This is a genomic window from Amycolatopsis saalfeldensis (genome assembly GCF_900110575.1).
GTDB lineage: Bacteria > Actinomycetota > Actinomycetes > Mycobacteriales > Pseudonocardiaceae > Amycolatopsis > Amycolatopsis saalfeldensis.
In genome coordinates, this window is sequence record NZ_FOEF01000002.1 from 461374 (window position 1) to 573772 (window position 112399).

The 112399-nt window shown below is 71.7% G+C and carries 103 protein-coding genes and 2 pseudogenes (1 of these 105 cut by a window edge); 55 read left to right on the top strand and 50 right to left on the bottom strand.

Annotation, left to right across the window (positions count from 1 at the left end):
- The first annotated feature begins 115 nt into the window (after nt 1-115).
- A complete protein-coding gene (locus tag BMY97_RS06270; RefSeq protein ID WP_091613819.1) occupies nt 116-1459 on the top strand; it encodes an MFS transporter in 1344 nt (447 codons plus the stop codon).
- A gap of 58 nt (nt 1460-1517) precedes the next feature.
- Here the strand turns inward: BMY97_RS06270 and BMY97_RS06275 are convergent, their stop codons facing one another.
- From BMY97_RS06275 to BMY97_RS06300, 6 genes are all read right to left on the bottom strand, one after another.
- Nucleotides 1518-2861 carry an SPFH domain-containing protein gene (locus BMY97_RS06275; RefSeq protein ID WP_425425239.1) on the bottom strand — a complete coding sequence of 448 codons (1344 nt, stop codon included), beginning with the start codon at nt 2859-2861 and terminating at the stop codon, nt 1518-1520.
- 118 nt (nt 2862-2979) lie between these two features.
- A complete protein-coding gene (locus BMY97_RS06280; RefSeq protein WP_091613821.1) occupies nt 2980-3414 on the bottom strand; it encodes an NfeD family protein in 435 nt (144 codons plus the stop codon).
- 91 nt (nt 3415-3505) lie between these two features.
- The gene (locus BMY97_RS06285) at nt 3506-4312 is read right to left on the bottom strand and encodes a DUF3097 domain-containing protein (protein ID WP_091613824.1); all 807 of its coding nucleotides are present in this window, start codon (nt 4310-4312) and stop codon (nt 3506-3508) included.
- Between the two features lie 51 nt (nt 4313-4363).
- Nucleotides 4364-5245 carry an aminoglycoside phosphotransferase family protein gene (locus tag BMY97_RS06290; protein ID WP_245787209.1) on the bottom strand — a complete coding sequence of 294 codons (882 nt, stop codon included), beginning with the start codon at nt 5243-5245 and terminating at the stop codon, nt 4364-4366.
- Entirely contained in the window at nt 5242-6048 is an 807-nt protein-coding gene (locus tag BMY97_RS06295; RefSeq protein WP_091613830.1) for an SCO1664 family protein, read from the bottom strand. The genes BMY97_RS06290 and BMY97_RS06295 overlap by 4 nt, the downstream gene beginning before the upstream one ends.
- 8 nt (nt 6049-6056) lie before the next feature.
- On the bottom strand, nt 6057-6632 hold the full coding sequence (locus BMY97_RS06300; RefSeq protein ID WP_091613832.1) for a DUF3090 domain-containing protein: 576 nt from the start codon (nt 6630-6632) through the stop codon (nt 6057-6059).
- 119 nt (nt 6633-6751) lie between these two features.
- Between BMY97_RS06300 and BMY97_RS06305 the strand changes: the two genes are divergently transcribed.
- From BMY97_RS06305 to BMY97_RS06320, 4 genes are read left to right on the top strand one after another with little or no spacing between them, the layout of a single operon-like run.
- A complete protein-coding gene (locus tag BMY97_RS06305) occupies nt 6752-8695 on the top strand; it encodes a prolyl oligopeptidase family serine peptidase (RefSeq protein ID WP_091613835.1) in 1944 nt (647 codons plus the stop codon).
- Nucleotides 8692-9591, top strand: a complete 900-nt coding sequence (locus tag BMY97_RS06310; protein WP_091613838.1) for a S66 peptidase family protein — start codon at nt 8692-8694, stop codon at nt 9589-9591. The genes BMY97_RS06305 and BMY97_RS06310 overlap by 4 nt, the downstream gene beginning before the upstream one ends.
- Nucleotides 9592-9606: 15 nt before the next feature.
- Entirely contained in the window at nt 9607-10020 is a 414-nt protein-coding gene (locus BMY97_RS06315) for a TIGR03668 family PPOX class F420-dependent oxidoreductase (RefSeq protein ID WP_177231208.1), read from the top strand.
- Between the two features lie 45 nt (nt 10021-10065).
- Nucleotides 10066-10731 carry a hypothetical protein gene (locus BMY97_RS06320; RefSeq protein WP_143086135.1) on the top strand — a complete coding sequence of 222 codons (666 nt, stop codon included), beginning with the start codon at nt 10066-10068 and terminating at the stop codon, nt 10729-10731.
- Nucleotides 10732-10736: 5 nt separating this feature from the next.
- Here BMY97_RS06320 and BMY97_RS06325 read toward each other — a convergent pair whose 3' ends face one another.
- Entirely contained in the window at nt 10737-11660 is a 924-nt protein-coding gene (locus tag BMY97_RS06325; RefSeq protein ID WP_091613844.1) for an NmrA family NAD(P)-binding protein, read from the bottom strand.
- A 100-nt stretch (nt 11661-11760) separates the two neighbouring features.
- Here BMY97_RS06325 and BMY97_RS06330 point away from each other — a divergent pair, with 100 nt between their 5' ends.
- Nucleotides 11761-12327, top strand: a complete 567-nt coding sequence (locus BMY97_RS06330; RefSeq protein ID WP_091613847.1) for a TetR/AcrR family transcriptional regulator — start codon at nt 11761-11763, stop codon at nt 12325-12327.
- Between the two features lie 25 nt (nt 12328-12352).
- Here the strand turns inward: BMY97_RS06330 and mptB are convergent, their stop codons facing one another.
- The 5 genes from mptB to BMY97_RS06355 all read right to left on the bottom strand — a co-directional run bounded on the left by mptB (nt 12353) and on the right by BMY97_RS06355 (nt 19440).
- A complete protein-coding gene (gene mptB / locus BMY97_RS06335) occupies nt 12353-13918 on the bottom strand; it encodes a polyprenol phosphomannose-dependent alpha 1,6 mannosyltransferase MptB (RefSeq protein WP_091613850.1) in 1566 nt (521 codons plus the stop codon).
- A gap of 151 nt (nt 13919-14069) precedes the next feature.
- Nucleotides 14070-15722, bottom strand: a complete 1653-nt coding sequence (gene nikE / locus BMY97_RS06340) for a nickel ABC transporter ATP-binding protein NikE (RefSeq protein ID WP_091613853.1) — start codon at nt 15720-15722, stop codon at nt 14070-14072.
- A complete protein-coding gene (locus BMY97_RS06345) occupies nt 15719-16633 on the bottom strand; it encodes an ABC transporter permease (RefSeq protein ID WP_091613855.1) in 915 nt (304 codons plus the stop codon). Before BMY97_RS06345 ends, nikE begins: the two co-directional genes overlap by 4 nt.
- A complete protein-coding gene (locus BMY97_RS06350) occupies nt 16630-17658 on the bottom strand; it encodes an ABC transporter permease (protein WP_091613858.1) in 1029 nt (342 codons plus the stop codon). Before BMY97_RS06350 ends, BMY97_RS06345 begins: the two co-directional genes overlap by 4 nt.
- A gap of 6 nt (nt 17659-17664) precedes the next feature.
- Nucleotides 17665-19440, bottom strand: coding sequence for an ABC transporter substrate-binding protein (locus BMY97_RS06355; RefSeq protein ID WP_091614609.1), 1776 nt, complete (start codon nt 19438-19440; stop codon nt 17665-17667).
- Between the two features lie 255 nt (nt 19441-19695).
- Between BMY97_RS06355 and BMY97_RS06360 the strand changes: the two genes are divergently transcribed.
- Nucleotides 19696-20523, top strand: a complete 828-nt coding sequence (locus BMY97_RS06360; RefSeq protein ID WP_091613861.1) for a M55 family metallopeptidase — start codon at nt 19696-19698, stop codon at nt 20521-20523.
- Nucleotides 20516-21856: a M20/M25/M40 family metallo-hydrolase gene (locus BMY97_RS06365; RefSeq protein ID WP_091613863.1), complete on the top strand. Its 1341-nt coding sequence runs from the start codon at nt 20516-20518 to the stop codon at nt 21854-21856. The genes BMY97_RS06360 and BMY97_RS06365 overlap by 8 nt, the downstream gene beginning before the upstream one ends.
- A gap of 6 nt (nt 21857-21862) precedes the next feature.
- On the opposite strand, the gene BMY97_RS06370 is transcribed toward BMY97_RS06365, so the two are convergent.
- Entirely contained in the window at nt 21863-22204 is a 342-nt protein-coding gene (locus tag BMY97_RS06370; RefSeq protein WP_091613866.1) for a hypothetical protein, read from the bottom strand.
- Nucleotide 22205: 1 nt separating this feature from the next.
- A complete protein-coding gene (locus BMY97_RS06375) occupies nt 22206-22868 on the bottom strand; it encodes a class I SAM-dependent methyltransferase (protein WP_091613869.1) in 663 nt (220 codons plus the stop codon).
- Between the two features lie 52 nt (nt 22869-22920).
- On the opposite strand from BMY97_RS06375, the gene BMY97_RS06380 reads away from it, so the two are divergent.
- The 9 genes from BMY97_RS06380 (at nt 22921) to BMY97_RS06415 (ending at nt 35807) form a co-directional block, all read left to right on the top strand.
- Nucleotides 22921-23328 (top strand): DUF6924 domain-containing protein, encoded by a 408-nt coding sequence (locus BMY97_RS06380; protein WP_091613872.1) that lies wholly within the window; start codon nt 22921-22923, stop codon nt 23326-23328.
- Nucleotides 23329-23406: 78 nt separating this feature from the next.
- Nucleotides 23407-23778 carry a hypothetical protein gene (locus BMY97_RS06385; protein ID WP_091613875.1) on the top strand — a complete coding sequence of 124 codons (372 nt, stop codon included), beginning with the start codon at nt 23407-23409 and terminating at the stop codon, nt 23776-23778.
- A gap of 14 nt (nt 23779-23792) precedes the next feature.
- Nucleotides 23793-24047 carry a hypothetical protein gene (locus BMY97_RS06390; protein WP_143086136.1) on the top strand — a complete coding sequence of 85 codons (255 nt, stop codon included), beginning with the start codon at nt 23793-23795 and terminating at the stop codon, nt 24045-24047.
- A gap of 168 nt (nt 24048-24215) precedes the next feature.
- Complete coding sequence (locus BMY97_RS06395) at nt 24216-28523, top strand: GH92 family glycosyl hydrolase (protein ID WP_091613881.1); 4308 nt, start codon at nt 24216-24218, stop codon at nt 28521-28523.
- Nucleotides 28524-28574: 51 nt separating this feature from the next.
- On the top strand, nt 28575-28712 hold the full coding sequence (locus BMY97_RS46885) for a hypothetical protein (RefSeq protein ID WP_177231209.1): 138 nt from the start codon (nt 28575-28577) through the stop codon (nt 28710-28712).
- A gap of 128 nt (nt 28713-28840) precedes the next feature.
- Nucleotides 28841-31975: a GH92 family glycosyl hydrolase gene (locus BMY97_RS06400; protein ID WP_091614611.1), complete on the top strand. Its 3135-nt coding sequence runs from the start codon at nt 28841-28843 to the stop codon at nt 31973-31975.
- Nucleotides 31972-34071 (top strand): FUSC family protein, encoded by a 2100-nt coding sequence (locus BMY97_RS06405; RefSeq protein ID WP_091613883.1) that lies wholly within the window; start codon nt 31972-31974, stop codon nt 34069-34071. The genes BMY97_RS06400 and BMY97_RS06405 overlap by 4 nt, the downstream gene beginning before the upstream one ends.
- A gap of 116 nt (nt 34072-34187) precedes the next feature.
- Nucleotides 34188-35177 carry a malate dehydrogenase gene (locus BMY97_RS06410; RefSeq protein ID WP_091613886.1) on the top strand — a complete coding sequence of 330 codons (990 nt, stop codon included), beginning with the start codon at nt 34188-34190 and terminating at the stop codon, nt 35175-35177.
- Between the two features lie 69 nt (nt 35178-35246).
- The gene (locus tag BMY97_RS06415) at nt 35247-35807 is read left to right on the top strand and encodes a P-loop nucleotide/nucleoside kinase family protein (RefSeq protein WP_091613889.1); all 561 of its coding nucleotides are present in this window, start codon (nt 35247-35249) and stop codon (nt 35805-35807) included.
- A gap of 222 nt (nt 35808-36029) precedes the next feature.
- Here the strand turns inward: BMY97_RS06415 and BMY97_RS06420 are convergent, their stop codons facing one another.
- Entirely contained in the window at nt 36030-36818 is a 789-nt protein-coding gene (locus BMY97_RS06420) for an NADP-dependent oxidoreductase (RefSeq protein ID WP_342744004.1), read from the bottom strand.
- A gap of 113 nt (nt 36819-36931) precedes the next feature.
- On the opposite strand from BMY97_RS06420, the gene BMY97_RS06425 reads away from it, so the two are divergent.
- On the top strand, nt 36932-37585 hold the full coding sequence (locus tag BMY97_RS06425; RefSeq protein ID WP_091613891.1) for a TetR/AcrR family transcriptional regulator: 654 nt from the start codon (nt 36932-36934) through the stop codon (nt 37583-37585).
- Nucleotides 37586-37602: 17 nt separating this feature from the next.
- Here the strand turns inward: BMY97_RS06425 and BMY97_RS06430 are convergent, their stop codons facing one another.
- From BMY97_RS06430 to BMY97_RS06445, 4 genes are all read right to left on the bottom strand, one after another.
- Nucleotides 37603-39654 carry a M3 family metallopeptidase gene (locus BMY97_RS06430; protein WP_091614616.1) on the bottom strand — a complete coding sequence of 684 codons (2052 nt, stop codon included), beginning with the start codon at nt 39652-39654 and terminating at the stop codon, nt 37603-37605.
- 76 nt (nt 39655-39730) lie between these two features.
- A complete protein-coding gene (locus BMY97_RS06435; RefSeq protein ID WP_091613894.1) occupies nt 39731-40447 on the bottom strand; it encodes a histidine phosphatase family protein in 717 nt (238 codons plus the stop codon).
- 30 nt (nt 40448-40477) lie between these two features.
- On the bottom strand, nt 40478-41320 hold the full coding sequence (locus BMY97_RS06440; RefSeq protein ID WP_091613896.1) for an undecaprenyl-diphosphate phosphatase: 843 nt from the start codon (nt 41318-41320) through the stop codon (nt 40478-40480).
- Nucleotides 41320-42363, bottom strand: coding sequence for an LLM class F420-dependent oxidoreductase (locus tag BMY97_RS06445; RefSeq protein ID WP_091613899.1), 1044 nt, complete (start codon nt 42361-42363; stop codon nt 41320-41322). Before BMY97_RS06445 ends, BMY97_RS06440 begins: the two co-directional genes overlap by 1 nt.
- An 87-nt stretch (nt 42364-42450) precedes the next feature.
- Here BMY97_RS06445 and BMY97_RS06450 point away from each other — a divergent pair, with 87 nt between their 5' ends.
- The 3 genes from BMY97_RS06450 (at nt 42451) to BMY97_RS06460 (ending at nt 44755) form a co-directional block, all read left to right on the top strand.
- Nucleotides 42451-43419, top strand: coding sequence for an aldo/keto reductase (locus BMY97_RS06450; RefSeq protein WP_177231210.1), 969 nt, complete (start codon nt 42451-42453; stop codon nt 43417-43419).
- Nucleotides 43420-43517: 98 nt separating this feature from the next.
- Nucleotides 43518-44534 (top strand): YncE family protein, encoded by a 1017-nt coding sequence (locus BMY97_RS06455; RefSeq protein ID WP_091613904.1) that lies wholly within the window; start codon nt 43518-43520, stop codon nt 44532-44534.
- Nucleotides 44531-44755: a DUF5703 family protein gene (locus tag BMY97_RS06460; protein ID WP_091613906.1), complete on the top strand. Its 225-nt coding sequence runs from the start codon at nt 44531-44533 to the stop codon at nt 44753-44755. Before BMY97_RS06455 ends, BMY97_RS06460 begins: the two co-directional genes overlap by 4 nt.
- A gap of 44 nt (nt 44756-44799) precedes the next feature.
- Here the strand turns inward: BMY97_RS06460 and BMY97_RS06465 are convergent, their stop codons facing one another.
- From BMY97_RS06465 to BMY97_RS06475, 3 genes are all read right to left on the bottom strand, one after another.
- The gene (locus tag BMY97_RS06465) at nt 44800-45687 is read right to left on the bottom strand and encodes an alpha/beta fold hydrolase (protein ID WP_091613909.1); all 888 of its coding nucleotides are present in this window, start codon (nt 45685-45687) and stop codon (nt 44800-44802) included.
- Nucleotides 45687-47009, bottom strand: coding sequence for a M20/M25/M40 family metallo-hydrolase (locus BMY97_RS06470; protein ID WP_091613912.1), 1323 nt, complete (start codon nt 47007-47009; stop codon nt 45687-45689). Before BMY97_RS06470 ends, BMY97_RS06465 begins: the two co-directional genes overlap by 1 nt.
- Nucleotides 47010-47086: 77 nt before the next feature.
- Nucleotides 47087-47761 (bottom strand): GntR family transcriptional regulator, encoded by a 675-nt coding sequence (locus BMY97_RS06475; protein ID WP_091613915.1) that lies wholly within the window; start codon nt 47759-47761, stop codon nt 47087-47089.
- A 133-nt stretch (nt 47762-47894) separates the two neighbouring features.
- On the opposite strand from BMY97_RS06475, the gene BMY97_RS06480 reads away from it, so the two are divergent.
- The 3 genes from BMY97_RS06480 to BMY97_RS06490 are packed head-to-tail and all read left to right on the top strand — an operon-like array spanning nt 47895 to nt 50781.
- On the top strand, nt 47895-48656 hold the full coding sequence (locus tag BMY97_RS06480; protein WP_091613918.1) for an HpcH/HpaI aldolase family protein: 762 nt from the start codon (nt 47895-47897) through the stop codon (nt 48654-48656).
- Nucleotides 48653-49969 (top strand): MFS transporter, encoded by a 1317-nt coding sequence (locus BMY97_RS06485; RefSeq protein ID WP_091613920.1) that lies wholly within the window; start codon nt 48653-48655, stop codon nt 49967-49969. The genes BMY97_RS06480 and BMY97_RS06485 overlap by 4 nt, the downstream gene beginning before the upstream one ends.
- A 14-nt stretch (nt 49970-49983) precedes the next feature.
- Entirely contained in the window at nt 49984-50781 is a 798-nt protein-coding gene (locus BMY97_RS06490; protein WP_091613923.1) for a carbon-nitrogen hydrolase family protein, read from the top strand.
- 36 nt (nt 50782-50817) lie between these two features.
- Here the strand turns inward: BMY97_RS06490 and BMY97_RS06495 are convergent, their stop codons facing one another.
- A complete protein-coding gene (locus BMY97_RS06495) occupies nt 50818-51435 on the bottom strand; it encodes an enoyl-CoA hydratase-related protein (protein WP_091613926.1) in 618 nt (205 codons plus the stop codon).
- Nucleotides 51436-51633: 198 nt separating this feature from the next.
- Here BMY97_RS06495 and BMY97_RS06500 point away from each other — a divergent pair, with 198 nt between their 5' ends.
- The 11 genes from BMY97_RS06500 (at nt 51634) to BMY97_RS06550 (ending at nt 62697) form a co-directional block, all read left to right on the top strand.
- Nucleotides 51634-52485, top strand: coding sequence for a TetR/AcrR family transcriptional regulator (locus BMY97_RS06500; RefSeq protein ID WP_091614622.1), 852 nt, complete (start codon nt 51634-51636; stop codon nt 52483-52485).
- Complete coding sequence (locus tag BMY97_RS06505; protein ID WP_091613928.1) at nt 52485-53378, top strand: beta-keto acid cleavage family enzyme; 894 nt, start codon at nt 52485-52487, stop codon at nt 53376-53378. The genes BMY97_RS06500 and BMY97_RS06505 overlap by 1 nt, the downstream gene beginning before the upstream one ends.
- The gene (locus tag BMY97_RS06510) at nt 53371-54324 is read left to right on the top strand and encodes a 3-hydroxyacyl-CoA dehydrogenase NAD-binding domain-containing protein (RefSeq protein ID WP_091613931.1); all 954 of its coding nucleotides are present in this window, start codon (nt 53371-53373) and stop codon (nt 54322-54324) included. The genes BMY97_RS06505 and BMY97_RS06510 overlap by 8 nt, the downstream gene beginning before the upstream one ends.
- On the top strand, nt 54317-54751 hold the full coding sequence (locus BMY97_RS06515) for a thioesterase family protein (protein WP_177231211.1): 435 nt from the start codon (nt 54317-54319) through the stop codon (nt 54749-54751). Before BMY97_RS06510 ends, BMY97_RS06515 begins: the two co-directional genes overlap by 8 nt.
- 38 nt (nt 54752-54789) lie before the next feature.
- Nucleotides 54790-56400, top strand: coding sequence for an ABC transporter substrate-binding protein (locus BMY97_RS06520; protein ID WP_091613935.1), 1611 nt, complete (start codon nt 54790-54792; stop codon nt 56398-56400).
- Nucleotides 56397-57353, top strand: a complete 957-nt coding sequence (locus BMY97_RS06525; protein WP_091613937.1) for an ABC transporter permease — start codon at nt 56397-56399, stop codon at nt 57351-57353. Before BMY97_RS06520 ends, BMY97_RS06525 begins: the two co-directional genes overlap by 4 nt.
- Nucleotides 57350-58240 (top strand): ABC transporter permease, encoded by an 891-nt coding sequence (locus BMY97_RS06530; RefSeq protein ID WP_091613939.1) that lies wholly within the window; start codon nt 57350-57352, stop codon nt 58238-58240. The genes BMY97_RS06525 and BMY97_RS06530 overlap by 4 nt, the downstream gene beginning before the upstream one ends.
- A complete protein-coding gene (locus BMY97_RS06535) occupies nt 58237-59817 on the top strand; it encodes an ABC transporter ATP-binding protein (protein WP_091613942.1) in 1581 nt (526 codons plus the stop codon). Before BMY97_RS06530 ends, BMY97_RS06535 begins: the two co-directional genes overlap by 4 nt.
- A complete protein-coding gene (locus tag BMY97_RS06540; protein ID WP_091613945.1) occupies nt 59814-60938 on the top strand; it encodes a serine hydrolase domain-containing protein in 1125 nt (374 codons plus the stop codon). The genes BMY97_RS06535 and BMY97_RS06540 overlap by 4 nt, the downstream gene beginning before the upstream one ends.
- Before the next feature lie 51 nt (nt 60939-60989).
- Nucleotides 60990-61676, top strand: a complete 687-nt coding sequence (locus BMY97_RS06545; RefSeq protein ID WP_091613947.1) for a DUF4190 domain-containing protein — start codon at nt 60990-60992, stop codon at nt 61674-61676.
- Nucleotides 61677-61776: 100 nt separating this feature from the next.
- Nucleotides 61777-62697 carry a cobalamin-binding protein gene (locus tag BMY97_RS06550; protein ID WP_091613950.1) on the top strand — a complete coding sequence of 307 codons (921 nt, stop codon included), beginning with the start codon at nt 61777-61779 and terminating at the stop codon, nt 62695-62697.
- On the opposite strand, the gene BMY97_RS06555 is transcribed toward BMY97_RS06550, so the two are convergent.
- The 6 genes from BMY97_RS06555 to BMY97_RS06580 all read right to left on the bottom strand — a co-directional run bounded on the left by BMY97_RS06555 (nt 62680) and on the right by BMY97_RS06580 (nt 67919).
- Nucleotides 62680-63312 (bottom strand): dihydrofolate reductase family protein, encoded by a 633-nt coding sequence (locus BMY97_RS06555; protein ID WP_091613953.1) that lies wholly within the window; start codon nt 63310-63312, stop codon nt 62680-62682. The two genes, BMY97_RS06550 and BMY97_RS06555, sit on opposite strands and share 18 nt — an antisense overlap.
- 61 nt (nt 63313-63373) lie before the next feature.
- Nucleotides 63374-63700, bottom strand: a complete 327-nt coding sequence (locus BMY97_RS06560; protein ID WP_091613956.1) for an SRPBCC domain-containing protein — start codon at nt 63698-63700, stop codon at nt 63374-63376.
- Nucleotides 63678-64028: an ArsR/SmtB family transcription factor gene (locus BMY97_RS06565; protein ID WP_091613959.1), complete on the bottom strand. Its 351-nt coding sequence runs from the start codon at nt 64026-64028 to the stop codon at nt 63678-63680. Before BMY97_RS06565 ends, BMY97_RS06560 begins: the two co-directional genes overlap by 23 nt.
- A 93-nt stretch (nt 64029-64121) precedes the next feature.
- Nucleotides 64122-64976 carry a LysR family transcriptional regulator gene (locus BMY97_RS06570; protein WP_091613961.1) on the bottom strand — a complete coding sequence of 285 codons (855 nt, stop codon included), beginning with the start codon at nt 64974-64976 and terminating at the stop codon, nt 64122-64124.
- A gap of 132 nt (nt 64977-65108) precedes the next feature.
- Nucleotides 65109-65477: a DoxX family protein gene (locus BMY97_RS06575; protein WP_091613963.1), complete on the bottom strand. Its 369-nt coding sequence runs from the start codon at nt 65475-65477 to the stop codon at nt 65109-65111.
- 78 nt (nt 65478-65555) lie between these two features.
- Nucleotides 65556-67919: a glycosyl hydrolase family 95 catalytic domain-containing protein gene (locus tag BMY97_RS06580; RefSeq protein WP_091613966.1), complete on the bottom strand. Its 2364-nt coding sequence runs from the start codon at nt 67917-67919 to the stop codon at nt 65556-65558.
- Nucleotides 67920-68151: 232 nt separating this feature from the next.
- Here BMY97_RS06580 and BMY97_RS06585 point away from each other — a divergent pair, with 232 nt between their 5' ends.
- Complete coding sequence (locus BMY97_RS06585; protein WP_091613968.1) at nt 68152-68751, top strand: hypothetical protein; 600 nt, start codon at nt 68152-68154, stop codon at nt 68749-68751.
- Nucleotides 68748-68951, top strand: a complete 204-nt coding sequence (locus BMY97_RS06590) for a DUF6186 family protein (RefSeq protein ID WP_091613970.1) — start codon at nt 68748-68750, stop codon at nt 68949-68951. Before BMY97_RS06585 ends, BMY97_RS06590 begins: the two co-directional genes overlap by 4 nt.
- A 49-nt stretch (nt 68952-69000) precedes the next feature.
- Here BMY97_RS06590 and BMY97_RS06595 read toward each other — a convergent pair whose 3' ends face one another.
- On the bottom strand, nt 69001-69783 hold the full coding sequence (locus BMY97_RS06595; RefSeq protein WP_091613973.1) for a lipase family protein: 783 nt from the start codon (nt 69781-69783) through the stop codon (nt 69001-69003).
- A 32-nt stretch (nt 69784-69815) separates the two neighbouring features.
- Here BMY97_RS06595 and BMY97_RS06600 point away from each other — a divergent pair, with 32 nt between their 5' ends.
- A complete protein-coding gene (locus tag BMY97_RS06600) occupies nt 69816-70088 on the top strand; it encodes a hypothetical protein (RefSeq protein ID WP_143086137.1) in 273 nt (90 codons plus the stop codon).
- A 256-nt stretch (nt 70089-70344) separates the two neighbouring features.
- Nucleotides 70345-70959, top strand: a complete 615-nt coding sequence (locus BMY97_RS06605) for a TetR/AcrR family transcriptional regulator (RefSeq protein WP_091613979.1) — start codon at nt 70345-70347, stop codon at nt 70957-70959.
- Here BMY97_RS06605 and BMY97_RS06610 read toward each other — a convergent pair.
- The 3 genes from BMY97_RS06610 to BMY97_RS06625 all read right to left on the bottom strand — a co-directional run bounded on the left by BMY97_RS06610 (nt 70950) and on the right by BMY97_RS06625 (nt 76886).
- Complete coding sequence (locus BMY97_RS06610; protein ID WP_091614627.1) at nt 70950-71774, bottom strand: SDR family oxidoreductase; 825 nt, start codon at nt 71772-71774, stop codon at nt 70950-70952. The two genes, BMY97_RS06605 and BMY97_RS06610, sit on opposite strands and share 10 nt — an antisense overlap.
- A 392-nt stretch (nt 71775-72166) precedes the next feature.
- Nucleotides 72167-76126 carry a discoidin domain-containing protein gene (locus BMY97_RS06620; RefSeq protein WP_091613984.1) on the bottom strand — a complete coding sequence of 1320 codons (3960 nt, stop codon included), beginning with the start codon at nt 76124-76126 and terminating at the stop codon, nt 72167-72169.
- A 322-nt stretch (nt 76127-76448) separates the two neighbouring features.
- A complete protein-coding gene (locus tag BMY97_RS06625) occupies nt 76449-76886 on the bottom strand; it encodes a winged helix-turn-helix transcriptional regulator (RefSeq protein ID WP_091613987.1) in 438 nt (145 codons plus the stop codon).
- A gap of 167 nt (nt 76887-77053) precedes the next feature.
- On the opposite strand from BMY97_RS06625, the pseudogene BMY97_RS06630 reads away from it, so the two are divergent.
- Nucleotides 77054-77359, top strand: a pseudogene (locus tag BMY97_RS06630) (steroid 3-ketoacyl-CoA thiolase); the annotation flags it as partial.
- A 46-nt stretch (nt 77360-77405) separates the two neighbouring features.
- Here BMY97_RS06630 and ligD read toward each other — a convergent pair.
- From ligD to BMY97_RS06650, 4 genes are all read right to left on the bottom strand, one after another.
- A complete protein-coding gene (ligD, locus tag BMY97_RS06635) occupies nt 77406-78347 on the bottom strand; it encodes a non-homologous end-joining DNA ligase (RefSeq protein WP_091613990.1) in 942 nt (313 codons plus the stop codon).
- A gap of 419 nt (nt 78348-78766) precedes the next feature.
- Nucleotides 78767-80275: a hypothetical protein gene (locus BMY97_RS06640; protein WP_245787182.1), complete on the bottom strand. Its 1509-nt coding sequence runs from the start codon at nt 80273-80275 to the stop codon at nt 78767-78769.
- A 54-nt stretch (nt 80276-80329) separates the two neighbouring features.
- Nucleotides 80330-81814 (bottom strand): glycosyltransferase family protein, encoded by a 1485-nt coding sequence (locus BMY97_RS06645; protein WP_245787183.1) that lies wholly within the window; start codon nt 81812-81814, stop codon nt 80330-80332.
- Between the two features lie 157 nt (nt 81815-81971).
- The gene (locus tag BMY97_RS06650) at nt 81972-84017 is read right to left on the bottom strand and encodes an MDR family MFS transporter (RefSeq protein WP_091613993.1); all 2046 of its coding nucleotides are present in this window, start codon (nt 84015-84017) and stop codon (nt 81972-81974) included.
- 116 nt (nt 84018-84133) lie between these two features.
- Between BMY97_RS06650 and BMY97_RS06655 the strand changes: the two genes are divergently transcribed.
- Together BMY97_RS06655 and BMY97_RS06660 are read left to right on the top strand one after the other, a co-directional pair.
- Entirely contained in the window at nt 84134-85237 is a 1104-nt protein-coding gene (locus tag BMY97_RS06655; RefSeq protein WP_245787184.1) for a threonine synthase, read from the top strand.
- Nucleotides 85234-85854 (top strand): helix-turn-helix transcriptional regulator, encoded by a 621-nt coding sequence (locus BMY97_RS06660; protein WP_091613995.1) that lies wholly within the window; start codon nt 85234-85236, stop codon nt 85852-85854. The genes BMY97_RS06655 and BMY97_RS06660 overlap by 4 nt, the downstream gene beginning before the upstream one ends.
- Before the next feature lie 6 nt (nt 85855-85860).
- Here the strand turns inward: BMY97_RS06660 and BMY97_RS06665 are convergent, their stop codons facing one another.
- Nucleotides 85861-86799 (bottom strand): catalase family peroxidase, encoded by a 939-nt coding sequence (locus tag BMY97_RS06665; RefSeq protein ID WP_091613998.1) that lies wholly within the window; start codon nt 86797-86799, stop codon nt 85861-85863.
- 223 nt (nt 86800-87022) lie between these two features.
- On the opposite strand from BMY97_RS06665, the gene BMY97_RS06670 reads away from it, so the two are divergent.
- The 6 genes from BMY97_RS06670 to BMY97_RS06695 all read left to right on the top strand — a co-directional run bounded on the left by BMY97_RS06670 (nt 87023) and on the right by BMY97_RS06695 (nt 95574).
- Nucleotides 87023-88420, top strand: coding sequence for an amino acid permease (locus tag BMY97_RS06670; RefSeq protein ID WP_091614001.1), 1398 nt, complete (start codon nt 87023-87025; stop codon nt 88418-88420).
- Between the two features lie 127 nt (nt 88421-88547).
- Nucleotides 88548-89519, top strand: coding sequence for a LacI family DNA-binding transcriptional regulator (locus tag BMY97_RS06675; protein WP_177231212.1), 972 nt, complete (start codon nt 88548-88550; stop codon nt 89517-89519).
- A 109-nt stretch (nt 89520-89628) separates the two neighbouring features.
- Nucleotides 89629-90918: an extracellular solute-binding protein gene (locus BMY97_RS06680; protein WP_091614007.1), complete on the top strand. Its 1290-nt coding sequence runs from the start codon at nt 89629-89631 to the stop codon at nt 90916-90918.
- A complete protein-coding gene (locus BMY97_RS06685; protein ID WP_177231213.1) occupies nt 90915-91874 on the top strand; it encodes a carbohydrate ABC transporter permease in 960 nt (319 codons plus the stop codon). Before BMY97_RS06680 ends, BMY97_RS06685 begins: the two co-directional genes overlap by 4 nt.
- Nucleotides 91871-92695 (top strand): carbohydrate ABC transporter permease, encoded by an 825-nt coding sequence (locus BMY97_RS06690; protein WP_091614011.1) that lies wholly within the window; start codon nt 91871-91873, stop codon nt 92693-92695. The genes BMY97_RS06685 and BMY97_RS06690 overlap by 4 nt, the downstream gene beginning before the upstream one ends.
- Nucleotides 92696-92718: 23 nt before the next feature.
- Complete coding sequence (locus tag BMY97_RS06695) at nt 92719-95574, top strand: glycoside hydrolase family 2 TIM barrel-domain containing protein (protein WP_091614013.1); 2856 nt, start codon at nt 92719-92721, stop codon at nt 95572-95574.
- A gap of 11 nt (nt 95575-95585) precedes the next feature.
- Here BMY97_RS06695 and BMY97_RS06700 read toward each other — a convergent pair whose 3' ends face one another.
- From BMY97_RS06700 to BMY97_RS06710, 3 genes are all read right to left on the bottom strand, one after another.
- Nucleotides 95586-95969, bottom strand: coding sequence for a VOC family protein (locus tag BMY97_RS06700; RefSeq protein WP_245787185.1), 384 nt, complete (start codon nt 95967-95969; stop codon nt 95586-95588).
- A 39-nt stretch (nt 95970-96008) separates the two neighbouring features.
- A complete protein-coding gene (locus tag BMY97_RS06705) occupies nt 96009-98234 on the bottom strand; it encodes a glycoside hydrolase family 15 protein (RefSeq protein WP_091614018.1) in 2226 nt (741 codons plus the stop codon).
- Nucleotides 98235-98323: 89 nt separating this feature from the next.
- Nucleotides 98324-99022, bottom strand: a complete 699-nt coding sequence (locus BMY97_RS06710; RefSeq protein ID WP_091614021.1) for a TetR/AcrR family transcriptional regulator — start codon at nt 99020-99022, stop codon at nt 98324-98326.
- Between the two features lie 166 nt (nt 99023-99188).
- Between BMY97_RS06710 and BMY97_RS06715 the strand changes: the two genes are divergently transcribed.
- Complete coding sequence (locus tag BMY97_RS06715) at nt 99189-99647, top strand: single-stranded DNA-binding protein (RefSeq protein WP_091614023.1); 459 nt, start codon at nt 99189-99191, stop codon at nt 99645-99647.
- A gap of 31 nt (nt 99648-99678) precedes the next feature.
- On the opposite strand, the gene BMY97_RS06720 is transcribed toward BMY97_RS06715, so the two are convergent.
- Entirely contained in the window at nt 99679-100839 is a 1161-nt protein-coding gene (locus BMY97_RS06720) for a class I SAM-dependent methyltransferase (protein WP_091614026.1), read from the bottom strand.
- A 112-nt stretch (nt 100840-100951) separates the two neighbouring features.
- Here BMY97_RS06720 and BMY97_RS06725 point away from each other — a divergent pair, with 112 nt between their 5' ends.
- Both BMY97_RS06725 and BMY97_RS06730 read left to right on the top strand, forming a co-directional pair.
- Nucleotides 100952-101539 (top strand): helix-turn-helix domain-containing protein, encoded by a 588-nt coding sequence (locus BMY97_RS06725; RefSeq protein WP_091614028.1) that lies wholly within the window; start codon nt 100952-100954, stop codon nt 101537-101539.
- A gap of 85 nt (nt 101540-101624) precedes the next feature.
- Nucleotides 101625-102059, top strand: coding sequence for a VOC family protein (locus BMY97_RS06730; RefSeq protein WP_091614031.1), 435 nt, complete (start codon nt 101625-101627; stop codon nt 102057-102059).
- A gap of 16 nt (nt 102060-102075) precedes the next feature.
- On the opposite strand, the gene BMY97_RS06735 is transcribed toward BMY97_RS06730, so the two are convergent.
- Nucleotides 102076-102438 (bottom strand): ArsR/SmtB family transcription factor, encoded by a 363-nt coding sequence (locus BMY97_RS06735; RefSeq protein ID WP_091614034.1) that lies wholly within the window; start codon nt 102436-102438, stop codon nt 102076-102078.
- A gap of 67 nt (nt 102439-102505) precedes the next feature.
- Between BMY97_RS06735 and BMY97_RS06740 the strand changes: the two genes are divergently transcribed.
- The 3 genes from BMY97_RS06740 to BMY97_RS06745 all read left to right on the top strand — a co-directional run bounded on the left by BMY97_RS06740 (nt 102506) and on the right by BMY97_RS06745 (nt 104441).
- The gene (locus tag BMY97_RS06740) at nt 102506-103507 is read left to right on the top strand and encodes a cation diffusion facilitator family transporter (protein ID WP_091614036.1); all 1002 of its coding nucleotides are present in this window, start codon (nt 102506-102508) and stop codon (nt 103505-103507) included.
- A gap of 67 nt (nt 103508-103574) precedes the next feature.
- Nucleotides 103575-103739, top strand: a complete 165-nt coding sequence (locus tag BMY97_RS46890) for a hypothetical protein (protein WP_177231214.1) — start codon at nt 103575-103577, stop codon at nt 103737-103739.
- A gap of 72 nt (nt 103740-103811) precedes the next feature.
- Nucleotides 103812-104441, top strand: a complete 630-nt coding sequence (locus BMY97_RS06745) for a phosphatase PAP2 family protein (protein ID WP_091614039.1) — start codon at nt 103812-103814, stop codon at nt 104439-104441.
- 40 nt (nt 104442-104481) lie between these two features.
- Here BMY97_RS06745 and gcl read toward each other — a convergent pair whose 3' ends face one another.
- From gcl to BMY97_RS06770, 6 genes and pseudogenes are all read right to left on the bottom strand, one after another.
- Complete coding sequence (gene gcl, locus BMY97_RS06750; protein WP_091614042.1) at nt 104482-106176, bottom strand: glyoxylate carboligase; 1695 nt, start codon at nt 106174-106176, stop codon at nt 104482-104484.
- 2 nt (nt 106177-106178) lie between these two features.
- On the bottom strand, nt 106179-107069 hold the full coding sequence (locus BMY97_RS06755; RefSeq protein WP_091614045.1) for a 2-hydroxy-3-oxopropionate reductase: 891 nt from the start codon (nt 107067-107069) through the stop codon (nt 106179-106181).
- Complete coding sequence (locus BMY97_RS06760; RefSeq protein ID WP_091614047.1) at nt 107069-107893, bottom strand: hydroxypyruvate isomerase family protein; 825 nt, start codon at nt 107891-107893, stop codon at nt 107069-107071. Before BMY97_RS06760 ends, BMY97_RS06755 begins: the two co-directional genes overlap by 1 nt.
- A gap of 123 nt (nt 107894-108016) precedes the next feature.
- Nucleotides 108017-109138: an acyl-CoA dehydrogenase family protein gene (locus BMY97_RS06765; RefSeq protein WP_177231215.1), complete on the bottom strand. Its 1122-nt coding sequence runs from the start codon at nt 109136-109138 to the stop codon at nt 108017-108019.
- A gap of 207 nt (nt 109139-109345) precedes the next feature.
- Nucleotides 109346-109460 (bottom strand): annotated as a pseudogene (locus BMY97_RS49510) (molybdopterin-dependent oxidoreductase); the annotation flags it as partial.
- On the bottom strand, nt 109457-110443 hold the full coding sequence (locus BMY97_RS06770) for a 2-dehydropantoate 2-reductase (protein ID WP_091614052.1): 987 nt from the start codon (nt 110441-110443) through the stop codon (nt 109457-109459). The pseudogene BMY97_RS49510 and the gene BMY97_RS06770, both read right to left, overlap by 4 nt.
- 282 nt (nt 110444-110725) lie before the next feature.
- Between BMY97_RS06770 and BMY97_RS06775 the strand changes: the two genes are divergently transcribed.
- Nucleotides 110726-111463, top strand: coding sequence for a GntR family transcriptional regulator (locus BMY97_RS06775; RefSeq protein ID WP_091614055.1), 738 nt, complete (start codon nt 110726-110728; stop codon nt 111461-111463).
- 67 nt (nt 111464-111530) lie between these two features.
- On the opposite strand, the gene BMY97_RS06780 is transcribed toward BMY97_RS06775, so the two are convergent.
- Nucleotides 111531-112399: the 3' portion of an OFA family MFS transporter gene (locus BMY97_RS06780; RefSeq protein WP_091614058.1), read on the bottom strand. The gene runs 544 nt beyond the window's last position; only the last 869 of its 1413 coding nucleotides appear in the window; the start codon falls outside the window, past its right edge; its stop codon occupies nt 111531-111533.

Here is a 112399-nt window from a genome sequence, read left to right on the forward strand (position 1 = left end):
CCCGGATTCAGTCACTGCACGAAACAGTCAGCCCGTTTCGGCGGTGAGGAATCGTCAAGCGCTCACGCATACCTCACACTATGGTGTGACGCCAGTCACGAGAGGTGTGCGAAACATGGTTCTAGGCGACAACGAGGTCACCCAGTCAGTCGACGCTTCCACCCGCGATCGCCGGGTCCAAGTCCGGCGGGCAGCGCTCGCCGGGTCGATCGGCACGACCATCGAGTGGTACGACTTCTTCCTCTACAACACCGCTGCGGCACTCGTTTTCCCGCATTTGTTCTTTCCCTCGTCCACGGGTTACGCCGGGGTGATGCAGTCCTTCGCGACCTACGCGGTCGGGTTCGCGGCGCGGCCGGTGGGCGCGGCGATCTTCGGGCACTGGGGCGATCGGCTCGGCCGCAAAACCACGCTGATCGTCACGCTGCTGCTGATGGGCCTGTCCTCGGCGGTGGTCGGGCTGCTGCCGGGCACGGCGTCGATCGGGTTCGCCGCGCCGTTGATCCTGGTGCTGCTGCGGCTGGTGCAGGGCATCGCGATCGGCGGCGAGTGGAGCGGTTCGGTGCTGCTCGCGATGGAATGGGGCGATCAGCGCCGTCGCGGGCTGCTGGCGAGCTTCGCCCAGGTCGGCGTGCCGGTCGGGCTGGTGCTCGGCACGGGCGGCATGACGCTGCTGTCGGCCACGCTCTCGCGCGCCGAATTCGACGCGTGGGGCTGGCGGATCCCGTTCCTGCTGAGCCTGGTGCTGGTGGCCATCGGCCTGGTGATCCGGCTGCGGATCCTGGAGACGCCGATGTTCGCCGCGGTGGTGGCGGAGAAGAAGACCTCGCGCGCGCCGGTGAAGGACGCGGTGCGCCACCACTGGCGCGAGATCCTGCTCTCGGCCGGGCTGCGGTTCAGCGAGCAGCTGCCGTTCTACCTGTTCACCAGTTACGTGCTCGTGTACGTGGTGCAGCGGCCGGAGTTCAGCAACACGTTCGTGCTCACCGCGGTGCTCGTGGGCGCCGCGGCCGAGCTGGTGCTGATCCCGGTGTTCTCGCAGCTGTCCGACCGGGTCGGGCGGAAACGGGTGTACCTCAGCGGGTCCGTGCTGACGGCCGCGATCGCCTTCCCCTACTTCACCGTGCTGAGCCACAGCGGGCACGCGCTGATCTTCGTGGTGATCATCGTTTCGCTGATCGCGCACGCGATGCAGTACGGGCCGCAAGCGGCGTTGATCGGCGAGAGCTTCCCGACGCATCTGCGGTACGGCGGCGCGGGGCTCGGGTATCAGCTGGCTTCGGTGTTCGCGGGCGGGCCGGCGCCGTTGCTGGCGACCTGGCTGCTGCACAAGACGGGCACGCCGTACTCGATCTCGATCTACATCGTGTTGTCGGCGGTGGTCACGGTCCTGTGTGTGATCGCGCTGCCGGACCGGTCGAAGGCCGACATCACCGATCCGAGCGTCTACGCCCGCTGACCTGACCGCAAAGAAGCGGGGCCCCGCCGTCGTGGCGAGGCCCCGCTTCCGTTTGTGATCAGCGCTGCTGCGGAGGTCCGCCCTGCGGGCCGCCGAACGGGCCCTGCTGCGGGAACGGGCCACTGCCCGGGCCCTGCTGCGGCGGCGGGCCGCCGAACTGCGCGGGCGGGCCCTGATACGGGCCGCCCGGCGGAGTGGGCGGCTGCTGCGGCTGCGGGAGCGACGGCGGGGCCTGCTGCTGGCGCTGCTGGACTCCCGGCGGCGGGGTCGAGGGCTCCGGGGCCGGGGCCGGGCGCGCGTCCTCTTCCTCTTCGACGTCCGCTGCCGAGGGCGCCGCACTGAGGGCTCGGCGGGGGTGCTCGGAGCCCAGCGGGCCCGGAACCTCCTTGCGGGCCACGGCTTCCGCGGCGGCGACGGCCTCGGCGACCTTCGGGTCGCTGGAGGTGTCGAACCACCCGGCGACCTCTTCGTCCTCGAGTTCGGGCCGCTGGGGGCTGTCGTCCTTCGGCGGCTCGTAGCGGAAGACGCCGTCGTCGCCGGGGGCGCCGAGCGCGCGGGCGAAGCCTTCGAGGGCCTTGCCGTAGTCGCTCGGGATCATCCAGACCTTGTTCGCGTCGCCCTGCGCGAGCTGCGGCAGGGTCTGCAGGTACTGGTACGCGAGCACTTCGGGCGTCGGGCGGCCGGCCTTGATGGCGGCGAACACCTTCTCGATCGCCTTCGCCTGGCCCTGCGCCTGCAGGTAGCGGGCGGCCCGCTCACCCTGCGCGCGCAGGATGCGGGACTGCCGCTCGGCCTCGGCCGCGAGGATCGCCGCCTGCTTCTGGCCCTCCGCGGAGAGGATCTGGCTCTGCTTCTGGCCTTCCGCGGTCTTGATGGAGGACTCCCGCTGGCCTTCCGCGGTGAGGATCATCGCGCGCTTCTCCCGGTCCGCGCGCATCTGCTTCTCCATCGAGTCCTGGATCGACGCGGGCGGCTCGATCGCCTTCAGCTCGACGCGGGCGACGCGGATGCCCCAGCGGCCGGTGGCCTCGTCGAGCACGCCGCGCAGCTGGGTGTTGATCGCGTCGCGGGAGGTCAGCGTCTCCTCCAGGCTCATGCCGCCGACCACGTTGCGGAGCGTGGTGGTGGTGAGCTGCTCGACGCCGATGATGTAGTTCGAGATCTCGTACACCGCGGCGCGTGAGTCGGTGACCTGGAAGTACACGACGGTGTCGATGTTCACCGTCAGGTTGTCCTCGGTGATCACCGGCTGCGGCGGGAACGAGACGACCTGCTCGCGCAGGTCGATGCGCGCGCGGACCTTGTCCAGGAACGGCACCAGGAACGTCAGGCCGGGCGAGGCGACCGTGCGGAACCGGCCGAGGCGCTCGATCACCGCCGACTGCGCCTGTGGCACCACCATGATCGCCTTGACCACCGTGATGATGACGAACAGGGCCAGTAACGCGACCACGACGATCGCTATTGTCGACAAGAGCTTTTCCCCTTACCTAGTACCGTTTTCCTGGACGTTCTGCTGCTCACGCGGGCAGGTCCACCACCGCGGTGGCGCCGGAGATCTCGACGACGGTGACGCTGGTGCCGGGCGCGATCGGCGCCTGGGCCTCGTGCACGGCGCGGGCGGACCAGACCTCGCCGCCGATCTTCACCTGGCCGGCGTCGTAGTCCACTGTGGACACGACCACGGCGCGGACGCCCACCAGCGCGTCGATGCCGGTGGCGATGTGGGAGCCGGCGAGGAAGCGGCGCTTGAGGGCGGGGCGCGCGAGCACGATCAGCCCGACCGAGCTGACGGCGAACACCGCGACGTCGATGAACAGGTTTCCGGTGAGCGCTTCGGAGCCCGCCCCGAGCAGCGCGGCGACCCCGAGCATGATCAGGACGAAGTCACCGGAAAGCACTTCGGCGATCATCAGGACGATGCCGATGATCAGCCAGATCAGAGCCGCTGCCATGACCTCATGCTCTCAGATCGCGCCGGTTCGCACCGGGCAAGTGACCCGACGTGACCGACGCGTGACCTTGGACAAAAGGGACATACTCGCGCTACTCCGCCGGCTCGGTGACGAAGTCGATGAGCCGCTCGACGGCGCCGATGAGCGGCGTCTCGAGGTCCCGGAAACTGCTCACCGCGGCCAGCACGCGCTGCCAGCCTTCGTAGGTCTCTCCCCAGCCCAGCGCGTCGCAGATGCCGACTTTCCACTCGATCCCCCGAGGGATCTCCGGCCAGGCGCGGATGCCGACGGCGGAAGGTTTCACGGCCTGCCAGATGTCGATGTACGGGTGGCCCGTGACCAGCACCTGCTCGTCGCGGACCTGCTCGACGAGGCGGGATTCCTTACTCCCCGCGACCAGGTGGTCGACGAGCACGCCGAGCCGCCGCCCGGGGCCGGTGCCGAACTCGGCGATGCGGTCGGACAGGACGTCGACGCCGTCGAGCGGTTCCACGACCACGCCTTCGACCCGCAGGTCGTGGCCCCACACGCGCTCGACCAGCTCGGCGTCGTGCTTGCCCTCGACCCAGATCCGGGAGTCGCGCGCGACGCGGGCTTGCAGGCCCTGCACCTTCACCGACCCGGACGCGGACACCTTCTTCACCGGCGCGGCGGTCCTCTTCACCGGGATCAAGGTGACCGGCTTGCCTTCGAGCAGGAACGCCGCCGGGGCGAGCGGGAACACCCGGTGCCGGCCGCGCGCGTCTTCGAGGACGACGTTGCCGTACTCGATCTTCACCACCGCGCCGCAGTAGCCGCTGGCCGGGTCTTCGACCACCAGGCCGGGTTCCGCCGGCACCTCGGGCACCTTCCGCTTCCGCGGGCCCGACAGCACGTCGTCATACGAATGGGAGCGCACGGTGGGAAAAGCTAGTGGTGCCGGGGTGGCCGCGTCCTGGCGCCACGCCGGTCAGCGCGCCATCTCCAGTAGGGCTTCGGTGAACGGCGTCGGCGCGCCCGCCCGGAGCGGGGCCATGGCCACGAGCGGCGCGAGCGCGGCACACCAGGCGCGGACCCGATCGGCGTCGAGGCCGGGGAGCTTCGCGACGCCTTCGTCGAGGGTGGCGCCCGCGGCCATCGGCAGCAGCGCCCAGTCGACGCCGTCGAAGGCCGGGTCGCCCAGGCATGGCCGGGGGTCGATCGCGACGATGCCGCGCGCGGGGCCGGCGTCGAGGACGTTGCCGGGGTGGAGGTCGCCGTGCAGGAGCGCGACGGGGCCGCCGGTCGCGAGGTCTTCGGCGCGGGCCCGGGCGTGGTGCAGCAGCTCCAGCGGCAGCCGGGGCTCGGCGGCCGAACCGCGCAGGCGGCGTTCGGCCAGCTCGAACATCAGCCGGACGCGGGTGGCCAGCGACGGGAACCGGGCGCTCGGTAGTCGAACACTGTGCAGCTGAGCGAGCAGGTCGCCCACCTCGGTCCACGGCACGTCCGCGCCGCGCCCGGTCAGCTGGGTGCCCGGTTCGAGGCCTTCCAGCAGTACGGCGCCTTCCTCGAAGTCGACCGCGAGGACCTGCACCACTCGGGAGAGTCCGGCCCAGGTCTGCAACGCGGTGGCCTCGCCGGTGGAGATCTCCGGGTCCGGGCAGAGCTTGAGCACCCGGCTCTCGCCTTCGGGCCCGTGGCACAGGAGCGTGCGGCCGGTGTTGCCCGGGCGGGCGTCGACGACAGTCAGGCTCCACCGCTCGGCCAGGCGCGCGACGAGCGCGGGCAGGGCATCGCACCAGGGGCCGACCTGCGGGCCGAAGCGATCGACGAGACGGGCTCGGGCCGCGTCGTCGAGGATCGCCTTCATCAGAACAGGGGCCAGGGGATGGCGCGCCAGTCGTCGCCGGGTTCAGGGAAGACCCCTTCGGCCAGCAGGAGGTCGGTGCGCTGGCTGAGCGCGCGGATCTCGAACGCCGTGAGGTGCTCGCCGAGGTCCGCGCCGAGCTTGCCGTCCAGCTCGGACCGCAGCTTGCGCAGCTTCTCGACCGCCTCGTCCGGGACCGGCTCGCCGATCCAGCCCCACAGCACGGTGCGCAGCTTCGGGTCGGTGTGCAGGCAGATGCCGTGGTCCACGCCGTAGACCCGGCCGTCGGTGCCGGCCAGCAGGTGGCCGCCCTTGCGGTCGGTGTTGTTGACCACGATGTCGAGCGCCGCCAGCTCCCGCATGCCGGGGTGGTCGGCGTGCGCGAGGACCGCGGGGTCGCCGAGGCGGTCGTGGGCGTGCAGCACGGTGCGCCAGCCGTCCGGGACGTCCTCGGGCGCGCAGACGTCGACGACCTCGTCCTCCCCCGTCTCGACCCAGAGCTGGACCATGCCGGGGCCGAACGGGCCCTCGCGGAGCACGGTCGGCGGGATCGCGCCGAGGCCGGAGACGTCGGAGACCATCGCGGTGGCGACCTCACGGCCGGCGAGCGTGCCGTCCGGGAAGTCCCACAGCGGCCGCTCCCCCGAGACCGGCTTGTACACCACCCGGCCGGTGACGCCGGCCAGCTCGATCGCGCAGAACAGGGTCACGTTGGACGCGTCCACGAGGCGGCCTTCGACGTCGATGCGGCCGTGCGTGACGAATTCGCGGGCGGCGGGGTCGGCCGGTCCGGGTGGGCTGCTCGCCACGGGCGGCCTCAGTCCTCGGTCACGTCGACGTCGCGGCGGTAGCCGTTCTGCCGGGGGCAGATGTGGCCGGCCGGGTCGAGCGGCTCGGCGCACAGCGGGCACGGTTTGCGGCCGGCGTTGACGACGCGGTCGGCCCGCTCGGCGAAGGCGCGCGCGGTCACGGGGGTGAGGAACACGCGGACGGCGTCGGGGCCTTCCTCGGTGTCGTCGAGGACGACGGTCTCGTCGACCTCGCCCTCGGTGATCGCGAGCAGCTCGACGACGACGGCGCCGGAGTCGGCGTCCCAGCCGAGGCCCATGGTGCCGACGCGGAACTCCTCCTCGACCGGCACGGTCAGCGGCGCGACGTCGACCTGGTCCTCGGGCACGTCGTCGGGGACGTCGGCGCCGAAGCGGCTGGCGACTTCCTCGAGCAGCGCGCTCAGGCGCTCGGCGAGGACGACGACCTGCTGTTTTTCGATCGTCACGCTGATCGTCCGGACGTCCTCCGACGCCTGGAGGTAGAACGTGCGATCACCGGGCTCGCCGACGGTCCCGGCGACGAACCGGTCGGGCTTGCGGAAGACGTGGATTACGCGAGACATAGCGCTTACGACCCTAAGCCACGCGGGCATGATCGGCATCCGCCGCCCCTGGTTGACCGGGATTTCACCGCGCTGCGTGCGTGTGCGGCCACGCTGCGGATCGCCGTTAGGCTCTTCGGGTGCCTGAGCTCTCACCTTATGGAACATGGACCTCACCCGTCTCGGCCGCGGACGCAGCGGCGGCCGGGCGCGGCGCGTCGTGGCTCGACCGGGTCGGCGACGAGCTGTGGTGGGCCGAGGCGCGGCCCGCGGAGGGCGGCCGCGTCGCGCTGGTTCGCCGGACCGCCGACGGCGGTGTGGAAGACGTGCTGCCCGCGCCGTGGAACGTCCGCAACCGGGTGCACGAGTACGGCGGCCGGCCGTGGCAGGTGACCGGTGAGGCCGTCGTCTTCACGCATTGGGCCGATCAGCGGGTGTACGCGCACAGCCTGGCCACCGGGGAGACCACGGCGCTGACGCCGGAACCCGCGCAGCCGCAAGGAGTCCGTTACGGCGACCTGCGGCCCGGACCCGACGGCGAGGTCTGGGCGGTGCGGGAGACCAGCACCGGCCCGCGGCGCACCGACATCGAACGCGCGCTCGTCGCGATCTCCGTGACCGGTGCCGAGCGCGTCCTGGTCGACGGGCACCGTTTCTTCACCGCGCCGCAGCTGTCGCCGGACGGCGCGCACGCGGCGTGGCTGGCGTGGGACCACCCGGCGATGCCGTGGGACGGCACGGAGCTGTTCGTCGCGCCGGTCGCGGCGGACGGCACGTTCGGCGAGGCCAGGGTGCTGGCCGGCGGCGCGGACGTCGCGGTGTGCCAGCTGGAGTGGGAGTCGCCGGACCGGCTGCTCGCGCTGCTGGACCCGGACGGCTGGTGGAACCTGCACCGGGTCGGGCTCGACGGCTCGGTGGTCAACCTGGCCCCGGTGGCGTCGGAGCTGGGCGGCCCGCTGTGGAAGCTCGGCCTGCGCTGGTTCACCCCGCTCGGCGGCGGGCGGCACGCGGTGCTGGACGCCGGGCGGCTGGCCGTGCTGGACGAGCGCGACGGCTCGGTGACGCCCGTCGAAGCCGTGGCCGGGGAGCTGACCAGCTGGTCGGCGTCCGGGCTGGCCGTGGTCGACGGCGGGGTGGCCGGCCTCGCGGCCGGCACGCGGCGTGAGCGCGCGGTGGTGAGCGTGGACCTGACGGCCGGAACGTGGGCCGAGCTGACACCGCAGCCGGCGGACCTGCCCGCGCCGGAGTACCTGCCGGTGCCCGAGGAGCGGGTGTTCACCGCGCCCGACGGCTCGGCGATCCCGGCGTTCGTGTTCCCGCCGGCCAACCCGGGCTTCACCGCGCCCGAAGGTGAGCGGCCGCCGTTCCTGGTCCACGTGCACGGCGGGCCGACCGGCAGCTCCGATCCTTCGCTGGACCTGGATTTCGCGTACTTCACCAGCCGTGGCATCGGCGTGGTCGCGGTGAACTACGGCGGCTCGACCGGCTACGGGCGGGTGTTCCGGGAGCGGCTGCGCGAGCAGTGGGGCGTGGTGGACGTCGGCGACTGCGTGGCGGTGGCCGAGGCGCTGGTGGCCGAGGGCATCGCCGACGGCGCGCGCCTGGCGATCCGGGGCGGCAGCGCGGGCGGGTTCACCTCGGCCGCGTCGATCACGATGACCACGACGTACGCCGCGGCGACGGTGAAGTTCCCGATCCTCGACCTGGCCACGTGGACCGGTGCCGGCGGCGAGACCCACGACTTCGAGTCGCAGTACCTGCACAGCCTGGTCGGGCCGTACCCCGAGACGCTGGAGCGGTACCGGGAGCGCTCGCCGATGACGCACGCGGGCTCGCTGGCCGGGCCGGTGCTGTTCCTCCAGGGGCTGGAGGACGAGATCTGCCCGCCGGAGCAGGCCGACCGGTTCGTCGCCGGGCTGGCCGGGCGCGGCGTCGACTACGCGTACCTGCGGTTCGAGGGTGAGCAGCACGGGTTCCGCAAGGCCGGGACGATCATCGCGGCGCTGGAGGCGGAGCTGTCGTTCTACGGGCAGGTGTTCGGGTTCCCGACGCCGGGTGTGGCGAAGCTGGAGCTCTCCCGGTGAGACCGCCGCGGCTGAGCGCCGGGGACACGCTCGCGCTGGTGGCGCCGTCCGGCCCGGTCCCGGCGGATCTGCTGGAGGCGGCGCTGCCGGTGCTGCGCGGCTGGGGGCTGAAGGTCCGGGTGGGCGCGTCCGTGCGGGCTTCCGCGTCGGGCTACCTGTCGGCGCCGGACGCGGACCGCGCGGCGGAGCTCACCGAGGCGTGGCTGGACCCGGAGGTGAAGTGCGTGCTGGCCGCCCGCGGCGGTTACGGCGCGCAGCGGATGCTGGACCTGGTGGACTGGCCGGCGTTGCGCGAGGCCGGGCCGAAGGTGCTGGCGGGGTCGAGCGACGTGACGGCGCTGCACCGCGCCGTCTCGGTCCATTTAGGACTCGACACGCTGTTCTCGCCGATGCCGGCGAGCGTCCTGTTCGACGCGTTCGCCGCGGAGCACCTGCGGCGCACGCTGTTCGAGCCGGAGCGGCACCGGGTGCTGCGGACCGCGGAGCCGGACGTGCTGGTGCCGGGCCGGGCGTCGGGGGTGCTGGTCGGCGGGAACCTTTCGCTGCTGGCGGCGGGGATCGGGACGGCGGAGCAGGGCTCGGCGCGGGACGGGATCGTGCTGCTGGAGGACGTGACCGAGAGCGTGTACCGGCTGGACCGGATGCTGACGCAGCTGCTGCGCGCGGGCTGGTTCGACGGCGTGCGCGGGGTGGTGCTGGGCTCGTGGGCCGCCTGCGGGGACCCGGCGGAGATCCGGTCGCTGCTGCTGGAGCGGCTGGCCCCGCTGGAGGTGCCGATGCTGGGCGACTTCGGGTTCGGGCACGTGGCGTCGTCGCCGACGGTGCCGCTGGGCGCGCGGGCGTCGCTGGACGTCGAGCTGGGCACGCTGGCGCTGGACTCCCCCGCGCTGGCCTGACGCTACGGTGCGGGTATGCGACTGTCTGCCGAGGACACCCGGGCCCGCTTCTCCTCCGCCCGCGTGGCGCGGCTCGCGACAGCCGGCGCGGACGGTGTGCCCCACCTGGTCCCGGTGACGTTCGCGGTGCACGGCGACGCGGTCGTGTTCGCCGTGGACCACAAGCCGAAGACCACGACGGCGTTGCGGCGCCTGGCGAACATCGCGGCGAACCCGGCGGTGTGCTTCCTGGTCGACGAATACGCCGAGGACTGGTCCCGCCTGTGGTGGGCCCGCGCTGACGGCGTCGCCCGCGTCCTGGACGAGACCGACCGCGCGGAGCCGCTGCGATGGCTGGCCGCGAAGTACCAGCAGTACGCGGCCCACCCGCCGGAGCACGCCGTGGTGTCGACGCTGGTGCGCTCCTGGCGCGGGTGGGCCGGCTCGTAACGCTCGCGCGGTATCCGGCGATCACCCCTCGGAACGAGGGGGATCATGCGCAGAGCGGTGTTGTTCTCAGGTCTGGCCCTGCTGCTCGCGGGCTGCGGGAGCGGGGCAGGTGGGGCCACGACGGCGGCCCCGGCCCCGCCGTCGAGCAGTACCCCGGTGTCGTCCGCGACGCCTGTGTTGAAGGATCTCGCGACGTTCATGCCGAGCGACGCCGAGGTGACCGGGCTCGGTCTGGACCAGAGCCAGCAGCCGTTGCCCTACATCATCGGCTCGACGACACCGCTGCGGCTGGTGAACGCGTGCGGCGCCGCCCAGCCGTGGGACGCGGCGGCGAAGCGTGGTGAGCAATCTCGGGCTTTCGGGCCGGGTGGTGAGGTGTGGCAGCTCATCGCGGAGTACGACGGCTTGACCGGCACCCAGGTCGTGGACGGGGTCAAGCAGGCGCTCGCCTGTCACCGGGTGACGATCGAGGACGCCGGCTACGTCGTGCTGACAGAGTTCACTCCAGCGGAGAAAGCCGACGCACAGTACGGCTTCTGCGCGGGCTACGAGGGCAGCAAGACGCTCGTCCGGTGCGTCATGGTGCTGGCCCACGGGAACCGTGTCACGGCACTTACCACGAAGGACCCCGAGTCGAGCGGGCCGAAGACGCAGCTGGCCCTGCTGAACAAGGTTGCTCCGGTCTACAGCGCGGCGTTCGCCAAGGACTAGTGGTTTCAGGCGTCCGCGCGCATGTGTTGCCGCGCCCAGGTTTCGAAGCTGGTGAGCGGGAGGCCGAGGTCCCGTGCGAGCTGGGGGCGGGCCGGCTGGCCGACCACGTTCAGCCACTCGTGGGAGGCGCCCATGGCGGGCATTCCGGCGGCGAGGGCCTCCTCCTCGGTCAGGTCCGGCGCGGGCAGTTCCCGGCCCAGCGCAAGGGAAAGGGTCTCGGCGATCTCCGCCACCGAGCGATGGTCGCCGGCCAGTTCCAGCTCGACGCCGTCGAATCGTGCCGGGTCGGCGATGGCCGCGGCGGCCGCGGTGCCGATGTCCTCGACCGCGATCAGGGACAGCCGGGTAGCGGGCTTGACGACGCTGACGAGACCGCCCTCGACGCCGCGTGGGAACAGGAAACGCATGGAGGGCAAGAAGTTCTCCATGAAGAAGGCCGGCTTGAGCAGTGTCCAGTGCGGGAATCCGGCGGCGCGGACCCGGTCCTGGATCGCGGCCTTGGCGCCCAGCGTGCCTTCCATCGAAGCCCAGCGGCCCTCGGCCCAGCCGGGTGCTTCGGTGTGCTGGCCGGCGCCGCTGACGGAGGTGTGCACGAACTGCGGCACCCCGGCGGCTTTCGCGCCCTCGACGAGGTTGACGCCCTGGGTCACCTCGCCGTCGAAATCGACGCCTTCTTCGGTGAAGCGGGGCATCTGGACGGAGAACACGGCGCGGGCGCCCTTGGCGGCGCGGGTCACGGAATCGCGGTCGAGCAGGTCGCCGGTGACCAGTTCGGCGCCGAGCGCCTCGACGGCCTTCGCCCGGGCGGTGGCCGGGTCGCGCACCAGGGCGCGGACCGGGACTCCGGCCGCGAGCAGCGCGCGGGCGGTGGCGCCGCCCTGCCGTCCGGTGGCGCCGGTGACGAGGACGGGCGCGGACTCTGTGGACATGGTGCTCCTCGGTGCCGATGCATAAGTGGCGGGGTCCGCCGTTTCTGTTCCGCTACGATACGGCGGGGCCCGCCACTTAGCAACCCTCCGGGAGCCGACCATGTCCGACCATCAGCGCGCCGACGCCCGGCGCAACTACACGCGCATCCTCGCGGTGGCCGAGGCGGAGGTCGCCGTCCACGGGGCCGGTGCCTCGCTGGAACAGATCGCCCGCACGGCGGGAGTCGGCTCGGCGACGGTGCGTCGGCACTTCCCCACCCGCCGTGCGCTGGTGGAGGCGGTTTCCCGCACCCGGATCGAGGCCCTGTGCGTACGCGCCCAGGAGCTGACCGGTCACGGCGACAGCCGGGAGTCGTTGCTGGACTGGCTGGGCGACGTCGTCGCGTACTGCGTCTCGGCCCGGGGTCTGGCGGCCGCGCTGTCCTACGAGGGCGTCGAGCCCGAATCAGTGCACGAGAATTCCTGCTCGATGGCGCTGGAGGAGGCGGCGGGCGCGCTGCTGAGCCGCGCGGTGCGGGACGGCGCGGTGACGGCCGGTGTCACGGTCTCGGACCTGATCACGCTGGCCGTCGGCGTGGTGCTGGCGACGGAGCACCACGCCGATCCGGCCGCGCGCGCGGACCGGTTGTTCGGGCTGGCCGTGGCGGGGCTGAGCCCGCAGCAGTAAGCCTCGATGGAGCGGCTGACGGTGCTCAGTCGCCGGCCGGCGCCGGGGTCTTCTCGGGCAGGAATTCCTCGCCGGGTTTGCGCCAGGCGGCGATCAGGCCGAGCGGGTCGGGGCGCAGCAGGGAGGCGGCCGCGTACAGGCTCACCAGCACGACGATGGCGATGAACCACCAGTCGTAGAGGGCCTGCTCCCCCGTCGGGTAGTAGACGAGGGTGACGAAGACCGATACGGCGACCACGACCGAGAGGTGCCGTCGCTGCCAGCCGAATGCCGAGAAGAGGACGAAGCCCCAGGTCAGGTACCACGGCAGGGTGGGCGGCATGAGGATGGCGACGGCCAGCATGGTGATCGCGGCGCGGAAGACGGCTTCCTTGCCGCCGCCGCGGGCGAGCCACCATTGGCGGATGCCGAAGGCGGCCAGGCCGACCATGGCGATGGCGCGGGTGACCGTGACGAACGGCGAGGGCTGCACGTTCGCGACCAGGTGCACGAGGTTGTAGACGGCCTCGCCGATGCCGGTCGGGAAGTTGAGCCAGTTCGCGATCAGCTGCGGGGCCTTGAGCCCGGACCACCAGCCGAGGTTGAGCGAGCCGAGCGAGAGCCAGGTGCCGACGGCGAACACCGGCACGAACAGCCCGACCGACGCGGCACCGGCCTTGAAGAAGTTCTTCACCTTCGACTCGCCGGACATGTGGGCCGCCCACATCCAGACGAGGAACGGCAGCGCCACGGCGGCGGTCGGCTTGATCAGCATGCCGACGGTGATCAGCAGGACGGCGACCACGTACTTGCGCTCGAGCGCGGCGACCATGCCGATGGTGAGGAAGCCGAGCATCATCAGGTCGTTGTGCGGGCCGCCGAAGAGGTGGATGACCATCATCGGGCTGGCGACCGCGAGCCACAGCGCCACCGGCAGCTTGCCGCCGAGGTGCTTGACCAGCCGGGGCAGCGCCCACAGCGTCATGCCGAGCCCGATCAGCAGCACCAGGCGGGTCAGTATCACGCCGGCGATCATGTTGTCCTGCGTGATCGCGACGATCCACTTGGAGATCAGCAGGAACAGCGGCCCGTACGGGGCGGGCGTGGTCTGCCAGAGCGGGTGGACGTTCTGCACCACGTTCGGCAGCACGTGCAGTTCGGCGGGGCCGTTGGCGTACGGGTCGAGGCCGTACAGCAGCTGGGCGCCCTGGCCGAGGTAGGAGAAGACGTCGCGGGTGAACAGCGGCGGCGACACGAGCAGCGGCGCCATCCAGCACAGCGCGGCGATGAGGATGGGGCGGCTGCCGATGCGGCCGGCGAGCACGTAGCGGCCGAGGCGCACCCAGGCCCACACGACGAGGCCGAAGCCGGTGTAGAGCAGCGCGTTCGCCAGCGCCCGGCCGTGGCCGTAGCGGATCCAGGACAGCGGCCCGTGCCCGAGGACGGGGTCGCGGATCAGGATGCCGCCCGCGCCGAGGGCGGCGAGCATGAGCAGCGTGGTGCCGATGGTGCCCATCGCGATGGTCCGGTACGGGAACCTCGTGGGCACGAGAAGTCGCTCGTCCAGCGGGCTCGCCGCGGACGGTTGCGCAGAGTCGGTGGTGGTCGCCATTTCGATCCAGGAGATTACCGGGTGGAGTTTCTGGCCGATGCCCCGGCTCCCGCCGCGGCTTCGGTGTCGTTCAGGTGTTCGCCCATATCAGGGTGCGAACGGGGCGAAGCGGGCTTTCGCCTTTCTGCGGCGGAAAAACCGCTTCGTGCGCTCAGGGGCCGGTGGTGGCGCGCTGGGCCGTGCCGCCGGGCAGCGCAGCGAGCAGTGACTTGGTGTAGTCGTGCTGGGGGTCGAGCAGAACCTGTTCGACGGTACCGGTCTCCACCAGCTTCCCGCGGTACATCACCGCGACGCGGTCGGCGATGTTCCAGGCCAGCCCCAGGTCGTGGGTGATCACGAGGCCGGCCAGGCCGAGTTCGCGGCGCAGCCGCAGCAGCAGGCCGAGGATCTCCCCGCGCACGGAGGCGTCGAGGGAGGCGACCGGCTCGTCGGCGACCACCACCGACGGTTCCAGAGCGAGCGCGCCGGCGATGACGACCCGTTGCCGCTGGCCGCCGGAGAGCTCGTGCGGGAGCCGGTCGAAGAACTTCTCCGGCGGGCGCAGTTCCGCGGCCTCCAGCGCGCGGGCCACGATCGCGCGCTCGTCGGTGAGGCCGTGGATGCGCGGGCCTTCGGCCACGGCCTCGTAGACGGTGTGGGCGGGGTTGAGCGCGCTGGTCGGGTCCTGCAGCACGAGCTGGACCTGGCGGCGGTAGGCGCGCAGGCCGTCGCCGCCCGCGGGGATGGGCTTGCCGTCGTGGCGGACGGCGCCGGAGTCGGCTTTCTGGAGGCCGAGCAGGGTGCGGGCGAGGGTGGTCTTGCCGGAGCCGGACTGGCCGACGAGCGCGACGATCTCGTCGCGCCGCACGGCGAGGTCCACCCCGTCGACGGCGTGGATGCGCTTGCCCGTGCGGTCGCGGAAGGTGACGTGCAGGTCTTCGGCTTCCAGCAGTGGTGACCCGTCGTCGCCGGCCCGGTTTTCGGGCTCGGGCGGCAGCGGGGTGCTGGTGGCCGGGGCGAAGCGGGACACCGGGTCGCCGACGGTGGGGAACGCGGCCGCGAGCGCGCGGCTGTGCTCGTGCCGGGGTGAAGACATCAGTTCGGCGCTGGGCTGTTCCTCGACCACCTGCCCGTCGTACATCACGGCGATGCGGCGGCAGGTGGCGGCGAGCACGGACAGGTCGTGGCTGATCATGATCAGCCCGATGTCCTGCTCGGCGACCAGGCGTGACATCAGGTCGAGGACCTGGGCCTGGACGATCACGTCGAGCGCGGTGGTGGGCTCGTCGGCGATGACCAGGCGGGGCGAGCAGGCCAGCGCCATCGCGATCATCACGCGCTGTTTCTGCCCGCCGGACAGCTCGTGCGGGTACGCGCCGGCGCGGGAGCGGGGCAGGTCGACCTGTTCGAGCAGTTCGGCGACGCGGGCCTGGACCTGGGCCTCGGTGGGGGCCTTGCCTTCGGGCGGGTGCAGCCGGATCGGCTCGGCGATCTGCTCGCCGACGCGGTGGACCGGGTTGAGCGCGTGCATGGCGCCCTGGAACACCACCGACGCCTCGGCCCAGCGGACGGCGCGCAGCCGTCCCCAGCGCATCTCGGTGACGTCTTCGCCGTCGAGCAGGATCTCGCCGGTGATCTTGGCGCTGCGCGGCAGCAATCGCAGCACGCTCATCGCGACGGTGGACTTGCCGGAGCCGGACTCCCCCGCGACGCCGAGGGTGTCACCGGGGTCGAGGCGCAGGTCGACGCCGCGCACGGCGGGCACGTCACCGCCGCCGGTGGTGTAGGTGACGCCGAGGTTCTTGAGTTCGAGCAGGGCGGTCACGAGTGTTGTCCTTTGAGCCTCGGGTTCAGCACCGTCTCCAGCCCGCGGCCGACCAGGGTGAAGAACAGGACGACGAGCACGATCGCGATACCCGGCGGGAGCAGGTTCCACCAGGCGCCTCGGCTGACGGCGCCGTTGTTGAGCGCGGTCTCGAGCATGGCGCCCCAGGAGATGGAGGTGGGGTCGCCGACGCCGAGGAACGACAGGGTCGCGTCCGCGATGATCGAGTTGCCGACCACCAGGGTGGTGTTGGCGAGCACGAGCGGCATCACGCCGGGCAGCACGTGTTTGCCGACCACGTGCAGGTGGCCGCCGCCGAGCGCGCGGGAGCGCTCGATGTACGGGCGGCTCTCGATGGTGAGGGTCTGGGCGCGCACCAGCCGGGCGGTGCTGGGCCAGGCGGTGAGGCCGATGGCGACGATGATCGTCCACACGCCCTGGGGCAGCACCGCGGACAGCGCGATGGCGAGCACCAGTGACGGGAGCACGAGGAAGAAGTCGGTGAAGCGCAGCAGGACGGTGGAGACCCAGCCGCCGAAGTGCGCGGCGGTGACGCCGATGACGGTGCCGATCAGCACGCTGAGCACGGTGGCGGAGAACCCGACGAGCAGCGAGATCCTGGTGCCCCACAACGTCATCAGCAGCACCGAGCGGCCGTCGATGTCGGTGCCGAGCCAGAACTGCCCGTCCGGCGGGCTGAGCGGGTGGCCGGTGGCCTTGGTGACGTCGAGGCCGTCGGAGTCGCTGATCACCGGCAGCAGCAAGGCGAGCAGGACGGTGAGCGCCAAGAGGCACAGCCCGGTGAGCGCGGCCTTCTGCGTGGCGAACTCGTGCCAGGTGCGGGCGATGCCGGCGCGGCGGCGGCGCCACGCGATGGCGCGGGCGCTCTCGGCGGGTGCTGGCGCGGTCATGCGGTACGCACCCTCGGGTCGAGCACGCGGTAGAGCAGTTCCGCGAGCATGTTCATCAGGACGACGGCGCCGGCGAGGACGACGAAAACCCCTTGCAGCACCGGCAGATCGGGGCCGTGGAGGGCGTCGTAGGTCAGCTGCCCGAGGCCGGGCCAGCTGAACACGGCCTCGACCGTGACGGCGCCGGAGACGACCATGCCGAACTGCATGAACACCAGGGTCACGGTGGGCAGCAGCGCGTTCGGCACGGCGTGGTGGCGGCGGACCAGGTCCTCCCGCAGGCCCTTGGCGCGGGCGGTGGTGAGGTAGTCGGAGTTCATCTCCCCCAGCAGCGAGGACCGCATCACCAGCATGTACTGGGCGTAGAACACCGCGAGCAGCGTGACGCACGGCAGGACCAGGTGGTGCAGGACGTCGAGGCCCTGGGCGAAGAAGCCGGGCCCGGCGTCCGGGGAGTGCATGCCGCGGCTGGGGAACACCCCGTTGGTGACGACCAGCAGCAGCAGGCCGAGCCAGAACTGCGGGACCGACCACAGGGTGAGCGCGATGCCGGTCTGGGCGCGGTCGAAGAAGCTGTCGCGCTTCCACGCGGCGCGGATGCCGAGCCACAGGCCGAGCGCGACGGCCAGCACGGTCGCGCTGCCGACGAGCAGCACGGTGGGCCAGAGCCGTTCGCCGATCATGTCGAGCACCGGGCGGCGCTCGATGTAGGAGGTGCCGAAGTCGCCGCGGAACAGGCCGGCGAAGTAGTTGCCGAACTGGGCGAGCACGGGCTTGTCGATGCCGAGCTGCTGGCGTAGTTCGGCGATCTGGCCGGGGTCGGTTGGCCGTTCGCGGACCATGAACGCCACGGGGTCGCCCGGCAGCAGCCGGAACAGGAAGAACCCGAGCACGATCACCAGCACGATGCTGGCGGCCGCTTCGGCGACCTTGGTGAGGACGAACCGGAGGGTGCCGGTCCCGCCCCGGCGCTCGTCGGGGTCGACGAGCGCCGAGGCCTGGCCGGAGGTGAATGCCTGGGACAAGAGGTGCTACTCCCGGTCGTCCGCGGACTTGCCGCGGCGGCCGATCAGCACGCCGCCGCCGACGAGCACGATCACCACGACGACGCCGATCACGATCCACAGCACGGTGTTCGAGCCGCCGCTGTCGGCCGCGGCCTCGGCACCGGCCGGGACGGCGCCGTAGACGCCCCAGTAGCCGGTCTGCTCGAGGATCGCGCCGTCGGGCTGGGGCTGCTTGGTGAAGCTGGAGAACTTGTCGGAGCGGTAGGCCTCGAGCGAGTTGTCGTAGTCGAGGACGACGTTCACGGCCTGGCTGTAGAGCCGCGCCTGGGCCTGCTTGACGTAGCCGGCGCGGGTGGCCGGGTCGGTGGTGGTCAGCTGCTGGGCGTAGAGGGCGTCGTACTGCTGGTCGCAGAAGAACGTGTCGGTGGTGGCGCCCTTGCCCTCGGCGTTCGGGCGGCCGGCGCAGGTGTGCAGGGCCAGCGCGTAGTCCGGGTCCGGGTTGGTGGCGTAGCCGGAGATGGCGAGGTCGTAGTTGCCCGCGTTGGTGCGGTCGTTCAGCTCCTCGTCGGAGACCAGCTCCTGCTTGACCGAGATGCCGATGTCGTGCAGCCAGCCGCTGACGTACTGGGCGGTGCGCTGGTCGAACGGCCGGTTCGCGTGGCCGGTGAGGCGCAGCTCGAGGCGTGCGCCGCCGGGGGCGACGCGGACGCCGTCCTTGCCCTTGACGTAGCCGGCCTGGTCGAGCGCGGTGTTGGCGGCGGCGATGTCGAACTTCGTCGCCTCGCCGGCCGGCGGGTCCCAGTGGTAGGTGGAGTAGATCGGCGGGATGACGCCGCCGCCGAGCTGGCCGTAGCCGCCCATCACCTTGTCCACGATGGTCTTCGGGTCGATGGCCTGGACGATCGCCTTGCGCAGCCGGATGTCCTTCAGCGCCGGGTTGCCGTTGCCGATCGGCTTGTTCTCGTTGTTCTCGACGCCGAAGTTGAGGTTGATCTCGTTGTAGCGGCGGCCGGGCGCCTTGTTGGTGGCGATGTTCGGCTGGCCCTGCAGAGCGTCGAACTGGGTCGGGGTGAGCCGGTTGATCACGTCGACCTCACCCTGCTTGAGGGCGTTCACCGCGGACTCGACGTCCTTGAAGATCAGCAGCTGCAGCTCGTCGACCTTCGGCGCGCCGCGCCAGTAGTCCTTGTTGGCCTTGAACTTCAGGTACTCGTTCTGCTTGTACTCGGTGAGCTGGTAGGGCCCGTCGCTGACGCCGACCACCGACAGGTCGTCGGTCTTCGGGTCGTTCAGGTCCTTGATCGGCGCCCACACGTGCTCGGGCACGATCGGCACGTCGAGCAGGGCCATGCTGGACTGCACGGCCTTGGTCTTGATCACCAGCGTGCTGTCGTCGGGCGCGGTCACGGTCTGGAAGTTGGCGACGTAGTTGCCGTTCGCGGTGCGCGCGGTCTCGTCGGTGAGCATCCGGTTGAACGTGAACGCCGCGTCCTTCGCGGTGACCGGCTGCCCGTCGGTCCACTTGGCGTTCTGGCGGATCTTGAACGTCCAGGTCAGCTTGTCCGGCGAGGTCGTCCACGATTCGGCCAGCGCGGGCGAGGCCTCGGCCTTGTCGGCGGACGGGATGGTGAGGAACTCGTAGATGAACCGGCCGACCTGGGTGGACGCCGCGAGTGACGCGGTGAACGGGTTCAGGTGGTCGATCCCGGTGGTCAGCGCGACCCGCAGCACCTTCGGCTGCGCGGGCTGCTGCTGGTGCGCCGGCTGCTGCGCGGCGGCGGTGCCCGCCAGCGGCAGCATCACCAGTGTCCCCGCCGTCAAAACCGCGATCACGCGGCTCACCCCGGATTGAACGTGCTTGATCCGCACTTGTAGACCACCCCATCGTCTAGCCCCGAGCCACCCCAAGGCCGAAAAGTAACCACATACCGACGCAAGCGCGCAATATGTTGCGGCGACGGTGCGTGCTCGATCGTTATGCACCGTGCGCGGTGACCCTACGTGACCTTCGGAGTGCCGCGACAGGCCGGACGTAGGATGACTAGAGTGCCCCGCATGCGGATCATGATCTCGGCGGACATGGAAGGCGCCACCGGCGTCACCTGGACCGACGACGTCGTGCCGGGCACCGGGCAGTGGCAGCGGTTCCGGCGCCTGTTCACCGGCGACGTCAACGCGGTGCTGGCGGGGCTGTTCGAGGCCGGCGCGACCGACGTGCTGGTCAACGAGGCGCATTCCTCACAGCGGAATCTGCTGCTGGAGGAGCTGGACCCGCGGGCGCGGATGCTCACCGGGCGGCACAAGCCGCTGTCGATGATGCAGGGCATCGATTCCGGCGTCGAGGGTGTCGTCTTCCTCGGCTACCACGCGGGCGCGGGGTTCGACGGCGTGCTGTCGCACACCTATCTGGAGAACCAGATCACCGGGGTGTGGCTCGACGACGTGCCGGCCAGCGAGGGCCGGCTGAACGCGGCGATGGCCGGCGAGTACGGCGTGCCGGTGCTGCTGGTCAGCGGCGACGACCGGACCTGCGAGGACGCGCGGGACTACTCCCCCGAGGCCGAACTGGTCCAGGTCAAGGAGTGCGTGAGCCGGTACGCGGCGATCTGCCTGCCGCCGGCCCGCACCGCGGACCTGCTGAAGGCGGGCGCGGCGGAGTCGATGGCGCTGGCGGGCCGGGTGGAGCGGGCGCCGGGGCGGCACCGGATCGAGGTCGAGTTCGACGCGAGCCATCTGGCGCAGGCGACCGCGGTGATCCCGACGGTGGAGCAGATCGGCACCCGCCGGATCGGGTTCGACGCGCCGAGCATGACCGAGGCGATGAAGGCGTTCAAGGTGGTCACGGCCATCGCGGCCGGGGCGGTGCAGGGCATTTATGGCTGACTCCACAGTGGACTCCCCGGCCGAGGGCACTGTCGGTGCGGACGTGGTGGCGTTGTGCGCGGACCTGATCCGGTTCGACACGACCAACCGCGGTGGCGGCGACGCGGAAGGCGAACGGGACGCGGCGGAGTACGTCGCGCAGTTCCTGGAGCGCCAGGGGGTTCCGGCGAAGATCGTGGAATCGGCGCCGGGGCGGGCGAACGTGCTCGCGCGGATCCCGGGCACCGACCCGTCACTGCCCGGGCTGCTGGTGCAGGGCCATCTGGACGTGGTGCCGGCCGACGCGGCGGACTGGTCGGTGCCGCCGTTCTCCGGCGAGGTGCGCGACGGGTTCCTCTGGGGCCGCGGCGCGGTGGACATGAAGGACTTCTGCGCGATGGTGCTCACGGCCGTCGCGTCGGGGCTGCGGCCGCGCCGGGACCTGGTGCTGGCGTTCGTGGCCGACGAGGAGGACAAGGGCGATTTCGGGGCGCACTGGCTGGTCGAGGCGCACCCGGAGTTCTTCGAGGGCTGCGCCGCGTCGATCAGCGAATCCGGCGGCTACACCTATCACGTGCCGGCCGCCGACGGCCGGACCGTGCGGCTGTACCCGGTCGGGACGGCGGAGCGCGGCACGGCGCACCTGCGGCTGACCGCGCGCGGGCGGGCCGGGCACGGTTCGCGGCCCAACGACGAGAACGCCGTGACGATGCTCGTCGGCGCGCTGCAGCGGATCGCCGCGCACCGGTGGCCGGTGCGGCTGACGCCGACGGTGCGGGCGTTCCTGGAACGCACCGGTGAGGCGCTGGGCGTGCCGGTGGACCTGTCCTCGGGCGAGGCGGTGGACGCGACGGTCGCGCGGCTCGGCCCGGCGGGTTCGCTGGTGGTGCCGACGGTCCGCAACAGCACCACGCCGACGATGCTGTCCGCCGGCTACAAGGTGAACGTGATCCCGTCGACGGCGACCGCGCAGGTGGACGTGCGGGTGCTGCCGGGCGCGGAGGACGAGCTGTTCGCGGAGCTGGACGGGCTGCTCGGCCCCGGGGTGACGCGCGAGTTCGTCGCGCACCAGCCACCGGTGCAGGCGCCGGTGGACTCCCCGTGGTTCGACGCGATGGCGGCCGCGCTGCGCGCGGAGGACCCGGACGCGGTGGTGGTGCCGTACTGCATGGGCGGCGGAACGGACGCGAAGGCGTTCACGAAGCTGGGCATGGCCTGTTACGGCTTCGCTCCCCTGTGGCTGCCGCCGGGCTTCCCGTACCGCGCGATGGCGCACGGCGTGGACGAGCGCGTGCCGGTGGAGGGGCTGCGCTTCGGCACGCGGGTGCTGAAGCGGTTCCTGGAGTCTTGCTGAGGTCGTTCAGGGGCGCCAGGCGCCGGGCAGGTTCCGCGGATGGGTGCGGGTCAGCTCGGCTTCGAGCACGGTCTGGCGTTGTTCGGCGGCTTCGGCGGCGGGCAGGCCGAGCCGGTCCGCGATCCGCTCCCAGGACCAGCCCTGGCGGCGGGCCTCGGCGATGAACGCCGGTTCCGACTGGTCCACGACGCGGCGGGCGATCACGATCTCGTGTCCCCATTGGCTGAGCACCTCCGGCGGCACGTCGTGACCCAGCTGGGTGGCCAGCTGCATCTTGGTCAGCCGATCGGCACCCCCGGAGGCCAGCTTGGTCCCGCTGAGCCAGCGGTCGACCGGATTTCCCGTCATGTCAGGCCTCCCGGGTGAACTCGGCCCACCAGCGGCGGCCGTCGCGGATGCGGTCGAGGGATCGGGCGGCGACACCGTCACGGGCGAAGGACTCGACTTCGGCGCCGTTGAGCGGCCAGGGCGGGCCGGCCCAGGTGGTCAGGTCGATGCTCTCCTCGGCGACCGCGCTGACGAGAGCGAGGCCGCCGGGGGCGACGAAACCCGAGACCGACCCGATGGCAGTGCCGCGCACGTTCTTCGGCAACGACTGCACAGTGAGGATTTCGACGACGAGGTCGAACGCGTGGCGCCATTCCGGGGGCGGGTCGAGCAGGTCCGCGGTGCGGTAGGCGACGCGGGTGTCCGGGAAGCGGTTGAGCACGGCCTTGATCGCGCTGGGCGAGACGTCGAACGCCGCGGTGTCGTAGCCGCTTTCGGCGAGCAGCTCGGCGTCGTCGCCCATGCCGCAGCCGACCACGAGCGCGCGCTTGCCGTCGCCGGGGTTGTCCCGCGCCCACGCCGCCAGTTCGAGGCACGGCTCCCCGCGGAACCACGGCAGCACGGCGTCCCCGGCCTCCGCCGCGGCGTACAACGGTTCGAACCACCCGCTGGGATCCCCGGCGGCCAGCGCCGTCTCGGCTCGCCGGCGGGCTTCGACATCGGGGTCGCTCGGATCTTCGGGCATTGTTCCCTTATACCGGGGACAGGCGGCGGGCGCCGGGAGTTCGATAGGGCATATGGAGCGCCTACCTGACATTCACACCAGCCTGCTGATCCGCACGGACTTCACCGACCAGGACGCGTGGGACGCCGTCCTCGAAGCCGTCCGGACCCCGAGCGAGGAGGGTTTCCTGGCGAACCTGCACGTGGTCGAGGACCCGGCGTACCGGGACGCGAGCGCCGGGCAGCTGGTCGCGCTGGCCCCGGAGTGGGCGCTGCTCGTGCTCGCCGACCGGGCCGCGCTCGCGTCGCCGGAGCTGCCGCTGCTGGTCGTGCGAGTGAGCCCCCGGGAGAACGGGCAGCTGCGGGTGATCCCGGCGCAGCTGTGGTCGGTGGAGAACAACATCTCGCTGGCCAATATGGACTGGGCGGAGTTCACTTCCGCGGCCGGCGCGGACGGCGTCTACCGCGGGTTCGGCGGCTGAGCCGCTTCCCGGCCGGGGAGGGGTCCCGGCGGCCGCGGCTAGCCTGCCCGCAAGTCGTCCCCGGGAAGGAGCGGATCAGTGGCCGGAAGGCAGCTCAGGATCGCGCAGGTGATCATGTTCGCGCAGGCCGTGGCGTCGCTCGGGATCTGGGTCGTGCAGGTGCTGACGATCAGCGACCGCCTCGGCCACGGCCAGGACGTCGACGGTTCGGTGTGGCTGGTGATCGTGGTCAACCCCCTGATCGCGATCCTCGTCGCGCTCGCCGCGGGGTTGCTGACCCGGCGTTCGTGGGCGCGCGGGCTCGCCCTGTGCATGGAGACGGTGGGCGCCGTGAGCGCGGTGGTCAGCGTGACGACCGGCTACTACCAGGCCGTGGTCGCGATCCTGCTGGCGATCGGGGTGATGGTGCTGGTCGCCTCCGGCACCCGGCGTTCCGCGCAGGCCGCGTGATGAGGACCAGCCCAGTGAAAGGCCTTGCCGTGTCCCGGTTCCGCCTGGCCGCCCTCGCCGCCGTTGTCGCCCTGGTCGCCACCGGCTGCGCCGGTCCGCCGCCGGAGGTCTGCGACCAGTACGTGTGCGAGACGCCCGGTTACTGGCCGAGCACCGGCACCCAGATCGAGAACGGCTTCGTGGCCGTCCTGAGCGCCATCGGCGTGGTCCCGGTCGTTCCCCGGAGCGCGAACGGCCCCGCTCGCCGGACGACGAAGATCGGCGGGTAGCGGCCGGGCGCACCAGCCCGGTTACGTCCGGCGTTGTCTGTTTCCGGCCAGGTTGCCGTCCCGGACTTGACATCGATGTCACACGCGGGTTTCGCTTGCCGCGCGCCGCCGCCGGGTGTCCGGTGTGCGCGGGCGCGTGAAGACCGTCCCGACAAGCTGGGAGCAACGATGCCCCGAAGCGCCAGACCCGTCCACGCCGTGCTGGTCGCGGTGGTGGCGGCGGCCGGACTGGCCGCCCTGCCGGTCACCGCGGCCACCGCCGAGGCGGCCGCCCCACCGGACTTCTCCTCGTCGTTCGAGCCGAGCGACCCGCAGCCGACGTGGCAGGACACCGTTGACACCGACGCGGCGGGCAAGCCGCGGGCGTCCGGCGTCAACGGGGCGAACGGCACCGCGATCCCGGGTGACATCCGCGGCAAGGTGACCGACGTGACCGCGAGCAGCGAGAACACCGACGGCGGTGAGGTCGCGGCCAACCTGGTCGACGGCACCACCGACACCAAGTGGCTTTCGTGGGACCCCGCCGCGTGGGCGCAGGTGACCCTGTCGGAGCCGACGCTGATCACGCACTACGCGATCAGCTCGGCCAACGACTTCGCCGGCCGCGACCCGCAGGACTGGACGCTGCAGGGCTCGAGCGACGCGAAGTCGTGGACGGACCTGGACAAGCAGTCCGGGCAGACGTTCGAGAACCGCCTCCAGCAGAAGGACTACAAGCTGGCGGCCCCGAGCGCGCCGTTCAAGTACTACCGGCTGAACGTCACCCGCAACCACGGGGACACCGCGCTGCAGCTCTCGGAGCTGTTGCTGGCCAACGACGATCCGGCCCCGCCGCCGCTGCCGAACATGCGCAGCTTCGTCGATTCCGGCCCCACCAGCGGGTACACGAACAAGAACCGGGTGGGCTTCACCGGCAAGAAGGCGTTCCGCTACTCCGGCAGCCAGACCGTCGCCGGGCACGGCTGGTCGTACAACAAGATCTTCGACGTGAACATCCCGGTGGTGGCCTCCACCGAGCTCTCGTACAAGGTGCAGCCGCAGTTCGTCACCGGCGACCTGAAGTACCCGAGCACGAACGTCGCGATCGACCTGGCCTTCACCGACGGCACGTACCTCAGCTCGCTGGGCGCGACGGACCAGTACGGGTTCCCGCTTTCGCCGCAGGGGCAGGGCGCGAGCAAGGTGCTCTACGCCAACCAGTGGAACCTGGTGCGCTCGGCGATCGGCACGGCCGCGCAGGGCAAGACGATCGCCCGGATCCTGGTGGGCTACGACAACCCGAACGGCCCGGGCACGTTCCAAGGCTGGCTGGACGACGTGAAGGTCTCGGCCACGCCGACGCCGCCGGCCAGCACCCGCCCGAGCGACAACGTGCTCACCACGCGCGGGACGCTCGCGAACAGCACCTTCTCGCGGGGCAACAACTTCCCGGCGACCGCGGTGCCGCACGGCTTCAACTTCTGGACGCCGGTGACCGACGCCGGGTCGGCGAGCTGGCTGTACAACTACCACTCGCAGAACAACACCGACAACCTGCCCGCGTTGCAGGCGTTCAGCGTGAGCCACGAGCCGAGCCCGTGGATGGGTGACCGGCAGAGCTTCCAGGTGATGCCGTCGGCGGCGGCCGGGGTGCCGGACGCGGACCGCAACGCGCGGGCGCTGGCGTTCAAGCACGACGACGAGGTCGCGCGGGCGCACTACTACGGGGTCACGTTCCAGAACGGGATCAAGACCGAGATCGCGCCGACCGATCACGCGGCGGTCATGCGGTTCTCCTTCCCGGGCAACGACTCCAGCCTGATCTTCGACAACGTCAACAACTCCGGCGGGCTCACCCTCGACCCGGCCACGGGCACCCTGAGCGGGTACACGGACGCGAAGAGCGGCCTTTCGGCGGGCGCGGGGCGGATGTTCGTCTACGCCACCTTCGACAAGCCGGTGACGGCCGGTGCGAAGCTGACCGGGCAGGGCCGGGACAACGTCACCGGGTATATGCGGTTCGACGCGGGCGCGGACAAGACCGTGACGATGCGGATCGCGACCTCGCTGCTGAGCGTGGACCAGGCGAAGAAGAACCTGGCGATGGAGGCCGGGCCGAACGTTTCGTTCGACCAGGCGCGTGACGCCGCGCAGCAGGCGTGGGACAAGCAGCTCGGCGTGATCGAGGTGCAGGGCGCGTCGAAGGACCAGCTGGAAACGCTGTACTCGAACCTCTACCGCCTGTTCCTCTACCCGAACGAGGGCTTCGAGAACACCGGCACCGCCGACAAGCCGGTGTACAAGTACGCCAGTCCCGTGTCGCCGAAGGCGGGCGCGGACACCGCGACGCAGACAGGCTCGAAGGTCGTCGACGGCCAGACCTATGTGAACAACGGGTTCTGGGACACCTACCGCACCACCTGGCCGGCGTACTCGCTGCTCACGCCGGACATGGCCGGGAAGATGGTCGACGGCTTCGTGCAGCAGTACCGCGACGCCGGGTGGATCGCCCGCTGGTCCTCCCCCGGTTACGCGGACCTGATGACGGGCACGAGCTCCGACGTCGCGTTCGCCGACGCCTACCTCAAGGGCGTGACGAACTTCGACGTCAAGTCGGCCTACGAGGCGGCGGTCAAGAACGCCACCGTGACGCCGCCGAACTCGGCGGTCGGGCGCAAGGGGCTGGACCAGTCGATCTTCCTCGGCTACACGCCGAACTCGACCGGTGAGGGCTTCTCGTGGGCGATGGAGGGCTACGTCAACGACTTCGGCATCGCGAACCTGTCGAAGAAGCTGTACGACCAGGCGCCGGCGACCGACCCGAAGAAGGCGGAGTACCAGGAGAACTACCAGTACTTCACCAGCCGCGCGCAGCAGTACGTGAACCTGTTCGACCCGAGCGTCGGGTTCTTCCAGGGCAAGGACGCGAACGGCCAGTTCACCAAGTCCAAGGCCGACTACGACCCGCGCGTGTGGGGCGGGGACTACACCGAGACCGACGGCTGGAACATGGCCTTCACGGTGCCGCAGGACGGTCAGGGCCTGGCGGACCTCTACGGCGGCAAGGACAAGCTGGCGAACAAGCTGGACCAGTTCTTCGCCGACCAGGAGACCGCGAACTTCCCCGGCTCCTACGGTGGCGCGATCCACGAGATGCGCGAGGCGCGGGACGTGCGGATGGGCCAGTACGGCCACTCCAACCAGCCCTCGCACCACCTGCTCTACATGTACGACTACGCGGGTCAGCCGTCGAAGACGCAGGCGAAGGTGCGTGAGGCGCTCTCGCGGCTCTACACCGGCAGCGAGCTGGGCCAGGGCTACGCGGGCGACGAGGACAACGGCGAGATGTCCGCGTGGTACGTGTTCGGCGCACTGGGCTTCTACCCGTTGCAGATGGGCAGCCCGAACTACGCGATCGGGTCGCCGCTGTTCACCAAGGCGACCGTGCACCTGCCCGGTGGCGACCTGGTGATCAACGCGCCGAAGAACAAGGCGAAGAACGTCTACGTGCAGGGCCTGAAGGTCAACGGCAAGGCCTACACCTCGACGTCGCTGCCGCAGGACCTGCTGGCCCACGGCGGCACGCTGGACTTCGACATGGGCCCGAACCCGTCGAAGTGGGGCACCGGCCCGAACGACGCGCCGAAGTCGATCACCACGGGCGACACTCCCCCGACGCCGCTGCACGACGAGATCGGTCCGGGCAGGGGCACGCTGTCCACTTCGGACGGTTCCGACGCCAAGGCCCTGGTGGACAACACCTCGGCCACCGAGGCGAAGGTGACCGGAGCGGTGCAGTACCAGCTGAACTCGACGGACGAGGCGGTCACGCACTACACGCTGACCTCGCCGAAGGGCGCGGGCGATCCGAAGAGCTGGGTGCTGAAGGGCTCCTACGACGGGAAGACGTGGGCGGTCGCCGACCAGCAGACCGACCAGGCCTTCTCGTGGCGGCAGCAGACCCGCGCGTTCGCGGTGAAGAACCCGGCGCACTACGCCTACTACCGGCTGGAGGTCACCGCGACCACCGGCGGGACGGCGTCGCTGGCGGAGTTCGAGCTGCTGGGCCGCCCCGACGCGTCGTGCACGAAGACGCTGACGGGGGTGCAGAACGGCCCGCTGACGGTGTCGAGCGGCACGGTGTGCCTCAACGGCGCGACGGTGTCCGGCCCGGTCACGGTGTCGGGCGGCGCTTCGCTGGTGGTCCGCGGCGGCTCGATCTCGGGCCCGTTGTCGTCGACCGGCGCGGCGCAGGTGGTGCTGAACCGCACGAAGGTGTCGGGCCCGGTGGCCATCACGGGCACCACGGGTTCGGTGTCGATCGAGCTGACCACCATCGGCGGCCCGGCGACCCTGGTGGGCAACCACTCGACGGTGCTGGCGAGCAGCACCGTCGGCGGCCCCCTGGCCTGCACCGGCAACACCCCGGCGCCGACCGACAACACCCTCGCGAACACGGTCCGCGGCCCGTCCGCGGGTCAGTGCGCGAAGCCGTAACCGGCTGAACCAACGGTGGCCCCTTCCCGATCCCGGGAGGGGGCCACCGTCGTGTCCGGGTCGATGCGCAGCTCGTCGCGATCCCCGGCGCGGACGGTGGCCGCGGCCGCCGACATCGCCAACGCGGTCCTCTACCTCGCGAGCGACCTGTCGCCACCGGCGCGGACATCCGCGGCGACGGCGGCCTGACCGCCGTGATCAACCCGGGAGCCGACCCGGAATGACCAAGGCCGGCCACCTGCGCTGACGATCGGGGCCCGCGCCACGCGCGAGACGATCACCGGGTGCCCGGCCGCCCGAGCGATTACCGTGAGCGCGTGACGAGCGCCGGGTTCTTCTCCTCCTTCGAAACCGGTGAACCACAGCCGGTCAGCACCGGCCTGCGAGTGGGCCGCGGGCCAGACCGGTCGCCGACCGCGAAGACCGGCGTCGGGTTCACCGGGCTGCGCGCGCTGCGGTACGGCCGGCCCGGCCGCGCCGTGCTGTTCGAGGTGGACCTGCCGGTCACCGCCCACAGTGCACTGTCCTACGTGGTCTTCCCGGTCGGTGAGCGGCCCGTGCCGTCCTACCACGCCACCTTCGTCGCGCTGGACGTCGAGTTCGACGACGGCACCACCGCCGGGATCTCCGCGGCCGGGCAGGGCCGGGGCAAGACCCTGCTGGTCGACCAGTGGAACCTGGTCCGCCACCCGCTCGGGGCGTTCGCCGGGCGCCGGATCCGGCGGATCGTGCTGGTCACCGAGCCGCCCGGGGGCGAGGCCGTCGAAGGCTGGCTCGACGACGTCCGCGTCGCCGAGCACCACACGCCCGCCCAGGACCCGGTCGACCACGTCCGCACCACCCGCGGCACCCACTCCGGCACCGCGTTCTCCCGCGGCAACACCTTCCCCGCCACCGCCGTGCCGCACGGGTTCAACTTCTGGACCCCGGTCACCGACGCCCGCGCGCTGAACTGGATCTACTCCTACCACCGGCACAACGACGCGCAGAACTCCCCGCGGCTGCAGGCGTTCGCGCTCAGCCACCAGCCGAGCCCCTGGATGGGCGACCGGCACACGTTCCAGCTGATGCCCGGCACCGGCCCGGTCGAGCCGAACCCCGCCCGGCGCGCGCTCGCCTTCTCCCACGACGACGAGACCGACCGGCCGCACCACTACGGCGTCCGCTTCGCCGGCGGCGTCACGGCCGACCTCGCGCCGGCCGAGCACGCGGCGATCTTCCGGTTCACCTTCCCCGAAGGCCGCGGCTGGGTGCTGTTCGACAACGCCCGCAACCGCGGCGGCCTGCGCGTCCATCCCGGCAGCGGCGTCGTCACCGGCCACACCTGGGTGCGCAGCCGGCTGTCTGCCGGGGCTCGGCGGATGTTCGTCTACGCCCAGGCCGACGCCCCGGCAACCGGCGGCGGCCACGTCCGCCGCCCGCCCTGGCGGACCGTCACCGGCCGCCTGAGCTTCGACGCACCCGAGGTCACCCTCCGGATCGCGACCTCACTGATCAGCCTCGCGCAGGCGAAACGCAACCTGGAGCTGGAAATCCCGGCCGGCACCACCTTCGAGCAGGTCCGCGACCGCGCCCGCGAACGCTGGCAGGAACTGCTCGGCCGCATCGAGCTGGACGGCGCCACCGACGACCAGCGGACCACCTTCTACTCCAGCCTCTACCGGCTGTTCCTCTACCCGAACACCGCCCACGAGAACACCCCCGACGGCATCCGCCACGCCAGCCCCGTGCGGCGCAGCCTCCGCCCCAGCACCCGCCGCCGCACCGGCGCCCGGATCGTCGACGGCGAGCTGTACGTCAACAACGGCTTCTGGGACACCTACCGCACCACCTGGCCCGCGTACGCGCTGCTCGCCCCCGAACGCTGCGGCCGCATGATCGACGGCTTCGTCCAGCAATACCGCGAAGGCGGCTGGATCGCCCGCTGGTCCTCCCCCGGCTACGCCGACCTGATGACCGGCACCAGCTCCGACGTCGCCTTCGCCGACGCCTACCTCAAAGGCGTCCGCAGCTTCGACGTCGAATCCGCCTACGACGCGGCGCTGAAGAACGCCACCGTCGCCCCGCCCCGCGCCGGCGCCGGCCGCAAGGGCCTCGACCGCTCATCGTTCCTCGGCTACACCCCGACCTCGGTGCGCGAAGGACTGTCCTGGGCCCTCGAAGGCTGCCTCAACGACTTCGGCCTCGCCAACCTCTCCGACGCCCTCGCCCGCGAAAGCGAAGGCCCCCGCGCCCGCCGCTTCGCCGACAACGCCGCCTACCTGCGCCAACGCGCCCAGCACTACGTACACCACTTCGACCCGCGCATCGGCTTCTTCCAGGGCCGCACCCTCGACGGCGGCCGCCACTTCCCGCCCGAGGGCTACGACCCGCAGACCTGGGGCGGCGACTTCGTCGAGACCAACGCCTGGAACACCGCTTTCTCCGTACCCCACGACGGCCCCGGCCTCGCCGCCCTCCACGGCGGGCCGGCCGGGCTCGAAGCCAAGCTCGACGAGTTCTTCCGCACCCCCGAAACCGGCCGCAAACCCGGCTCCTACGGCGGCCTCATCCACGAGATGACCGAGGCCCGCGACGTCCGCATGGGCCAGTACGGCCACTCCAACCAGCCCTCGCACCACATCCCGTTCATCTACGCCTTCGCCGGCGCCCCAGCGAAACTGCAGCGCACCGTCCGCGAAGTCCTGCGCCGGCTCTACCTCGGCAGCGAACTCGGCCAGGGCTACCCGGGGGACGAGGACAACGGCGAAATGTCCGCCTGGTATGTCTTCAGCGCACTCGGCCTCTACCCGCTGGCCGTCGGCACCCCGCGCTACACCCTCTGCGCACCCCTGTTCCAGACTGCGACCCTGCACCTGGAAAACGGGAAGGACCTGGTCATCCGAGCACCCGGCGCCACGACGGACACCCCGTACGTCCACGGCCTCACCATCGACGGCACCCCGCACCCGGCGCCGACGGTCTCGCACGCCGTGCTCACCGGCGGCGCCGTGCTCGAGTTCGACGTCCGCGCCGAGCCCGGCACCTGGGGCGCCGAACCCGTCACGGCGGTCCCGCCCGCGCCGTTGACCGACCTGCGCGGCACCGTCCACAGCCCCGACGGCCCCGCGTACGCGCTCATCGACGACACCAGCCGCACCGAGGCCACCTTCACCACCCGCACCCCGGCCGTCGAATTCCTCGTCGACGGACCGCCCCGCGAAGTCACCATGTACACGCTCACCTCCGGCGCCCGCACCGGCGACCCGACCGGCTGGACCCTCGAAGGCTCCGCCGACGGACGACGCTGGACCGTGCTCGACGAACGCTCCGGCGAGCTGTTCCGCTGGCGCCGCCAGACCCGGCCGTTCACCCTCGCCACGCCCGCGGCCTTCGCCCACTACCGCCTCCGCGTCACCGGCTCCACCCGCCGTCGCGTCACCCTCGCCCAGTGGGAGCTGCTCGCCCGATGATCGCCGACCTCCGCAACGCCGCCCTCGACCGGCTCGCGGCCGCCGACCCCGGCTTCATCCGGCTGCGCCTCGCGGGCTCCGCCGTGCTCGGCATCGTCATCGCGATCCTCGCGCTGCAGCCACTGGGCTACCCGCTCACCATCAGCCTCGTCGCCGCCATCGCCGCCATGATGAGCGCCTTCTCCGTCAACGACCCCACCACCGGCGGCCAGGCCGTCACCCTCGGCCTCGCCGCCCTCGTCGGCGCCTCCTCCATCACCCTCGCCAGCCTCGGCGCCGCCTACCCGCCACTCGACAGCATCATCTTCGTCCTGCTGATCTTCATCGCCGTCTACGTCCAGCGCTTCGGCCCCCGCGGCACCGCACTCGGCTCGATGATGTTCTTCCTGTTCTTCTTCCCCATGTTCCTGCAGGCCCACCTCAAGCAGGTCCCGCAGCTGATCATCGCCATGCTCATCGGCCTCGCCGCGAACGCGCTGGTCCGCTTCGTCCTGCTGCGCCGCAACGCCGAGAGCGAGTTCATCCGCATCCGCCGCGCCTTCCGCGCCCGCGTCGCCGCCGCCGTCCGCGCCACCGAGTCCTCCATCGCCAACGCCGGCGGCGACCGCGCCGACCGCCAGATCCGCACCGCGCTGGCCCGCCTCCACGAATCCGTCCTCCTGATCGAGGACAACGCCCCCGACGTCGTCGACGAGCGCAAGGCCGACCAGCTCCGCCGCCGCGCCATCGAGGTCGAACTCGCCGTCCAATGGCTCACCATCACCGTGCAGCGCACCTGCTCCGAAAGCCTCCACACCGGCGTCGCCGAAGACCTCCTCGGCCGCCTCGCCAAGTTCCGCTCCCTGATGGAACGCGACCCGCGCGAACTCCCCCTGATCAGCGAGACCGGCGAATACAGCCGCATGCTCGTCGAAGGCAGCCGCATCGACCGCAACGCCAAACCCGGCGACGGGGTCCGCCGCGCCATCGCCGAGCTCGCCGTCGCCGACGACCGCGCCCAGCGCGTCGCCGCGAAGGACGGCGGCGTCGACTTCTCCCTCGACGACACCGAAACCGACGAACCCGAGCCCACGAAGGTCTTCGCCTACGACAACCAGACCCGCAGCGCCATCCAGGCCGTCGTCGGCGGCGGGCTCGCCGTCCTCGCCGGCCAGCTCATCTCCCACCAGCGCTGGTACTGGGCCGTGCTCACCGTCTTCGTGGTGTTCATCGGCACCTCCAGCGCCGGCGCCCGCTTCGTCAAAGGCGTCCGCCGCACCGCCGGCACCCTGATCGGCATCGTCGGCGGGGTCGTGCTCGCCCTGCTCGTCAGCGGCGACACCGTCGCCATCCTCGCGCTGCTCATGGTCTGCGTCTTCGGCATGGTCTACATGTCCCGCGTCTCACAGTTCCTCATGGCGTTCTTCGTCACCAGCATGCTCGCGCTGCTCTACAGCCTGCTCGGCACGTTCACCATCCAGGTGCTCTGGATCCGCGTCGCCGAAACCGCCGCCGGCGCCGCGTCCGGACTGCTCGCCGCCCTCGTCATCGTCCCCGTCCGCACCCGCTCGGTGATGCTCGACGACATCGCGCTCGTCCTCGACGAACTGCACGAGTTCCTCGAATCCGCCGAACGCCTGCTGTCGGGCCGCGACAACGTCAACATCATCGAGATGTCCCGCGACCTCGACCGCGCCGTAGAACAGGTCCGCAAGACCATCGAGCCCCTCACCCACCCGATCAACCTCCGCAGCGCCCGCCGAGACTACGGGTGGCACGTGCTCACCACCCTCGAAGGCATCGCCTTCCGCGCCCGCCACGTGGCCGCCCGCGCCCAGCCCGGCCAGCTCGACGGCCCGGTCGCCGAACGCCTCGACCGGTTCACCGGCCGCATCCTCGCCAACGTCGACATCATCGGCGACGCCGTCCGCCACCCCAACACGACCCCGCCGAAGAAACTCGTCCGCGACGACGGCACCCCGGTCGCCGACCGCATCGACGACGCCGAAACCCGCGCCGTGCTCTCCAGCCTCAGCCATCTCGACGAGGGCCTGATCGCCCTCGGCCGCGTCTTCACCGTCGAAGCCACCGAACCAGCCGCGGCCGACCGCAGCTGAACGCAACGGCCTGAACCGCGCGGGCGAAGAGTGACTGGACGCACCCGAACGGCGAACGCCGGGAGGGCTAGCATCACTTTCACTAGCCAAAGCCGTCTCAAGCTGGAGAACCCGCTATGACCCAAGCCCCTGTCAACGTCACCGTCACCGGTGCGGCCGGCCAGATCGGCTACGCGCTGCTGTTCCGCATCGCGTCCGGTCAGCTCCTCGGCCCGGACACCCCGGTGAAGCTGCGGCTCCTCGAGATCCCGCAGGCGGTCAAGGCGGCTGAGGGCACCGCGATGGAACTCGACGACGGCGCGTTCCCGCTGATCGCCGGCATCGACATCTTCGACGACCCCAAGCAGGCCTTCTCCGGCGCCAACATCGCGCTGCTCGTCGGCGCCCGGCCCCGCAGCAAGGGCATGGAGCGCGGCGACCTGCTCGAGGCCAACGGCGGCATCTTCAAGCCACAGGGCGAAGCCATCAACGCCGGCGCGGCCGACGACATCCGCGTCCTCGTCGTGGGCAACCCGGCCAACACCAACGCCCTCATCGCCCAGTCCCACGCGCCCGACGTGCCGGCCGAGCGCTTCACCGCGATGACCCGCCTCGACCACAACCGCGCCCTCGCGCAGCTGTCGAAGCGCCTCGGCGTGCCCGTCACCGACCTCAAGAAGGTCGCCATCTGGGGCAACCACTCCGCCACCCAGTACCCGTCCATCGCGCACGCCGAGGTCGCCGGCAAGAGCGCCGTCGAGGCCGTCAACGACCAGGCCTGGCTCGCCGACACCTTCATCCCCACCGTCGCCAAGCGCGGCGCGGCGATCATCGAGGCCCGCGGCCTGTCCTCGGCCGCCTCGGCCGCGTCCGCCGCCATCGACCACGTCCACACCTGGGTCACCGGCACCCCCGAGGGCGACTGGACCTCCGCGGGCGTCGTCTCCGACGGCTCCTACGGCGTTCCGGAAGGCCTCATCTCGTCGTTCCCGGTCACCGCCAAGGACGGCAGGTACGAGATCGTCCAGGGCCTGGAGATCGACGAGTTCTCCCGCCCCCGCATCGACGCCTCCGTCGCGGAGCTCGCCGAAGAGCGTGACGCGGTGAAGAAGCTCGGCCTCATCTGAGCCTGATCCGACCCGTCGAAGGCCGCCCGGCACCGTCCGGGCGGCCTTCGACGTCGCTAGGGTCGGCGGATGCCCCGACTGATCCACCTCAACGGCCCGTCCGGCATCGGGAAGTCCACCGTGGCCCGGCTTTACGCCGACCGCCACCCCGGCGTCCTCGACCTCGACACCGACCAGCTGCTCCCCCTGATCGGCGGCTGGCGCGACGACTTCTGGGCCACCCTGCCCGTCGGCCGCCGCCTCGCCGTGGCCATGGCGGAAACGCACCTGCGGGCCGGCCACGACGTCGTCCTGCCCCAGCTGGCCACCGCGCTGGACGAGGTCGAAGGCTTCGAAGCCGCCGCGCTCGCCGCCGGTGCCGAGTACCGCGAAATCGTCCTCACCGCACCGAAACAGCACGCCTTCGACCGCTACTCGGCCCGAGCGTCCGTTGTGGACTCCAGCCCGCACCGCCAGATCGACGACATCCTCGCCGAGCACGGCGGGCTCCGGCTGCTGGACCGGATCCACGACCACGTCGCCGGCTACCTCGCGCTCCGGCCCGCGTGCACGGTCCTGGACACCGAGGGCCTTGATCCCGAACAGACCTATGCCGCGGTCGAGACTTCCCTTTCGTGGCGGTTCTTTTGAAGGTGAGTGGCCTGTTTGGCCGAGCCGATTTTCTCCAGTACCGGCCCGCCGTATAGGTCGTTATACACTCTAAGTGTGAGCTGGCCGGTGAGACTGTGATCGTTACGGGTGCCTCGTCCGATATAGGCGAATGCCGTGCTGCGCACCGGCGAGGACACCTTCGACATCCCGCACGGCCCGGAGCAGCCGGACCTCGCCCGCGCGTCCGGCTGACGGCGGCCTCTACGCGGGCAGCACCCGCACCCCACCGGCTTCCAGGGCGCGGTGGGCGCCGGCGATGTCGGACAGCGACGGCAGCGGGTGGTCGGTGTCGAAGGCGATCGTCACCATCCGGCCGCGAGGCGAGAGCAGCCGCCGGTACGTCGGCAGGCCGGTGCCGGTCGTGCTCAGCACCACGTCGAACGAGCCCAGTGCCGCCGGGTCCGCGCGGCGGTAGTCGTGTGCCTCGTCCGCGCCCAGCTCCCGCACCAGGTCGACGGTGCCGGCCCCGGTCAGCGCCGTCACGTGCGCGCCCATCGCGTGCCCGAGCTGCACGGCGATGGCGCCGACTCCCCCGGCCGCGCCGCGCACGAGCAGCCGCTCCCCCGCCTTCAGCCGGGCCTTGTCACGCAACGCCGTGATCGCCGTGGTGCCCACCGGCAACGCCGCCGCCTCGACCAGGTCCAGTCCCTTCGGCGCCAGGGAAAGCCGGTCGGGGTCGACGGCGATGTACTCCGCCGCCACCCCGCCGGCGCGCCGCAGGCCCCACACCCGGTCGCCGACCTCGAGCCCCGGCGCGGCGGACGCGATCTCGCCGGTGAAGTCCACCCCGGTGGCCATCGGGAACTTCCGGCCGGTCAGCACTTTCACCCGGCCCGCCCTGATGTGCAGGTCACCGCCGTTCACACTCGTCGCGTGCACCCGGACCAGCACCTGCCCCGGTTCCGGCACCGGCTTCGGGACCCGTGCCTCGTACAGCACCTCGGCGGGCCCGTAGCGGTCGAACCGGGCCGCGCGCATCGTCTCGCTCACTTCTCTTCCTTATGTGGAACGTGCCTTCCAGTTACTTGCTAAGCTAACGCGTCAACTGGAAGCTGCCGTCCACTTCGGCGGAGGTGAGAGCAACGCCCGCGCAGACCTCTCAGATGCTGCGCGCCGACGCGCGCGAGAACCGCACCCGGGTGCTCGAAGCGGCCCGCGAGCTGTTCGCGCGGCGCGGCATCGACGTGCCGATGACCACCATCGCCCGGCACGCGGGCGTCGGCGTCGCCACGCTGTACCGGCGGTTCCCGACCCGCGAAGCGCTGGTCACGGAGGTGTTCACGGACGAGCTGGCCGCGTGTGCCTCGGTGGTCGACGACGCGCTCGCGGACCCCGACCCGTGGTACGGCTTCAGCCGGATGATCGAGAAGGTCTGCACGATGCAGGCCACCGACCGCGGCTTCACCGAAGCCTTCCTCACGGCCTTCCCGCACGCCGTCGACTTCGAACGCGAGCGCCGGCGGGCCGAGCAGGGCTTCGCCGAAGTCGTGCGGCGCGCCAAGGCTTCGGGCGAGCTGCGCGCGGACTTCCACCCCAGCGACCTGACAGTGGTGCTGCTGGCCAACTGCGGCGCCACCACCAGGATCGACCCGGCCACCGCGGCGACCACCTCACGCCGGCTCGTGGCGCACTTCCTGCGCGCGTTCCGGACCGGCTCGTCCGATGAGGACACTCCCCTGCCACCTCCGGCCCCGCTGGGACTGGACCAGCTGCCCCGTCAGCACTGCCCGGGTCCACAAAGGACCCGGGCAGTGTAGGACGTTATACAGCTGGCTCAGGCACCGGCGAGGCCGCGGCGCTTGAGCAGCGGCTCGATCTCCGGCTCGCGGCCGCGGAAGGCGCTGAACGCCGCCATCGGGTCGACGCTGCCGCCGCGGCCCAGGAGGGTGCCGCGGAAGTGGTCGCCGTTCTCGCGCTTGAGGCCGCCGTTCTCGGTGAACCACAGCACGGTGTCGGCGTCGAGCACCTCGCTCCAGATGTAGGAGTAGTACCCGGCGCTGTAGCCGCCGCCGAAGACGTGGTTGAAGTACGTGGTCCGGTAGCGCGGCGGCACGCTCTCCAGGGCGACGCCGGCCTTCTCCAGCGCGTCCGCCTCGAAGCGCTGGACGTCGTCCACGCGGTCGTCCACGCCGAGGCGGTGCCAGGCCAGGTCGAGCAGCGACGCGGCCAGGTACTCGGTGGTCTTGAAGCCCTCGCCGTACTGCGCGGCGGCTTCCAGCTTCGCGACCTGCTCGGCCGGGAGGGGCTCCCCCGTCTCGTGGTGCTTCGCGTAGTTGGCGAGCACCTCGGGCCACAGCATCCACATCTCGTTGACCTGCGAGGGATATTCCACGAAGTCACGCGGCACGTTGGTGCCGGAGAACGTCGGGAACTCCACTCCGGACAGCAGCGAGTGCAGCGCGTGCCCGAACTCGTGGAACGCGGTGGTGACCTCGTCGAAGGTCAGCAGCGTCGGCTCCCCCGCCGGCGGCCGGTTGACGTTGAGCACGTTCACCACGACCGTCTGGGCGCCCAGCAGCCCGGACTGGTCCACGAAGTTGTTCATCCACGCGCCGCCGCGCTTGGACTCGCGGGCGTAGTAGTCCATCAGGAACAGCCCGAGGCCGCTGCCGTCGGCGTCGAAGACCTCGAAGATCCGCACCTCGGGGTGGTACTTCGGCAGGTCGTGGCGCTCGGTGAAGCTCAGCCCGTACAGCCGGCTCGCGGCGAAGAAGACACCGTCGTGCAGCACGCGGTTCAGCTCGAAGTACGGCCGCAGCGCGGCGGTGTCGACCTGGAAGCGCTCACGGCGGACCTTCTCGGCGTAAAACGCCCAGTCCCACGCCTTCAGGGTGGCGCCGGGGACGTCGGCCTCGAGGTGGCGCTGCAACTCGGCCGCCTCGGTGCGGGCGTTCGCGACGGCGACCGGGGCCAGGCGCTCCAGCAGCCCGGTGGCGGCTTCGGCGGTCTTGGCCGTCTCGTCCGAAATCACGTACGCGGCGTGGTCCGGGTAGCCGAGCAGGGCCGCGCGCTCGGCGCGCAGGCGGACGATCTCGGCGGCCACCGCGTTGTTGTCCTGCTCGTTGCCGCGGTTGCCACGGGACACCGAAACGGTGAAGACGCGCTCGCGCACCGCGCGGTTCTCCAGCGACTCCAGGGCGGCCTGCGCGGTCGGCAGCGTCAGGCTGAGGACGTACTTGCCCTCCTCGCCGCGGTCCGCGGCGGTCTCGGCGGCGGTCGCGATCGTACCCGCGTCCAGGCCGGCCAGCTCGGCGGCGTCTTCGATCACCACGGCCAGGTCGTTCGTGTCGCGCAGCAGGTTCTGCTGGAAGCGGGTCTGCAGGGTGGACAGCTCGCCGTTGAGCTTGCGCAGCTGCTCCTGGTCCGCCTCGGGCAGGCCCGCGCCGGCGCGGCTGAAGTCGGTGTGGCGGCGCTCCAGCAGCCGCAGCGACTCCGCGTCGAGGCCCAGGCTTTCGCGGCGCTCGTACAGCGCGCTGATCCGGGCGAACAGCCGCGGGTTCAGGTGGATCGCGTCGGCGTGCGCGGCCAGCCGCGGGGCCAGCTCGGCCTGGATGTCCTGGATCTCGTCGGTGGCGTTGGAGCCCACGATGTTGAAGAACGTGCCGCCGACGCGGTCGAGCAGGTCACCGGCCCGCTCCAGCGCGACGACGGTGTTCTCGAACGTGGCTTCTTCGGCGTTGCCCGCGATCTCCTCGATCTCGGCGCTGTGCCGGCTCAGCCCTTCTTCGAACGCGGGGCGATAGTGCTCCACCGCGATCCGGTCGAAGGGCGGCAGGGCGTAGGGCAGCTCGCTCGGTGCGGCGAACGGGTTCTCCGGCGACATCATCGGGTTGTGCTCCTGGTTCTTCACGTCGGTCCCGCCCACCCTACGGGTTCACCGGCCGACGAAAGGATCCCTTCGCTCAGTGCCCGGTGCTGCCGCCGACCACAGCGTCGCTTTCGGCCGCCTTGGCCTTGCGGCCGCGCTTGGCCTTGGCCTTCGGCGGCGGCGGGGCGATGCCGGCCAGGCTGCCGCCGTTGTCGTTGACGCGCAGCACGAACGGGCGGGTCTCGGTGTAGCGGATCACCGACACCGACGCCGGGTCCACCACGATCCGCTGGAACGCGTCGAGGTGCTGGCCGAGCGCGTCGGCGAGGATCGCCTTGATCACGTCGCCGTGGCTGCACGCGACCCACACCGCGTGGTCGCCGTGCTCGGCGGTGATCCGGGCGTCGTGCGCGCGGATGGCGGCGACGGCGCGGGCCTGCATCGCGGCCAGCCCCTCACCGCCGGGGAACACCGCGGCCGACGGGTGCCCCTGCACCACGCGCCACAGCGGCTCCTTGACCAGGGTCTTCAGCTCCCGCCCGGTCCACTCGCCGTAGTCCACTTCGGACAGCCGCGCTTCGACGGTCTTGGTCAGCCCGCGGTCGGCCGCGAGCGGGGTGACGGTCTGCTTGCAGCGCAGCATCGGCGAGACCACCAGCTCCGCCACCGGCACCCCGGCCAGCCGCGCCACCAGCTTGTCCGCCTGGGCCCGGCCGGTGTCGTCGAGGCCCACCTTCGGCGTGCGCCCGGCCAGCACCCCGGAACCGTTGGCGGTGGACTTCCCGTGCCGCAGCAAGATGACCGTGCTCACGACGCCACCCTAACCGGTGATCTCCGCCGGTCAGCTCCCGACCGGGCCCGCGCCGGGGTCGAGCACGCCGGCGAAGACCAGCCCGAACAGCACCACGCCCAGCACGAGCCGGTACACCACGAACGGCACGAAGCTGCGCGTCTTGATGTAGGACATCAGCCACGCGATCACGACGTACCCGACGCCGAACGCCACCAGCGTCGCCAGGATGGTCGGGCCCCACTGGGCGGTTTCGCCGTTCTTGCCGATGTCGGTGAGCTTGTACAGGCCCGAGCCGAGCACCGCGGGCAGGGCGAGCAGGAACGAGTACTCCGCCGCGTCCGCGCGGGTGTAGCCCATCAGCAGCCCGGCGCTGGTCGTGCCGCCGGAGCGGGAGACGCCGGGGATGAGCGCCAGCGCCTGGGCGAAGCCGAAGCCGAGGCCGTGCGGCGCGGTCAGGTCGTCGAGCGTGCGCCGCTGCTTGGCCACCCGGTCGGCGATGAGCAGGATGATGCCGAACACGATCAGCGTGGTGGCGGTGATCCGCAGGTCGCGGAACGCGGTGTCGATCTGGTTCTGCAGCAGCAGGCCGAGCACCACGATCGGCAGCGAGCCGACGATGATCAGCCAGCCGAGCCGGGCGTCGGGGTCCTGGCGCCAGTCCTTCCGGTAGATCGAGAAGAACCACGCCCGCAGGATGCGGCCGATCTTGGCCGCGAAGTACAGGATCACGGCCAGCTCGGTGCCGATCTGGGTGACCGCGGTGAACCCGGCCCCCGGGTCGTCCCAGCCGGCCAGCGCCGCGACGATCCGCAGGTGCGCGCTGGACGAGATCGGCAGGAACTCCGTCAGCCCCTGCACCAGGCCCAGCACCAGCGCCTCGAACCACCCCATCAAGCCACTCCCGCTCGTTCGCATGCCTCGGCGGCCGCGATCAGCGCCGCCCCGTGCCCGCCGGTGTCCCCGAACGGGGTCACCGAAAGTGTCGTCACGCCCGCGCCCGCGAACTCGGCCATCCGCCCGGCGATCCGGTCCACCGGGCCGAGCAGCGACGTCGCGTCGAGGAACTCCAGCGGTACCGCCGCCTGCGCGCCCTCGTAGTCCCGGGCCAGGTACTTCTCCTGCACCTCGGCCGCCGCGGCCTCGAAGCCCATCCGCGCGGCGAGCCGGTTGTAGAAGTTCTCCTCGCGGCTGCCCATGCCGCCGAGGTACCGCGCCGCGTGCGCCCGCACCGCGTCGGCGCAGGACCGCCAGTCCGGGCCCACCACCAGCGGCACGATCGGGGCGACGTCGAAGCCGTCCAACGTCCGGCCCGCTTTCCCGGCGCCCGAACGGATCCTCGCCAGCTGCTCGCCCGCGTGCTCCGGCGAGAAGAACAGCGGCAGCCAGCCATCGGCGATCTCACCGGCCAGCGCCAGGTTGGCCGGGCCGAGCGCGGCGAGGTAGACCGGGACCTGCTTGCGCTCGGGCCGGAACGACAGGCCCAGCACGGTGCCGGGGCCGTCCGGCAGCGGCAGCCGGAAGTGCTGACCGTCGAACTTCACCCGGCGGCGCGACTGGACCGCGCGGACGATCTCGACGTACTCCCGGGTCCGGCCGAGCGGGCCGGCGAACCGGACCCCGTGCCAGCCTTCGGACACCTGCGGGCCGGAAACGCCCAGCCCGAGCCGGAAGCGGCCGCCGGACAGGGTGTCGAGCGTCGCGGCCGTCATGCCGGTCATCGCCGGGGTGCGGGCCGGGATCTGCAGCACGGCGCTGCCGACGTCGATCCGCTCGGTGCGCGCGGCGATCCAGCCGAGCACGGTGACGGCGTCGGCGCCGTAGGCCTCGGCGGCCCACACCACGGCGTAGCCGAGCTCGTCCGCCCGCTGCGCCAGGGCCGGATTCGCGGTCACGCCCCCCGCGCTCCCGTAACCCAGGCTGAGTCCGATGTGCACGATTCGAGACTCTAACGGGGGCCGCTGTCACGACACGGCGTCACCTTGGTCAAGTCCCCGCGGGCCCGACCACTAGGCTCGGCCGTCGTGGAGAAGCGACAGTTGGGCCGTTCGGGCCTGCGGGTCTCGCGGATGGGCCTCGGCACGATGACCTGGGGCAGCGACACCGACGCCGACGAGGCGGCCAGCCAGCTCGTCGCGTTCGTCGACGCCGGCGGCACGCTCGTGGACACCGCCGACATCTACGCCGAGGGCGAGGCCGAGCGCCTGCTCGGCAGCCTGCTGGGCGACCTGGTGCCGCGCGACGACGTCGTGGTCGCCACCAAGGCCGTCGCCCGCCGCACGGAGGGCCCGTTCGGCGGGGGCGCGTCCCGCGGGGCGCTGCTGTCCGCGCTGGAGGGCTCGCTGCGCCGGCTCGGCACCGACCACGTCGACCTCTGGCAGCTGCACGCGTGGGACGCGTGCGTGCCGATCGACGAGACGCTGTCGGCCCTCGAGTACGCCGTGAACAGCGGCAAGGCCCGTTACGTCGGCGTCTCCAACTACGCGGGCTGGCAGCTCGCCACGGCCGCCGCCCGGGCCGCCGCGGTCGCGCCGATCGTCGCCGCCCAGTTCGAGTATTCGTTGCTGGAGCGCGGAATCGAGCGCGAGGCCGGGCCGGCCGCCGAACACCACGGGATCGGGCTGCTGCCGTGGGCGCCGCTCGGCCGGGGCGTGCTCACCGGCAAGTACCGCACCGGCACGCCCGCCGATTCGCGCGGCGCGTCCAGCGTCTTCGCCGGGTATGTGGAGCACCACCGCACCGACCGCGCGGCCCGGATCGTGCAGGCCGTCGCCACCGCCGCCGAAGGGCTCGGCACCTCGCCGCTGGTGGTCGCCCTGGCCTGGGTGCGCGACCGGCCCGGGGTGGTCGCGCCCGTGGTCGGCGCCCGCGACACCGGGCAGCTCACCGGCTCGCTGTCGGCGGAAGCGCTGAACCTGCCGACCGCCATCCGCAGCGCGCTCGACGACGTCAGCGCCATCGAGGCCGGATACCCGGAACGGGGGCCGCATTGAAGCGCAGGTGTCTGTTGAGTGACACGGACGTGACGGCAGGACGATCGTGGGGGATGCTGGTGGGGACACCTCGCCGCAGGAAAGCAGGAGGCTTCAAGGTGCGTCGGCTCACCGCCGCGTCGCGGATCGCGATCCCGCTGGCCGGTGCCCTGGCGCTGTCGGCGTGCTCGTCCTCCGGCCAGGACAACACCGACTCGCTGCAGGTGGTGAACAACCCCGTCGCGGCGAAGGCGGCCGTCTCCCCCGCGGTGAGCGTCAAGCCCGCCGGACAGGTCCTGGCGACCCCCGCGGTCTCCGCGCTGGCCACCGACGAGCAGAGCCACACGCTCGTCGTCGCGCTCGCGCAGCCGCCGTCGGTGCAGGTGTACGACCTCGGCTCGCTGGGCGCGCCCAAGATCACCGTGCCGCTGCCCGGCCCCGCCGAAAGCCTTTCGACCTCCGGCGGCCAGGCGCTCGCGAGCATCCCCACCAAGGGCGTGCTCGCCCGGATCTCCCTGCCCGGCGGGCAGGTGCGCACCGAGCCCGTGGCCGGGCAGCCCGCGGCCGGCGTCACCGACGGCGCGGACACGGTCGTCGCCGTCCGCGACCGCAAGGCCGTGGAGGTGCTGGCCAACGGCGCCGTCACCAAGACCATCACCGGGCAGCTCTACAGCGCCGACGACGTGATCGACACCGGCCAGAACGTGGTCGTGCTGGACCGGCTGCGCACGGCCGTGTTCAGCGTCGACGTGAACGCCGGGACGATGGGCGAGGGCCTGCGGGCCGGGGACGGCGCGGCGAACGCGGTCGCCGACTCCTACGGCCGCGTGCTGGTCACCGACGCCCGCGCCGGCGCGCTGCTGGCGTTCTCCACCGGCCCGCTGATCCTGCGCCAGCGCTACCCGGTGCCGGGTGGGGCGTACGGCATCGCCTACGACAAGCAGCGCAGCCTCGCGTGGGTCACCCTCACCGGCGCCAACCAGGTGGTCGGGTTCGACGTCCGCGGCGGCGAACCGACCGAGAAGTACCGCTTTCCGACCGTGCGCCAGCCGGATTCGGTGGGCGTCGACCAGCGGACCGGCCGGGTGATCGTGGGCTCGGCCGCCGGGGAAGGGACCCAGGTGATCCAGCCATGACAACGGTCGACGAGGCGGTGGTCGAAGGGGATTGGGAGTATCGCCGCCTGCGGCTGCCCCCCGGGGTGTCCCGCAAAGCGGCGATGGTCCAGCTGTCCATCCACGCCGAGTTCGCCGGCTGGGAGTTGCGCAACGTGCGCCTCTACGCCGACGGCACCCGCCGGATCTGGTTGCGCCGCAAGCGAACCGCCGCCGACCGCCTGCCCGGCCTGTCCACCTGATCAACCTCCTGAGTGTTCACGACGGTGAGAACCGTCCAGGACACTCACGAGTCCTCGCGGTAGGCCGCGCGCACCTGCGCGATGATGCGGGGCACGACCTGCGCCGCCGCCTCCAGCGGGACCACGTGGCCGATCCCCGGCAGCACCACGGCCGTCCCGTTCGCCAGGCCGCCGACCAGCTGCTCCACGTCCTCGGCCGCGACGATCCGGTCCCGCTCCCCCACGATCGCCGTCACCGGCAGCCCGCCGACGCGTGAGAGCGCCGCCTCCCGCGCGTACGCGTCGAGCGCCGGCCGGAACTGCGCGACGGTGTGCGGCCAGTTGCCGCGGATCATCTTCACGGTCAGCTCGACCAGGTCCGGGTTCGGGTCGTCGCCGAACAGCCACCACCGCAGGCCCGCGCTCACTGCCCGGCTGGTGCGCTGGCGGACCAGGCCGTACAGCTTGCCGCCGAGCACCAGCTCCAGGTCCTGCGCCAGCTTGCCCAGCGCGTTCGGCCAGGCCGCCGACGCCTCCGTGGCCAGCCGCCCGGACGAGGTCGCGAGCAGCACCAGCCCGGCCGCGCGGCGGGCGAACAGCTCCGGGTGCCGCTGGGTCAGCGACATGATCGCGAGCCCGCCCATGTCGTGGCCGACCAGCACCACGCGCCCTTCCGGCACGGCGCGTTCGAGCACCTCCGCCAGGTCGTCGCCGAGCCGGGCCATCGTCGCCGTGCCGCGGTGGGCGCGCCCGGAGCCGCCGTGCCCGCGGTGGTCGTAGCTGACCACCGCGAGCGGCTCGTCGACCGCGGCCGCGAGCGTCGGGCCGACCCGGTCCCAGCTGCGCTGGTCGAGCGCGTACCCGTGCAGCAGCAGCACGGTCACGGCCGCCTCGGGGTCGCCCCGGCGCACGACGTGCAGCGGCGTCCCGTCGGCGAGCGTGAAGTCCGGCATCAGGACGAGCGCAGGAACCGGTCCAGCACGCGGGTGCCGAACTTCAGCGCCTCGACGGGCACCCGCTCGTCGACGCCGTGGAAGAGCCCGGAGAAGTCGAGGCCGGCCGGGAGCTTCAGCGGCGCGAACCCGAAGTTGCGGATGCCCAGCTGCTGGAACGACTTCGCGTCCGTGCCGCCCGACAGCATGTACGGCAGGGTGCGGGCACCCGGGTCCTCGGCGAGCACGGCGGCCGTCATCGCGTCGACCAGCGCGCCGTCGAAGGTGGTCTCGACCGGCGGCAGCTCCATCCACTCCTTCTCGATGTCCGGGCCGAGCAGCTCGTCGAGCTCGCGGTCGAACGCGTCGATGCGGCCGGGCAGGATCCGGCAGTCCACCGCGGCCTCGGCGACCGACGGGATGACGTTCGACTTGTAGCCGGCGGTGAGCATGGTCGGGTTCGCGGTGTCGCGCAGGGTCGCGCCGATCATCCGGGAGATGTTGCCCAGCTTGGCGACCGAGCCCTCGAGGTCGTCCTCGGGGAAGTCCCAGCCGGTGATCTCGGTGACGCCGGCCAGGAACTCGCGCACGGAATCGGTCAGCACCAACGGGAACTGGTGCTGACCGAGCTTCGCGACCGCCTCGGCGAGCTTCGTGACGGCGTTGTCCCGGTGGATCATCGAGCCGTGGCCCGCGGTGCCGCGCACGCGCAGCTTCATCCAGCGGATGCCCTTCTCGGCCGTCTCGATCACGTACGCGCGGACGTTGTCCTTGAGCGTGATCGAGAAGCCGCCGACCTCGCTGATCGCCTCGGTGACGCCCTCGAACAGCTCGGGCCGGTTCTCCACCAGCCACTGCGCGCCGAACTTGCCGCCGGCCTCCTCGTCGGCGACGAAGGCGAACACCAGGTCGCGCGGCGGCACGATGCCGTTGATCTTGTAGTGCCGGGCCAGCGCCAGCGTCATGCCGACCATGTCCTTCATGTCGACCGCGCCGCGCCCCCACACGTAACCGTCCTGCACCGCGCCGGAGAACGGGTGCACCGACCACTCCGACGGGTCGGCCGGGACGACGTCGAGGTGGCCGTGGATCAGCAGCGCGCCGCGCGAGCGGTCGGTGCCGGGCAGCCGGACCACGACGTTGTGCCGGTCCTTGCCGCCGGACTCGACGTAGGTGATTTCGTAGCCGGCGTCGGTCAGCTTCTCCGCGACGTACTCGGCCGCGGCGCGCTCGCCCACGAGGGTTTCGGGGTCGCCGGTGTTGGTGGTGTCGATGCGGATGAGCTCGCTGGTCAGCGTGACGGCCTCGTCCGCGGCGGCGTCGATCAGGTTCGGTTCGGTCACCGGCCATTCCTATCATCCGGCCCGGCCGGACGCCGCCGTCCCGCACCGCGGGACCCGCTACGTGCTTCCGAAGAGACTCAACCGCGCTCGAGCGCGGAGACCACCTCGGACACCGGGCGCAGGTGCTCGTTCAGCAGGCGCAGCGCGGCGGCCGGCTCGTGCGCGTCGATCGCCGCGACCAGCTGCCGGTGCTCGGCGTCGATGATCGACAGCCGTTCCGGCCGGGCCTCCAGCGCGCGGACGGCGACCCGCTGCTGGCGCGAGCGGAGCGTGTCGTACAGCTCGGTGAGCACGGAATTGCCCGCGGCGTTGACGATCGCGCGGTGGAACTGGCGGTCCAGGCCCGAGACGGCGAACCAGTCACGGTCCTTGCCGGCGCGGTCCATCGCCTCGATCAGCCCGGCCATCTCGGCCGGGGCGCCCGCCCGCGCGGCGCAGACCTCGCCGAGCGCGTGGCCCTCGATCAGCCGGCGGCTCTGGTAGACCTCTTCCAGCTCGCGCGCGGTGACCGTGCGGACCTGCGCGCCCTTGCGCGGCAGCAGGCTGATGAACCGCTCGGCCTCCAGGCGGTGGAACGCCTCGCGCACCGGCGTCCTGGACACGCCCACCACCCCGGAGACCCACAGCTCGTCGAGGAACCGGCCGCCCTCCAGCTCGCCGGAGATGATCCCGTCGCGCAGCCAGGCGTACACCCGGTCACGGGCCGGTCCGCCGCCCTCGACCGGAACCGTGCCCGGTGCGGTGGTGGTCATGCCTCTCCCCTCGTCCGGCGCCCGCTTCGGCGCGGTGGCGAGCCTACACCTCTGGACCCGGTGATATCCATCGTGTATACACGGTGCACACAATCTGCGGTGGCTTCGGCCACCCCGTGCGGAGGAGGTCCGGATGCCCCCAGTCCCCGCCGATCGGCGTTACGCCGTCTGGCTTTCCGACCCCGGTTTCGCCGCCGCCGAGATCGCCCGCGGGATCGGCTACGGCGCGGCCGTGCTCGACATCGAACACGGCGCCTTCGACCTGGCGGACCTGGAGCGGTTCGTGCCGTTCCTGCGCTCGCTCGGCCTGGAGGTGCTCGCCAAGGTGCTCGGCCCCGAGCGCGGCCCGATCCAGCAGGCGCTCGACTTCGGCGCCGACGCCGTGGTCATCCCCCACGTGGAGAACGCGGCGCACGCCAAGGCCGTCACCGCCTTCGCGAAGTTCCCGCCGCTGGGCGACCGCAGCTTCGCGGGCGGGCGCACCACGGCGTACGGCGGGTTCACCGACGAGTGGGTGGCCGAGCAGGACCGGCGCACGCGCTGCCTGCCGATGATCGAGGACGCGGGCGCGCTGGAGGACGTCGCCGAGATCCTGGCACTGGACACAGTGGACGGTGTGTTCGTCGGCCCTTCGGACCTCTCGCTGCGTCGCGAGCGCGGCGCCTACACCCGCGCCGAGGGCGACTTCGCGGACCTGCGCCGGGTGGCCGACGCCGCCCGCGCCGCCGGGAAGCCGTGGGTCCTGCCGGCGTGGAGCCGCGCGGAAAAGGAGTTCGCGCTACGGCACGGCGCCGGCCAGCTGGCGCTCACGATGCAGCACGGCGCGCTCGCCGCCGGGCTGACCGCGGCGTTCGAGGAAACGGCCGCGCTTCAAGAGAGCACGGCCGCGGAATGACCACCGCGCAGCGGGCACCGGCGGGCACGCGGGCGCGCACGGCCGGCCGGGTGCGCTGGACGATCGCCGGGGTGCTCGGCGTCGGCACGTTCGTGAACTACGTCGACCGCGTGAACCTGTCCATCGCCGGGCCCGAGATGATGCGGGAGTTCCACCTCAGCGCGGCGCAGCTGGGCGTGGTCTCGTCGGCGTTCCTGTGGACCTACGCCCTGCTGCAGCTGCCGATCGGCTCGATGATCGACCGGATCGGCGTCCGCTGGGTGAACCGGGCCGCGGCCGCGCTGTGGGCCGTCGCGTCGTTCCTCACCGCCGCCTCGGGCGGGCTCGGGCTGCTGCTGGCTTCACGGCTGGTGCTCGGGTTCGGCGAGGCGCCGACGATCCCGGCCGGCTGGAAGGCGATCGGCCAGTGGTTCCCGCGCCACGAGCGCGGCCGGGCCACGGCGGTCTTCGACGGCTGCGCCAAGATCTCCAACGTTATCGGCATTCCGGTGATGGCGTTCCTGGTCACGGCGTTCAGCTGGCACGCGGCGTTCCTCTTCACCGGCGCGCTGAGCCTGGTCTACCTCGCGGTGTGGTGGCTGCTCTACCTGACGCCGAAGCAGGCGCTGGCCCGTGGCCGGCTGTCCGAGGCGGAGTACGCCTACCTGCGTGAAGGCGGCGCGGACGACGAGGACGCGCCGGCGCCCAGCTCGCTCACCGGACTGGGAAACCTGCTGCGGCGCCGCAAGACCTGGGGTCTGGCCCTGGGCTACGCGTCCTACACCTATGCGTACTACGTGCTGCTCACCTGGCTGCCGGGCTACCTGGAGAAGCAGTTCGGCGTCAACCTGCTCGCCGGCGGCTTCTACACGATGATCCCCTGGCTGGTCGCGGTGCTCGCGCAGTTCCTCGTCGGCGGGGTGGTGATGGACCGGCTGATCGCCCGCAGCGGCAACGAAACCCGGGCCCGGCGCCTCGTGCTGGTGACCAGCATGCTGGTCTCGCTCGCCGTCGCCGGCGCCGCCTACGCGGGGTCGATCACGGTGGCGCTGGTGTTCCTCTCGATCGGCGCCGCCGGGCTCGCCGTCTCCGTGCCGGCCGGGTCGAGCATCGTCGCGGTGATCGCGCCCGAGGGCACCTCCGGCACGCTCGGCGGGCTGGTCAACTTCATCGCGAACCTGATCGGCATCGCGGCCCCGATCGTCACCGGCGCCGTGGTCGACCTGACCGGCTCGTTCTCCGGCGCGTTCCTGCTCACCGGCGCGGTGCTGCTGGCCGGGATCTTCTGCTACACGGCCGTGCTCGGCCGCATCGAACGCATCCCCAGCTCCTGAAAGGACACTCCCCCATGGTCGACGTCGCCGTCGCGCAGTTCGCCCCGACCGACGACAAGCCCGCCAACCTCGCCGAGGTGACCCGCCTGGTCGACGAGGCCGCGGGCCGCGGCGCCCGATTGGTGCTGCTGCCCGAGTACACGATGTTCACGGTGCCCGCGATGGACCGGCGGTTCGTCGACTCCGCCGAGGACCTCGACGGCGCCTTCGTCACCGGGCTGCGCGACCTCGCGAAGGATCGCGGTGTCGCCGTCGTCGCCGGGATGAACGAGGCGCTGCCGGGCCGATCCCGGATCTCGAACACGCTCGTCGCGGCCGGTCCGGACGGCGCCATCGCCGCGCTGTACCGCAAGATCCACCTCTACGACGCGTTCGGCTTCCGCGAGTCCGACGTCGTCGAGGCCGGGGAGATCACCGCCCCGGAGACGTTCGAGGTCGACGGCCTCACCTTCGGCCTCCAGACCTGTTACGACCTGCGCTTCCCCGAGGTGACGCGGCGGCTCGCGGACGCGGGCGCCCAGGTGGTGCTGCTGCCCGCGGAGTGGGTGCCGGGGCCGCTGAAGGAATACCACTGGAGCACGCTGGTGCGGGCGCGCGCGATCGAGAACACCGTGTACGTCGCCGCTGCGGACCAGGCCGCGCCCACCGGATCCGGCACCAGCCTGGTCGTCGACCCGATGGGCGTGGTGGTCGCCTCGCTCGGCGAGCAGACCGGCACCGCGGTCGCCGACGTGACGGCCGCCCGGATCGCCGAGGTGCGGGCGAAGAACCCGGCGCTGGAACTGCGCCGCTTCACGGTCGTCGAACGCTGAGCCGGGCGCGGCGGGAAACCGGCGGCGTCCGGTCGCTTACGGGGCCGGGTCCTCTTCCGGTTCTCCCGCGCCACGGCCGATTTCCTTGACCACCGCGGCCGCGCCGGGGGCCGCGGCGAGCCGGTGCGCCAGGTCGAGGGCGACCGTCAGTTCCGTGCCCGCGGGGACGACGTGGTGGACGAGGCCCCAGCGCGCCGCGGCCGCCGCCGTCAGCCGGCCGTCGCCGTCGCGCAGCTGCTGCGCCAGTTCTTCCGGGAGCTCGCCCGGCACCCGCGCGGGCGGGTCCGGCAGCGCGAACTCGGCGTGGTCGGCGGCCACGATCAGGTCGGCCACCAGCGCCAGCTCGAACCCGCCGCCGCGGGCGAGGCCGTTCACGGCGGCGATCAGCGGCTTGCCGACGCGGAACAGGTCGTGGACGCCGGCGATCCCGCCCGCACCGGGCGTCGGGTCCCAGCCGGCGCAGAAGAATTCACGGCCCGCGCCGGTGAGCACGCCGGCGCGGAGGCCGGGGTCGCCGCTCAGCCGCGTCATCGCTTCGTACAGTGCGCGGCTCACGTGCCGGTCCATGGCGTTGCCGCCGGGACGGTCGATGGTCGCGACGAGCACGCCGTCGAAGACTTCGGTGCGGACGACGCTCGGGGACGCGGCGGTCATGGTGTTCCTGGTGGCGCGGAGGACCGGATGCGGGGCACGGTAGCTGCACCGCCCTCCGATGGCAATTCGCCCCTCGACTGACCCGACAGTCAAGCGCCCGCCGCAATTCCCTTTCGCAGCAGCGATCTGGCGGTGCAGCCCGTCGCGAGCCAGGTCGAGTATTGCGATTATCGCAACGCCGGGCTACCGTCCTCCGGCATGGACGAGACGGAGCAGCTGCGGACGCGGGTCCGGGAGCTGATCCGGTCCATGCCGGGAGCCCAGCGGGAGTTCGCCGCCGGGATCGGGCTCGACGAGACGAAACTGTCCAAGGCGCTCACCGGCACCCGCCGGTTCTCGCCCCACGAACTGGTCCGCGTCGCCGAATACTGCGGCGTCACGGTCAACTGGCTGCTCAACGGCAGCGACGACGCGAAGACCGTCACGGCGGTCCCGGCGCCGGCCACGCGGCTGGCCGGCGAACCCGGGCAGTCCGAGCCGCGGCGGCGGATCCTCGAGACCGCCTGGCAGCTCATCGCCGAGCGCGGTTACCACCGGGTGCGCATCGCCGACATCGCGAAGGCGTGCGGCACCAGCACCGCGACCATCCACTACCACTTCCCGAGCAAGACCGAGGTACTGAACGAAGCGTTGCGGCGCAACGTGAAGCTCGCATTCGACCGGCAGGTCGCCGAGCTGCACGCCGTCGACGGCGCCCACGACCGGCTGCTGAAGCTGGTCGAGCTGCAACTCCCGGCCGACGGCGTGCTGCACGCCGAATGGTCGGTCTGGCTGCAGGTGTGGAACGAGGTCTCGCTCAACCCGGCGCTGCGGTCGCTGTACACCGATTCGTACGACCGCTGGCACCGGACCATCCTCATGACCATCCGCACCGGCCAGGAGCAGGACGCGTTCCACGTGGCCGACCCCGAGGCCGCCACCGAGCAGCTCACCGCGCTGATCGACGGCCTCGGCATCCAGGTGCTCACCCACAAGCCGGGCTGCACCGTGGCCACCATGCGCAAGCACCTGCACGACTTCATCGAATCCTCGATCGTCAAGGGAGCCTGATGAACCACGAGGTCATCGTCACCTGCGCCCTCACCGGCGCCGGTGACACCGTCGGCCGGAGCCCGCACGTGCCGGTCACCCCCGCCGAGATCGCCGCCAGCGCGATCGAGGCCGCCAACGCCGGCGCGGCGGTGGTGCACATCCACGTCCGCGAGCCCGGGACCGGGGCGCCTTCGCGGGAGGTCGCGCTGTACCGCGAGGCGGTGCGGCTGATCCGCGAGTCCGATGTGGACGTCGTGGTCAACCTGACCGCCGGCATGGGCGGCGACCTGGTGCTCGACCAGGAGGACCCGCTCAAGCCGGTCGACGGCACGGACCTGGTCGGCGCGCTGGAGCGGCTCCCCCACGTCGAGGAGCTGCTGCCCGACATCTGCACGCTCGACTGCGGCTCGCTGAACTTCGGCGAGGGCAGCCAGCTCTACGTGTCCACTCCGGACATGCTGCGCCTCGGCGCGCGGCGGATCCAGGAGCTCGGCGTCAAGCCCGAGCTGGAGATCTTCGACACCGGGCACCTGTGGTTCGCGTCCAAAATGGTCGAAGAGGGCCTGATCGACGCGCCGCCGCTGTTCCAGCTCTGCATGGGCATCCCGTACGGCGCGCCCGTCGACCCAGGGCTGCTGGGCGCGATGGTGAAGCTGCTGCCCGAGGGCGCGCAGTGGGCGTCGTTCGCGATCGGGCGGGACCAGATGCCGTGGGTCGCGCAGTCGGTGCTGCTCGGCGGGCACGTCCGGGTCGGGCTGGAGGACAACCTGTACCTGGCCCGCGGGGTCAAGGCGACGAACGGGCAGCTGGTGGAGCGCGCCGTCGGGATCGTGAGCGACCTCGGCGCCACGGTCGTCGGCCCGGACCGGGCGCGCCGGATCCTCGGGCTGAAGGAGCGGGTCCATGCCTGACGTATCCGCTGTGGACACCATCGACACTGTCGCCTGCGTCGGCGCGGGCGTGATCGGCGGCGGCTGGGTCGCGCACTTCCTCGCCCGGGGCTACCGCGTCCGGGCGTGGGACCCCGCACCGGACGCCGCCGCGAAGCTCACGCGGCTGGTCGACGCCGCGTGGCCCGCGCTCACCAGCCTCGGCCTGGCCGACGGCGCGAGCCGCGACCACCTGACCGTGACGGCCACCCTGGCCGAGGCCGTCGAAGGCGCCGGATTCGTGCAGGAGAGCGCGCCGGAAGACCTGGCGCTCAAGCAGAAGCTGCTGGCCGACATCGACGCCGTCACCCCGGCCGGCGTGGTCGTCGCGTCGTCGACCTCGGGCTACGGCATGACCGAGATGCAGGTCGCGGCGAAGACGCCGGAACGGCTCGTGGTGGGCCACCCGTTCAACCCGCCGTACCTGATCCCGCTGGTCGAGGTCGTCGGCGGGAAGCTGACCTCGCCGCAGGCGGTCGAGTGGGCCGGCGCGTTCTACCGCCACGTCGGCAAGACCGTGATCACCATGGCCGACGAGGTGCCCGGGTTCATCGCGAACCGGCTGCAGGAGGCGCTGTGGCGCGAGGCCCTGCACATGGTCGCGAACGGCGAGGCCACCGTCGAGCAGATCGACACCGCCATCACCGACGGGCCCGGCCTGCGCTGGCCGGTCCAGGGCCCGATGCTCACCTTCCACCTCGCCGGCGGCGAGGGCGGCATGGCGCACATGCTCGACCACTTCGGGCCGTCGCTGAAGTCGCCGTGGACCCGTCTCGACGCGCCCGAGCTGACCAAGAAGCTGCGCGACGCCGTGGTCGAGGGCTGCGAGGAGGAGGCGGGCGAACGCACCATCGCCGACCTCGTCGCCGAGCGGGACCGGGCGATCATCGCGATCCAGGAAGCCGTCGGGTCGGCCCGCCGTGGGTGAGTCGCTGGTCCACCGCGACCGGGTCCGTCCGGAGTGGATCGACTACAACGGCCACCTCTCCGAGCCGTACTACGTGCTCGTCTTCGGCGACGCCACCACCGCGCTGATGGACGCCACCGGCCTCGACCCGGCCTACCGCGCGGCCACCGGCGCCTCGCTGTACACAGTGGAGGCTCACGTCCGATACCTGCGAGAGGTCGGCGCGGACGCCGGGCTGGAGGTGGCCACGTCCGTGCTGTCGGTCGGGGCGAAGAAGACCCGGCTGTGCCACGAGATGCGCGTCGGCGGCGAGCTGGTGGCCACCGAAGAACTGCTGTGCCTGCACGTCGCCGGCGGTAGAGCCTCGCCGTTCCCCGACGACGTCGCGGCGCGGCTCAGCCGGTACGCCGGCCCGGTCCCGGACTACGCGGGGCGCGCGATCGCTTGAACCCTCCCGAGCACCACCGTCCCCACCGGAAGACACCCATGGAAGAGCGATGTAAGCCGAATTCCCTGACCCGCCGCGGTTTCCTGACCGCGGCCGTCGGTGGTGCCGCGTTGCTGGGCGCCGCTCCCCTGCTCACGGCGTGCGGCGGGAGCGGCGTCGCGGCCGCGGCGCCCACCGGCCCGCCACGACGCGGCGGCACCCTGCGCGTCGGCGTCACCGGCGGCGGCGCGTCCGACACCATCGACCCGCACATCCCGGCGACCAACCCGGACATCGCCCGGGTGATCAACCTCTACGAGCCGCTGCTGATCCGCGACCACGAATACCGGCTGCAGCCGGTGGTGGCGCAGTCGCTGACCTCCTCGCCCGACGCGCGGACGTGGACCGCGGTGCTGCGCGAGGGCGTCAAGTTCCACGACGGCCGCCCGGTCACCCCCGCGGACGTGGTGGCCACGTTCAAGCGGATCACCGACCCCAAGGACCCGAAGAGCGGCGCCGCCGGGCTGACCATGCTCGGCGAGGTGGTCCCGTCCGGGGACCACTCCGTGGAGTTCCGGCTCACCGAGCCGAACGCCGGGTTCGACGACCTGCTCGGCCAGTACTCGCTCGGCATCGTGCCGGCCGACTTCGACCTCAAGCGGCCGATCGGCACCGGCCCGTTCCGGATGGGCCAGTTCACCGCCGGGCTGCAGAGCACCTTCGTGCGCAACGAGCACTACTGGCGGCCCGGCCAGCCCTACGCCGACCAGCTGGTGCTGATCAACTTCGCCGAGGACGACGCCCGGATCAACGCGCTGCTGTCCTCGCAGGTGGACGCGATCGACCAGGTCCCGGTGGCGCTGGTCGACGTGCTGCGCAGCGATCCCCGGATGCGGGTCCTCACCTCCGACACCGGCACCTGGCTGCCGTTCACCATGCGGGTGGACCGGCCGCCGTTCGACGACGTGCGGGTGCGCCAGGCGCTGCGGCTGGTGGTGGACCGCGAGCAGATGATCAACCAGGTGCTCAGCGGCCAGGGCCGGGTGGGCAACGACCTCTACGCGCCGTTCGACCCCGCGTACGCGAAAGACCTGCCGCAGCGCAAGCAGGACATCGACGAGGCGAAACGGCTACTGGCCGCGGCCGGGAAGCCGGACCTCGACGTCGAGCTGGTCACCGCGCCGATCCAGGCGGGCGCGGTCGAGGCGGCGCAGGTGTTCCAGCAGCAGGCGAAGGCGGCCGGGGTGACCGTCCGCATCCGCAAGCTCGACACCACCACGTTCTACGGCGAGAACTACCTGTCCTGGGACTTCGCGCAGGACTTCTGGTACACCCGCAACTACCTGCCTCAGGTCGCGAGCGGCTCGCTGCCGAAGGCGCCGTACAACGAAACCCATTGGAGCGACCCGGAGTTCACCGACCTGGTCACGCGCGCCAGCTCCACTGTGGACGCCAAGGCCCGGGGCGAGCTGCTGCACCGGGCCCAGCGGATCGAGTACGACCGGGGCGGGCTGATCGTCTGGGGCTTCGTCGACCAGGTGGACGCCCACCAGGCCTACGTCGCCGGGCTGGTGCCCGACCGGACCGGGATCTCGCTTTCGGGCTACCAGTTCCGCGAGGCCTGGCTCGGCACAGCGCCCGCCGACCCGGGAAAGGGAGGTGCGGCATGACCCGATTGATCGTCAAACGCCTGCTCGTGAGCCTCGCCGTGTTGTGGCTGGTGACGCTGCTGGTGTTCGTCGCGACACTGCTGCTGCCGGGCGACCCGGCGCGCGCCATCCTCGGCCAGCAGGCGACACCGGAGCGGATCGCCGCGCTGCAGCACCAGCTGCACCTCGACGAGCCGGTCTGGCAGCGCTACCTGGACTGGCTGGGCGGGCTGTTCACCGGCGACCTCGGCACGTCGACCTCCACCCAGGGCCCGGTGACGGCGCTGCTGGCCGACCGCGTCTCGGCGTCACTGGTCCTGCTGGTGCTCGCCGCGGTGATCGCCACGCCGCTCGGCCTCGCGTTCGGCACCTGGAGCGCGCTGCGCCGCGGCCGGGCCACCGACCAGGCCATTTCGGGGATCAGCCTGGTGATCGCCGCGCTGCCGGAGTTCGTGATCGGCCTGGCGCTGATCGTGCTGTTCGCGACCACGGTGTTCAAGGTCCTGCCGTCGGTCACGCTCACCCCGCCCGGCGAGGCGGTGTGGCGGCAGCCGAGCCAGCTCGTGCTGCCCGTGGTCACCCTGGTGCTGGTCGTGATGCCGTACATCACGCGGATGATGCGCGGGACGATGAACGAGGTCCTCGACTCCGGCTACGTCGAAATGGCCCGGCTCAAGGGCCTGCGCGAGCGGACGGTGCTGGTGCGCCACGCGTTGCCGCACGCGGTGGGGCCGGTCGCGCAGGTGGTCGCGCTGCAGCTGGCGTGGCTCGCCGGCGGGGTGGTCGTGGTCGAATTCCTGTTCCGCTACCCGGGAATCGGCCAGGCACTGATCGACGCGGTGGGCAAGCGCGACGTCGCCGTGGTCCAGGCCATCACGCTGATCATCGCCGCGGTGTACATCGTGGTGAACCTGATCGCCGACGTCGTCGGCATCCTCGCGGATCCCAAGCTGCGGACGGAGAGTGTCCGATGACCGCCGTGGAAACTGTGCCGTCGGTATCCGAAGAAGCCCCGGTGAAGCGCGCCGGGCTGTGGCGCACCGCTTGGGCGTTCCCGCAAACCAAGGTCGGCACGGTGCTGGCCGGCGTCGTCGTGCTGGTGGCGCTGCTCGGACCGTGGCTCGGGCCGGTGCTGACCGGCTACGGCACCACGGACTTCGCGGGCAAGCCGTTCAAGCCGGACGGGATCGCGGGCACCGACGGCCTCGGCCGCGACGTGCTCACCCGGTTCCTCTCCGGTGGCACCACCCTGCTGCTGTACGCGGTGCTCGCCACCGTCCTCGGGATCGTGCTGGGCGCGTTGATCGGCATGATCGCGGGTTACGGCGGCGGCTGGCTCGACAGCATCCTGATGCGCGGCAACGATGTCCTGCTGTCCTTCCCCCAGCTGGTCATCGCACTGCTCGCGATCGCGGTGATCGGGCCGAAGGGCTGGCTGCTGGTGCTGGTGATCGGGCTGACGCACGCGCCCCGCACCGCGCGGGTCGCCCGTCAGGCCACGGTCGCGGTGCGGGGCAGCGACTACATCCGGGCGGCCGAGATGTACGCGGTGCCGCGCGGGCAGATCCTGCTGCGCGAGATCCTGCCGAACATCACCGGCCCGCTGATGGTGGAGGTCGGGCTGCGGCTGACGTTCTCCATCGGCTACATCGCCTCGCTGTCGTTCCTGGGCCTCGGCATCCAGCCGCCCACGGCCGACTGGGGCCTGATGATCAACGAGAACCGGATCGCGCTGGTCGTGCAGCCGTGGGGCGTGCTGCTGCCGGTGGCCGCGATCGCGCTGCTCGCCGTCGGCACCAACCTCGTCGCCGACTCGCTCGCCTCGGCCGCGGCCGGGCGCACCCGGGAGGCCCGCTCATGACCGGATCCACTGCCGGACCCGCCCTGGAAGTGACCGGGCTGGCGGTGCGGACCGCCGCCGGCCGCGCGGTACTCGGCAGCGTCTCGTACGCGATCGCGCCCGGGGAAGTGCTCGCGCTGGTGGGCGAGTCCGGCTCCGGCAAGACCACCGCCGGGCTGGCCGCCCTCGGGCACTTCCGGCGCGGCCTGGCCTCCGCGGGCGGGACGGTGACCGTGCGCCCGCGCGACGGCGAGCCCGTCGACATCCTCGCCCTCGACGCCGCCGGGCGCCGGAAGCTGCGCGGCAACGTGATCGCCTACATCCCGCAGGACCCCGCGCTGTCGCTGAACCCGGCGTTGCGGATCGGCCTGCAGATCGCGGAAGTCCTCGAGACGCACGGTTATCCGGGCCCGGTCGAGGACCGCGTCGCCGAGGTGCTGGCCGAAGTCGGGCTGCCCGCGGACGAGGACTACCGGCGCCGGTACCCGCACCAGCTCTCCGGCGGGCAGCAGCAGCGCGTGGGCATCGCGATGGCGTTCGCCTGCCGGCCGAGCGTGGTCGTGCTCGACGAGCCCACGACCGGCCTCGACGTGATGACGCAGGCGCTGGTGCTCGAGACCGTGCGCTCGCTGACGGCCGAGCACCGCGTCGCGGCGCTGTACATCACGCACGACCTGGCCGTGGTCGCGGAGCTGGCCGACCGGGTCGCGGTGATGTACCAGGGCGACGTGGTCGAGACCGGGCCCGCGGACCAGGTCCTGCGACGGCCCGCGCACGCCTACACCCGGCGGCTGCTGGCCGCCGTGCCCGACCTCGCCGCGGAGGCGGGCGCCGCTCCCCCGCCGTCGGACGCGGTGCTGGCGGCGCGCGGGATCCACGTCTCCTTCGGCGACCTTCAGGTGCTGCGCGGGGTCGACGTCTCGGTGACGCGGGGCGAATGCGTGATGCTGCTGGGCGAGTCCGGGTCCGGCAAGACCACGCTGTCGCAGTGCATCGCCGGGCTCGCGCGGGAGTACACCGGCACCGTCGCGCTGGAGGGCACGTCGCTCGCGTCCGCCACCCGGCAGCGCAGCAACGACGAACGGCGGCGGATCCAGTACGTGTTCCAGAGCCCGTTTTCCTCGCTCAACCCGCGCAAGACGGTCGCGCAGTCCATCGAGGTTCCGTTGGTACGGCTCACTTCGCTGTCCCGGGCCCAGCGGCGGGACCGCGTCGCCGAGATGCTGGACCGGGTCCGGCTCGGGCGCGAGCTGGCGAACCGGCTGCCCGACCAGCTCTCGGGCGGGGAGCGGCAGCGGGCCGCGATCGCCCGCGCGCTCGTCACCACGCCGGACGTGCTGGTGTGCGACGAGGTGACCTCCGCGCTGGACGTCTCGGTGCAGGCCACGATCGTCGAGCTGCTCGGCGAACTGAGGCGGGAGCTGGGCATGGCGATGCTGTTCGTGACGCACAACATCGCGCTGGCACCCGAGGTCGCCGACCGGGTGGCCGTTCTGCGCGGCGGGGAGATCGTCGAGGAGGGTACGGTCGATGACGTGCTGAAGTCCCCTTCGCATTCCTACACCCGTGAGCTGCTGGCGAATACACCGCGCTTATGACGGTCCACGGTGAGGTGCGGCCGGGTTTCGAGGCCGTCCAGGACGCGTTCGCGGACATCGTCGCGGCTTCGTCGGGCGGTGTGGCGTTCAGCGTCGTGCGCCGGGGCGAGCCGCTCGTCGAGCTGTGGGGCGGGTCGGCGTCGCCCGGGGTGCCGTGGACGCGGGACACCCGGGTCGTGGTTTTCAGCGGTACCAAGGGAATCGTGGCGACGGTGGTCGCCGTGCTCACCGCGCACGGGCTGCTGGGCCCGGGTGAGCGCGTCGCCCGGTACTGGCCGGAGTTCGCGGCGGCCGGGAAGGCGGACGTCCCGGTCTCGCAGGTGCTGGCACACTCCGTCGGCCTGCCGTACGTCGAACCGGACCTGCCGATGGCGGACAACGCGGCGAACGCCGCCGCCCTCGCCGCCCAACGTCCACTGTGGACGCCGGGGACGAAGGTGGCCTACCACGCGCTGACCTACGGCTACCTCGTCACGGAGCTGGTGCACCGCGTCACCGGCCAGCGCGTGGGCGAGCTGGTGCAGGAGCTCCTGGCCGCACCGCACGACCTCGACCTGCGGCTGGGCACGCCGCCGACGGTCCCCGTCGCGACTCTCCAACGCGCGCCCGGCTACCGGATCAGCACGTTCCTGCAGGACCCCGAGCGGCGGCGGATCGTCGAGCGGATGTACCGCGGCCTGCTCGACTCCACCGACACGATGAACTCCCCCGCCTACCGCGGCGCCGAACTCGCGGCCGGCGGCGCCGTCGCCACGGCGGGCGCGATGGCACGCCTGTACGACCTGGTGCTGACCGGCGCCCTGCTGCCCGCCGCCGTGCTGGCGCAGGCCACGCGCACCTGGTCCGAGGGCATCGACGCGATCAACGACCGCCCCCTGCGCTTCGGCCTGGGCTACGAACTGGCCGACCCGATCGGCACCTACGGCCCACCCACCGCCGACCCGGCCGCCTTCGGCCACTCCGGCGCCGGCGGCGGCCGCCACGGAGCGTGGCCGTCCCGTGGGGTGGGCTTTTCGTTCGCCACCAACGAACTGCAGGCCGAAGACGTGGACATGCGGGCGTCTTCGCTGCTGGCTGCGCTGGACGGGGCGTTGAGAACACAAGAGCGTAACGGAAAGTAACAAAACACCCGGGCTGCCGACTGATCACTCGACCCGTTCGAAAGGATCACCGTGACCAGTCAACAGCCCTATCCGCCCGTGGCGCCGTACCCCGCCGCGGCCCCGCGCAACGGCCTCGGCACCGCCGGGTTCGTGACCGGCCTCATCGGCTTGGTCTTCTCGCCCATCCCGTTCATCGGCGTGATCGCGTGGCCGCTGGTGATCGTCGGGCTCAGCCTGTCGATCATCGGCTTCGCCCGCGCCAACCACGGAGGGGCGACGAACAAGGGCCTCGCACTGGCCGGGATCATCGTGTCGGCGCTGGGCCTGGTCGTGTGCATCATCTGGGTGGCCGCGTTCGGCAAGGCCGTCTCCGACAGTGCGAACTCACTGCCCGCCGCCCCGCCGGCGGTGTCGCTCGGGACGCCCGCCGCCGCAGCGCCGGACAAGGCCGCGGCCTCCGACAAGCACACCGTCGTCTACAAGGTCACCGGAACCGGCAAGGCGAGCACCATCAGCTACACGAACGACGGCGGGACCTCCACCAGCAGCGAATCGAACGCGAACCTGCCGTGGCAGAAGAGCATCGAACTGCCCGACGGGCCGGCCTTCCAGCTCGTCAGCATCATCGCCCAGGGTAGCGGCTCCGGCTCGATCCACGTGAGCATCGAGGTCGACGGCAAGGTACTCAAGCAGTCCGACGCCAGCGGCTACGGCCTGGCCACCGCCGACGCCGACATCGGCTCCCTCGGCGACTGATTCGGTGCGGTTTTTGTCTTTGCCGGTGCGGTCTGCCCGACACGCGAGCCACACCGTATAGGGCGTTATACAGAAGACTCGGCCGGTCTACCGTGGACCCATGCGGATCGTTTCGCTCCTCCCGGCCGCGACCGACCTGGTCGCGGAGCTGGGCCGGCTCGATGACCTGGTCGGGCGCACGCACGAGTGCGACTGGCCGCCGGGCGTCGAAGCGGTCCCCGTGGTCACCTCGGCCGACCTGGACGACGCGGTGCTCTCCAGCCGTGAGATCTCGGACGCCGTGGGTGGGTCGGCGCACCGCGGCTCGTCCCTCTATTCCGTGGACACCGCGCGGCTCGCTGGGCTGGCCCCCGACCTGGTCCTCACCCAAGACCTCTGCGAGGTCTGCGCCGTCTCCTACACCCGCGTCGCCGAGGCGGTGCGAATGCTCGACGCCGGGCCGCGGGTGCTGAGCCTCGAACCGCGGCGGCTGGGCGAAGTGCTCGGCTGCGTCACGACTCTCGGCGACGCACTGGGCGTTCCCGCACTGGCCCGCGAACGGGTGCGGGCCCTGTCGGCGCGGTTGGACGCCGTTCGCGCGCGCGTCGCCGGGCGGGCGCGGCCGCGGGTGGTGGCGCTGGAGTGGCTCGACCCGCTGTGGCCCGCCGGGCATTGGGTGCCCGAGCAGATCACCGCGGCCGGCGGCACTCCCCTGCTGGCCGAGGCGGGTGAGCACACCCGGCCGATGGCGTGGGACGCCGTGGTCGCCGCCCGCCCGGACGTCCTTCTGCTACTGCCGTGCGGTTTCACCCCGGACCGCACCGCCGCCGAACTGCCCCTGCTGACCGGGCTGCCGGGCTGGGACCGGCTGGCCGCCGAGGTCTGGCTGCTGGACGGCCCGGCCTACTTCAACCGCCCGGGCCCGCGGGTGGTGCGCGGTGCGGAAATCCTCGCGTCGGTCCTGCACGGCATCGAGGCCGATCCCCCGGTGACCGCCGCGGAGGCCCGGCGGATCCGAGGACTTCTACCGCGCCACCGGTAGCGGCCGGCCGACGATGCCCACGGCCCCACCGGGGAACGCCGTCGTGTGGACCGCGGCCAGGTCGAACGCGGTCATCCCGGAGAAGAGCGCGAGCCCGGAGCCGAGCACGACCGGATGGACCAGCAGCCGGTACTCGTCGACCAGGCCGAGCCCGACCAGGCTTCGGGCGAAAGAGGCGCCGCCGTGGGCGAGCAGGTCCTGGCCCGGTTCCGCTTTGAGCGCGGCGATTTCCGCGGCGAGGTCGGTGCCGAGTACCCGAGTGGCTGCCCATCCGTCGGCCGGCGACACCACCGGCAGCCCGGCCTCGCGCCGCGCGTCGGTCGCGTTGCGCAGTGCCGTTGTCGTTTCGTGCTCAAGGTCGCCGGATCGCGAGAAGACGATCTTCGGGATGGTGTTCATCGGAGCGGCCAGCGGCTCGGTGGACGTGGGCCAGTAGCCGAGCATGTCGGCGTAGGTGCGGCGGCCGACCAGGTGCGCCCCGGCCTGCCGCAGCGTCTGCCCGATCCAGGCCGTGGCCTCGGAATCGAGGGTGCGCATGAGCCAGTCGATCCGCCCGTCAGGCCCGGCGACATACCCGTCGAGGCTCATCGACATCTTCAGCACCAGTCGTCTCACGTGACGGCTCCTTCCTCGGCCAGCATCGACAACCGGCGCAGGCTGCCGCTCCAGCCGTCGCTCATGCCGGCGAGGTTCTCCCGTGCTTCCGGTTCAGCAGGGCGACGGTGAACACCAGCTGCGCGGGAGGGTCGATCAGCTGCACGGCGCCGACGTTGAGGTACTCGTCTCCGTCCGGCGACCGCAGCAGGATGCCCAGGCGGCCACCGGGCCGCGGGTCGATCGCGCACTCCGGGTTGGTGAAGCCGTGCGGCCCCCACCACTGCGCGAGATGACGCGATTCGGTCCACAGCCGCCACACCAGGCTCCGTTCGACCCTCACAGTCCGGGTGAAGACGACCTCGCGCGGCGTGAGGAGCGCGTCCTCAATCCTCGGTGTGGGCGGCATCGGCGGCTTCCTCCCGTTTCACGGTCTGCGCATAGGCGTCGAGCCGGTCCAGGCTCTGCTCCCAGAACCGGCGGTAGCGTTCAAGCCACTCCGACAGCTCCCCCATGGGCTCGGCCGCGAGGGCGCAGGGCCGCCACTGCGCATCCCGGCTCCTCGTCACCAGCCCGGCTTTCTCGAGCGTGCGGATGTGCATCGACACCGCCGGCAGCGACAGGGCGAACGGCTCCGCCAGCTCGGTGACCGACTTCGGCCCGGCGGTCAGCCGGTCGAGAATCTCGCGGCGCACCGGATGCGCGAGCGCCCCGAGAGTGCGGTCCAGGGTCTCCATCGTCGTCCCCTCGTCGTCTGTATTTAAGACTTACCTTAAATACGCGGCAGCGGCAAGGTGCCGTGATCAACGCGTGGAAAAGAGCGGCGAAGCTCAGGCCGTGACGATCTCGGCGAAGTCGTGGATCAGGCGGGAGCGGCGGGACGCCATCCAGGCCAGGCTGACCTGGTTCGGCGGGAGGTCGGAGACGGGCACGCAGGTCACGTCCGGCCGGGTGTAGTACTCCGAAGTGGACAGTGGCACGATCGCGATGCCCCGCCCGGCGGCGACGTGCTCCAGTTTCTCCTCGATGCTGTGGTAGCCGTGGGCCCGGGGCCGGCCGCCGGAGCTCAGCTCGACGGCGATGTCGCGCCACTCCGGCACCGCGTCGGGATCGTTGAGCAGGTGCTCGGCGGCGAGGTCGGTGATGCTCACGGATTCCTTGCCCGCCAGGCGATGCGCGTCCGGCAGCACCGCGACGCGCGGCTCTTCGAACATCGGCCGCACGGACAGGCCGCGCGGCTCGACCGGCAGCCGGACCAGGCTGACGTCCGCGCGGCCGTCGTGCAGCACCTCGGTCTGGTCGTCCCAGGTGGTCCGGACCAGCTCGATGGTCAGCCCGGGATGGCGGGCGGTCAGCGCCCGCACGGCGTCGGTGACGGTCAGCCCGGGCATGAAGCCGATGGTGAAGCTCGCCGAGCCGCGCGCCGCCCTGGTCACGCGCCGCTTCAGCGCATCTGCCGACGCCAGCAGCGGACGGCTGTCCTCCAGCAGCTGGCGCCCGGCGGCAGTCAGCTCGGTCGAGCGACGGTCACGGACGAACAGCTGCGCGTGCAGCTCCTCCTCCAGCGCCCGCACCTGCCGTGACAGCACCGGCTGCGCGATGTGCAGCCGCTCCGCCGCCCGGCCGAAGTGCAATTCCTCGGCCACGGCGACGAAATACCGGACCTTCCGCAGGTCGACGTCCACCGGCGGGCCTCCCGTCCCTGTTCAGGCCCCCAGGGTAGGCCAGTTGCCCCGGCCGCGACGGGCGCTGTCGCCCGGGCGCGCCGAACGCGGGCCGGGGCGCGCCCGGGCGCGGTCACGGGCGACGACCGGCGTTCAGCCGGCGAAACGGCCCACCGCCACGATCGCCGCCAGCACCAGCAGCACCACGTTGACCGGCACGGCCTTCGGCTCCTTGCGCCGCACGTGCACGACGATCGCGCCCGCCGCGACGATCGCCAGGCCGACGGCCGCGATCGGCGTCAGCACCGGTGCGATGTCCAGCGCCCGCGGCAGGATCAGCCCGAGCGCGCCGAGCACCTCGGCCAGCGCGATGAGCTTCACGGCGCCGCCCGGGAAGTCCTGCACCCAGCCCAGGTTCGGGTTCTCCAGCAGCTTCTCCCGTGGCGTCACCAGCTTCATGCCCCCGGCGCCGAGGTAGACCGCGGCGGTGATGCCCGCGAGAACCCACAACACGATGTTCATGCCGCCTCCTGAACCGGTCCGCCCCCAAGGTAGTTGAACGTTATACCGATCGGGGGCGGACCGTCGAGGCATGGCGGCTCAGTGCGGCGTGACCGTGACCGACTCGTGCGGGCGCAGCTTGATCTTCCGACGCCAGCTCCCCGCGCGCAGCTCCGTCTCGGTGCCGCCGACGCTGCGCACGGTCGCTCTGGTGACCTTGCCGCCACGCCACTCCAGGTCCACTTCGAACCCGCCCCGCGCGCCGATCCCGGTCACCCGCCCGGAGTCCGCCCAGGCCGACGGCAACGCCGGCAGGAACTCGATCACACCGGGGCGCGAGTACAGCAGCATCTCCAGCATCGCGGTCGGCGCGCCGAGGTTGGCGTCGATCTGGAAGATCGTGTAGCTGCCCTGGCTGTACATGTCGAAGAAGTTCGCCGCCGTGCCGTTGCCGTTGTTGACCGAAGGCCGCAGCACGGTGAGCAGCAGCTGGTACGCCCGGTCCGCGTCCTTCAGCCGCGCCCAGCAGGACGACCGCCAGGCGCAGCCCCAGCCGAAGCTGTCCATGCCGCGCGCGATGAGCAGGTTGCGAACCCCGTCCAGCAGCTCGGGCGGCGCGGTGTCGGTGGTGATCCGGTCGCCGGGGAAGAACCCGATCAACGGCGACAGGTGCCGGTGCGCCGTCTCGCCGAGGTTGTCCGGCGAGAGCCACTCCTGCAGCCAGCCGGTGACCGGGCTGACCGCCGGCAGGTGCAGCCGCGCCTGCAGGCCGGAGATCGTCCTGCCGTACGCGCGGTCGCGGCCGAGCAGCTCGGTCGCCTCCCGGTAGTGGCCGAACAGGTTGTGGACGATCTCCTGCGAGTAGGTGTTGCCCTTCGCGTCCTGCGGGCCGTGCTCGGGCGACCAGTCGGCGTCGTCGACCAGGACCACCTTGCCGTCCACGGTCATCTCGATCAGCCGCGACTCCCAGAACTCGCACGCGCCCTTCAGCAGCGGGTAGATCCGGGCGAGGTAGTCCCGGTCCTGGGTGAACGCGTAGTGGTCCCACAGGTTGTTGCACAGCCAGGCGTTGCCGCCCGGGTGCCACCACCAGCCGGAGCCGCCGTAGATGTTGGTGGAGAACGCCACCGCCCAGCCGGCGATCTTGCCGCTGGAGTTGCGGAATCGGTTCCGCGGGTCGTTGAACAGCCGCTGCGTGGTGTCGCTCCAGGACGGTAGCTGCGCCAGGCAGTAATCGGCCAGCGCAGCGAACGACGAGGACAGCCCGGCGCGGTCGGGCAGCCAGTAGTTCATCTGGATGTTGATGTCGGTGTGGTAGTCGCTCATCCAGTCCGGCGTGTTGTTGTTCAGCCACAGGCCCTGGAGGCTGATCGGCAGGCTGTCGCGCGAGCCGGTGATCACCAGGTAGCGGCCGAACTGCAGGTAGCTGGCCTCCAGCTCGGGGTCGGGGGTGCCGGGGTCGTTGTGCCGCGCGGTCAGGCGCGACCACGAGTCCAGCGCGCGCTGGCTGTCCCGCGACCGTCCGAGGTCCACGGTCATCCGGTCGTAGAGCCGGCGGTAGTCCCGGACGTGCGTGGCCAGCAGCGCGGTGCCGGACGCGGCGGCCGAGGCCTTGGCCTTGCCGGTGGCCACTGTGGACGGATCCGCCCCCGCGTCGAGGTAGTCCCGCGCGGCGTCGGGCACGTAGTTCGTGCCGCCGCAGACCACGATCACCACTTCGGCGCAGCCGGTGAAGGTGACCTCGGTGCCGTTCACCGCGACCCGGCCGCCCCGGCTCGCGGCGGTGACGACGCTGGCGTACTTCAGCCCATTGTCGAACTTGCCGCCGAGGGAGACGACTCCGTCGCCTGCCGTCGCCGTCTCGCCGCGGGTCCCCTCCAGCGTCACCGAGCCGGTGTAGGACCCGCCGCCCTGCTGGCTCAGCCGGATCACCACCACGTCGTCGGGGTGGCTCGCGTAGACCTCGCGCCGGTACTTCGCGCTCCCGACGCCGTAGGTCGCGGTGACCAGGCCGTTGCTCAGGTCCAGGGCGCGGCGGTAGCCGGACACCCCGGTGTGCCCGGGAATCTTCAGCCGCACCTTTGCCAGCAGGCCGAAGGTGCCGAACTGGACGCGCTCGTAGGGGAACTGGCCGTCCGAGTCCAGCTCGTCGTTCAGCGTGCCGGTCCAGACCGACGCGTCGGTGAGGTAGACGAAGTCCGCCGCGGGGTCACCGCCGACCAGGCCACCGATCCGACCATTCCCGATCGGGAGGCCCTGCTCGATGACGTGCTCCTCCGCCGCGGGCGCGGGGTGCCAGAGGGTGGTCGCGGCGGGCTCGCCGACCAGGTCGGCGGTCGCCGGGCGAGCGGGCGCGGCTTGCGCGGTGAACGGGCGAAACCCGCTCAGCGCAAGGCCGGCGCCGACCGCGCCGCCGAGCTTGAGGAAGGTGCGCCGGCTGGGGGGAAGAGGGAGATTCGACATGACGGGTCCGTTCGGCGTTGAAGGCGGAAACCGGTCGCAGTGCGAGGGTGCAGCGCGGCAAACATATGATGTCTGGCCGAACCCGGTCAAGAATCTTCCGCATCAACCTCCGCGCCGGCGCCGTTTGCCCAGCGCAGGGGGCGGCGATCAGATCACACCTCGCAGGGGAAGCCACGCCGACGATCCGGTGTTGCCATGGGGCAGGACCGGCACGCGAAGGGGCACGTCGCAGATGGCTTTCCACTCTCCCGAAGACCGGCCGGCCGAGTTCCGCCGCAGCCGGCTCGCCGTGGACCTGCCGATGGCCGGGCTGGTCATCGCCGCGCTGGCGCACTGGATCCGGGGCGCGCCGGCGGATGCGCTGATCTTCTTCGCCGCCGCCGTGCTGCTGCTGTTCACCGAGCGGCACGGACCCGCCGAAGGGGCGCTGCCGGACGCGCCGACGCGGCTGCCCGGCCCGAGCCTGGTCGTGGCCGTCGCGCTGGTGGCGCTGGTGTTCGGCCGCGAGACCGTGCCGATGCTCCTGACCGTCTCGGCGATCGGGCTCGGCGCGCTGGTCCTGGAGTGGCGGGAGCCGTCCGTGCCGGCGACGGACCCGGCGCCGAAGCGCGGCTGGGTCTGGGTCGCGGTGGCCGTCGGCTGGTGCGTCTGGGAGCTGGTTTCGTTCGTCTACGAGCAGGCCGCCGGCGGCCTTTCGCTCACCCACCCCACGATGAGCGACCTGGTCGACCCGATGCTGGACAACCGCGTCGTGCAGGCGCTGGCGCTCGGCGTCTGGGTGGCCGCCGGCCTGGCCATGCTGCGGGCCGCGGCGGCGAGGAGGCGGGCGTGAACAGCAGGCTGGTCACCGAGATCGGGTTCGGCGTGATCGTGTTCGCCGCGGTCGCCCTGTGGGGCGCGAGCCACCTGTTCCCGAAGAAGATCCCGCCGCTGACCACCGTGCTGGCCGCGCTGATGCGCAAGCGCTCGACGCGGATCGCGCTCGTGCTCGCGTGGTGGTGGGTCGGCTGGCACTTCTTCGTGCAGAGCTGACGAGCGGCGGTCCGGCCCTGCCCCGAGCCGGACCGCCGCTCGTCACGGTTCAGCAGTTGCTGGGCGCGGGCTTGCCGTCCAGCCGGTCGTGCAGGTAGGCCAGCGCGCCGGGCGCGCCCTGCACCGCGACCGTCACGTGGTCGCCGACCGGGATCCGGTTGTACTGCACCGGAACCCCTTGGGCGCAATAGGTTTCCACGAGCTTGTCCACCGGCGGCGTGAGCGCCAGCTCGTCGAAGATGCCCTGGTAGAAGTAGATCGGCGAGCCGGGCTTGAAGCGGCCCATGGTGTTCTCGGCGATCACCTGCCGCACCGCGGGCACGTCGAGCAGCTGCGGCACCGTCGTGTAGTCGCTCATCTTGCGGAACGCCTGGCTCACGCTGAACTGGTTGATGCACTGCTTCCCGGTGTCGGCCCAGGCCTGCTTGCCGGCCGCGTTCAGCAACTGGTCGGTGTTGATCTCCGGATACGCGCGGCTGAGCCCGACCGCGGCGCCGATGTAGATCCCCGAAAGCGGCCCGCCATCGATGCGCCGCGCGACGTAACCGAGGTCCGCGGGCACCCCGCCCGCCGCGACGCCGGCGAACTTCAGCTCCGGCGCGTAAGACGGCTGGATCTCGTTGGCCCACTCACTCGCGAGCGCGCCGCCCGAGTAGCCGATCAGCCCGGTCGGCGTGGCCGGGCCCGCGAGCCCGGCCGGGCCGAACGACTGGGCCGCGCGGATGCCGTCGAGCACCCCGTGGGCGGTGGTGACCGAGGCCGTCCACTCCGAATCCGGCCCCTCGTAATCGGCCGTGACCACGGTGTACCCGGCGGCCACCAGCGGCAGCATCAGGGCCAGCTCCTCGGCCGGGAGTGGTGCCGGTGGCCAGCGCGTACGACGGCGCGCAGTCGGTGCTGAGCCCGTCCTGCGCGGTCTGGTACGACACGAGCTTCCGGCCGCCGGACGGCGCGGGCCCGGCCGGCTGCAGGATCGTGGCGACGTCCGCGATCGGGTGGCCGCGGGTGTCGTCGGAGCGGTACTTCACCTGCCAGGCCTGGACGGGCACGGGCAGGGCGAGCGCGCGGACGGTGACCGGGCGCGAGTCGAGCACGGCGCCCGGCGGGGCGTCCGGGAACGGCGCGGGCTGGGCGTAGAACGGGTCGTCCGAGGGCTTCGGCGGCAGCGCCGCGGCGGCCCCGGGCGGCGCGGCGGCGGTCAGGGCCGTGGCGGTGAGCGCCACGGCGGCGAGGGTGCTGGCGAGCGCGGAGAGCTTTCGGCGGATGTCGACGCTGACAGTGGGCACGGGACCTCCTACTCGATACCGACCGGTATCGAGTAGGAGGCTTACCAGATGACCTGGATCACAGTCAATGAAAAACCTCCAGGTGAGGGGGTTGTAGCGTGGCAGCCATGGCTGCCTCCCCTGCCCCACGCCGCCGCCCGACGCGGGCCGAGACCCGCCGGCGGATCATCGACGCCGCCACCGAGGTGTTCGCCCGCCAGGGCATCGCGGCGACCTCGCTGAACGAGATCGCCGCCGCGGCCGGGCTGACCAAGGGCGCCGTCTACTCGAACTTCGCCGGCCGCGACGACCTCGTGCTGACGATCATGGAGGAGCACATCGTCGAGCGGATGCACTCGGCCACCACGGTGTTCGGCGACCTGGCCGACCTCGACGAAGCCACCACCGAAGCCGGCGCGCGGCTGGCGAGCGGCATCGACACCGACGCGACGTGGCACCGGCTCCTGCTGGAGTACTGGGGCATCGCGATGCGGAACCCGACCGTCCACAGCGGACTCGCGCGGCGCCGCGCCCAGCTGCGCGAGGCCGTCACCGGGGCGATCGCCAAGGCCGCGGCGCAGCACGGCCTCGACCTGCCGCTGCCGCCGGAGCAGCTGGCCGTGGTGGTGCTCGCGCTGTCCAACGGGCTGGCCGTGGAACGCGGGGTCGAGGCCGCCGCCGTGCCGGACACGCTGTTCAGCGACGTGCTGAAACTCCTGGTGACCCCGCGAGGTCAGCGGTAGCGCAGCGAAGCCGGATCCGCCCGCTCCGCCAAGTACTGCGCGAACGTGATCACCCCGTCCGCGTGGTCCGGCGCGAGGTTCCCGCCCGCGGCGTACGCACCGAAAAGCTTGCCCGGCAAGCGAAACGGCACCACGCGGCGGCTGCGCCCCGACGCGGCGAGCAAGCGGCGCGCGAGGTCCGCGGCCGGGCGCACCTCGGGCCCGCCGAAGTCCGGCGCCCGCCCCGCGGGCTCGCCGAGGGCCAGCTCGGCCAGCCGCCCGGCGACGTCGCGGACGTCCACCGGCTGGAACCGCCACGAAGGCACCGCGAGCACCGGCAGCCGCGCCGCGCCCGCCAGGATCGTCCGGACCAGCGAGTGGAACTGCGTCGCGCGCAGGATCGTGTACGGCAGCCCGGAACCCGCGATCAGCTCCTCGGCCGCCAGCTTCGCCCGGTAGTACCCCATCGGCACCCGGTCGACGCCGACGATCGAGACGTACACCAGGTGCGGCAGCATGCCGGTCCACCGCGCGGCCTCCACCAGCGTGCGCACGGCCTCGACCTCGCGCCGGTAGTCGGTGGCACAGTGGACGATCACGTCGGCGCCGGCGAGGGCGGTGTTGATCCCACGCCCGGTCCGCAGGTCGCCGACCACCCAGTCCACGCCGCCGCCACTCGGGTCCTTCGCGCCGCCGCGACCGCCGCCGTTTCGATCCGCGGCGTTCGAGGTGTGCCGGCGACGGCTCAACGCGCGCACGCGTTCCCCCGCCAGCCGCTCCAAGACCACCCGGCCGAGCTGACCGGTCGCCCCGGTCACCAGGATCCGTTCCGGCACTCCGGCCACCTTCCCGACTCCACCGCCCGCCCCGGGCGGCTCCACCCGGCCATCCTGGCACGGCTACGGCGCCCCCGGCAGCGCTCAACGGGGCCTGCCGGCCCGGAACCAGGCGATCCACCAACCGGTCGCCACCAGGACCAGCGCCGCGACCGTCAGCCAGTCATACCACCTCGGTCCCGGGAGCAGGAGCAGGGCAAACCCCACCGCCACGATCGTCGCCGTGACGGCGAGCCAGAAACTCGCTCTCCGTGGCACCCCCTGCTGGGGCTCGGACCCCTGCCAGTGAGCCATCCCGCCACCTTTGCCCCCTGCGGCCCGGAAAACAACCCCGGGCAGGACGGGGCCCGCCGGAACGAATCCGGCGGGCCCCGTCATCGGGAGAACCCGGGCTAGTTGCGGTTGATCGTGAAGGTGCTGGTCGTGTTCTTGATGTCCTGGTAGTTGCCGCTCATGGTCAGGTTGGTGAAGGTCACCGAGCCGACGGCCGGGCCCTGGCCCGCCTCCGGCAGCTCGTTGGCCCACAGCCCGAAGCCGGACTTCGCGTCATACGCGTCCCCGCTGCGCTGGGCGCCCGTGATGCTGATGTTCGTCAGCTGGGTGTCCTGGAACGTGTTCTGCGCCTGCCCGCCGACGTAGTTCGTCTGGAACATGATGCCGCTGTAGGTCGGGCCGGAGATGTCCACATCGGACACCCGGATGCCGCGGAACTCCTTCGACGCCGAGAACATCCAGATCCCGGGGAACGTCTGCGCGCCCCAGAAGTGGCCGCCGGCCCGGACGATCGACGCGTTCTGCACCGTCGTCGGTTGTGGGCCGAAGCCGAGGAACGGGTAGCCGAAGTCGAGCGACGAGATGGTGACGCCGGAGTACGCCAGCGTGTCGGCGATGTAGAGGTTGCGGAAGGTGTTGTTGTAACCCCCGTACACCGCCAGGCCCGCCGCGCGCCACGGGAGCAGCGCGGTGAGGTTCTCGAACACGTTGTCGTACTGGTTGCCCGGGTTGTTGTCGGTGGCGGCGAACAGCGCGAAGCTGTCGTCACCGGTGGAACGCGCCTCCACATTGGTCACGTGGTTGCCGGTGCTGCCGTTGGTGAGGTTGATCCCGTCCGCGAAAGTGTCGCGGACGCGGGAGTTCTGGATGGTCGTGCCGTCCACATTGGTGCCCCACAGCATGCACACCTGGTGCTCCACCCAGATGTCGTCGATGGTCAGGTTCGAGACGTTGGACAGGTCGAACACCTTGCCGGGGCCGTCGATCCGCGAGGTGTAGTTGCCGAACACCGCGAAGCCGGAGAACGTGGTCCCGTTCGCCGTCGCGTCCGCGCGGAACCCGATGTCGGTGTTCTCCTGGCCCGATGGCGCGAGGAAACGGGTGAACCACGGCCCGGCGCCGATCACCTTGAGCGCCTTGCCGTACACCTGGACCTTGCCCGACATCTGGTAGTCGCCCGCCGGCAGGTAGACGCCGGTGAGCGTGCTGTCCTGACGGGCCTTGTCCAGCGCGTTCTGCACGTCCTGCTGGGTGAAGCCGGCCGGCACCGCGTAGTGCGCCGGGTCCGGGTTCGCCTGCGCGGCCGCCTGCTCCAGGTTGATGAAGTCGATCGCGTAGTCGGTGGTGTTGGCCGCGTCCTTCTGCAGTTTGATCTTGCTGCCCGCCGGGACGGTGGTGCCGAGCAGCATGCTCGCCTCGTCGTAGATGTGCCGCGGGCTGGCCGCTCCGGGCGAGTTGCCCGGCCCGGTTTCCGCGCCGTAGAGCCACGCGTAGTGCGAGGTGAGGTCGATCGCCTTGAGGAAGGTGCCGTTGACGTAGACGTCCAGCGAGGAGCTGATCCCGCCGCCGCCCGCGGAGTCCGGGATGGAGAACCGCGTGACGAGGGTGTTCGTCGCCGCCCGCGTGGTGAACTCGACCGAGCTGCCGGTCGAGTTCAGCGTGACGGCCTTGCGGCCCGAAGCCTCGCCCGCGAGGTCGCCGATCGTCCGGTTCGGCCCGATCACCTGCGCGCCGCCCGCGACCACGCCGTCTTCCGCCTCGTAGGAGTCGTACGGCAGGTTCGCGCCGCGGCCCACGAACAGCGACTGGGTCACGGTGTTGTTGGCCTGCTTGACCGGCAGCTCGTTGGCGTCCACGGCCACCACCGTCTTCACGGTGTACTTGCCGTCGCCCGCCGTCCAGGTGCCGAGGTTCACCGCGCCGGCCGACCCGCCGGCCGCGATCGCGCCGGAGTACGAGCCGGTGAGCGTCTTGACCACCGCGCCGCTGGTCGCGTCCGAGACGGTCACGGTGATCCCGTGCGCGCCGCCCGCCGAAGCGACCGAACCGTTGTTCTTCAGCGAAGTGGAGAAGGTGACGGCGTTGCCCGCGGACGGGTTGTTCGGCGTCCAGCCGGTGGCCGGCACCAGGTCGGAGCTCTGCACGGGGGTGACGACCAGCGGGTCCGGCGCCGTGAAGCTGTTGTTGCCCTCGTTCTGCTCGATGACCTTGTTGTCCTCGTCCACCTTCGCGGTGAGCTGGTAGCTGCCCGCGTCACGGGTGCCGATGCCCGCCGAAACGGTGGTGGACGCGCCCGCGGCGAGCGCGCCGACCTGTGCGGTGCCGACCTTGGTGGTGCCCAGGTACAGGTTCACGTCGGTGGCCCCGGAGGCCAGCGTCCCGGCGTTGCGCACCGTCGCGGAGACGGTCACCGGGTCGGACTCGACCGGCGCGGACGGCGTCCAGGCCAGGTTCGTGACGGTCAGGTCCGGGTTCGGCGCGGGCACGCCGAAGACCTGGAACTCCGCGGCCTGGCCGCCGCCGGCGCCGGTGTTCGCGGTGAAGCGCAGGCGGACGTCGGCGACCCGGCCGCTGAGCGGGATGGTCACCGTGTTGCCGGTGGACGGGCTGAACGCGTAGCTCGCCGACGCCACCAGCGTGGTGAAGGCCGAAGACGCCTGCTCGCGGCCCTCGACCGCGAACGTCTGGCTCCGGTCGCCCCACGAGCCGTCCGGGTTGAGCTTCACCACGACCTGGTTCACGTCGGCGTTCGAGCCGAGCGCGACGGTCAGCAGGTTCGGGAAGGTCCCGCCGCCGCCCTCCCAGTAGGTGGCCAGGTTGTTGTCGTTCGCGTTCGCCGCGACGAAGGCGAGCTCGGTGGACGAAGCCGTGATCGGCTTGCCCAGCGCGAGGTTCGTGCCGGCCTGGCTGCCGGCGCGGGTCACGGTCGCGCTGTTGCCGGACTGGTTGCCCGCCGCGTCCTTGGCCCGCACGAAGTATGCCACCGTGGTGCCGTCGGGCTGGCTGTCGGTGTAGGTCAGCACGTTGCCGGCCACGCTGCTTCGCAGGACGTTGTTCGCGTAGACGTCATAGCCGGTCACGCCGACGTTGTCGGTCGCCGCGGTCCAGGTCAGGCGGATCTGCCCGGTGGCCGGCTGGGTGAAGGCGAGGTTTCCGGGCGCGGACGGCGCCTGCGTGTCACCCGTCGCCGGGCCGTGCACCTCGAACTCCGAGAGCTGCGCGGCGGGCCAGCCGGTGTTGGCCGTGACGTTCAGCCGCACGTAACGGGTGGTCGTCGCGGAGAAGTCGATCGTCGCGGTGTTGCCGGACGCGGGGTCGAAGCGGTAGCCCGCCGAAGCGACGAGCGTGCTGAACGACGAGCCGTCCGTGCTGCCCTGGACCGAGAGCGTCTCGGTGCGGGCGTCCCAGCCGGACGGCAGTTTCAGGACCACCCGGCTGGTGCTGACCGCCGAGCCGAGATCGGCCTGGACCCATTGCGGGAACGCGTTGTTCTCGCTCTCCCAGTAGCTGGCCTGGTTGCCGTCGGCGGCGTTCGCCACCGGGTAGTCGCCCAGTGAGCTGGACGCGGTGTAGGTCGCCGCGGCGGCCGGGCCGACGGCCGAGGGATGGGCGTCCACTTCGGACAGTTGCCCGACCGGCGCGCCGGTGTTGCCGGTGACGTCCACTCGCACGTACCGCGTCATGGTCGGGGCGAAGTGCACGTCGACGGTGTTCTTCGCGGCCGGGTCGAAGGTGTAGCCGGCCGAGTTCTCGATCGTGGAGAACTGCTCGCCGTCGAGGCTGCCGAGCAGGGTGAGGGTCTGCTTCCGCGCCGCCCAGCTCGCGGGCAGCTTCAGGGTGACGCCGTCGATGCTGCTCGCGTGGCCCAGGTCGAGCTGGGCCCACTGCGGCAGGGCGGCGCTCTGCCAGACGGTGTCCTGATCACCGTCGTTCAGCGCCGCCGCCGACGACGTGGAGCTGCTGGCGGTGGCCGCGGGGGCGGCCGAGCCGGTGGCGGGGACGAGCACGGCGGCGCTCGCGAAGAGGAGGGACAGGGTGGCGAACGTCGCCGCGCGCGGCAACAGTCGCTTCGGTCTCATGAGCGTTCCTCAAGGTCCGTGGGGAGGGGAGGGAGACGGGGTCCGCGGCCGGGCGCGGAAGCGAGGGGAACACGAGGCAGGAGAGCCAGGCGCGGGCGGCGCGCGCGCAGCGGGGACTGTCTTCACCGGGCACCTCTCCGTCGAGGGGGCGAGATCTTCCTCGGTGCTGCTGCTGATTCTCAGTCAACTGTCGTCTTCTTGCGTAGATTAGTTCAAGAGTTACAGCTCGGCCGAGCCCAAGTCAACGGTTCGCGGCGCACGAAAAGGACACGCCGCGCGACCGAGGGGGCGCGCGGCGTGTTGTGGTGATCGAGAAGGGGCGCTACCGCACCGCGCCGAGGCGGACGGTGCGGGTCGAGCCCGGCTTGAGGGGCTCGCCGCAGTGGGCGCAGGACGTGGCCAGCTTCAGCTCTTCACCGCAGTCGTGCCCGTACACGGTGGGCGGAGGGCCCTGGTGGACGTACTTGTCACCCCACTGCATCAGGCCGATCAGGATCGGCTGCAGCGCGCGGGCGGCCTCGGTCGGCAGGTACTCGAACCGCGGCGGATGGTCCTCGTACTGGCGCTTCTCCAGCACGCCGGCGTCGACGAGCTTGCGCAGCCGGGCGGCGAGGATGTCCCGGCTGGCGCCGGTGTTCTCGGCGATCTGGTTGAACCGCCGCTCCCCCAGCATGACCTCCCGCAGCGCGACCAGGCTCCACCGTTCGCCGACCACCTCGAGCGCCTCCGCGATCGAGCACTCGCGTCCGCGCGCCGCCATCCGGGCCACCTCCGTACACTAAAGATTGAAAACCCAACCTAGCATGTCACCGCCCGATCATGACGGAAGCGGTGATCATCGGCGCGGATCGACCACGTGATCAGCGGCGCGTACGACGTGGTGGTCGCGTCCGGCGTCGAGTCGATGAGCCGGTGCCGATGGGCAGCGGCACCACGCCGGAGGTTCTGGCCGGGGGCTCAAGCCGGCCTTCCGCGCGGACCACTGGGAACAGCGCTTCCCGCAGCTCGGCTGGCGGGTGACGGCGGGCAACTCGTCACCGATCAACCACGGCTCCGCCGCCGTGCTGATCACCAGCAGCGACACGGCGAAGAAACTCGGCCTCAAGCCCCGCGCCCGGCTGCACACCTTCGCCGTGGCCGGCCACCCGCAAGGTGCTCGACCGGGCCGGGCTGAAGCTGCCCGACATCGACGCCTTCGAGGTCGACGAGGCGTTCGGCGGCCTCGCCAACGCGACCATCATCGAACGGCTCCGACAGCCGGCATTTCAGCTCCGCCGGCTCAGGGCTCCTCGGCTTCCAGGCCGTCGCGATCGGCCCATTCCAGCAGGGTTTCCAGGGAGTAGGCCGTTTCGTCGATGCCCGCGTGCAGGTCGCCCAGTTCGGCGAAGCGCGCGGGCACCGTCGCGATGGTGCACTCGCGCGGCTCGACGTCGTCGACCTCGTCCCAGCGGATCGGGGTGGAGACGGTCGCCTCGGGCACGCCGCGGACCGAGTACGCGCTGGCGATCGTGTGGTCGCGGGCGTTCTGGTTGTAGTCCACGAACAGCTTCTTCGGGTCGCGGTCCTTGCGCCACCAGGTCGTGGTCACCTCCTCAGGCGCGCGCCGCTCCACCTCGCGCGCGAACGCCAGCGCCGCGCGGCGCACGTCGCCGAAGCCCCACCGCGGCTCGATCCGCACGTAGATGTGCAGCCCGCTGCCGCCGGAGGTCTTGGGCCAGCCGACGGCGCCGAGGTCGTCGAGCACCTCGTGCGCCACGTGCGCGACCCGGCGGACCGTGTCGAAACCGCACTCCGGCATCGGGTCGAGGTCGATCCGCCACTCGTCCGGCTTCTCCGTGTCGGCCCGGCGCGAGTTCCACGGGTGGAACTCCACAGTGGACATCTGCACCGCCCACGCCACGTGGGCCAGCTCCGTCACGCACAGCTCGTCGGCGTGCCGGCCGTACCGCGGGAAGTGCACCCGCACGGTCTCCAGCCACGGCGGCGCCCCGTTCGGCACCCGCTTCTGGTGCACCTTCTGCCCCGCGACGCCGGACGGGAACCGGTGCAGCATGCACGGCCGCTCGCGCAGCGCGCGGACGATCCCGTCACCCACGGCGAGGTAGTACCGCACGAGGTCGAGCTTCGTCTCGCCGCGCGCGGCGAAGTACACCCGGTCCGGGCTCGAGAGGCGCACCGTCCGGTCCCCGACCGCCAGCTCCACCGCCGCGTCTTTGGCCATGCTGCTGACGGTAGCCGCTGGTGCGCCCGCCCGCGATCAGGCGCGGACCAGCCGTCCCCCGCGGCCGGCGAGTACCCGTGCCCGGGCCGCAGATCCGCGCCCAGCTCCCCTGGAGCCGGTGGGAGCGGGACCACCCGCCCCTGATCGGCGAAGGTGTCGACCATCGTGCACTCACAGAAGTACGCCAGCGTCCCGATTTCCGGCGGCGCGGCCACCACCCGCGCGGGCGATCCGGGCCCACGACCAGCCGACCGCGATCCTGGTCAGCGTGCCCCGAGCGCGAAGGATGACGTTCAGCGGGAAGTCGGCCGTCTCGGCGCCGACCAAGCCCCCGTGGAAGTGCTCCGCGAGGCTCAGGGCGTAGCCGAGCGTGACGTGGGAAGTTCCCCGCCTCCGCGACCGGGGTCATCGCGTGCGTCTCAGGCTCCGTCCGCTCGTACCAGGTACAGCTCCTGCGTGCCCGCCCAGGGGGACGCGATCCGCCAGTGCGCCAACGGGTTCAGCGGCGCCGGCTGCCCCACCCCCGTCGGGGTGAGCGCGAACTCCGGCTTGATCGGGGGCACACGAAAGTCGAAATGCTCGAAGTTCAGGTCGATCAGCTTCCGGCCGAGCGCGCTCGTAGTCGCCTTGCGCTGCTCGATGGCCGGGCCGACCGCGCCGCGGTCGTCGAACAGGTCGACGATCGAGCAGCCGCAGCTGTAGGCCAGCACGCCGATCTCGCCGCCGCTGCGCACCGTCCCGCGGCCGACGAGCCGGCCCAGCTCGGCGCCGATCTGCTCATACTGCGCGGTGGTGGTGTGGTTCGACATGATCGGCGCGAACGCCCGCGGCAGCCCCGTCGAGACGTAGTTGCCGGCACTCGCGACCACCAGCGCGGCCGCGGCCAGCGCCGCCGGAATCCCCCCGGCGCGCCGGGCCAGGACCGGCGCGCGCCCGGCCAGCGCGGCGATCGCCGCGGCGAGGAAGATCGTGGTGGCCACGATGCTCGGCCCGTAGTACCAGTGGTACGGCGGCACGTGCAGCCGCGAGTACGCCAGGTAGTGCACGGCGCCGGCCGGCACGAGCGCGCCGAACGGCAGCAGCGCGGCCGACGCCGGGCCGCGGCGGGCGAGCGTGGCCAGCCAGCCGAGGAAGGCCGGCGCCCCGAGCGCGGCCGGCAGGAACGAAAGCCAGGTCGCCCACGGGAAGTCGCCCGCGTACAGCACCGGGCCGTTCGAGAAGTCGTAGGCGCCCCAGGACTTCTGCAGCGTCTTGATGATCAGCGTGTCCGGCACCGCCGAGCCGAGCACCACCCAGCTGAAGGCGAACCACGGCACCGCGACCACCAGCGCGGCCAGCACCGACTTCCCCATCCCGGCCCAGAACCGCTTGCGCAGCAAGAAGATCACCAACGCGAGCAGCACCAGGTCCACGCGGATGAGCACCAGCGCCCCGGCGGCCACGCCGAGCAGCACCGGCCGCCGTTCCACGGCGAAGACCAGCAGCGCCACCACCGCCGCCGCGCCGAACTCCACCTCGAGGCCGATCGAGGAGATCAGCAGCGGGTTCACCGTCAGCAGCACGACGGCCAGCGGCGAGAACCACGACGGCAGGCCCGCCCGGTCCCCCACCCGCCGCAGCCCGGCGGCGATGACCACCTGGCAGAGCACGTAGAGGATCCCGGCCGCGAGCACGGCGTCGCGCACCACGAAGGTGAGCGCGCCGAGGACCAGCACGCTCAGCGGCGAGGTCGCGGTGTTCGACGTGCCCAGCTCGATCAGGCCCCAGTGGCCGTGGAAGGCGAGGTTGCGGGCGTAGGACAGCGTGATGAAAGTGTCGTCGATCAGGTGCGGCCGGAAGAGCGCGAACGCCCCGGCCGAAAGCACCGCGACGACGGCGGGCAGCACCCACCGCCGTCGGTCAGGCCGGTCTTCGGAGGTTCTGGGCACGGTGTCGGTCGACAGCACAGGGCGGGTTACCTCGCGGGTTCGGGCCGATGCCCATTACGCGCGCACCAGCGTGAAGTGGCCGACACCCTTGGCCGCCGAGTACACCGTCCACGAGTCGGGGCCGGAAGCCGGGCCCTTGTCGTAGAGAAGCCGGTAGTCTACCGGGCGCGGTTGCTGCGTCCGATCGAACCAGTGGTAGTTGATGCGCAGGCCGAGCCGGGTCACTTCACCGCTGTCCGCGAGGCGCTTGCGGACGATGCCCGCGACCTGGCTGCGGTCGGAGAACACGTCCAGGATCTGGCAGTCGCAGTAGTAGGCGAGCGTGCCGATTTCCCCTGGCCCGGCGACCGAAGCGCCGTTCAGCCGCTTGCCGAGCGCCTGGCCGACGCGGGCGTAGTCGGTGGAGCTGGCCCAGTTGCCGAAGATGACCGGCGACGGCCACGGCACGCCCTGCGCCAGGTCCAGCACGATCGTGCTCGCCACGACGGCCCACGCGAGCCCCAGCGCCAGCCGCGGCGGGCCGGCGCGCAGTTCCGGGCTCTCCCCGGCCTTCGAGAGCCACACCCCGGCCAGCAGCACGGCGAACATGCCCGTGGTGACCACCGGCGTCACGTAGTACCAGTGGTACGGCCCGACCCCGAGCGTCGAGTAGACGATGTAGTACAGGACGCCGCCGGCGCCGAGCCCGACCACCGGGGCGAGCGCCGGGAAGTCCTCCCACCGCCGCGCGAACCGCAGGCCCAGCCAGGCCAGCAGCACGACCACGCCGACCAGCGCCGAGGCGAAGGTGAGCATCACCGTCACCGGCTGGTAGAGGAAGTACATCATCGGGCCGCTGAAGTAGCCCCAGGCGCCGAACAGGCCGTCCTGGTCCTGCTTGATCACCAGGGTGTCCGGGATGAACGAGCCGAGCGCGAACCAGCTGAACAGGAACCACGGCGCGGACACCAGCACCGCGGTGCCGAACGCCCGCCAGAAGTGCTTGCGGATCCCCGCCGAGCAGAACGTGATGACCAGGACGAACACGACCAGGTCCAGCCGGGTCAGCACGGTGAGCGCGGCGGCGACGCCGAACAGCACCGGCCGGCCCTCGACCGCGAACACGGTGAGCCAGAGCAGGATCGCCGGCACTAGCAGGACCTCGAGCCCGGTCGCCGACAGGAGGAACGGGTTCACCAGCACCAGGACCACGCCGAGCAGCCCGACCCACGAGGAGAGCTTGAACGCGCGCATCAGCCGCAGCCAGGCCCAGCCGAGCGCGCCGCTGGTCAGCACGGTCAGCGCGCCGAGCGCGAACACCGGGTGCCCCGAGCCGCTGATCCGGGTGACGAACGTGAGCAGGCCGAGCAGCAGCACGTCGAGCGGCGAGGTGGCCGAGTTCGCCGTGCTGCCCGGCACGAGCGCCCATTCGCCGTGCATCGCGAGGTTCTTCGCATACGCCAGCGTGATGTAGCCGTCGTCGGTCAGGCTCCCGCGCACGAGCAGGAACGTCAGCAGGCCCAGCAGGGCCGCGGCCCAGGGCAACCATCGGAAGCGCACGGAGCGTGACCGTACGGCACTGTGCGACCGGGGCTTGACGCGACTGCCCGCGCCCTCGGTCATCGTGACCACTGACTCATCCACCGACATGGTCCGGAGACTTTAGAGCACTCTCGTTACAGCCGTGCTAAGGCGCGGCGGGAAGGACCCGTGCTCGTCACACCAGTGCGTGGCGCCCGGCGCGCTCGGTGTCGCGGCTCTGGTCGAGCATCCGGGCCGCGACCCGGCCGATCGCCGCGTCGAGCTCCTCCCGGCCACCGGGGCCCCAGTCCGCGAGCCGCTCGGCGATCCAGTCCTTCCACGCGCGCACGAGCTTGCCGAACTCGCGCTGCCCGCTGTCGGTGAGCGACCAGCCGCCGCCGGAGTAGCTCAGGTAGCCGGTCAGCTCCAGCCGCGCGAACGCGGGTTCGAGCACCTGCGCGGGCACGCTGTAGTGCTCGCCGATCGCCTGGAGCGTGGCCCGCTCGCCGCGGCGTCGGCGCAGGTGGACCTGCACGAGGCACCAGAGCCCGCCGTGGTCCAGCTCGGCGCCGGCGCGCTCGGCGATGGCGGGCGCGACCTTCCGCCGCTCCCGGAAGAACAGCGTCGAGATCGCGCGCTCCAGCTCGCGGTCGTGGTCGCGCGCCTCGGGCATGCCGAAGCCGTCGCCGAGGTCCGGCGCGGCCGCGCGCGAGGTGTCCCGCAGCGGCATCTCCTTGAGGAAGAACGAAAGCGCCAGCGCCACGAGCCCGACCGGCGCGGCGGAGAGGAACACGACGTGCAGCGACTGGCTGTACGCGTTGATCACCGGCTCCGACACACTCGCCGGCAGCTGGTGCAGCGCCTGGGGCACCTGCAGCGCGCGCGGGTCGACCCCCGGTGGCAGCGGGTGCTCGGCGACCGCCTTCGCGATGTTCGGCGCGAGCTGGTTCGCATACACCGTGCCGAAGATCGCGGCGCCGAACGAGCTGCCGATGGACCGCAGGAACGTCACGCCGGACGTGGCGACGCCGAGGTCGCGGTAGTCCACCGTGTTCTGCACGGCGATGGTCAGCACCTGCATGCCGAGGCCGATGCCCAGCCCCAGCACGGCCATGTACAGCGCCGATTCCCAGAATCCGGTGTGCGGGCCGAGGCGCGAGAGCAGGTAGAGCCCGGCCGTCATGCCGATCGCGCCCAGCATCGGGAAGATCTTGTACCGCCCGGTTTTGCTCACCAGGTTGCCGGACAGGATCGAGGCGAACAGCAGGGCGAGCACCATCGGCAGCAGCCGCACGCCGGACGAGGTGGCCGACACGCCCTGGACGTACTGCATGTACGTCGGCAGGTAGGACAACGCGCCCAGCATGGCGAAGCCGACGACGAAGCTCATGATCCCGCCGACGGTGAACACCGGGTTGCGGAACAGCCGCATCGGCAGCATCGGCTCCTTCGCCCGTAGCTCCACGAGCACGAACAGGCCCAGCAGCACCAGCGAGCCGACGGCCATGCCGATGATCGTCACCGAGCCCCACGGGTACGTGGTGCCGCCCCAGCTGGTGACCAGCGTCAGCCCGGTCGCGGCCAGGCCGATCAGCAGGATGCCGAGGTAGTCGATCACCGGCTTGACCACGGCGCGCGCGTTCGGCATCACCGCCGTCGCGACCACCAGCACCACCACGACCAGCGGGATGTTGACGTAGAACGCCCACCGCCAGGACAGGTGGTCGACGAAGAAGCCGCCCAGCATCGGCCCGGCGACGGTGACCACGCCGAAGACCGAACCGAGCGCGCCCTGGTACTTGCCGCGCTCGCGCAGCGGCACGACGTCGGCGATCAGCGCGGTGGAGGTGACCATCAGCCCGCCGCCGCCCAGGCCCTGCACCGCCCGCCAGATGATCAGCCACGTCATGCTGTCGGCGAACCCGCAGAAGAACGAGCCGACGCCGAAGATCAGCACGGACAGCTGGAACATCAGCTTGCGCCCGAACAGGTCGCCCAGCTTGCCGATGACCACCGTCATGATCGTCTCGGCCAGCAGGTACGCGGTGACCACCCAGGACAGGTGCCCGGCCCCGCCGAGGTCCCCGACGATGGTCGGCAGCGCGGTGCCCACGATGGTCTGGTCCAGTGCGGCGAGCAGCATGCCCAGCAGCACCGCGGCGAACACCGCGTTGATCTTCCGCCGCGACATCCCGGCTCCCGCCGGCACTGGCTCCTCTGTGACCTCAGCGGTCGCGGTCATGCGGCCCTCCTCGCGCTCGCGTCCACCGTATTGCCCGGTGTCCACTGTGGATAGCCACTCGTTCCGGTGACCACCGTGGTTGACATTCAGTCCAGATTTGGACAACATTTCCACCCGTGGATTACCTCGACGCGCGCTCCGATCGCCGCTACCCGCTCGACCCGTTGCGCTGGCGGGGCGACGACGGGGCGCCGCTGAGCGTCGAGCCGATGCCCGGGATCACGCGGGCGGACGTCGAAGCCGGCACGAGGTCGCTGTGGCGCTACCGCGCGGCGCTGCCCGGCGGCATCCGGCGCCCGATCTCGCTCGGCGAAGGCTGCACTCCCCTGGTCGAGCTGCCGTGGCGCGGGCACGGCACCCGGTTCAAGCTCGAATGGTTCAGTCCCACCGGGAGTTTCAAGGACCGCGGCAGCAGCGTGATGCTGTCTGTCCTCGCGCAAGCCGGGGTGACCGCGGTGCTGGAGGACAGCTCCGGCAACGGCGGCTCGTCGGTCTCCGCATACGCCGCCGCGGCCGGGATCGCGGCGACCATCCTCGCGCCGGAAGCGACTTCGCCCGCGAAGGTCTTACAGAGCCGCGCGTACGGCGCGAAGGTCGAGCTGGTCCCGGGCACCCGCGACGACACCGCGGCCGAGGCGCTGCGCCGGTCCGGCGAGACCACGTACGCGAGCCACAACTGGCACCCGTTCTTCTTGCAGGGCACCAAAACTCTTGCTTACGAGCTGTGGGAGGACCTCGGCTTCACCGCGCCGGACAACGTCGTCACCGTGGCCGGCGCGGGCAGCATCGTGCTCGGCTGCGACCTCGGTTTCGGTGAGCTGCTCGCCGCCGGCGCCATCACGAAGCGGCCGCGCCTGCTCGTCGCCCAGCCGGCCCACTGCGGGCCGATCGACGCGGCCTTCCGCGGCGCCCCGGCCCGGCCGTTCGCGCCGACGATCGCCGAGGGCACGGCGATCCGCGAGCCCGTGCGGCTGCCCGAGGTGCTCGCCGCGATCCGGCGCTCCGGCGGCACCACCGTCGCGATCGAGGAGGACGAAATCGCCGCCGCCACCCGCGACCTCGCCGCCATCGGCCTCTACGCGGAGCCGACCAGCGCCACGGCCGCCGCCGCGGTCGAGCAGTTCCGTGCCCGCGGGGTCATCGCGCCCGGCGAGACGACCGTCGTCGTCCTCACCGGCTCCGGGCTCAAGGCCGCCACGACGATCGGCGGGCTCCTGTGACCGAGGACGAACTCCTGTTCCGGGAGGCGGAGAAGATCACGATCGCCGTCGGGCGGATGTTCCCCGGGCTGTGCGAGGCGGTGCTGCACGACCTGCGCGACCCCGGGCACGCCGTGCGCGTGATCGAGGGCGGGCTGTCCGGCCGGTCGGCCGGCGACCCCGCGACGGAGCTGGGCCTGGCGCGCATCCAGGACCCGGGCTTCCCCGACGTGCTGCAGAACTACCCCAACCGGCTGCCCGACGGCCGCCCCGCGAAGAGCACGTCGATCGGGATCCGCAACCGCGAAGGGGACTACATCGCCGCGCTGTGCCTGAACCTCGACGTCTCGCTGCTGACCACCGTCTCGGCCAGTTTGACCGCGCTGGCCCGGACCGACGACCAGGACCTGCCCGTCGCGGAGACGCTGCGCGCCCGCACCACCGACGATCTCCGCGCCGCCGCCGAGGCGTTCGCGACCGCGCGCGGCCACACCCCGCGCAGCCTGCCCGCAGCGGCGAAGCGGGAGCTCGTGCGCGAGCTGAAGTCCGGCGGCCACCTCGAGGTCAAGCACGCGGTCGCCACGCTCACCGGCCTGCTCGGCGTCTCCCGCGCGACGGTCTACAACCACCTGCGCTGAAACTGATCAGCGGCCGTGGCTGCGCCGGTCGTAGGACACCGCGTAGATCGCGCTGCGGGCGGCCAGCACCGGGTCGTCGGACAGCTCGATGCCGGGCGTCAGCTGGGTGGGGTCGAAGACCTGCGCGGCCCAGTGCTCCTGGTCCGCCACCTCGGCGGTGATCGACAGGCGTCCGGCGGTGACCTCGGTGCGCTCGGCCGGCCACACCAGCGTCGAGTCGTGGGTCGGGTCGCCCGGCTCGCCCAGCTGGACCTTCAGCGTGAACTCCACCGGGCCCTCCCCGAGCCGCTGGGCCAGCTCCTCCGTGAGCTGGGTGGCGGACCAGTCCGCGCCCTCGCCTTCGCCGAGCACGGCCTCCCCCGCCACCGGCTCCCAGCGGTAGCGCACGGGCCGGGCGACGCCGTCGGCCCCGCGCCAGAGGAACGCGTGCACGGCCCAGTACGTGGTGGTGCCGTAGCTCCGCGGCGTCGGCAGCTTCGCGGCGGCCGCGAGGGCCGGGCCCGCGCTCGGGTGCGCGGCGACGTGCGCCTGCACCTTCGCCAGGTCGGGCGCGCCGGTCGCCGGGTCCGGCTCGGCGGCCTCCAGCAGGTGCAGGAAGTCCTCCGGGGTCGAGGCGATGAACCGGTCGAGGTTGATCGTCACGAGGTCGGTGGTACCCCCGCCGGGCAGGTGGAATTTGGTCGCGAAGCCGCGGACCGCCCGGTCGGCGTCGGGCAGGTGCGGGTCGGTGTCGGTGTGGGAGAACCGCACGGTCGCCGCGACGGGCTCGTTCCCCAGGTGCGCGGCCGTGGTCAGGTCGGCGGCGACACCGGACGGCACGAACGTCGCGTCGTAGCAGACGCCGCGGGCGTGGGCCCGGCGGTAACCCGGGAAGGTGCCCTTCAGCTGCTCGATCTCGTCCACAATGGACGAGGACAGCTGCGAGGCCGGCAGTTCGGAGGTCATCCCGCGAAACTAACCGGCCGCCCCGGCCCGCGCCCGGCATTCTGTCCGCCCGGGCACCGAAGTGTTCCTGAACGCACCAAGATCATCTCGGCCTGATCGGGCGCCGGTTTGTCAAATCAGGGAAGCGAACTCGAGTATTTTCCTTGGCGTGATCTGACGCACACCTTAAGTCTTCCTTGGTGTGCTTGGTCACCGCTCCCTTGACCGCTAGCGTCCCGCAACCATGGATTCCACAGTGGTCACCGAGAAGGGTGACAACTACACCAAAGCACTCGGCAAACGCCAAGTGCAGATGATCGCGATCGGCGGCGCGATCGGCGTCGGGCTGTTCCTCGGCGCGGGCGGCAAGCTCCACACCGTCGGCCCGTCGCTGGTCTTCTCGTACGCGATCTGCGGCATCGCCGCGTACTTCGTCATGCGGGCGCTCGGCGAGCTGGTCATGCACCAGCCGACGTCGGGCAGCTTCGTCGTCTACGCCCGCAAGTTCATCGGGCCGTGGGCCGGCTTCGTCTCCGGCTGGATGTACTGGCTCAACTGGGCGATGACCGGGATCGCGGAGATCACCGCGGTCGCGATCTACGTGCACAAGTGGCTGCCCGACCTGCCGCAGTGGATCACCGCGCTGGTCGCGCTGGGCGTGCTGCTGGCGGTGAACCTGCTGAGCGTCAAGCTGTTCGGCGAGCTGGAGTTCTGGTTCTCCGTGGTCAAGGTGCTCGCCATCGTGGTCTTCCTGGTCACCGCCGTCGGGCTGGTGCTGACCGGCGCGAACATCGGCGGCGCCACCGCCGGCGTGCACAACCTGACCGACCACGGCGGGTTCTTCCCGGCCGGCATCGGCATCGCGCTGATGACGCTGCAGGCCGTCATCTTCGCCTACTCCGCGATCGAGGTCGTCGGCATCGCGGCCGGCGAGACCAAGGACGCCCGCAAGGTGCTGCCGAAGGCCATCAACGGTGTGGTGTGGCGGATCGGCGTGTTCTACGTCGGCTCGGTGCTGATGCTCGCGATGCTGCTGCCCTGGCCGTTCTACAACGGCGACGAGAGCCCGTTCGTCACGGTCTTCTCGCGCCTGGGCATCGGCGGCATCGGCGACGTGATGAACGCCGTCGTGCTGACCGCCGCGCTGTCCTCGTGCAACTCCGGCCTCTACTCCACCGGCCGGATCCTGCGCGCGCTGGCCGACAAGGGCGAGGCGCCGAAGTTCGTCGGCAAGATGAACAGCCGCCACGTGCCCTACGGCGGCATCCTGTTCACCTCCATCGCCTATGTGCTCGGCGTGGTGCTGAACTACATCGTCCCATCGGAGGCGTTCGACATCGCCATCGCGATCGCCTCGCTGGGCGTGGTGGCCACCTGGGCGACGCTCATCTACTCGCAGATGCGGATGCGCGAGGCCGCGCTGCGCGGCGAGCTGGAGCGGCCGAGCTACCGGATGCCCGGGGCGCCCTACACGGGCTGGGCCACGCTCGCGTTCCTCCTGCTCGTGATCGTGCTGATGGGCTTCTCCGACGGCGCCGAGAAGATCGCGTTCTACTCGATCCCGGTGCTCGTGGTCGTGCTCGTGCTGGGCTGGCGGTTCGTTTCGCGCCGTCGCCCGGCCGACGCCGACCTCGAGGTCTGACCCGGACGCCGGGCCGGAGCGGATCCGGCCCGGCGGGCCCGGTGCGGGCATACTCGGATCCGGCCCGCGCGCCCGCGCCGGCACGCGGGAGGTTTCACCAGTGATTTCGTCGGAGGCGTCACGGAGGGTGACGATCCACGACGTCGCGCGCAGCGCCGGCGTCTCCCGGCAGACGGTTTCCCGCGCCCTGAACGACAAGGCCGAGATCGACGGCGCCACCAAGCAGCGAGTCCTCGACGCCGCCCGTGAGCTGGGCTACCGGCCGAGCCGCTTCGCCCGCGGGCTGGTGCGGCAGGACACCACCACGATCGGCCTGGTCATCCCCGATCTGCGCAACCCGTTCTTCACCGAGGTCGCCGCCGCCGCGCTCGAAGCCGCGCGAGCCCGAAGCTGGCACGTCGTCGTCTACGACACCGCCGACAGCGCGGACGAGGAACTCGGCACCCTGCAGGTGATCGCGTCCCAGGTGGACGCCGTCGTCGGCTACTTCAGCCAGCCGGAAGACGAGCTCGACCGCTTCACCCGCGGCATCCCCGTCGTCCTGATCGGCCGCGAGCACCACACACCGCGGTTCAGCTCGATCCGCATCGCCGGCTCCGAGGGCGTCGCCGAAGCGATCTCGCACCTCGTCGCCGCGGGCCACCGGCGGATCGGGATGCTCGACCACGCCGGGCGCGCCGAGCCCAGCGTCCGCCTGGACTGGTTCGCCACCGCGATGGCCGCGCACGGCCTCGGCGCCGATGCCGTCGCGGGCGCCGCCCAGTCCGTCGACGGCGGCGCGGAAGCGCTCGAAGCGCTGCTCCGGGCGCACCCGGACCTCACCGCGGTGTTCACCTTCAACGACATCATCGCCATCGGCGCCCTGCGCGCGGCCCGCCGGCTCGGCCGCGCCGTGCCCGCCGACCTCGCGGTGATCGGCTTCGACGGCCTCGAGCTCGGCACCCTCGTGCACCCCGCGTTGAGCAGCGTCGCCCTCGACACCCGCGCGGTCGGCGCGCTGGCGATCGAGCAGGCCGCCCGGCTGCTCACCGGCGCCACCCCGCTGACGGCCGCCGACCTCGTCGTCCGCGCCCGGCTGCTGCTGCGCGAATCCGCCTGAAGCCCGCTGTCCTGGCTGGGTTCTTGACACACCCGGGCCAGGTCAAGCATGCTTCGCGGCAATTCGTGAACGTTCACGGGAGCGTTCACGGACACCCGGAGGGTCCCCGATGACGTTGACTCGACGAAGGCTCCTGACCGGCGCGGCCGCCCTCGGCGCCGCGGCGCTGGGAGCCGCCGCCTGCACCAGTCCCACGACCGCGAACCCGGGGCGGATCACGCTCTGGTACACCTCGAACGGCCTGTCCGAGCAGGTGCTCGGCGAGGCCGTGCGGCGGTTCGCCGCCGCCAAGCTGACGCCGTCGCAGGTCAGCGGCGAGCTCAAGCAGCGGCTGCTCGCCGCGCTGGCCGGCGAGGCCTATCTGCCGGACATCACCATGCTCGGCGACGACATCGCGACCTACTTCGCCGACACCGACCACTTCGTCGACCTCAACACCCTCGGCGCGGCAGGGTCGAAACCCGAGTACCTGCCGTGGAAGTGGCAGGCCGGCGCGAGCCCGGACGGGTTCCAGCTCGGCTTCCCGATCGACGTCGGCCCGGCCGCGCTGTACTACCGGCACGACCTGTTCGCCCAGGCCGGCCTGCCGAGCGAGCCCGACGACGTCGCCGCCGCGGTGCCCACCTGGGACGACTACTTCGACTTCGGCGTGCGGGCGCAGAAGAAGCTGCCCGGCCGCTACCTGATCACCGACACCAAGACCGTGTTCACCTATTCGCTGGCCCAGGAGCCGCGGAAGTACTTCGACCGGGACAACCACTACCTCGACGACCAGTCGCAGGTGCGCCGGGCGTGGGACCGCGCGGTCAAGGCGTTCCGGCTGGGCCTCACCGCGGGTTATGCCGGCTCCCAGAGCCAGAACGGCGAGTCCATCGACCGGCACGCCGCCTGGAACAGCGGCAAGGAGCTGAGCTTCGTCAACGCTTCGTGGATCACGGGCGAGCTGAAGCAGTCCGCGCCCGGGACGTCGGGCAAGTGGCGGGTCTGCCGGGCCCCCGGTGGCGCGGGCAACCAGGGCGGCTCGTTCCTGGCGATCACGAAGTACTGCCCCGACCCGCACGCGGCGTTCGAGATCGTGAAGTGGCTGCAGTCGCCCGCGAACCAGCCCCAGAACTACCTGGAGCTGGGCCTGTTCCCGCCCAGCCCGTCCGTGTACAGCGACCCGCGGCTGCTCGCGCCGGAGCCGTTCTTCGGCGGCCAGGCGACCATGGACGTGTTCTCGAAGACCGCCCGCGAGGTGCGGTCCGTCTACTTCAGTCCGTGGGACATCACGATCAGCGACACCTACACCGACGCACTGACCACTGTGGAGAGTGCCGGCAAGGATCCGGAACAGGCGTGGAACGACGCGCGGGCCTCGGTCGAACGGCTGCTGCGCCGTCAGGGGGTGCTCTCGTGACCGCGATCCTCCCCGGCACCGCGCCCGCCTCCGCGCCGGCGCGCCACGCGCCCGTCAGCCGCCGCAAGCGGTGGCGCTACCTGCCCCAATACCTTGCGATAGCACCGTTTTTCCTGCTGTTCGCGGTCTTCGGCCTCTACCCGGTGCTCTACTCGCTGTACCTCGCGCTGCAGCGCTGGGACGGCGTCGGGCCGATGAAGTTCATCGGGCTGGAGAACTTCCGGTTCCTGCTCAGCGATGCCACGTTCTGGGAGTCGATCGGCAACACCCTGGTCATCTGGGTCATGTCGACGGTCCCGATGACGGTGCTGGCGCTGCTGATCGCGCTCGGGCTCAACTCGTCGGTGCGCTTCAAGGGCGTGCTGCGGGTGGCCTACTTCCTGCCGAACGTGACCTCGATCGTGGCCATGTCGCTGGTGTTCGGGTCGATCTTCTCCAACGATTTCGGCATCCTCAACTGGGTGCTCGGCCTGGTCGGCATCGACCACGTCCAGTGGCTCAACGACCCGTGGGCGATCCGCAGCGCGATCTCGATCATGATCATCTGGCGGTGGACCGGCTACAACGCCATCATCTTCCTGGCCGGCCTGCAGGCGCTGCCGTCCGACGTGTTCGAAGCCGCCCGCATCGACGGGGCCGGGCCGGCGCAGACGTTCTTCCGCATCACGCTGCCGCTGCTGCGCCCGGTGCTGCTGTTCTCCGTGGTGATGTCGGCGATCAGCGGGATGCAGATCTTCACCGAGTCGCAGGTGCTGCTCGGCAACCGCGGCGGCCCCGACGGCGCCGGGCTGACGATGGTCCTCTACTTCTACAACACCGCCTTCGCGGACAACGACTTCGGCTACGGCGCCGCGATCGCCTGGGGCATCTTCGTCGTCGTCGTGCTGTTCTCGATCCTCAACTGGCGGCTCGTCCAGCGCCCGGCCCGCGGCTCGGTCAAGGAGGCGGTCCGATGACCACCACTCGCGGGCGCGTCGTGACGTACGTGGCCCTCATCGTCGGCGCCCTCGCCACCCTGTTCCCCTACTACTGGCTGGCCGTGATGGCGTCCAACACCACGGCCGACATCTACGCGACCCCGCCGCGCCTGACCTTCGGCGGCCACCTGTTCGCCAACATCGGCCAGGTGTTCGCGAAGATCGACTTCTTCGGCTCGCTGCTCAACACCCTGATCGTCGCGGTGGTGACCACGCTGCTGGTGCTGTTCTTCGACTCGCTGGCCGCGTTCACCTTCGCCAAGTACGACTTCCCCGGCAGCTCGCTGCTGTTCGGCATCCTGCTGGCCACGTTCGTCGTGCCGACGCAGCTGGCCGCGATCCCGCAGTTCGACCTGATGGCGCACTTCGGCTGGGTCGGCGACCTCAAGGCGCTGATCATCCCGGCCGCCGCCAACGCGTTCGGCATCTTCTGGATGCGCCAGTACGCCCGCGGCGCCATCCCGGACGAGCTGCTGGAGGCCGCGCGGATGGACGGGGCCGGCTTCTTCCGCACCTACCTGTCGGTCGGCCTGCCGGTGCTGCGGCCCGCGCTGGCGTTCCTCGGCATCTTCACCTTCGTCAACGCCTGGAACGACTACCTCTGGCCGCTGGTCGTGCTGATCGACTCCAACCACGTGACGCTGCAGGTCGCGCTCTCGCAGCTGAACGGGTTGTACGTCAAGGACTACAGCGTGGTCATGGCGGGCACGCTCGTCGCCATCGTCCCGCTGATCATCGTGTTCCTCTTCGGCGCGCGGCACTTCATCCGCAACATCGCCGCCGGCGCCCTCAAGGGCTGAAACCCCCGCACTGGAAGGAAGCCATGCCGCCGTCGTACTTCGAAGACCCCGCGCCCGGGCGGGGTTCGCTCGCGCCGCGCGCCGCGTTCGCCTCGGACGCGCGCGCGGTGAGCCTGAACGGGACGTGGCGGTTCCACCTCTCCCCCTCGCTCGCGGCCGCGCCGGAGGGGATGCACGCCGAGGACTTCGACGACCGGGCCTGGGACACCCTCCCGGTGCCCGCCCACTGGCAGCTGCACGGGCACGGGAAACCGGCTTACACCAACGTGCACTACCCGTTCCCGGTGCAGCCGCCCGAGGTCCCGTCGGACAACCCGACCGGCGACCACCGGCTCACCTTCGACCTGCCCGCGGACTGGCCGGACGAGCCCGCGGTGCTGCGCTTCGACGGCATCGACTCGTGCGGGCGCGTCTGGCTCAACGGCTCGGAGCTGGGTGTCACCAAGGGCAGCCGGTTGCCGTCGGAGTTCGCCGCCGGGCATCTGCTGCGCCCGCGCGGCAACGTGCTCGCGGTGCGGGTGCACCAGTGGTCCGCGGGCAGCTACCTGGAAGACCAGGACATGTGGTGGCTGTCCGGGATCTTCCGGGACGTGACGCTGCTTTCCCGGCCGTCCGGCGGAGTCGCCGACTACCAGCTGCACGCCGGCTACGACCACGTCACCGGCGAGGGGGCGCTGTCCGTCACGGCCGCCGACGGGGTGCTGCTGAGCGTGCCGGCGCTGGGCGTCGAAGACCTGCCCGCCGGGGAGACGGTCCGGCTGCCGGTTGAGCCGTGGAGCGCCGAGTCGCCCCGGCTGTACGCGGGGGTGGTGCACACCGCCGCCGAGCGGGTGCCGGTGCGGATCGGGTTCCGCACCGTGGTGATCGCCGACGGTCAGCTCAAGGTCAACGGCGCGCCGGTGCTGTTCCGAGGCGTCAACCGGCACGAGCACCACCCGGAGTCCGGCCGCGCGCTGCCCCGCGAATCGGCGCTGGCCGACATCGAGCTGATGAAGCGCCACAACGTCAACGCCGTGCGCACCAGCCACTACCCGCCGGACCCGTACTTCCTCGAGCTGTGCGACGTCCACGGCCTGTGGGTGATCGACGAGTCCGACCTCGAGACGCACGGGTTCGGCGACCTCGGCTGGGCGGGCAACCCGAGCGACGATCCCCAGTGGACAGACGCCTACCTCGACCGGATGCGCCGCACCGTGGAGCGGGACAAGAACCATCCGTCGATCGTGCTGTGGTCACTGGGCAACGAGGCCCAGACCGGGCGGAACCTCGCGGCGGCGGCCCGGTGGACGCGCGAGCGCGACCCCTCGCGGCCGGTGCACTACGAGGGCGACTTCGAGTGCGAGTACGTGGACGTGTACAGCCGGATGTACGCCGACCACGAGGAGGTCGACCGGATCGGCCGCCAGGAAGACCCGAACGCGCGCCGCCGCGCGATGCCGTTCCTGCTCTGCGAATTCGGCCACGCGATGGGCAACGGCCCGGGCGGGCTGCTGGAGTACCGCGAGCTGTTCGAGCGGTACCCGCGCTGCCAGGGCGGGTTCGTCTGGGAGTGGATCGACCACGGCCTCACCCGGCTTGACGCCGAGGGCCGCGCCTATTTCGCGTACGGCGGGGATTTCGGCGAGCAGATCCACGACGGCAACTTCGTGATCGACGGGGTGCTGCACCCGGACCGGACGCCGTCGCCCGGGCTGGTGGAGTTCGCGAAGGTGTTCGAGCCGGTGCGGATCACCGCGACCGCCGGCGGGATCCGCGTGGCGAACCACTACGACTTCCTCTCCCTGGAACATCTTTCCTTCTCGTGGGCGTACGAAGAGGACGGTGTGGCGGTGGCCTCCGGCGACCTCGCCGTGCCGTCCGTCCACCCTGGACAGAGCGCCGAGGTGCCGCTGCCGCCGCTGCCCGACGTCACGGGTGAGGGCTGGCTGACCGTCCGCGCCACGCTGCCCGAGGCGACGGCCTGGGCTCCCGCCGGTCACGTGGTCGCGTGGGGGCAGCTCCCGGTCGTCCCCGCGCCGCTGCCGCCCACCGCGGCTACTGGCGCCGCCTTGCGCTTTGAGGGTGCCGAGCTGCACCTCGGCGCCGGAACCTTCGACGCCGCAACGGGTCTGCTCACCACGCTCGGCGGCCACCGCGTCCACGGGCCGAGGCTCGACCTGTGGCGCGCGCCGACCGACAACGACCGCGGCTCGGCGCCGTCCGAGGAAAGCCAGTGGCGCGCGGCCGGGCTGCACCGGCTCCAGCACCGGGTGGCCGCCGTCAAGCGGCGGGAGGCCGAGCTGGTGGTGCGCACCCGCGTCGCCCCGCCCGGCCTCGGCTTCGGGCTGCTCGCCGACTACCACTGGACCGCGGACGCCGGGCGGTTGCGGCTGCGCGTGGAGGTCGAGCCGGACGGCGAGTGGCCGTGCACCCTGCCCCGGCTCGGACTGCGGATGGCGGTGCCGGGCTCGTTCGGCGCCGTCGCGTGGTTCGGCGCCGGGCCTGGCGAGGCGTACGCGGACAGCCGGCAGGCCGCCCGCGTCGGCCGCTTCGCGCGCTCCGTCGAGGAGCTGCAGACGCCGTACGTCTACCCGCAGGAGAACGGCAATCGCACCGACACCCGTTGGCTGCGGCTGACTTCCGCGGACGGCGCCGGGATCCGGATCGACGGCGAGCCGTTGTTCGACTTCAGCGCCCGCCGGTGGACCAGCGAGGAGCTGGACGCGGCCCGGCACACCGTCGACCTCGAGCCGGGCGAGCTGCTGCACCTCAACCTCGACCTCGCACAGCATGGTCTCGGCACGGCGTCGTGCGGGCCGGGCGTGTTGCCGCAGTACCGGCTCCACGCGCAGAAGGCGGGCTTCACCCTCACCTTCACCACTGTGGACGGGCCTGCCTGACGGCTAGCCGGTCATCCCTCGTCGAAGCACAGGCAGAAGGGGTGACCGGCCGGGTCGAACAGCACCCGGACGTTCTCCTGCGGCTGGTGCTCCGCCAAAACGGCCCCCAGCTCGACGGCCTCGGCCACCGCCGAGTCCAGATCGCCGACCTGGAAGTCGAAGTGCATCATCGGCCGCTGCTGCCCGGCGGCCGGCGGCCAGACCGGCGCGACATAGCCGTCCGCCTGCTGGAAGACGAAAAACGGTCCTTCCGGGGAAGCGGCGACGATGGCCGTTCCCGGCTCTTCGTGCCCGACGTGCCAGCCCAGAAGCTCGGCGTAGAACCTCGCCAGGCCGCCCGGGTCCGGCGCCTCGATCGCCGTCCCCCACCACATGCCACCGGTTCGTGATTTCATCGCGACAGTCTGCCTCGTGCTCACGCCTTTGTCGCGGGCTCAGGTGCCGTACCGGTCCTTCACCACCGACGGCGTGTCCAGGTTGTGCCCGGCGTCGATGCTCTGCGCCAGCCGCAGGTACTGCCCCTCCGCCCACATCAGCGGCGCGGCGCTGCCGGTCGGGCGGCCGAGGCCGAAGCAGGCGGCGTCGGCGCGGTCCCAGACCTGCTCGGGCACGAAGTACCCGTCGTTGGCCGCGTCGGCCATGGACTTCAGGTAGACCGCCGCGGACCGGCCGTTGGCCAGCTCGTACTCGCCCCGCTCGCCCGACAGCACCGGCCACAGGCGGCCGAAGCGCTGCGGGCCGTTCGCCGGCCAGCCGGTGCACGCCGTGGTGCTCTCGCCGTAGTTGTCGTGCGGGTAGCGGTGGAAGTAGACGTCGCCGTTCGGCAGCGTGACCTGCATCGGCGCGTTGCCGTCCGAGGCCGCCGCGGTGGCCGGCACGGACGCGGCGATCGTCGGGTCCGCGGCCGGGCGGATGCCGAGCCGGACCAGGTCGAGGAAGCCGAAGTCGACGACGTCGTGCTCGTAGAAACAGCCCTCGTCGAAGCAGATCTGGCCGCCGTCATCGGGGTCGGTGCCCTTGTCGATCCGCTCGTAGTACTTGTGCGCGCCCCAGTAGCCGGTGCTGGTGACGGTCCAGGAGTCGAGCGAGCCGCGCCAGGAGTCCGCTGTGGACTCCCACGTGGCCGCGCTGGCGGTGTCGCCGTTGGCCCGCGCGATCGCGCCCGCCGTGACCAGGCCGGCGATCTCCGCGGCGATCGAAGACGGCGACCGGCCGGACTGCTCCTCCCACCGTTCCGTGGTGACCGGGCCGGTGGTCCGGATGTGCTCGGCGGTGACCTTGACCTTCGCGTACGTCGCGGAGTCGGTGAGCCCGGTCAGCCAGGCCAGCACGATCGCGTCGGAGTCCTGGTCCAGCTGCTCGCAGCAGCCCAGCAGCTGGCCGCTCGCCCCGGCGACGCCGCTGACCGGGCTGTACCGCGGGAACGCGCCCGCGGGGTAGGTCGTGCCGTCGCCCGCGGTCGGCGAGCCGATCCACTGCGAGTTCCACAGGAACTCCGCCATCCGCCGCGGCTGCGCGGTGTCGCCGGCGGCGAGCAGGCCGGTCGCCTGCTGGTACAGGTCGCGGCCCCAGACGCGGTGGTAGCCGTCGTTGAGGCCGTCGCCGTTCACCACGTCGCCCCACGGCGTGGCCAGGCCCGCGACGCTCGCGCCAGGGTGCGTCTTGTCCTCCGCGGCGTGGAGCGCCATCGCGGCGACGTAGTACGCGCGGCGCCGCTGCGTGTCGCCGGAAACGCTGGCCGGGGCCGGTTTCAAGCCGCCGACATAGGAATTCCAGCCCGAGCGGTAGCCGCTTTCCAGGCTGTCGAACCCGCTCGACAGCGAGCCGCTCGCCGCCCCGCTCGCGGCCGCCGCGCTGGCGCCGTACCCGAGCGCGACGGTGAACGTGGTGTCCGCCGCGACCGGGATCTGTCCACACTGGACGACGTTGCCGGGGCCGGAGACGGAGTCGAACTGGTTGCTCAGCGCCTTGTCCGCGCGCAGGTCCGTGAGACAGTCGCTGGCCGCGCCGGAATACCCGTTGTCGTGCGCGGAAAAGCCGAGCGAGGACTGGAGTGACGACACGACCGTGGTGCTGCTGCCGAACAGGTTCTCGGTCCCGCTCGCGACCAGCCCCGTGCCGTCCCAGGAAGCGGTGTCGTTCGCGGCGCCGCCCGCCATCGACGGGTTGGCCAGCAGGAAGAGCCGGTAACTGCCGCCGTCGAGCGATTGGAAGCGGGTGCGCGTCACGAGTGTCGCGCGTGACGGGTCGGTCAGGTAGGTCGTGGTGATCCGGTACTTGCCGCTCTTCGCGGTGTTGGTGACGGTGTACTCGAGCGCCTTCTCGTCGGGCATCGAGACGGCGTGGTCCGTCGCGTCGCGCTCCAGGTCCACAAAGGAGGAACCGTCGGTGACGACGTACTGCATGTCCTGCATGTTCGGCACGTCGGCGCGGGGGTAGAAGACCTCGGAGGTGACGCCGTTCGCGACGGTGAACCAGACCGGGCTCGCGGGGCCCGCGGCGGCGGTGCCGAGCGCGGACTTGTCCCCGGTCGTCCACGAGGAGGGGCCGCCGCAGCAGTCCGTCGCGGGCCCGGTCGCGGCGGTCGCCGGGGCGGCCACCAGCGCCGAGGCGGCCAGCACCGCCACCACGACCGCGCGGGTCTTCGTCCACGTCCTCATCCGGTTCCCTTCGGCTGCTCGGCGGGCCCCGACATGGTGCCGCCGCCGGAGCCGGGAGACAACAGCCGAACGGCGGGAACTCCGGCGGTTCAGGCGTCGGGCGCGTCGGCGATCCGGTCGAGCCATTCCGCCATCAGGACCCGTTCGGCGTCGCTGAGCACTTTCGCTTCGTCGAGCGAGGCGCGCAGGGCGACGGCGCGCGCGGCGGGCCCCGTGTCCGGCGACGGCGCCTCGGCCGAGACGATCAGGCTGAGCACGTTCTCCCGCACGATCGCGGAAAGCTCCTGGTCACGCTCCTGCGGCGGGGTGGCGATCAGCGACAGCACCACGCCCATGCCGGTGCTGTGGATGAGCCGCATGGCGCGCTCGACGCTCATCCGCAGCCGCCCGGCGTCCGCGACCCTGGTCACCTTGCGCCGGAGGATCTCCATGCCCTCGCTCCGGGCCGGGCTGGCCTCGCCCGGCCGGGCGTCGGTGTACATCAGGACGTAGAACTCGGGCTGGGTGAGCCCGAAGCCGCAGTGGTGGTCCCAGCCGCGGCGGAGGTCTTCGACCGGGTCGTCGCTCGGCGCGTTCGTCTGCTTGCTCTCCAAGAAGCGCTCGAACCCATAGGCCGCGACGGCCGCCAGCAGCCCTTGCTTGTCCCCGAACAGCCGGTAGAGGGTCGGCGGCTGGATCCCCGCCGCGGCGCTCACCGCGCGGGTCGACAGGCCTTCGCGCCCTTCGCGGACCAGCAACTCGGCGGCGGCGGCGAGCACCCGGTCGCGGGTCGTGTCCGAGGTAGCCATGCTTCCGATGGTAACAAGATCCGGGTAACGACTGTTCGATGACCGGGTGCACGGCTTACCTGAAGGAGTGACGGCCGGCGGCCCGAAACTGTCGTACCCGGATGGTCAACTTTCCCGAGAGCGGCCGCCCGCCCCGAGGGCGCCGCCGGGAACTCGGGAGAAAACCATGGCCGGAGACACCGTCATCACCGTCGTCGGGAACCTCACGTCCGATCCGGAGCTGCGCTTCACCGCCACCGGCGCCGCGGTCGCGAGCTTCACCGTCGCGTCGACCCCGCGCACCCTGGACCGCCAGACCAACGAATGGAAGGACGGCGAGGCGCTGTTCCTGCGCTGCAGCCTCTGGCGGCAGGCCGCGGAAAACGCGGCGGAGTCGCTGACCCGCGGCACCCGCGTGATCGTGCAGGGCCGCCTGGTCCAGCGCTCGTTCGAGACGAAGGAGGGCGAGAAGCGCACGGTCGTCGAACTCCAGGTGGACGAGATCGGCCCATCGCTCCGTTATGCCACCACCACGGTCAACCGCGTCGCCCGGTCCACTTCGCCGTCCACCTCCGGCGACGGCTCGGACAGCTGGTCCACCGCCCCGGCCACCGCGGCCGCGGGCATCGGCGAGCCGCCCTTCTGAGGGCCGCGCTCTGTCCACAACGGACATCGGATCAGGACAGGCGCCGCGCCCGCAAGACACTGTCGTGGCTGTGGTGAGTCCCCCCGGGAGCCGGTGTGGAGCGAGGCCGGGTTTCGTTGACCAGGACGGTCCAGGTCGAATCGAGGAGTGAGGCGATGGTGTCAGCCTGGTGATAGTCGGCGGGGTCGAAGCCGTCCCCGGGCCGAGGAGCCAGATCCGAACGCGCGTGAGTGACGAAAAGCAGCGTGCCACCAGGCGCGACCGCGTCCAGCAAGCTGCGCACCACCGTGTCACCCGGCTGACGCAGAAGGGGGAAATACTGGACGGACACCAGATCGAACGCCCCGGCCGGCAGCGGCATCGCCCCAAGCTCAGCCCGCACCCACGCCACCCGGTGCCTGAGGTTGCCAGCGGTGGTCGTGGCAACCGCCGTCGCTGCAGCACCCGCCGCACCGACTCCCGCGACACGGGCGGCGGCGCCCACAACACCACCGGCGGCGACGGCGGCGCCACCGGCGGCGCCCTCCGCGGTCTCACCCCCATCAGCCACAACCGCAGCGCTCGCCCTGGCCCTGTCGGCATCAACCACCGCGGCGGCGTCAGTGGCAGCGCCCGCAACACAAGCGGCGGAAACCGCACTACCGCCCGCCTCGGCACCGGCAGCAATCACCGTGGCGATGTCGGCGGCACCAACAGGCGTGACCACGCCCGCAACACCAGCCCCGGCAACCGCACCACCCTCGGCAGCAATCACCGAGGCGGCGCCAGCAACAGGCGTGGCAACGCCCGCAGCACCAGCCCCCGAAACCGCGGCACCGCCGGCGGCGGCATCGGTAGCAGTCGCGGCGGCAGCGTCTGCCGCGGCAGCAATGGTGGCGGCGCCCGTAGCACCAGAAGCAGCGATCGCGGCAGCACCAGCAGCGATCGCGGCGGCAGCGTCCGTCGCGGCAGCCGCGGATGTGGCGCGGTCCGAGGCAGCGGCGCGGCGCAAGGCGGTCTCGGACACGTCGATCGCGGTGACGTGCCAGCCTTGGCGGGCGAGCCAGAGGGTGTCGGCGCCTTCGCCGCAGCCGACGTCGAGGGCTTGGCCCGGGGGTAGGGCGGCGACTTCGGCGACGAGGACTGCGTTGGGGTTGCCGCTGAACACGCGGGCGCGGTTGCGGTACATCTCGTCCCAGTGTCGGATGTCCATGGTTTTCCGCCCTCTCCTCGGATGCCGGTCGCTGCCGCCAAGGTGCGCCCGGACCGGCGGGCAGGGCAAAGTTCTTTGCGGAAAAAGCAAAACCCCGGGCACAGTGAACGCCATGACCGACGAACTCGACGCCGTCCTGGCCGCGGTCGGGCCCCGGTTGCGGGGGTTGCGCCGGCGCCGCGGGGCCACGCTGGCCGCAGTGTCGGAGGCCACCGGGATTCCGATCAGCACGCTGTCCCGGCTGGAGTCCGGGCACCGCAAGCCGGGCCTGGAACTGCTGCTGCCCCTGGCCAAGGCCTACCGGGTGCCGATCGACGAGCTGGTCGGCGCCCCGGCCGAGCCCGACCCACGGGTGCCGCCGCGGCCGCTGACCCGCAACGGCATGACCGTCATCCCGCTGACGCGTAATCCCGGTGGGCTGCAGGCGTTCAAGCACATCGTCCCCGCCGGCCTCACCGACGGGCGCGAACCCGAGCCGCGATCACACGAGGGCTACCACTGGCTGTACGTCCTCAACGGACACCTGCGCGTCGTGCTCGGCGACCAGGACTTCGTCCTCAAGCACGGCGAGGCCGCCGAATTCGACACTCACCTCCCCCATTGGTTCGGCAACGCCGACCAGCGCGCGGTGGAGTTCCTCAGCATCCTCGGCCCGCAGGGCGAACGCGTCCACATCAAAGCCCGGTACCGCCCCGGCTGAACGACCCGGGCAGGCGCGCACCGGGACCACCGCCGTTCCGCGAAATTCGCGCGAGCCACCCGGCCCGCGCCGCTAGGGTGACCCCATGGCATCGGTCAGGCAGGTCCAGGTCACCTTCGACTGCGCGGAACCCGAGCGGGTCGCCCGTTTCTGGTGCGAGGTGCTGGGGTACGTCGTGCCGCCGGCCCCGGAGGGATTCGCCACCTGGGACGATTTCAACCGCTCGCTGCCGCCCGAGCGCCAAGGGGCGGGCTTCGTCTGCTCCGACCCCACCGGGGCAGGCCCGCGGCTGTACTTCCAGCGTGTGCCCGAGGGCAAGGTCGTCAAGAACCGGGTGCACCTCGACGTGCGGGTCGGCACCGGCCTCGTGGGCGCCGAGCGCCTCGCCACGCTCGAGGCCGAGTGCACGCGGCTGGTCGCGCTCGGCGCGGTGCGTTTCCAGCTGCTCGAGGCCGACGGCGAAGAAGAGTCGTGCATCGTGATGCAGGACATCGAGGGCAACGAGTTCTGCCTCGACTGACCCTCCCCGGCGGGTGCTAGCCGGTCTCCCCCGGCCGGTCCGCGTAACCGAGCCGCAGGTGCTCGCTGTGGTACACGGCTTCGTCGAGCAGCTGTGCGACGTGGTTGTCGTACAGGCTGTAGACGATGCTGCGCCCGTTGCGCGTGCCGACGACGAGCCCGAGGTTCCGCAGCAGCCGCAGCTGGTGCGACACCGCGGACTGCTCCATGCCGACCGCCTCCGCCAAGTCGCCGACCGACAGGGGCTGCCGGCGCAGCGAACTCAGGATCAGCAGCCGGCTGGGGGTGGCGAGCGCCTGCAGCGTCGTCGCGACCGCCGCGGCGGTGGTCGCGTCCAGCGGCTCCGCCGAGCTGTGCCGGCCCTCGACCCCGTGTCCCATGGGGCCGAAGCCTAGAACACCACCCGACACATGAACACATCTTCATTCGTTCTGCTACCGTTCCGGTATGACCCACGGACACGGGCACGGGCATCCGGAAACGCGATGGGCCCGCCTGCGCCACGCGCTGAAGCCGCACAGCCATGACTCCGGCGACCTCGTCGACGACGCGCTCGAGGCGAGCCGCGCCGGCATGCGGGCGTTGTGGCTGTCGTTCGCGGTGCTGCTGGCCACTGCGTCGGCGCAGCTGGTGGTCGTGGCCTTCACCGGTTCCGTCGCTCTGCTCGGCGACACGCTCCACAACTTCGCCGACGCGCTGACGGCCGCACCGCTCGCGGTCGCGTTCCTGCTGGCGCGCCGGAAGGCGACCCGCCGGTTCACACACGGCCTCGGCCGCGCGGAAGACCTCGCCGGGCTGGTGATCCTGCTGGTCATGGGCGGATCCGCGGTGCTCGCGGGGTGGGAGGCCATCGACCGCCTGGTGCACCCGCGCGCGATGACGGGCGCGGGCTGGGTGGCGCTCGCCGGCGTCATCGGCTTCGCGGGCAACGAGCTGGTGGCCCGGTACCGCATCCGGGTCGGGCGTCGGATCGGGTCGGCGGCGCTTGTCGCGGACGGGCTGCACGCGCGGACCGACGGCTTCGCGAGCCTGGCCGTCGTGCTCGCCGCGGGCGGGGCGCTCGTCGGCTGGACCTGGGCGGACCCGGTGGTCGGCCTGCTGATCACCGCGGCCATCGTCGTCGTGTTGCGCGACGCCGCGCGCGAAGTGTTCGGCCGGCTGCTCGACGCCGTGGACCCGCACCTGGTCGACGACGCCGAGCACGCGCTGGCGGACACCCCGGGCATCGTCGGCGTCGACGAGGTGCGGTTGCGCTGGATCGGGCACTCGCTCGCCGCCGAGGCGCAGGTCTGCGTCGACCCGTCACGATCGCTGGCGGAGGCGCACGGCATCGCCCACGCCGCCGAGGACCGGCTTTCGACCGCGCTCCCCCGGCTGACCCGCGCGCTCATCCACGCCCATCCGGCGGGGGACGTCAACATCGCCGCCCCGGCTGTCAAGGAAGCGTGAGCGCGACGGGCGACGGCCCGCGCACGTCGGCAGGCTGTCCCTCGTCCCTCGCGAAAGAAGGCTGTGGATGAGCGACTTCGCCTGGTCGTTGCTGCTGGTGGGCTTGTGTGTGCTGTTCGCGCTGGTGCTGCGCCCGCTCCAGTGGTGGATCATCCGGTCGGACCTGCGGCGGCAGCGGTCGCAGCACGCGGGCACCACCGCCAACGCTCCGGCCGCACCCGCACCTCGGTAACATCCGCTGCGCCCGAGCAAGACCCGCAGCACCCCGCTGCCGACCGGTGACCGAGCCGAGGAGACCCGCCCGATGTCCTCCACAGTCTCGAGGAGCCGCGGAGGGCGGCGGAGGTTCGCGCGGGTCGCGACCGAGGTGCTCGCGCCGTGGGTGTGGGCGCTCGGGCTGCCGCTGGTGGTCGCGTGGCAGGTGACCGGCCACCGGGCCGGGGCGGCGTTGCTGTGGGGCCTCGTGGTGGGCGTGACCGGGTCGCTGATCCCGATGGCCGTGATCGTCCGCGGGGCCCGGCGCGGGAAGTGGGACAGCCACCACGTCGCGAACCGGGCCGGACGGCTGGTGCCGCTGGCGTTCTGCTTCGCCTCGCTGGCCGCCGGGTTCGTCATCCTGATCGCCGGCGGCGCGCCGCCCGAGATGGTGGCGCTCACCGCCGCCGAGCTCGCCTGCCTGGTCGTGGCGCTGGCGATCACCTCGGCGCTGAAGTTCAAGATCTCGATCCACGCCGTGGTCGCCGCCGGGGCGACGGTCATGCTCGTCTGGGTCTGCGGGCCGTGGCTGCTCCTGCTGGTGCCGTTCCTGGCGTGGGTGTGCTGGTCGCGCGTCGAGCTGGCCGCCCACACCGCCGCGCAGGTGGTGAGCGGCGCCCTGCTCGGCGCGGTGGTCGGCGGCGCTGTCTACTTCGGACTGCTGGCAGCCATCTCGTGAAGGTGTGGCGCGACGGGGAACCGCCGCGCCACACCTTGGCTCAGACCGCGCTCTCGAACTCCTTCACCGCGTCCAGGGCCGCGCCCATCGCCGCGTTGTCCTCGCGGCCGATCATGATCTCGACGAGCACCGGGCGGTGCGTCCGGTCGACCTCCTTGCGGGCCCACTCCAGCGACGAGCGGATCCCGTCCGGGTCCACGACGCGCGTGCCGGAGCAGCCGTAGGCCTCCATGATCTTGACGTTGTCGGTGCCGGACTCGTCGTAGTGGATGTCGACCTGGAAGTTCATGTCGTAGCCGGTCTCGGCCTGGCGGATCAGGCCCAGGTACTCGTTGTTGAGCATGATCAGCACGAAGCCGACGTCGTACTGCGCGGCCACGGCCAGCTCCTCCACCAGGAACTGGAACGAGTAGTCGCCGACCACCCCGACCACCTCGGCCTCCGGGCGGGCCTTCTTGACGCCGATCGCGGCCGGGATCTCCCAGCCGAGCGGGCCGGCCTGGCCGCAGACCTGGTAGTGCCGCGGCAGGTGCGCGCGCTGGAACTGGCCGGACCAGATCTGGTAGAGCCCGATCGCGGTGACGAAGTAGGTGTCCGGGCCGTAGTACTCGTTGATCTCCTTGAACACCCGCGGCGCCTTGATCGGCGTGCTGTCGAAGTCCTCGCGGCGCGGCAGCTCCGCCTTCAGCTCGCCGATGCGCGAAACCCAGGAGCGGTCCCGAGCCCCGGCCGCACGACCGTCCAAAGCGGACAGCAGGGCGTCGAGGAACGCGCCGGTGTCGGAGACGACGCCGAGGTCCGGGCCGAACACCTTGCCCAGCTGCGTCGGCTCGATGTCGACGTGGATGAACTTGCGCTCGCCGCGGTACACCGACAGCTCGCCGGTGTGCCGGTCGCCGAAGCGGGCGCCGAGCGCGAGCACCAGGTCGGACTCCAGGAACGCGGCATTGGCCCAGCGCTGCGACGTCTGGATGCCCGCCATGCCCGCGAACAGCTCGTGGTCCTCGGGGAAGCTGCCCTTGCCCATGAGCGTGACGCCGACCGGGACGCCGAGCCGCTCGGCCACCGCGCGCAGCTGCCGGCTCGCCTCGCCCAGCACCACGCCGCCGCCGGCGAGGATCAGCGGACGCTCGGCGGCGAGCAGCATCTCCAGCGCCCGCTCGACGCGCGCCGGCGAGGGCAGCACCGGGTTGACCGGCAGCGCCGAGTCGATGCCGGAGTCCCATTCGATCAGCTGCTTCTGGACGTCGATGGGCAGGTCGATCAGCACCGGGCCCGGACGGCCGGACCGCGCGACGCGGAACGCCTCCCGGAAGATCCACGGCAGCTGCGCCGCCTCCTTCACCTGCACCGCCCACTTGGTGACCGGCTTGGCGATCTCGACGATGTCGACGGCCTGGAACGCCTCCTGGTGCAGCTTCGACGACGCCGCCTGCCCGGTGATGCACAGGATCGGGATCGAGTCGGCGTGCGCGGTGTAGAGGCCGGTGATCATGTTCGTGCCGGCCGGTCCCGAGGTGCCGATCGCGACGCCGACGTTGCCGGTGGTGCGCGACCAGCCGTCGGCCATGTGCGTGGCGCCCTCCTCGTGGCGGACCACCAGGTGCTCGATGCCGCGGCCCTGCATCGCCTGGTACAGCGGGAGGATCGCCGCTCCCGGGCAGCCGAAAGCGACGTCCACGCCCTCGTCGACGAGCACGTCGACAACCGCTTCCATCGCGGGGATCTTGGCCATGATCAAACCTCCTGTGACGAGCGGCCGGACAGCTCTTCGACGACTTTCAGCAGCGCCGAGTGGTCCAGCGAGCCGTAGCCCATGGACCGCCCGGCGGCGACGAGCTGGGCGACCAGCCCGGTGAGCGGCAGCGCGACGTCGGCCTGCCGCGCGGCGGCGAGCGCGATGCCCATGTCCTTGTGGTGCAGGTCGATCCGGAAGCCGGGCTTGAACTCGCGCGCCACCATCGACTTCCGCTTCAGCTCCAGGATCCGGCTGCCGGCCAGACCGCCGGCGAGCACGTCGAGGCCGGTGCCCGCGTCCACCCCGGACGCCTCCAGCAGCACGATCGCCTCGGCCACCAGCCCGTAGACCCCGCCGACGACGAGCTGGTTCGCCGCCTTCACCACCTGGCCCGCGCCGTGCGGGCCGACGTGCACGATCGTCTTGCCGAACACCTCGAACAACGGCCGGGCGACGGCGAAGTCGGCCGCCTCACCACCGACCATGATGGACAGCGCGGCCTCCTCGGCCCCGGCCTGCCCGCCGGACACGGGCGCGTCCAGCACCCGGATCCCTTTCGCCGCACCGGCTTCGGCGACCGCGATCGAGGTCTCCGGGCGGATGGTGCTCATGTCGGCCAGCAGCGTGCCCGGCGCGACCGCGTCCAGGACCCCGCCCGGCGCGAGCACGACCTGCTCGACCTGCGGGTGGTCCGGCAGCATGGTGATCACCACTTCGGCGCCGGCCACCGCGTCCGCCACGTCGGCGGCGGCCCGCCCGCCCGCGGCCTCCAGCTTGGCCCGCGCGTCGGCGTTCAGGTCGAAGCCGCTCACGTCGTGCCCGGCGGCGGCCAGGTGCGCGGCCATCGGCGTGCCCATCACGCCCAGGCCGATGAATCCGAGCTTGCCCATCAGTTTCCCCTTCGTTCGAACGGCAGCCAGGCCAGCGACTCGGCGGTGGGACCGTCCGGTTTGTACTCGATTCCCACGTGCCCGTCGTAGCCCGCCGCCTGGAGCTTTTCCAAGTAGCCTTCGAGGTCCAGCTCGCCGGTGCCCGGCTGGTGGCGGCCCGGCGCGTCCGCGATCTGCACGTGCCCGGCGCGCGGGGTGTGCTCGGCGATCACGGCGTCGAGGTCGTCGCCGTTGACCGCCAGGTGGTAGAGGTCCACGAGCAGCCGGACGTCCTCCCGGCCCAGTTTGTCCAGTACCGCCACGGCGTCGGCGGCCGTCTTCAGCGGGTGGCTGGGCATCCCGGACAGCGGCTCGAGCACCAGCTGCGCGCCGATCCCGGCCGCGGCCTCGGCGGCGGTGCCCAGCTGCACCAGCGCCAGTTCGTCCTGTTCGGACGGTTCCACGCCCTCGATCCGGTTGCCGTACAGCGCGTTGAAGCTGCGGCAGCCCAGCCGTTCGGCGATGCCGAGCGCGATGGTCAGGCTCACCGCGAACTCCGCCTCGCGCCCGACCCACGACACCAGCCCGCGCTCGCCGGCGGCCATGTCGCCGGCGAAGAAGTTCAGCCCGGTCAGCTGGACGCCGGCCTGCTCGATCGAGCGGACGAACCGCTCCACCTCCACCGGCCGCGGGTCGGCAGCGTCGAACGGCCACCAGAACTCGACCGCGGTGAAGCCCGCTGCCCGAGCGGCCGACGCACGCTCGAGCAGCGGGAGCTCGGTGAACAGGATCGACAGGTTGGCGGTGTAGGGCAGCGAATGCCGCCCACCGGCAGGACCAGTCATCGATATACCTCGCAGCCCTCGACCGTCGGCCCCGAAGAAGCCCGGGGAGCCCGACAGTCTCTGATTTCGTATCGTGGAAGGTTACTTCCGTATATCGAGAATAGCTGGCAGCGGCGGCCGCGGTCAACGGGCCGGGTCGAGTTCCCCGATCCCCGCCGCGGGGGCGAAGTCCGCGCTCATCCGCGCGGCCAGGCCGACGACGGTGTCGACGGCCGGCTCCAGCGCGCAGCTCGCCCGCGCGTCCCGGAAGCGGCGCTCGATGCCGCCGTCGCCGCTGAACGCCGCGCCCTCGCAGAGCTTCATCGCCTGCTCGGTCACCGCGGTCACCGCTTCGGCGGAGGCGAGGCACAGGTGGAAGAGCTTCGGCAACGCGTTCGCTGGGTCCCAGCTGAACGTGGCGAACGCGTCGTCCTGCAGCACGCGCACGGCGTCCGCGCGAAGCCGCATGCGGGCCAGGTCCGCCCGCGGGTCGCCGGAGCCGCACCGTCCCGCTGCGAGCTGCGCCGCGGTTTCGGCGATCGCGCCCTCCGCGAGGCCGAGCGCGACCGCCGCGCCGAGCCCGAGGAACCACGGCAGCGCCAGGTCCAGCAGCACCTCGGCGCCGTCGCCGTCCGCGCCGAGCGTGTTGGTCTCCGGCACCCGGACGGGATCGGCGAGCACCGTGGTCGCCGCGCTGGCGCGCAGCCCGATGCCGCCGTCGTGGTCGGGCACCAGCAGCCCCGGCGCGTGGCCGGGCACGAACCACAGCGTCGCGGGACCACGGGCGGTCGCCGGCCGGCCCGCCCACACGTAGCTGTCCGCCTCCCCCGCCGAGACCACCCAGGCCTTGCGCGCGTGCAGGTCGACCACCCCGCCGTGGCAGCGCGACGGCCCCTCGGGGGCGAGCAGCCGGCGGCCGGGACCGGCGTCGGACAGCGCGAGCGTGCTCAGGTGCCGTCCAGCTGCGACCTCCGCACGGACGGCCGTATCGCCGTGCGCCTCCAGCACCGCGACGGCGGCGAAGTGCGCCCGCAGCACGGTGGCCGTGCCACCGCAGACCCGCGCGACCTGCTCCACCACCCGGGCGGCCTCCGCCAGCCCGCGTCCACCACCGCCCAGCCGCCGCGACGCGGTCATCCCCAGGACTCCCCTACGCCCCAGCGCATTCACGGCGCCGCGGGGGAAACGCGCCAGCCGGTCACCTCCGGCCGCGGCCGGGGCGACAACCCCCGCCACCACGCGTGCGATCTCTTCGGCAGCAGGCATCGTCGACCCTCCGGTTCGGTCAGGGGTGGGACAGCGCGTGATCCACAGTGGACGGAGACCAGCCGGGACCGGCCCGCCGCGCCAGTTCCGGCAGCAGCCCGCGCCAGGCCGGGGCGGGCAGCACGACATCGGCCAGCTGCGCCGCCGAAGTCAGGAACTCCTGCACCACAAGGCATTCGACGGCCGCCCCGTTGGCCTTCAGTGCGTGCCGCAACGCCGCCGCGGCACGGTCGAGCGCCTCGTCCCAGGTGGCCGGGCGCAGCACGCCCGAGTCCCGCACCAGCGGCGAGGTCAGCCGGACGCGCGCCACGGTCCCGCTCAGCCGACCGGGACGGCGGTGGCCGTGTGGTTCAGCAGCCCGATCGCCGCGTGCACGTGGCGCAGCGCGGGCGCGGGCACGCCGGTGAGTGCCGCGAGCTCGACGACCGCGCCGATGATCGCGTCGATCTCCAGCGGCTTGCCCGCCTCCAGGTCCTGCAGCATCGACGTCTTGTGGTGGCCGACGCGCCACGCGCCGTCGATCCGCTTCGCCACGGAGACCTGGGGATCCGCGCCCGCCGCCCGCGCGATCGCGAGCGTCTCGGTCATCATGGTGGCGACGAGCGCGCGCGTGTCGTCGTGCTCGCACATCTGCGCCATGGTCGCCCGCGTCAGCGCGCTGAGCGGGTTGAAGGCGACGTTGCCCATCAGCTTGACCCAGATGTCGTCGCGCAGGTTCGGCTCCACCGGCGCCTTCAGCCCGCCCGCGACCATCGCCTCGGCCAGCGCGAGGCAGCGCGCGGACCGGCCGCCGGCCGGCTCGCCGAGGGAGAACCGGGTGCCCTCCAGGTGCCGGATCACGCCCGGCTCCTCGATCACCGTCGAGCAGTAGACGACGCAGCCGACGGCGCGCTCCACGGCGAGCACCGCGCTCGTCGCCCCGCCGGGATCGACGGTCTCCACGCGCCGCCCGGCGAGCGGATGCCCGTCCAGGCCGTGGAAGTACCACCACGGGATGCCGTTCTGGGCGGCCACCAGCGCAGTCTCCGGACCGAGCAGCGGCGCCACGAGCGGCCCGCAGCCCGGGTAGGAATGTGCTTTGAGGCCGAGGAAAACGTAGTCGACCGGGCCGACCTCGGCCGGGTCGTCCGTCACGTGGGGGCGCGCGGTGAAATCGCCGCGCGGGCTCAGCACCCGCACCCCGTGCTCGCGCATCGCCGCGAGGTGCGGCCCCCTGGCGACGAGATGGACGTCGGCCCCGCCGCGGTGCAGCGCCGCGCCCACGTATGCGCCGATCGCACCGGCACCCAGAACAGCCACCCGCATGATGTGCCTCCCGCTCGGTCGAACGCCGTGATTGTATACAGTATCCCGCGAATCTTCCCCGAGGCCAGAGCCTGGTCATGACGTTCCCCGATGACACCCGGGCAGCCCAGCCGATCCGGACCAAACCGACACTGAGGGTCATTTGCGGCAGCCTTGGTTGATCCACTTCGGGTGAGATCCAGGCCACAGAGTGAAGGGTTGGGATTTTGCATACCAAAAGCTGTATTCTGAACGCAGCTTCTCCGAACCGTTTCTGCTCTGCCCAACCCCCCGAGGTGCCCCGTGTCCCAGACCGTTTCCCCCCTGCCCGAGCGCGGGCCTTCCGGTCGGCGCACGGCGAAGGGGTCGCTCTCCGGCAACTCACCCCAGCGCGTCGAGCGGCCCGCGCCGCTGCGCCAGGTCGTGTACGACGCGCTGGCGGAGCTGATCATCAACCGGACGCTGGAGCCCGGGCAGCACCTGGTGGAGGCCGACCTCGCCGAGTACCTCGGGGTCAGCCGGCAGCCCGTTCGCGAGGCGCTGCAACGACTTCAGAGCGAAGGCTGGGTGGACCTGCGGCCGGCGCAGGGCGCGTTCGTGCACATGCCCACCGACGAGGAGGCCGACCAGCTGCTCGGCGTCCGCGCCGTGCTGGAGACCCACTCCGCCCGGCTCGCGGCTTCGACCGCCACCGAGGAGCACGTGGCGCGGCTGTGGGAGCTGCAGAACGCCGGAGTCGCCGCACTCGAGGCGGACGACGGCGAAGGCCTCGTCACGGCGAACGCCGACCTGCACTCCTACATCACCGAGCTGACCGGAAACGCGGTGCTCGCCGAGCTGATCGCGCTCGTCGACCGCCGCGTCCGCTGGTACTACACGCCCATCGCCCGCCCGCGGGCGCACGATTCCTGGCACGAGCACGCCAAGCTGATCGAGGCGATCGCCGCCAAGGACGCCGCCGCCGCGGAGAAGATCATGGCCCAGCACACGGAGCGCACCCGGCAGGCGTTCCACGAGCGGCCCGAAGCAACCCAGGAGTAGAGGGGGCGGGCGTCAGCCGCCCCCTCTGCTCCTGGGCCCTTTCCTTGTCCGGATGACCCGGCAAGCGTCAGCTGCCGGCACTCCCGGTGGCCGGGGTGGCCCGGGCGGCCACGTCCGGCGAGGTGACCCGCGCCGTCGAACCCGGGCCGGAACGACGGCCGGGCTGCTTCAGGAACAGGGTCAGCAGCGCGGACAGCAAGGCGATGCAGCCTGCGAGGATGTACGCGCCGGTGTAGCCCCAAGCGGTGATCACGCCCGCGGCCAAACCACCGCCGCCGACGCCGCCGATCAGCTTGGCGCTGTAGACGAGGCCGTAGTTCGTCGCGTTGTGGTTCTCGCCGAAGTAGTCCGGCACGAGCGCGGCGAACAGCGGGTAGAACGCGCCGCTGCCGAAGCCGGTCAGCACCGCGAACACCATGAACCAGAACAGGCTGTGCGCGTTGCCCGACCACATCACGCCGAACTGCGCCACGGCCGCGATCACCAGCACCCAGAACAGGGTGGCCTTGCGGCCGATCCGGTCCGAGGCCCAGCCGACCAGGCCGCGCCCGACGCCGTTCACCACCGCCAGGATGCCCGCCGAGGAGGCGGCCACGAACGCGCCGAAATTGCTCTCCTTGGCGAAGTCCACCTGGAAGTTGATGCCGAACAGCGAAACGCCGCCGATCACGATCAGGCACACCCACATCAGCGGGAGCATGCCGGTCCGGATCGCCTCCATCGGCGTGAACTGCTTCACCGCGGGCGGGTTCTTCGCCAGGCCCTTGGCATTGCCGACGGCCTTGCCCTTGAGCCACGCGATCGGGTCGACCTCGGCCGGCCACCAGTTCTTCGGCGGGTCCTTGAACAGGAATCCGCAGATCCCGACCACCAGCAGCATGTACAGCCCGATGGCGTCGAGCGTGACCGTCACGTTCTCATGGCCGAGGAACGCGC

What these genes read in the sequence shown, in the direction of transcription:
- BMY97_RS06275 (WP_425425239.1), bottom strand. Translation starts at nt 2,861, where the DNA reads ATGGTGGTGCCACAGGCGCAGTCGGCGGTGATCGAGCGCCTCGGCCGG.
- BMY97_RS06575 (WP_091613963.1), bottom strand. Translation starts at nt 65,477, where the DNA reads ATGAACATCGTGTTGTGGGTTCTCGCGGGCATCACCGCCGCGGTCTAC.
- BMY97_RS06700 (WP_245787185.1), bottom strand. Translation starts at nt 95,969, where the DNA reads ATGAAATCACGAACCGGTGGCATGTGGTGGGGGACGGCGATCGAGGCG.
- BMY97_RS06270 (WP_091613819.1), top strand. Translation starts at nt 116, where the DNA reads ATGGTTCTAGGCGACAACGAGGTCACCCAGTCAGTCGACGCTTCCACC.
- BMY97_RS06605 (WP_091613979.1), top strand. Translation starts at nt 70,345, where the DNA reads ATGGCTGCCTCCCCTGCCCCACGCCGCCGCCCGACGCGGGCCGAGACC.
- BMY97_RS06760 (WP_091614047.1), bottom strand. Translation starts at nt 107,893, where the DNA reads ATGACTGGTCCTGCCGGTGGGCGGCATTCGCTGCCCTACACCGCCAAC.
- BMY97_RS06380 (WP_091613872.1), top strand. Translation starts at nt 22,921, where the DNA reads ATGGAGCGCCTACCTGACATTCACACCAGCCTGCTGATCCGCACGGAC.
- BMY97_RS06715 (WP_091614023.1), top strand. Translation starts at nt 99,189, where the DNA reads ATGGCCGGAGACACCGTCATCACCGTCGTCGGGAACCTCACGTCCGAT.
- BMY97_RS06370 (WP_091613866.1), bottom strand. Translation starts at nt 22,204, where the DNA reads ATGACGGGAAATCCGGTCGACCGCTGGCTCAGCGGGACCAAGCTGGCC.
- BMY97_RS06595 (WP_091613973.1), bottom strand. Translation starts at nt 69,783, where the DNA reads ATGCTGCCGCTGGTGGCCGCCGGGTACACCGTGGTCACGGCCGATTAC.
- BMY97_RS06765 (WP_177231215.1), bottom strand. Translation starts at nt 109,138, where the DNA reads ATGCCTGCTGCCGAAGAGATCGCACGCGTGGTGGCGGGGGTTGTCGCC.
- ligD (WP_091613990.1), bottom strand. Translation starts at nt 78,347, where the DNA reads ATGGCCAAAGACGCGGCGGTGGAGCTGGCGGTCGGGGACCGGACGGTG.
- BMY97_RS06475 (WP_091613915.1), bottom strand. Translation starts at nt 47,761, where the DNA reads ATGACCACCACCGCACCGGGCACGGTTCCGGTCGAGGGCGGCGGACCG.
- BMY97_RS46890 (WP_177231214.1), top strand. Translation starts at nt 103,575, where the DNA reads ATGAGCGACTTCGCCTGGTCGTTGCTGCTGGTGGGCTTGTGTGTGCTG.
- BMY97_RS06730 (WP_091614031.1), top strand. Translation starts at nt 101,625, where the DNA reads ATGGCATCGGTCAGGCAGGTCCAGGTCACCTTCGACTGCGCGGAACCC.
- BMY97_RS06490 (WP_091613923.1), top strand. Translation starts at nt 49,984, where the DNA reads ATGGTCGACGTCGCCGTCGCGCAGTTCGCCCCGACCGACGACAAGCCC.
- BMY97_RS06525 (WP_091613937.1), top strand. Translation starts at nt 56,397, where the DNA reads ATGACCCGATTGATCGTCAAACGCCTGCTCGTGAGCCTCGCCGTGTTG.
- BMY97_RS06440 (WP_091613896.1), bottom strand. Translation starts at nt 41,320, where the DNA reads ATGGGGTGGTTCGAGGCGCTGGTGCTGGGCCTGGTGCAGGGGCTGACG.
- BMY97_RS06365 (WP_091613863.1), top strand. Translation starts at nt 20,516, where the DNA reads ATGGCTGACTCCACAGTGGACTCCCCGGCCGAGGGCACTGTCGGTGCG.
- BMY97_RS06315 (WP_177231208.1), top strand. Translation starts at nt 9,607, where the DNA reads ATGCGACTGTCTGCCGAGGACACCCGGGCCCGCTTCTCCTCCGCCCGC.
- BMY97_RS06520 (WP_091613935.1), top strand. Translation starts at nt 54,790, where the DNA reads ATGGAAGAGCGATGTAAGCCGAATTCCCTGACCCGCCGCGGTTTCCTG.
- BMY97_RS06355 (WP_091614609.1), bottom strand. Translation starts at nt 19,440, where the DNA reads ATGCTGCCGCTGGCGGGCACCGCCGCCGCGCAGCAGCCGGCGCACCAG.
- BMY97_RS06625 (WP_091613987.1), bottom strand. Translation starts at nt 76,886, where the DNA reads ATGGCGGCGCGCGGACGCGAGTGCTCGATCGCGGAGGCGCTCGAGGTG.
- BMY97_RS06650 (WP_091613993.1), bottom strand. Translation starts at nt 84,017, where the DNA reads ATGACCGCGACCGCTGAGGTCACAGAGGAGCCAGTGCCGGCGGGAGCC.
- BMY97_RS06510 (WP_091613931.1), top strand. Translation starts at nt 53,371, where the DNA reads ATGCCTGACGTATCCGCTGTGGACACCATCGACACTGTCGCCTGCGTC.
- BMY97_RS06460 (WP_091613906.1), top strand. Translation starts at nt 44,531, where the DNA reads ATGACAACGGTCGACGAGGCGGTGGTCGAAGGGGATTGGGAGTATCGC.
- BMY97_RS06410 (WP_091613886.1), top strand. Translation starts at nt 34,188, where the DNA reads ATGACCCAAGCCCCTGTCAACGTCACCGTCACCGGTGCGGCCGGCCAG.
- BMY97_RS06505 (WP_091613928.1), top strand. Translation starts at nt 52,485, where the DNA reads ATGAACCACGAGGTCATCGTCACCTGCGCCCTCACCGGCGCCGGTGAC.
- BMY97_RS06345 (WP_091613855.1), bottom strand. Translation starts at nt 16,633, where the DNA reads ATGACCGCGCCAGCACCCGCCGAGAGCGCCCGCGCCATCGCGTGGCGC.
- BMY97_RS06330 (WP_091613847.1), top strand. Translation starts at nt 11,761, where the DNA reads ATGTCCGACCATCAGCGCGCCGACGCCCGGCGCAACTACACGCGCATC.
- BMY97_RS06360 (WP_091613861.1), top strand. Translation starts at nt 19,696, where the DNA reads ATGCGGATCATGATCTCGGCGGACATGGAAGGCGCCACCGGCGTCACC.
- BMY97_RS06695 (WP_091614013.1), top strand. Translation starts at nt 92,719, where the DNA reads ATGCCGCCGTCGTACTTCGAAGACCCCGCGCCCGGGCGGGGTTCGCTC.
- BMY97_RS06535 (WP_091613942.1), top strand. Translation starts at nt 58,237, where the DNA reads ATGACCGGATCCACTGCCGGACCCGCCCTGGAAGTGACCGGGCTGGCG.
- BMY97_RS06375 (WP_091613869.1), bottom strand. Translation starts at nt 22,868, where the DNA reads ATGCCCGAAGATCCGAGCGACCCCGATGTCGAAGCCCGCCGGCGAGCC.
- BMY97_RS06300 (WP_091613832.1), bottom strand. Translation starts at nt 6,632, where the DNA reads ATGTCTCGCGTAATCCACGTCTTCCGCAAGCCCGACCGGTTCGTCGCC.
- BMY97_RS06430 (WP_091614616.1), bottom strand. Translation starts at nt 39,654, where the DNA reads ATGATGTCGCCGGAGAACCCGTTCGCCGCACCGAGCGAGCTGCCCTAC.
- BMY97_RS06415 (WP_091613889.1), top strand. Translation starts at nt 35,247, where the DNA reads ATGCCCCGACTGATCCACCTCAACGGCCCGTCCGGCATCGGGAAGTCC.
- BMY97_RS06480 (WP_091613918.1), top strand. Translation starts at nt 47,895, where the DNA reads ATGCCCCCAGTCCCCGCCGATCGGCGTTACGCCGTCTGGCTTTCCGAC.
- BMY97_RS06325 (WP_091613844.1), bottom strand. Translation starts at nt 11,660, where the DNA reads ATGTCCACAGAGTCCGCGCCCGTCCTCGTCACCGGCGCCACCGGACGG.
- BMY97_RS06665 (WP_091613998.1), bottom strand. Translation starts at nt 86,799, where the DNA reads ATGACCTCCGAACTGCCGGCCTCGCAGCTGTCCTCGTCCATTGTGGAC.
- BMY97_RS06465 (WP_091613909.1), bottom strand. Translation starts at nt 45,687, where the DNA reads ATGCCGGACTTCACGCTCGCCGACGGGACGCCGCTGCACGTCGTGCGC.
- BMY97_RS06395 (WP_091613881.1), top strand. Translation starts at nt 24,216, where the DNA reads ATGCCCCGAAGCGCCAGACCCGTCCACGCCGTGCTGGTCGCGGTGGTG.
- BMY97_RS06705 (WP_091614018.1), bottom strand. Translation starts at nt 98,234, where the DNA reads ATGAGGACGTGGACGAAGACCCGCGCGGTCGTGGTGGCGGTGCTGGCC.
- gcl (WP_091614042.1), bottom strand. Translation starts at nt 106,176, where the DNA reads ATGGCCAAGATCCCCGCGATGGAAGCGGTTGTCGACGTGCTCGTCGAC.
- BMY97_RS06620 (WP_091613984.1), bottom strand. Translation starts at nt 76,126, where the DNA reads ATGAGACCGAAGCGACTGTTGCCGCGCGCGGCGACGTTCGCCACCCTG.
- BMY97_RS06550 (WP_091613950.1), top strand. Translation starts at nt 61,777, where the DNA reads ATGCGGATCGTTTCGCTCCTCCCGGCCGCGACCGACCTGGTCGCGGAG.
- BMY97_RS06560 (WP_091613956.1), bottom strand. Translation starts at nt 63,700, where the DNA reads ATGCCGCCCACACCGAGGATTGAGGACGCGCTCCTCACGCCGCGCGAG.
- BMY97_RS06530 (WP_091613939.1), top strand. Translation starts at nt 57,350, where the DNA reads ATGACCGCCGTGGAAACTGTGCCGTCGGTATCCGAAGAAGCCCCGGTG.
- BMY97_RS06745 (WP_091614039.1), top strand. Translation starts at nt 103,812, where the DNA reads ATGTCCTCCACAGTCTCGAGGAGCCGCGGAGGGCGGCGGAGGTTCGCG.
- BMY97_RS06280 (WP_091613821.1), bottom strand. Translation starts at nt 3,414, where the DNA reads ATGGCAGCGGCTCTGATCTGGCTGATCATCGGCATCGTCCTGATGATC.
- BMY97_RS06680 (WP_091614007.1), top strand. Translation starts at nt 89,629, where the DNA reads ATGACGTTGACTCGACGAAGGCTCCTGACCGGCGCGGCCGCCCTCGGC.
- BMY97_RS06565 (WP_091613959.1), bottom strand. Translation starts at nt 64,028, where the DNA reads ATGGAGACCCTGGACCGCACTCTCGGGGCGCTCGCGCATCCGGTGCGC.
- BMY97_RS06690 (WP_091614011.1), top strand. Translation starts at nt 91,871, where the DNA reads ATGACCACCACTCGCGGGCGCGTCGTGACGTACGTGGCCCTCATCGTC.
- BMY97_RS06495 (WP_091613926.1), bottom strand. Translation starts at nt 51,435, where the DNA reads ATGACCGCCGCGTCCCCGAGCGTCGTCCGCACCGAAGTCTTCGACGGC.
- BMY97_RS06755 (WP_091614045.1), bottom strand. Translation starts at nt 107,069, where the DNA reads ATGGGCAAGCTCGGATTCATCGGCCTGGGCGTGATGGGCACGCCGATG.
- BMY97_RS06320 (WP_143086135.1), top strand. Translation starts at nt 10,066, where the DNA reads ATGCGCAGAGCGGTGTTGTTCTCAGGTCTGGCCCTGCTGCTCGCGGGC.
- BMY97_RS06725 (WP_091614028.1), top strand. Translation starts at nt 100,952, where the DNA reads ATGACCGACGAACTCGACGCCGTCCTGGCCGCGGTCGGGCCCCGGTTG.
- mptB (WP_091613850.1), bottom strand. Translation starts at nt 13,918, where the DNA reads ATGGCGACCACCACCGACTCTGCGCAACCGTCCGCGGCGAGCCCGCTG.
- BMY97_RS06540 (WP_091613945.1), top strand. Translation starts at nt 59,814, where the DNA reads ATGACGGTCCACGGTGAGGTGCGGCCGGGTTTCGAGGCCGTCCAGGAC.
- BMY97_RS06485 (WP_091613920.1), top strand. Translation starts at nt 48,653, where the DNA reads ATGACCACCGCGCAGCGGGCACCGGCGGGCACGCGGGCGCGCACGGCC.
- BMY97_RS06735 (WP_091614034.1), bottom strand. Translation starts at nt 102,438, where the DNA reads ATGGGACACGGGGTCGAGGGCCGGCACAGCTCGGCGGAGCCGCTGGAC.
- BMY97_RS06670 (WP_091614001.1), top strand. Translation starts at nt 87,023, where the DNA reads ATGGATTCCACAGTGGTCACCGAGAAGGGTGACAACTACACCAAAGCA.
- BMY97_RS06405 (WP_091613883.1), top strand. Translation starts at nt 31,972, where the DNA reads ATGATCGCCGACCTCCGCAACGCCGCCCTCGACCGGCTCGCGGCCGCC.
- BMY97_RS06425 (WP_091613891.1), top strand. Translation starts at nt 36,932, where the DNA reads ATGCTGCGCGCCGACGCGCGCGAGAACCGCACCCGGGTGCTCGAAGCG.
- BMY97_RS06500 (WP_091614622.1), top strand. Translation starts at nt 51,634, where the DNA reads ATGGACGAGACGGAGCAGCTGCGGACGCGGGTCCGGGAGCTGATCCGG.
- BMY97_RS06770 (WP_091614052.1), bottom strand. Translation starts at nt 110,443, where the DNA reads ATGCGGGTGGCTGTTCTGGGTGCCGGTGCGATCGGCGCATACGTGGGC.
- BMY97_RS06740 (WP_091614036.1), top strand. Translation starts at nt 102,506, where the DNA reads ATGACCCACGGACACGGGCACGGGCATCCGGAAACGCGATGGGCCCGC.
- BMY97_RS06720 (WP_091614026.1), bottom strand. Translation starts at nt 100,839, where the DNA reads ATGGACATCCGACACTGGGACGAGATGTACCGCAACCGCGCCCGCGTG.
- BMY97_RS06580 (WP_091613966.1), bottom strand. Translation starts at nt 67,919, where the DNA reads ATGTCGAATCTCCCTCTTCCCCCCAGCCGGCGCACCTTCCTCAAGCTC.
- BMY97_RS06585 (WP_091613968.1), top strand. Translation starts at nt 68,152, where the DNA reads ATGGCTTTCCACTCTCCCGAAGACCGGCCGGCCGAGTTCCGCCGCAGC.
- BMY97_RS06710 (WP_091614021.1), bottom strand. Translation starts at nt 99,022, where the DNA reads ATGGCTACCTCGGACACGACCCGCGACCGGGTGCTCGCCGCCGCCGCC.